The organism is Natronoarchaeum rubrum, from assembly GCF_024494695.1.
This window is the reverse complement of sequence record NZ_JANHDP010000004.1, coordinates 165,060-274,811: the sequence shown is the minus strand read 5'-3', so window position 1 is coordinate 274,811 and position 109,752 is coordinate 165,060. Positions and strand designations below refer to the sequence as shown.

Annotated in this window: 119 protein-coding genes (2 of these 119 running past the window's edge); 51 read left to right on the top strand and 68 right to left on the bottom strand. The window is 68.5% G+C overall.

All coding sequences use genetic code 11. The annotated features are described in order from the left end of the window. Positions 1–634: the 3' portion of an ABC transporter permease gene (locus NO931_RS12105; RefSeq protein WP_256392591.1), read on the top strand. It extends 155 nt beyond the left edge of the window; only the last 634 of its 789 coding nucleotides appear in the window; its start codon lies off the left edge, out of view; the stop codon is at positions 632–634. 33 nt (positions 635–667) lie between these two features. On the opposite strand, the gene NO931_RS12100 is transcribed toward NO931_RS12105, so the two are convergent. From NO931_RS12100 to purB, 3 genes are all read right to left on the bottom strand, one after another. Beyond that, the gene (locus tag NO931_RS12100; RefSeq protein ID WP_256392590.1) at positions 668–2,074 is read right to left on the bottom strand and encodes a DUF4397 domain-containing protein; all 1,407 of its coding nucleotides are present in this window, start codon (positions 2,072–2,074) and stop codon (positions 668–670) included. Between the two features lie 162 nt (positions 2,075–2,236). Then, positions 2,237–2,791 (bottom strand): maltose acetyltransferase domain-containing protein, encoded by a 555-nt coding sequence (locus NO931_RS12095; protein WP_256392589.1) that lies wholly within the window; start codon positions 2,789–2,791, stop codon positions 2,237–2,239. 74 nt (positions 2,792–2,865) lie between these two features. After that, the gene (gene purB, locus NO931_RS12090) at positions 2,866–4,248 is read right to left on the bottom strand and encodes an adenylosuccinate lyase (protein WP_256392588.1); all 1,383 of its coding nucleotides are present in this window, start codon (positions 4,246–4,248) and stop codon (positions 2,866–2,868) included. A gap of 169 nt (positions 4,249–4,417) precedes the next feature. Here purB and purH point away from each other — a divergent pair, with 169 nt between their 5' ends. After that, positions 4,418–6,034: a bifunctional phosphoribosylaminoimidazolecarboxamide formyltransferase/IMP cyclohydrolase gene (gene purH, locus NO931_RS12085; RefSeq protein ID WP_256392587.1), complete on the top strand. Its 1,617-nt coding sequence runs from the start codon at positions 4,418–4,420 to the stop codon at positions 6,032–6,034. Positions 6,035–6,198: 164 nt separating this feature from the next. Here the strand turns inward: purH and NO931_RS12080 are convergent, their stop codons facing one another. Continuing rightward, positions 6,199–6,633 (bottom strand): universal stress protein, encoded by a 435-nt coding sequence (locus NO931_RS12080; RefSeq protein WP_256392586.1) that lies wholly within the window; start codon positions 6,631–6,633, stop codon positions 6,199–6,201. Between the two features lie 104 nt (positions 6,634–6,737). On the opposite strand from NO931_RS12080, the gene NO931_RS12075 reads away from it, so the two are divergent. After that, positions 6,738–7,529, top strand: coding sequence for a hypothetical protein (locus NO931_RS12075; RefSeq protein ID WP_256392585.1), 792 nt, complete (start codon positions 6,738–6,740; stop codon positions 7,527–7,529). A gap of 61 nt (positions 7,530–7,590) precedes the next feature. Here the strand turns inward: NO931_RS12075 and NO931_RS12070 are convergent, their stop codons facing one another. The 6 genes from NO931_RS12070 to NO931_RS12045 all read right to left on the bottom strand — a co-directional run bounded on the left by NO931_RS12070 (position 7,591) and on the right by NO931_RS12045 (position 11,804). Continuing rightward, positions 7,591–8,175 carry an NUDIX hydrolase gene (locus tag NO931_RS12070; protein ID WP_375142052.1) on the bottom strand — a complete coding sequence of 195 codons (585 nt, stop codon included), beginning with the start codon at positions 8,173–8,175 and terminating at the stop codon, positions 7,591–7,593. Between the two features lie 89 nt (positions 8,176–8,264). After that, positions 8,265–8,738: a DUF7109 family protein gene (locus NO931_RS12065; protein ID WP_256392584.1), complete on the bottom strand. Its 474-nt coding sequence runs from the start codon at positions 8,736–8,738 to the stop codon at positions 8,265–8,267. A gap of 74 nt (positions 8,739–8,812) precedes the next feature. Then, on the bottom strand, positions 8,813–9,064 hold the full coding sequence (locus NO931_RS12060; protein WP_256392583.1) for a type II toxin-antitoxin system HicA family toxin: 252 nt from the start codon (positions 9,062–9,064) through the stop codon (positions 8,813–8,815). A 2-nt stretch (positions 9,065–9,066) separates the two neighbouring features. Continuing rightward, positions 9,067–9,336 (bottom strand): type II toxin-antitoxin system HicB family antitoxin, encoded by a 270-nt coding sequence (locus NO931_RS12055; protein WP_256392582.1) that lies wholly within the window; start codon positions 9,334–9,336, stop codon positions 9,067–9,069. Between the two features lie 75 nt (positions 9,337–9,411). After that, positions 9,412–10,536 carry a glycosyltransferase family protein gene (locus tag NO931_RS12050; RefSeq protein ID WP_256392581.1) on the bottom strand — a complete coding sequence of 375 codons (1,125 nt, stop codon included), beginning with the start codon at positions 10,534–10,536 and terminating at the stop codon, positions 9,412–9,414. 74 nt (positions 10,537–10,610) lie between these two features. After that, positions 10,611–11,804 (bottom strand): MFS transporter, encoded by a 1,194-nt coding sequence (locus NO931_RS12045; protein ID WP_256392580.1) that lies wholly within the window; start codon positions 11,802–11,804, stop codon positions 10,611–10,613. Between the two features lie 161 nt (positions 11,805–11,965). Between NO931_RS12045 and NO931_RS12040 the strand changes: the two genes are divergently transcribed. Next, a complete protein-coding gene (locus tag NO931_RS12040) occupies positions 11,966–12,136 on the top strand; it encodes an HVO_0758 family zinc finger protein (protein ID WP_256392579.1) in 171 nt (56 codons plus the stop codon). Positions 12,137–12,160: 24 nt separating this feature from the next. On the opposite strand, the gene NO931_RS12035 is transcribed toward NO931_RS12040, so the two are convergent. From NO931_RS12035 to NO931_RS11970, 14 genes are all read right to left on the bottom strand, one after another. Further along, complete coding sequence (locus tag NO931_RS12035; RefSeq protein ID WP_256392578.1) at positions 12,161–13,249, bottom strand: aldo/keto reductase; 1,089 nt, start codon at positions 13,247–13,249, stop codon at positions 12,161–12,163. 187 nt (positions 13,250–13,436) lie between these two features. Then, on the bottom strand, positions 13,437–14,606 hold the full coding sequence (locus tag NO931_RS12030; RefSeq protein WP_256392577.1) for an inorganic phosphate transporter: 1,170 nt from the start codon (positions 14,604–14,606) through the stop codon (positions 13,437–13,439). Positions 14,607–14,700: 94 nt separating this feature from the next. Beyond that, the gene (locus tag NO931_RS12025; protein WP_256392576.1) at positions 14,701–14,919 is read right to left on the bottom strand and encodes a DUF8015 family protein; all 219 of its coding nucleotides are present in this window, start codon (positions 14,917–14,919) and stop codon (positions 14,701–14,703) included. A 43-nt stretch (positions 14,920–14,962) separates the two neighbouring features. Then, the gene (locus NO931_RS12020; protein WP_256392575.1) at positions 14,963–16,129 is read right to left on the bottom strand and encodes a DHH family phosphoesterase; all 1,167 of its coding nucleotides are present in this window, start codon (positions 16,127–16,129) and stop codon (positions 14,963–14,965) included. A 156-nt stretch (positions 16,130–16,285) separates the two neighbouring features. Further along, the gene (locus NO931_RS12015) at positions 16,286–17,182 is read right to left on the bottom strand and encodes an SDR family oxidoreductase (protein ID WP_256392574.1); all 897 of its coding nucleotides are present in this window, start codon (positions 17,180–17,182) and stop codon (positions 16,286–16,288) included. 44 nt (positions 17,183–17,226) lie between these two features. Then, positions 17,227–17,655, bottom strand: coding sequence for a DUF5791 family protein (locus NO931_RS12010; RefSeq protein ID WP_256392573.1), 429 nt, complete (start codon positions 17,653–17,655; stop codon positions 17,227–17,229). Between the two features lie 35 nt (positions 17,656–17,690). Next, positions 17,691–20,813, bottom strand: a complete 3,123-nt coding sequence (locus tag NO931_RS12005) for a DUF7286 family protein (protein ID WP_256392572.1) — start codon at positions 20,811–20,813, stop codon at positions 17,691–17,693. Positions 20,814–20,815: 2 nt separating this feature from the next. After that, positions 20,816–21,700 carry a DUF7284 family protein gene (locus NO931_RS12000; RefSeq protein ID WP_256392571.1) on the bottom strand — a complete coding sequence of 295 codons (885 nt, stop codon included), beginning with the start codon at positions 21,698–21,700 and terminating at the stop codon, positions 20,816–20,818. Beyond that, complete coding sequence (locus NO931_RS11995) at positions 21,697–22,092, bottom strand: DUF7285 family protein (RefSeq protein WP_256392570.1); 396 nt, start codon at positions 22,090–22,092, stop codon at positions 21,697–21,699. The genes NO931_RS12000 and NO931_RS11995 overlap by 4 nt, the downstream gene beginning before the upstream one ends. Then, positions 22,093–22,563 carry a DUF7283 family protein gene (locus NO931_RS11990; RefSeq protein WP_256392569.1) on the bottom strand — a complete coding sequence of 157 codons (471 nt, stop codon included), beginning with the start codon at positions 22,561–22,563 and terminating at the stop codon, positions 22,093–22,095. Between the two features lie 70 nt (positions 22,564–22,633). After that, positions 22,634–24,463, bottom strand: a complete 1,830-nt coding sequence (locus tag NO931_RS11985) for a type II secretion system protein (protein ID WP_256392568.1) — start codon at positions 24,461–24,463, stop codon at positions 22,634–22,636. Further along, positions 24,463–26,442, bottom strand: a complete 1,980-nt coding sequence (locus NO931_RS11980; protein WP_256392567.1) for an ATPase, T2SS/T4P/T4SS family — start codon at positions 26,440–26,442, stop codon at positions 24,463–24,465. The genes NO931_RS11985 and NO931_RS11980 overlap by 1 nt, the downstream gene beginning before the upstream one ends. Before the next feature lie 47 nt (positions 26,443–26,489). Further along, entirely contained in the window at positions 26,490–26,963 is a 474-nt protein-coding gene (locus NO931_RS11975; protein ID WP_256392566.1) for a DUF7311 family protein, read from the bottom strand. Then, positions 26,960–27,742, bottom strand: a complete 783-nt coding sequence (locus NO931_RS11970; RefSeq protein ID WP_256392565.1) for a DUF7310 family coiled-coil domain-containing protein — start codon at positions 27,740–27,742, stop codon at positions 26,960–26,962. The genes NO931_RS11975 and NO931_RS11970 overlap by 4 nt, the downstream gene beginning before the upstream one ends. 108 nt (positions 27,743–27,850) lie before the next feature. Between NO931_RS11970 and NO931_RS11965 the strand changes: the two genes are divergently transcribed. Further along, entirely contained in the window at positions 27,851–28,930 is a 1,080-nt protein-coding gene (locus NO931_RS11965) for a tubulin/FtsZ family protein (RefSeq protein ID WP_256392564.1), read from the top strand. Positions 28,931–29,038: 108 nt separating this feature from the next. Beyond that, positions 29,039–29,464 (top strand): hypothetical protein, encoded by a 426-nt coding sequence (locus NO931_RS11960; RefSeq protein WP_256392563.1) that lies wholly within the window; start codon positions 29,039–29,041, stop codon positions 29,462–29,464. 202 nt (positions 29,465–29,666) lie between these two features. Here the strand turns inward: NO931_RS11960 and NO931_RS11955 are convergent, their stop codons facing one another. The 3 genes from NO931_RS11955 to NO931_RS11945 form a co-directional block, all read right to left on the bottom strand. Next, positions 29,667–31,007 (bottom strand): alkaline phosphatase family protein, encoded by a 1,341-nt coding sequence (locus NO931_RS11955; protein ID WP_256392562.1) that lies wholly within the window; start codon positions 31,005–31,007, stop codon positions 29,667–29,669. 223 nt (positions 31,008–31,230) lie between these two features. Beyond that, a complete protein-coding gene (locus NO931_RS11950; RefSeq protein WP_256392561.1) occupies positions 31,231–31,353 on the bottom strand; it encodes a hypothetical protein in 123 nt (40 codons plus the stop codon). A gap of 262 nt (positions 31,354–31,615) precedes the next feature. Next, positions 31,616–32,161: an inorganic diphosphatase gene (locus NO931_RS11945; RefSeq protein ID WP_256392560.1), complete on the bottom strand. Its 546-nt coding sequence runs from the start codon at positions 32,159–32,161 to the stop codon at positions 31,616–31,618. Positions 32,162–32,371: 210 nt separating this feature from the next. Here NO931_RS11945 and NO931_RS11940 point away from each other — a divergent pair, with 210 nt between their 5' ends. Further along, entirely contained in the window at positions 32,372–32,728 is a 357-nt protein-coding gene (locus NO931_RS11940; RefSeq protein ID WP_256392559.1) for a PadR family transcriptional regulator, read from the top strand. Here the strand turns inward: NO931_RS11940 and NO931_RS11935 are convergent. After that, positions 32,725–33,279, bottom strand: a complete 555-nt coding sequence (locus NO931_RS11935) for a DUF7108 family protein (protein ID WP_256392558.1) — start codon at positions 33,277–33,279, stop codon at positions 32,725–32,727. The genes NO931_RS11940 and NO931_RS11935 overlap by 4 nt on opposite strands. Positions 33,280–33,296: 17 nt before the next feature. Next, entirely contained in the window at positions 33,297–33,890 is a 594-nt protein-coding gene (gene rnhA, locus NO931_RS11930; RefSeq protein ID WP_256392557.1) for a ribonuclease HI, read from the bottom strand. Positions 33,891–34,065: 175 nt separating this feature from the next. Here rnhA and NO931_RS11925 point away from each other — a divergent pair, with 175 nt between their 5' ends. Next, positions 34,066–35,031 (top strand): transcription initiation factor IIB, encoded by a 966-nt coding sequence (locus tag NO931_RS11925; protein WP_256392556.1) that lies wholly within the window; start codon positions 34,066–34,068, stop codon positions 35,029–35,031. Between the two features lie 79 nt (positions 35,032–35,110). On the opposite strand, the gene NO931_RS11920 is transcribed toward NO931_RS11925, so the two are convergent. Continuing rightward, positions 35,111–35,647 carry a hypothetical protein gene (locus NO931_RS11920; RefSeq protein WP_256392555.1) on the bottom strand — a complete coding sequence of 179 codons (537 nt, stop codon included), beginning with the start codon at positions 35,645–35,647 and terminating at the stop codon, positions 35,111–35,113. A gap of 119 nt (positions 35,648–35,766) precedes the next feature. Between NO931_RS11920 and nreA the strand changes: the two genes are divergently transcribed. Then, on the top strand, positions 35,767–37,074 hold the full coding sequence (gene nreA, locus NO931_RS11915; RefSeq protein WP_256392554.1) for a DNA repair protein NreA: 1,308 nt from the start codon (positions 35,767–35,769) through the stop codon (positions 37,072–37,074). A 12-nt stretch (positions 37,075–37,086) separates the two neighbouring features. On the opposite strand, the gene NO931_RS11910 is transcribed toward nreA, so the two are convergent. The 3 genes from NO931_RS11910 to NO931_RS11900 all read right to left on the bottom strand — a co-directional run bounded on the left by NO931_RS11910 (position 37,087) and on the right by NO931_RS11900 (position 38,465). Next, positions 37,087–37,590 (bottom strand): PIN domain-containing protein, encoded by a 504-nt coding sequence (locus NO931_RS11910; RefSeq protein WP_256392553.1) that lies wholly within the window; start codon positions 37,588–37,590, stop codon positions 37,087–37,089. A gap of 9 nt (positions 37,591–37,599) precedes the next feature. Further along, positions 37,600–37,902 carry a ribbon-helix-helix protein, CopG family gene (locus tag NO931_RS11905; protein WP_256392552.1) on the bottom strand — a complete coding sequence of 101 codons (303 nt, stop codon included), beginning with the start codon at positions 37,900–37,902 and terminating at the stop codon, positions 37,600–37,602. 110 nt (positions 37,903–38,012) lie between these two features. Beyond that, positions 38,013–38,465, bottom strand: a complete 453-nt coding sequence (locus NO931_RS11900; RefSeq protein WP_256392551.1) for a DUF302 domain-containing protein — start codon at positions 38,463–38,465, stop codon at positions 38,013–38,015. A 156-nt stretch (positions 38,466–38,621) separates the two neighbouring features. Here NO931_RS11900 and NO931_RS11895 point away from each other — a divergent pair, with 156 nt between their 5' ends. Next, entirely contained in the window at positions 38,622–40,022 is a 1,401-nt protein-coding gene (locus NO931_RS11895) for a hypothetical protein (protein WP_256392885.1), read from the top strand. 31 nt (positions 40,023–40,053) lie between these two features. Next, entirely contained in the window at positions 40,054–40,365 is a 312-nt protein-coding gene (locus NO931_RS11890) for a hypothetical protein (protein WP_256392550.1), read from the top strand. Positions 40,366–40,406: 41 nt separating this feature from the next. On the opposite strand, the gene NO931_RS11885 is transcribed toward NO931_RS11890, so the two are convergent. Beyond that, the gene (locus NO931_RS11885) at positions 40,407–41,018 is read right to left on the bottom strand and encodes a DUF7998 family protein (RefSeq protein ID WP_256392549.1); all 612 of its coding nucleotides are present in this window, start codon (positions 41,016–41,018) and stop codon (positions 40,407–40,409) included. Positions 41,019–41,153: 135 nt separating this feature from the next. Between NO931_RS11885 and NO931_RS11880 the strand changes: the two genes are divergently transcribed. The 3 genes from NO931_RS11880 to NO931_RS11870 all read left to right on the top strand — a co-directional run bounded on the left by NO931_RS11880 (position 41,154) and on the right by NO931_RS11870 (position 42,611). Next, positions 41,154–41,357, top strand: a complete 204-nt coding sequence (locus tag NO931_RS11880) for a hypothetical protein (RefSeq protein WP_256392548.1) — start codon at positions 41,154–41,156, stop codon at positions 41,355–41,357. A 92-nt stretch (positions 41,358–41,449) separates the two neighbouring features. Next, positions 41,450–42,109 (top strand): helix-turn-helix domain-containing protein, encoded by a 660-nt coding sequence (locus tag NO931_RS11875; RefSeq protein WP_256392547.1) that lies wholly within the window; start codon positions 41,450–41,452, stop codon positions 42,107–42,109. A gap of 133 nt (positions 42,110–42,242) precedes the next feature. Next, a complete protein-coding gene (locus NO931_RS11870) occupies positions 42,243–42,611 on the top strand; it encodes a cupin domain-containing protein (protein WP_256392546.1) in 369 nt (122 codons plus the stop codon). Positions 42,612–42,635: 24 nt separating this feature from the next. On the opposite strand, the gene NO931_RS11865 is transcribed toward NO931_RS11870, so the two are convergent. Both NO931_RS11865 and NO931_RS11860 read right to left on the bottom strand, forming a co-directional pair. Next, positions 42,636–43,319 (bottom strand): CPBP family intramembrane glutamic endopeptidase, encoded by a 684-nt coding sequence (locus NO931_RS11865; RefSeq protein ID WP_256392545.1) that lies wholly within the window; start codon positions 43,317–43,319, stop codon positions 42,636–42,638. Positions 43,320–43,331: 12 nt separating this feature from the next. Continuing rightward, positions 43,332–43,619: a DUF5789 family protein gene (locus NO931_RS11860; protein WP_256392544.1), complete on the bottom strand. Its 288-nt coding sequence runs from the start codon at positions 43,617–43,619 to the stop codon at positions 43,332–43,334. A gap of 214 nt (positions 43,620–43,833) precedes the next feature. Between NO931_RS11860 and NO931_RS11855 the strand changes: the two genes are divergently transcribed. Beyond that, positions 43,834–44,850 (top strand): cell division protein CdpA domain-containing protein, encoded by a 1,017-nt coding sequence (locus NO931_RS11855; protein WP_256392543.1) that lies wholly within the window; start codon positions 43,834–43,836, stop codon positions 44,848–44,850. Between the two features lie 27 nt (positions 44,851–44,877). On the opposite strand, the gene NO931_RS11850 is transcribed toward NO931_RS11855, so the two are convergent. Genes NO931_RS11850 through NO931_RS11840 form a run of 3 tightly spaced genes read right to left on the bottom strand, consistent with a single transcriptional unit; the run spans position 44,878 to position 47,578 of the window. Beyond that, positions 44,878–45,354: a Mut7-C RNAse domain-containing protein gene (locus NO931_RS11850; protein WP_256392542.1), complete on the bottom strand. Its 477-nt coding sequence runs from the start codon at positions 45,352–45,354 to the stop codon at positions 44,878–44,880. 11 nt (positions 45,355–45,365) lie between these two features. Next, on the bottom strand, positions 45,366–47,117 hold the full coding sequence (gene polX / locus NO931_RS11845; protein WP_256392541.1) for a DNA polymerase/3'-5' exonuclease PolX: 1,752 nt from the start codon (positions 47,115–47,117) through the stop codon (positions 45,366–45,368). Then, positions 47,114–47,578, bottom strand: a complete 465-nt coding sequence (locus NO931_RS11840) for a DUF5788 family protein (RefSeq protein ID WP_256392540.1) — start codon at positions 47,576–47,578, stop codon at positions 47,114–47,116. Before NO931_RS11840 ends, polX begins: the two co-directional genes overlap by 4 nt. Positions 47,579–47,747: 169 nt before the next feature. Here NO931_RS11840 and NO931_RS11835 point away from each other — a divergent pair, with 169 nt between their 5' ends. The 3 genes from NO931_RS11835 (at position 47,748) to NO931_RS11825 (ending at position 50,517) form a co-directional block, all read left to right on the top strand. Next, the gene (locus NO931_RS11835) at positions 47,748–48,662 is read left to right on the top strand and encodes a rhomboid family intramembrane serine protease (RefSeq protein ID WP_256392539.1); all 915 of its coding nucleotides are present in this window, start codon (positions 47,748–47,750) and stop codon (positions 48,660–48,662) included. Positions 48,663–48,687: 25 nt separating this feature from the next. Then, positions 48,688–49,461: an endonuclease V gene (locus NO931_RS11830; RefSeq protein WP_256392538.1), complete on the top strand. Its 774-nt coding sequence runs from the start codon at positions 48,688–48,690 to the stop codon at positions 49,459–49,461. A gap of 177 nt (positions 49,462–49,638) precedes the next feature. Then, positions 49,639–50,517, top strand: coding sequence for an SDR family oxidoreductase (locus tag NO931_RS11825; protein ID WP_256392537.1), 879 nt, complete (start codon positions 49,639–49,641; stop codon positions 50,515–50,517). Positions 50,518–50,547: 30 nt separating this feature from the next. On the opposite strand, the gene NO931_RS11820 is transcribed toward NO931_RS11825, so the two are convergent. Next, positions 50,548–51,789: an ArsA family ATPase gene (locus NO931_RS11820; protein WP_256392536.1), complete on the bottom strand. Its 1,242-nt coding sequence runs from the start codon at positions 51,787–51,789 to the stop codon at positions 50,548–50,550. A gap of 132 nt (positions 51,790–51,921) precedes the next feature. Here NO931_RS11820 and NO931_RS11815 point away from each other — a divergent pair, with 132 nt between their 5' ends. After that, positions 51,922–52,578, top strand: coding sequence for a DUF47 domain-containing protein (locus tag NO931_RS11815; protein WP_256392535.1), 657 nt, complete (start codon positions 51,922–51,924; stop codon positions 52,576–52,578). Positions 52,579–52,617: 39 nt separating this feature from the next. On the opposite strand, the gene NO931_RS11810 is transcribed toward NO931_RS11815, so the two are convergent. Beyond that, entirely contained in the window at positions 52,618–53,598 is a 981-nt protein-coding gene (locus NO931_RS11810) for a sodium:calcium antiporter (RefSeq protein ID WP_256392534.1), read from the bottom strand. A gap of 203 nt (positions 53,599–53,801) precedes the next feature. Between NO931_RS11810 and NO931_RS11805 the strand changes: the two genes are divergently transcribed. Next, on the top strand, positions 53,802–54,359 hold the full coding sequence (locus tag NO931_RS11805; RefSeq protein WP_256392533.1) for a hypothetical protein: 558 nt from the start codon (positions 53,802–53,804) through the stop codon (positions 54,357–54,359). Beyond that, positions 54,356–54,946: a hypothetical protein gene (locus tag NO931_RS11800; RefSeq protein ID WP_256392532.1), complete on the top strand. Its 591-nt coding sequence runs from the start codon at positions 54,356–54,358 to the stop codon at positions 54,944–54,946. Before NO931_RS11805 ends, NO931_RS11800 begins: the two co-directional genes overlap by 4 nt. Positions 54,947–54,949: 3 nt before the next feature. Here the strand turns inward: NO931_RS11800 and NO931_RS11795 are convergent, their stop codons facing one another. Beyond that, entirely contained in the window at positions 54,950–56,050 is a 1,101-nt protein-coding gene (locus NO931_RS11795; RefSeq protein ID WP_256392531.1) for a pyridoxal phosphate-dependent aminotransferase, read from the bottom strand. 114 nt (positions 56,051–56,164) lie between these two features. On the opposite strand from NO931_RS11795, the gene NO931_RS11790 reads away from it, so the two are divergent. Then, positions 56,165–56,761 carry a CinA family protein gene (locus tag NO931_RS11790; RefSeq protein ID WP_256392530.1) on the top strand — a complete coding sequence of 199 codons (597 nt, stop codon included), beginning with the start codon at positions 56,165–56,167 and terminating at the stop codon, positions 56,759–56,761. 120 nt (positions 56,762–56,881) lie between these two features. After that, positions 56,882–57,367, top strand: coding sequence for a metal-dependent hydrolase (locus NO931_RS11785; RefSeq protein WP_256392529.1), 486 nt, complete (start codon positions 56,882–56,884; stop codon positions 57,365–57,367). A 26-nt stretch (positions 57,368–57,393) separates the two neighbouring features. Here the strand turns inward: NO931_RS11785 and NO931_RS11780 are convergent, their stop codons facing one another. Further along, positions 57,394–58,158, bottom strand: coding sequence for a PHP-associated domain-containing protein (locus NO931_RS11780; protein ID WP_375142051.1), 765 nt, complete (start codon positions 58,156–58,158; stop codon positions 57,394–57,396). Between the two features lie 134 nt (positions 58,159–58,292). On the opposite strand from NO931_RS11780, the gene NO931_RS11775 reads away from it, so the two are divergent. Then, complete coding sequence (locus NO931_RS11775; RefSeq protein ID WP_256392528.1) at positions 58,293–58,589, top strand: DUF7565 family protein; 297 nt, start codon at positions 58,293–58,295, stop codon at positions 58,587–58,589. Positions 58,590–58,779: 190 nt separating this feature from the next. Here NO931_RS11775 and NO931_RS11770 read toward each other — a convergent pair whose 3' ends face one another. The 7 genes from NO931_RS11770 to NO931_RS11740 all read right to left on the bottom strand — a co-directional run bounded on the left by NO931_RS11770 (position 58,780) and on the right by NO931_RS11740 (position 66,377). Continuing rightward, positions 58,780–59,217, bottom strand: a complete 438-nt coding sequence (locus tag NO931_RS11770; RefSeq protein ID WP_256392527.1) for a transcription elongation factor Spt5 — start codon at positions 59,215–59,217, stop codon at positions 58,780–58,782. 5 nt (positions 59,218–59,222) lie between these two features. After that, positions 59,223–59,438, bottom strand: a complete 216-nt coding sequence (locus tag NO931_RS11765) for a protein translocase SEC61 complex subunit gamma (RefSeq protein ID WP_256392526.1) — start codon at positions 59,436–59,438, stop codon at positions 59,223–59,225. Positions 59,439–59,535: 97 nt separating this feature from the next. Further along, positions 59,536–61,200 carry a hydantoinase B/oxoprolinase family protein gene (locus tag NO931_RS11760; RefSeq protein WP_256392525.1) on the bottom strand — a complete coding sequence of 555 codons (1,665 nt, stop codon included), beginning with the start codon at positions 61,198–61,200 and terminating at the stop codon, positions 59,536–59,538. Next, positions 61,190–63,358 carry a hydantoinase/oxoprolinase family protein gene (locus tag NO931_RS11755; RefSeq protein WP_256392524.1) on the bottom strand — a complete coding sequence of 723 codons (2,169 nt, stop codon included), beginning with the start codon at positions 63,356–63,358 and terminating at the stop codon, positions 61,190–61,192. The genes NO931_RS11760 and NO931_RS11755 overlap by 11 nt, the downstream gene beginning before the upstream one ends. A gap of 84 nt (positions 63,359–63,442) precedes the next feature. After that, a complete protein-coding gene (locus NO931_RS11750; RefSeq protein ID WP_256392523.1) occupies positions 63,443–64,000 on the bottom strand; it encodes an NAD(P)/FAD-dependent oxidoreductase in 558 nt (185 codons plus the stop codon). A gap of 99 nt (positions 64,001–64,099) precedes the next feature. Continuing rightward, complete coding sequence (gene ftsZ / locus NO931_RS11745; protein WP_256392522.1) at positions 64,100–65,245, bottom strand: cell division protein FtsZ; 1,146 nt, start codon at positions 65,243–65,245, stop codon at positions 64,100–64,102. A gap of 142 nt (positions 65,246–65,387) precedes the next feature. Then, positions 65,388–66,377 carry a hypothetical protein gene (locus NO931_RS11740; RefSeq protein ID WP_256392521.1) on the bottom strand — a complete coding sequence of 330 codons (990 nt, stop codon included), beginning with the start codon at positions 66,375–66,377 and terminating at the stop codon, positions 65,388–65,390. 325 nt (positions 66,378–66,702) lie between these two features. Here NO931_RS11740 and NO931_RS11735 point away from each other — a divergent pair, with 325 nt between their 5' ends. Together NO931_RS11735 and NO931_RS11730 are read left to right on the top strand one after the other, a co-directional pair. Then, on the top strand, positions 66,703–68,424 hold the full coding sequence (locus tag NO931_RS11735; RefSeq protein WP_256392520.1) for a radical SAM protein: 1,722 nt from the start codon (positions 66,703–66,705) through the stop codon (positions 68,422–68,424). A gap of 194 nt (positions 68,425–68,618) precedes the next feature. After that, the gene (locus NO931_RS11730; RefSeq protein ID WP_256392519.1) at positions 68,619–69,017 is read left to right on the top strand and encodes a TRAM domain-containing protein; all 399 of its coding nucleotides are present in this window, start codon (positions 68,619–68,621) and stop codon (positions 69,015–69,017) included. A gap of 58 nt (positions 69,018–69,075) precedes the next feature. Here NO931_RS11730 and NO931_RS11725 read toward each other — a convergent pair whose 3' ends face one another. The 3 genes from NO931_RS11725 to NO931_RS11715 all read right to left on the bottom strand — a co-directional run bounded on the left by NO931_RS11725 (position 69,076) and on the right by NO931_RS11715 (position 71,026). Next, positions 69,076–69,756 carry a YkgJ family cysteine cluster protein gene (locus NO931_RS11725; protein WP_256392518.1) on the bottom strand — a complete coding sequence of 227 codons (681 nt, stop codon included), beginning with the start codon at positions 69,754–69,756 and terminating at the stop codon, positions 69,076–69,078. A gap of 73 nt (positions 69,757–69,829) precedes the next feature. Continuing rightward, complete coding sequence (locus NO931_RS11720; protein ID WP_256392517.1) at positions 69,830–70,669, bottom strand: MBL fold metallo-hydrolase; 840 nt, start codon at positions 70,667–70,669, stop codon at positions 69,830–69,832. A gap of 75 nt (positions 70,670–70,744) precedes the next feature. Further along, positions 70,745–71,026, bottom strand: coding sequence for a winged helix-turn-helix domain-containing protein (locus NO931_RS11715; protein WP_256392516.1), 282 nt, complete (start codon positions 71,024–71,026; stop codon positions 70,745–70,747). 385 nt (positions 71,027–71,411) lie between these two features. On the opposite strand from NO931_RS11715, the gene NO931_RS11710 reads away from it, so the two are divergent. Beyond that, complete coding sequence (locus NO931_RS11710; protein ID WP_256392515.1) at positions 71,412–72,119, top strand: class I SAM-dependent methyltransferase; 708 nt, start codon at positions 71,412–71,414, stop codon at positions 72,117–72,119. 52 nt (positions 72,120–72,171) lie between these two features. After that, on the top strand, positions 72,172–73,077 hold the full coding sequence (locus tag NO931_RS11705) for a glycosyltransferase family 2 protein (RefSeq protein WP_256392514.1): 906 nt from the start codon (positions 72,172–72,174) through the stop codon (positions 73,075–73,077). A gap of 42 nt (positions 73,078–73,119) precedes the next feature. Here NO931_RS11705 and NO931_RS11700 read toward each other — a convergent pair whose 3' ends face one another. After that, entirely contained in the window at positions 73,120–73,938 is an 819-nt protein-coding gene (locus NO931_RS11700; RefSeq protein ID WP_256392513.1) for an amidohydrolase family protein, read from the bottom strand. 285 nt (positions 73,939–74,223) lie between these two features. Between NO931_RS11700 and thsA the strand changes: the two genes are divergently transcribed. Next, a complete protein-coding gene (gene thsA / locus NO931_RS11695; RefSeq protein ID WP_256392883.1) occupies positions 74,224–75,783 on the top strand; it encodes a thermosome subunit alpha in 1,560 nt (519 codons plus the stop codon). A gap of 138 nt (positions 75,784–75,921) precedes the next feature. Here thsA and NO931_RS11690 read toward each other — a convergent pair whose 3' ends face one another. Beyond that, entirely contained in the window at positions 75,922–76,413 is a 492-nt protein-coding gene (locus tag NO931_RS11690) for a cupin domain-containing protein (RefSeq protein ID WP_256392512.1), read from the bottom strand. A 117-nt stretch (positions 76,414–76,530) separates the two neighbouring features. Between NO931_RS11690 and tenA the strand changes: the two genes are divergently transcribed. Both tenA and NO931_RS11680 read left to right on the top strand, forming a co-directional pair. Beyond that, on the top strand, positions 76,531–77,193 hold the full coding sequence (gene tenA / locus NO931_RS11685; RefSeq protein ID WP_256392511.1) for a thiaminase II: 663 nt from the start codon (positions 76,531–76,533) through the stop codon (positions 77,191–77,193). Then, positions 77,193–78,758, top strand: coding sequence for a sodium:solute symporter family transporter (locus NO931_RS11680; protein WP_256392510.1), 1,566 nt, complete (start codon positions 77,193–77,195; stop codon positions 78,756–78,758). The genes tenA and NO931_RS11680 overlap by 1 nt, the downstream gene beginning before the upstream one ends. A gap of 136 nt (positions 78,759–78,894) precedes the next feature. On the opposite strand, the gene NO931_RS11675 is transcribed toward NO931_RS11680, so the two are convergent. Continuing rightward, a complete protein-coding gene (locus NO931_RS11675; RefSeq protein ID WP_256392509.1) occupies positions 78,895–79,695 on the bottom strand; it encodes an SAM hydrolase/SAM-dependent halogenase family protein in 801 nt (266 codons plus the stop codon). A 36-nt stretch (positions 79,696–79,731) separates the two neighbouring features. Beyond that, positions 79,732–80,256 (bottom strand): nicotinamide-nucleotide adenylyltransferase, encoded by a 525-nt coding sequence (locus NO931_RS11670; protein WP_256392508.1) that lies wholly within the window; start codon positions 80,254–80,256, stop codon positions 79,732–79,734. 296 nt (positions 80,257–80,552) lie between these two features. On the opposite strand from NO931_RS11670, the gene lonB reads away from it, so the two are divergent. The 3 genes from lonB (at position 80,553) to NO931_RS11655 (ending at position 84,549) form a co-directional block, all read left to right on the top strand. After that, complete coding sequence (lonB, locus tag NO931_RS11665; protein ID WP_256392507.1) at positions 80,553–82,757, top strand: ATP-dependent protease LonB; 2,205 nt, start codon at positions 80,553–80,555, stop codon at positions 82,755–82,757. Positions 82,758–82,802: 45 nt separating this feature from the next. Then, on the top strand, positions 82,803–83,732 hold the full coding sequence (locus NO931_RS20745) for a CPBP family intramembrane glutamic endopeptidase (RefSeq protein WP_256392506.1): 930 nt from the start codon (positions 82,803–82,805) through the stop codon (positions 83,730–83,732). 457 nt (positions 83,733–84,189) lie between these two features. Next, on the top strand, positions 84,190–84,549 hold the full coding sequence (locus NO931_RS11655) for a hypothetical protein (RefSeq protein ID WP_256392505.1): 360 nt from the start codon (positions 84,190–84,192) through the stop codon (positions 84,547–84,549). A gap of 6 nt (positions 84,550–84,555) precedes the next feature. Here the strand turns inward: NO931_RS11655 and NO931_RS11650 are convergent, their stop codons facing one another. Next, complete coding sequence (locus NO931_RS11650; protein WP_256392504.1) at positions 84,556–85,023, bottom strand: MGMT family protein; 468 nt, start codon at positions 85,021–85,023, stop codon at positions 84,556–84,558. A gap of 146 nt (positions 85,024–85,169) precedes the next feature. Between NO931_RS11650 and NO931_RS11645 the strand changes: the two genes are divergently transcribed. The 6 genes from NO931_RS11645 (at position 85,170) to NO931_RS11620 (ending at position 92,173) form a co-directional block, all read left to right on the top strand. Continuing rightward, the gene (locus NO931_RS11645; RefSeq protein ID WP_256392503.1) at positions 85,170–87,338 is read left to right on the top strand and encodes an alpha-amylase family glycosyl hydrolase; all 2,169 of its coding nucleotides are present in this window, start codon (positions 85,170–85,172) and stop codon (positions 87,336–87,338) included. A 159-nt stretch (positions 87,339–87,497) separates the two neighbouring features. After that, positions 87,498–88,355 (top strand): indole-3-glycerol phosphate synthase, encoded by an 858-nt coding sequence (gene trpC, locus NO931_RS11640; protein WP_256392502.1) that lies wholly within the window; start codon positions 87,498–87,500, stop codon positions 88,353–88,355. After that, complete coding sequence (gene trpB / locus NO931_RS11635) at positions 88,352–89,623, top strand: tryptophan synthase subunit beta (RefSeq protein ID WP_256392501.1); 1,272 nt, start codon at positions 88,352–88,354, stop codon at positions 89,621–89,623. The genes trpC and trpB overlap by 4 nt, the downstream gene beginning before the upstream one ends. Continuing rightward, positions 89,616–90,479: a tryptophan synthase subunit alpha gene (gene trpA / locus NO931_RS11630; RefSeq protein ID WP_256392500.1), complete on the top strand. Its 864-nt coding sequence runs from the start codon at positions 89,616–89,618 to the stop codon at positions 90,477–90,479. Before trpB ends, trpA begins: the two co-directional genes overlap by 8 nt. A 70-nt stretch (positions 90,480–90,549) precedes the next feature. Further along, on the top strand, positions 90,550–91,356 hold the full coding sequence (locus tag NO931_RS11625; RefSeq protein WP_256392499.1) for a 2-amino-3,7-dideoxy-D-threo-hept-6-ulosonate synthase: 807 nt from the start codon (positions 90,550–90,552) through the stop codon (positions 91,354–91,356). A 58-nt stretch (positions 91,357–91,414) separates the two neighbouring features. Further along, complete coding sequence (locus NO931_RS11620; protein WP_256392498.1) at positions 91,415–92,173, top strand: HFX_2341 family transcriptional regulator domain-containing protein; 759 nt, start codon at positions 91,415–91,417, stop codon at positions 92,171–92,173. 363 nt (positions 92,174–92,536) lie between these two features. Here the strand turns inward: NO931_RS11620 and NO931_RS11615 are convergent, their stop codons facing one another. Next, on the bottom strand, positions 92,537–93,172 hold the full coding sequence (locus NO931_RS11615) for a hypothetical protein (RefSeq protein WP_256392497.1): 636 nt from the start codon (positions 93,170–93,172) through the stop codon (positions 92,537–92,539). Between the two features lie 158 nt (positions 93,173–93,330). On the opposite strand from NO931_RS11615, the gene NO931_RS11610 reads away from it, so the two are divergent. Next, on the top strand, positions 93,331–94,509 hold the full coding sequence (locus tag NO931_RS11610) for a 3-dehydroquinate synthase II (protein ID WP_256392496.1): 1,179 nt from the start codon (positions 93,331–93,333) through the stop codon (positions 94,507–94,509). Between the two features lie 42 nt (positions 94,510–94,551). Here NO931_RS11610 and NO931_RS11605 read toward each other — a convergent pair whose 3' ends face one another. From NO931_RS11605 to NO931_RS11580, 6 genes are all read right to left on the bottom strand, one after another. Then, positions 94,552–94,953: a zinc ribbon domain-containing protein gene (locus NO931_RS11605; RefSeq protein ID WP_256392495.1), complete on the bottom strand. Its 402-nt coding sequence runs from the start codon at positions 94,951–94,953 to the stop codon at positions 94,552–94,554. Between the two features lie 136 nt (positions 94,954–95,089). Further along, positions 95,090–95,773, bottom strand: coding sequence for a type I 3-dehydroquinate dehydratase (locus tag NO931_RS11600; protein ID WP_375142063.1), 684 nt, complete (start codon positions 95,771–95,773; stop codon positions 95,090–95,092). A gap of 33 nt (positions 95,774–95,806) precedes the next feature. After that, complete coding sequence (locus tag NO931_RS11595; RefSeq protein WP_256392493.1) at positions 95,807–96,709, bottom strand: DUF5602 domain-containing protein; 903 nt, start codon at positions 96,707–96,709, stop codon at positions 95,807–95,809. A gap of 136 nt (positions 96,710–96,845) precedes the next feature. Then, complete coding sequence (locus NO931_RS11590) at positions 96,846–97,817, bottom strand: transcription initiation factor IIB (RefSeq protein ID WP_256392492.1); 972 nt, start codon at positions 97,815–97,817, stop codon at positions 96,846–96,848. Positions 97,818–97,990: 173 nt separating this feature from the next. After that, complete coding sequence (locus NO931_RS11585; protein WP_256392491.1) at positions 97,991–99,490, bottom strand: small ribosomal subunit Rsm22 family protein; 1,500 nt, start codon at positions 99,488–99,490, stop codon at positions 97,991–97,993. After that, positions 99,487–100,365 carry a prephenate dehydrogenase/arogenate dehydrogenase family protein gene (locus NO931_RS11580; protein WP_256392490.1) on the bottom strand — a complete coding sequence of 293 codons (879 nt, stop codon included), beginning with the start codon at positions 100,363–100,365 and terminating at the stop codon, positions 99,487–99,489. The genes NO931_RS11585 and NO931_RS11580 overlap by 4 nt, the downstream gene beginning before the upstream one ends. A gap of 101 nt (positions 100,366–100,466) precedes the next feature. Between NO931_RS11580 and NO931_RS11575 the strand changes: the two genes are divergently transcribed. The 6 genes from NO931_RS11575 to NO931_RS11550 all read left to right on the top strand — a co-directional run bounded on the left by NO931_RS11575 (position 100,467) and on the right by NO931_RS11550 (position 105,871). After that, a complete protein-coding gene (locus NO931_RS11575; protein WP_256392489.1) occupies positions 100,467–100,997 on the top strand; it encodes a transcription factor in 531 nt (176 codons plus the stop codon). After that, complete coding sequence (locus NO931_RS11570) at positions 100,997–101,671, top strand: DUF2110 family protein (protein ID WP_256392488.1); 675 nt, start codon at positions 100,997–100,999, stop codon at positions 101,669–101,671. Before NO931_RS11575 ends, NO931_RS11570 begins: the two co-directional genes overlap by 1 nt. After that, positions 101,668–102,438, top strand: a complete 771-nt coding sequence (locus NO931_RS11565; RefSeq protein WP_256392487.1) for a DUF5803 family protein — start codon at positions 101,668–101,670, stop codon at positions 102,436–102,438. Before NO931_RS11570 ends, NO931_RS11565 begins: the two co-directional genes overlap by 4 nt. Before the next feature lie 96 nt (positions 102,439–102,534). After that, the gene (locus NO931_RS11560; RefSeq protein ID WP_256392486.1) at positions 102,535–103,239 is read left to right on the top strand and encodes a competence/damage-inducible protein A; all 705 of its coding nucleotides are present in this window, start codon (positions 102,535–102,537) and stop codon (positions 103,237–103,239) included. 288 nt (positions 103,240–103,527) lie between these two features. Further along, the gene (locus NO931_RS11555) at positions 103,528–104,736 is read left to right on the top strand and encodes an ATP-NAD kinase family protein (protein ID WP_256392485.1); all 1,209 of its coding nucleotides are present in this window, start codon (positions 103,528–103,530) and stop codon (positions 104,734–104,736) included. 103 nt (positions 104,737–104,839) lie between these two features. Then, the gene (locus NO931_RS11550) at positions 104,840–105,871 is read left to right on the top strand and encodes a phosphate signaling complex PhoU family protein (RefSeq protein ID WP_256392484.1); all 1,032 of its coding nucleotides are present in this window, start codon (positions 104,840–104,842) and stop codon (positions 105,869–105,871) included. 41 nt (positions 105,872–105,912) lie between these two features. Here NO931_RS11550 and NO931_RS11545 read toward each other — a convergent pair whose 3' ends face one another. The 3 genes from NO931_RS11545 to NO931_RS11535 all read right to left on the bottom strand — a co-directional run bounded on the left by NO931_RS11545 (position 105,913) and on the right by NO931_RS11535 (position 108,575). Continuing rightward, positions 105,913–106,713 (bottom strand): hypothetical protein, encoded by an 801-nt coding sequence (locus NO931_RS11545; RefSeq protein ID WP_256392483.1) that lies wholly within the window; start codon positions 106,711–106,713, stop codon positions 105,913–105,915. Between the two features lie 279 nt (positions 106,714–106,992). Continuing rightward, complete coding sequence (locus NO931_RS11540; protein WP_375142062.1) at positions 106,993–107,385, bottom strand: DUF7528 family protein; 393 nt, start codon at positions 107,383–107,385, stop codon at positions 106,993–106,995. A 197-nt stretch (positions 107,386–107,582) separates the two neighbouring features. Beyond that, positions 107,583–108,575: an LEA/WHy family protein gene (locus NO931_RS11535; protein WP_256392481.1), complete on the bottom strand. Its 993-nt coding sequence runs from the start codon at positions 108,573–108,575 to the stop codon at positions 107,583–107,585. A gap of 88 nt (positions 108,576–108,663) precedes the next feature. Between NO931_RS11535 and NO931_RS11530 the strand changes: the two genes are divergently transcribed. The 4 genes from NO931_RS11530 to NO931_RS11515 all read left to right on the top strand — a co-directional run. Then, positions 108,664–108,852, top strand: coding sequence for a DUF7525 family protein (locus NO931_RS11530; protein WP_256392480.1), 189 nt, complete (start codon positions 108,664–108,666; stop codon positions 108,850–108,852). Between the two features lie 85 nt (positions 108,853–108,937). After that, the gene (locus NO931_RS11525) at positions 108,938–109,162 is read left to right on the top strand and encodes a DUF7123 family protein (RefSeq protein WP_256392479.1); all 225 of its coding nucleotides are present in this window, start codon (positions 108,938–108,940) and stop codon (positions 109,160–109,162) included. A gap of 51 nt (positions 109,163–109,213) precedes the next feature. Then, on the top strand, positions 109,214–109,648 hold the full coding sequence (locus NO931_RS11520; protein ID WP_256392478.1) for an SRPBCC family protein: 435 nt from the start codon (positions 109,214–109,216) through the stop codon (positions 109,646–109,648). Between the two features lie 10 nt (positions 109,649–109,658). After that, on the top strand, positions 109,659–109,752 hold the 5' end (the start) of the coding sequence (locus NO931_RS11515; RefSeq protein ID WP_375142061.1) for a carbon-nitrogen family hydrolase. It continues 722 nt past the right edge of the window; only the first 94 of its 816 coding nucleotides appear in the window; its start codon is at positions 109,659–109,661; its stop codon lies beyond the right edge, outside the window.

Below are 109,752 nucleotides of genomic sequence, written 5' to 3'. Positions count from 1 at the left end.
GTCGCTCGTCGAGGCCTTTGGCATCCGGACGCTCAACACGATCGAGGGCTTTCTCGCGACCGAGCTGTACGCGTTCGCGTGGGTGATCTTGCTGGGGCTGTACTTCGCGTACGCCGGCGCCGGACTGATCGCCGGCGACGTCGAGCGCGGCCGGATGGACGTGACGCTGTCCCTGCCGATCACCCGAAGCCGGTTGCTCCTCGAGAAGTTCGCGTCGCTCCTGGTCCCGCTCGTCGTCACGAACGCCGTGCTGCCCGTGGTCGTGTTCGTCGGCGTCCTCGCGATCGGCGAGGACGTCGATATGGCGCGCATCCTGATGGCGCACGCTCTCTCGATGCCGTACCTGCTGGCCTGCGGCGCGATCGGACTCGTCGCGTCGGTCGCGGTGGACCGGGCGTCGCTCGCCCAGCGAGCGGCGGCGGGCGCGGTCTTCGCGCTGTTCCTGTTCGAGTCCGTCGTCGCCGGAACCGCGGTCGAACCGCTCGGCGCGCTCTCGCCGACGCGGTACTACGCGCCGGCCGACATCCTCGTCGACGGAACGTACGACTTCGCGGGCGCGGCGATTCTGCTCGCCGGAACGGCTGCGCTGGTGCTGGCGAGTCGGGAGTGGTTCCGGCGAAAAGACGTGGAGTAAGGGTGGCGAACGCTCGGAGGGCCGATCGGGCGTTCAGTCGCCCCCGGCTTCGGCGTCGACCGCGATCTCCAGGTCGAACGGCTCGTCGGCCGGCGCGTCGCCGGGCATGAGGTAGCCCGTCGCGAACGCCGTGTAGACGCCGCCGCTCATCACCTCGACGTCGAACGTGGCGGCGACCTCGCCGTCGTTGTTCTCGGTCGCCGGGCGAACTTCGAGCGTGTAGCTGCCGGCGGGGACCTCGGCCGTCGCGGCCTCGCCGAACGCGACGTCCTCGAACAGCACGTCGCCGCTTCCGTGGAGCGTGACGTCGACCGCGGGCGCGTCCGGCGAGGTGTGGATCAGCCGAACACGGGCCATCTCGCCCGGATCGCTCAGGTCGTCCTCGTAGAGCTCGACGGCGAAGGGTTGGTTCTCCTCGGCGAGTTCCCCGAGCGCGACCGCGGAGTAGGCGCCGTCCGAGAGCTCGATCGTCTCGTCGAACACGACCGTGTCCTGATCGCCGGCGGCCGTGATCATCACGTCGTGGCTTCCCGTCGCGAGTTCGAGGTACTCGCTGACGGCGCGGTAGGGCACGTCTTCGAGCGCGGCGTCGCCGTCGACGTACACGTCGACGTTGGGCGCATCGGGCGACATGTGCGCGGCACGGAGCTGGGCCATCTCCGGCCCGGCGTCGACGACCACTTCGAGGTCGAACGGTTCGTCCGCGGGCGCGTCGCCCGGCGCGAGGTAGCCGACCGCGAACGCCGAGTAGACGGTGCCGGCCATCAGTTCGACGTCGAACGTGGCGGCGACCTCGCCGTCGTTGTTCTCGGTCGCCGGGCGAACTTCGAGCGTGTAGCTGCCGGCGGGCACCTCGGCCGCCGCGGCCTCGCCGAACGCGACGTCCTCGAACAGCGCGTCGCCGCTCTCGGCGACGGTGACGTCGACGGCGGGCGCGTCGGGCGAGGCGTGGACGAGCCTGACACGGGCCATCTCGCCCGGATCGCTCAGGTCGTCTTCGAGCACCACCGGCGCGAAGGGCTGGTTCTCCTCGGCGAGTTCGCCGAGCGCTGCGACGGTGAAATTGCCTTCGGGAACCTCCAGTTCGTCGTCGAACACGACCGTGTCCTGATCGCCGGCGGCCGTGATCATCACCTCGTACGTCCCCGGAGCGAGTTCGAGGTACTCGCTGACGGCGCGGTAGGGCACGTCTTCGAGCACCGGGTCGCCGCCGACGTACACGTCGACGTTGGGCGCGTCGGGCGAGAGGTGCGCGACCCGCAGGTTCGCCATCGCCTCCTCGTCCATCGAGTCGTCGGACTCGTTGCCGGTCGACTCGTTACCACTCGACTCGTTGTCGTCCCCCTCGTCGGGATCGCCCCCGGTACAGCCGGCCAGCGTCCCCAGAACCACCGCTCCCCCCGTCGTCTTCAGAATCGTTCGGCGCGTTTGCTGTTGCATAGCGACAGTTCGAAGGTCGAAATGGTAGGATAAAACGTAATGCCGGATTGACTTACCAAATCGACCGCATTCTTCCCCAATTTCGGGAGGGTATGTGAAACTATTCGGCAAGTAATCGTAAGTACGTGTCTCCTTTCGTGGGGGCCGTGCCGAGACGGGCCCTCACACCTCCCGAATGATCTCCGCGGGGTTCCCGCCGACCACGACGCCGTCGGGGACATCGTCGGTCACGACCGCGCCCGACGCGACGACGGCGTCGTCGCCGACCGAGACGCCGGGGTTGAGAACGGCCCGGCCGCCGATCCAGGCGCGATCGCCGACGGTGACGGGCTCGCCGTACTCCGTTCCGGAAGTGCGCTCGACCGGATCGATCGAGTGGGTCGCGGTGTAGACGTGGACGCCGGGGGCGAGCATGCACTCGTCGCCGAATTCGATCCGGCAGGCGTCGAGAAACACGCAGTCGTAGTTGGCGAAGAAGTCGTCGCCCACGTGGACGTTGTAGCCGTAGTCGCAGCGAAACGAGGGTTGGACGGTGACGTTCTCGCCGATCGAGCCGAACAGTTCGTCGAGTAGTTCGCGGCGCCGATCGGCGTCGTTCGGATCGGCATCGTTGATCTGACGAGTGAGATCTCGCGCCCGCTCGCGATCGTCGACGAGCATCGGATCGGTCGGATCGTACGGCTCGCCCGCCAGCATCTTTTCTTTCTCTGATGGCACGTTCGCCGGTGTTTCCGGCCGGGCGAGAAAAATCTGTGCGTCCGGCGGCGTCCGGCCGACGTCCGACAGCGGCGTTACTCCAGGTCGCCGACCAGTTCGTCCGCCAACCCGACGTAGGTCTCGGGCGTCAGCGCGCGCAGTTCGGCGCGGGTCTCGTCGTCGACGTCGAGCTCGTCGAACAGCCCGCGGAAGTCCTCGATCGTGACGCTCTCGCCGCGCGTGAGCTCCTTGACCTGCTCGTAGGCGTCCTCGTGACCCTCCCGGCGGAGGATCGTCTGGACGGCCTCGCCGATGACCTCGGGCGTTCCCTGGAGGTCGTCGCGCATCACCTGCTCGTTCGGGACGACCTTGTCGAGCCCGTTCTGCAGTTTGGTGTAGCCGATCAGGCAGTGGGCTAACGCGCCGCCGATGTTGCGCTTGACCGTCGAGTCCGAAAGGTCGCGCTGGAGCCGCGAGGTGGTGACGTAGTCCGCCAGAAAGTCGAGATCGGAGTTGGCCTTCGAGAGGTTGCCCTCGCTGTTCTCGAAGTCGATCGGGTTGACCTTGTGGGGCATCGTCGAGGAGCCCGTCTCGCCCTCGGCGGCCTCCTGCCCGAGGTAGCGCTGACTGACGTACAGCCAGACGTCGAGATCCAGGTCGAGCAGGACGGCGTTGATTCGGCCGAGCGCGTCGAACAGCGACGCCAGATCGTCACAGGGGTTGACCTGCGTCGTCAGCGGCGCGTACTCCAGGTCGAGGCGCTCGACGAACTCGCGGGAGAAGGAGCGCCACTCGACCTCGGGGTAGGCCGCGACGTGGGCCGCGAACGTCCCGCTGGCGCCGCCGAGCTTGCCGGCGAGGCCGTCTTTGGCCTGCTTGACCTCCCCGAGCGCGCGGCCGACGCGGGCGGCGTAGACGGCCATCTCCTTGCCGAACGTCGTCGGCGTCGCGGGCTGACCGTGGGTGCGAGCGAGCATCGGAACGTCCCGGTACTCGCGGGCGAGTTTCGTCAGCGCGCTCTGGACGCTCGTGAGTTCGGGGACGATGACCTCCTCCATGGCGTCGCGCACGAGCAGGCGGTGGGCGAGGTTGTTCACGTCCTCGCTCGTGAGCCCGAAGTGGATCCACGAGGAGACGTGCTCCATGTCGTCGGGGAGTCGGTGGCGGACGAAGTACTCCACCGCCTTCACGTCGTGGTTGGTCGCCGAGTAGCCCGCGTACCCCTCGGTCTCCAACTGTTTGACGACCTTGGCGTCCTCCTCGGTGAAGTTCTTGTACAGCGCCCGCAGCGTCGCCCGGTCCTGCGTGTCCAGCCCGAGTTCGGTCTCGTCCAGATCGGCGAGCGCGATCAGATACTCGACCTCGACGCGGATCCGAGCGCGCATCAGCCCGGCCTCGCTGGCGTACGGCGACAGCGGCGCGGTCCGACCGGCGTAGCGCCCGTCGAGCGGCGAGACGGCGTACAGCGATTCTGTCATAGGCTAGGCTGCCCCGCCGGCGACAAAAAGCGTGTCGGAACGCTGGAACCACAGACGTGGATACATCACCGCACCCTCCACCGGACGAGACGCGAATATAACCACGAACGTGCATATTTCGGTGTTCGGTATCGCAACTACTTTTGCCTCCGCGCGCGCCGCTTCGGGTATGACACGGATCGCTGGCCTGGCGAGCAATCGCGGACGAAACCTGATGCACGTCGCGGATCTCGCCCCCGGCGGGGCCGAGCTCGCGGTCGTGGTGACCAACGACGCCGACGCCCCCGTTCTCGAGAAAGCCGAGAAGCGCGGCATTCCCACCGAGGTCGTCGAACAGCCCGAGGGACTGGGACGCAAGGCCCACGAAGAGCGCGTCAACGATGCGCTCGACGGCTACGACTACGATCTCGTCTGCCTCGACGGCTACATGCGTATCCTCTCGGAGACGTTCCTCGACGCCCAGCCCCCGACGCTGAACGTCCATCCCTCGCTGTTGCCCGCGTTCCCCGGCATGGACGCCTGGGGCGACGCGCTCGACGCCGGCGTCGACGTCACGGGCTGTACCGTCCACGTCGTCACGGACGCCACCGACGACGACGGCGAGGTCGTCGAGTCCCGCGTCGACGCCGGGCCGATCGTCACCCAGGAGCCGATCCCGGTGTACGACGGCGACGACGAGGACGACCTCGCAGATCGCGTGCTCTACGAGGGCGAGTTCAAGGCCTACCCCCGCGCGGTGAAGTGGTTCGCCGAGGACCGCGTCGAAGTCGACTACGCGAACGAGGTCGTCCGCACGCCCGAGAACTCGGACGAGCAGCTTCCCGCCCGATTCCTCGCGTCCGGCGACCAGGTCGCCGACCTCCGGTACGGCGAGAACCCCCACCAGGACGCCGCGGCGTACGCCGACTACTCCTGCGAGGAGGCGTCGGTGCTTTCCGCCGACCAGCTCAACGAGGGCGCCAAGAGCCTCTCGTACAACAACTACAACGACGCCGACGCCGCGCTGAATCTCGTCAAGGAGTACGACGACCCCGCCGCCGCCGTCATCAAGCACACCAACCCCGCCGGCGCCGCGGTCGCGGATACCCTCGCCGACGCCTACCGCGACGCGCTCTCGACGGACGCCAAGAGCGCCTTCGGCGGCATCGTCGCGCTCAACCGCGAGTGCGACGCCGAGACCGCCGCCGAGATCACCGACTCGTTCAAGGAGGTCGTCGTCGCGCCGGGCTACACCGACGACGCCCTCGACGAGCTGTTCGAGAAGGACAACCTGCGCGTGCTGGACGTCGGCACGCTCGACACGCCGGTCGAGCACCACACCGAGAAGCGCCTCGCCGGCGGCCGCCTCGTGCAGGAGCGCGACCGCCAGTCGCTGACGGTCGACGATCTCGAAGTCGTCACCGAGCGCGAACCGACCGACGAGCAGCTCGAATCGCTGCTCTTTGCCTGGCAGACGATCAAGCACGTCAAGTCCAACGCGATCCTGTTCGCCGACGGCACCGAGACGGTCGGCGTCGGCGCCGGACAGGTCTCCCGCGTCGACGCGGTCGAGATCGCGAAGATGAAAGCCGACTCCGACGCCGAGGGCAAGGACGCCGACGGCGCCGTGATGGCCTCGGACGCGTTCTTCCCGTTCCCGGACGCGCTGGAGCTGGCTGCCGACGCCGGCATCGAGGCCGTGATCCAGCCCGGCGGGTCGGTCAACGACGAGGACGTCATCGAGGCCGCCGACGAGCGCGACGTGGCGATGGTCATGACCGGTCAGCGGTGCTTCCGTCACGATTAGTGACGGAAGCTCGCGGGGCGAGCGTAGCGAGTCCCGCGGTGCTTTCGGCACGACTGAGCGATAAGCGAAGGAGAGCCTCAAGCTCGAAAGACGAGCGTCAGCGAGTCTTTCGGCGTTTCCGACACGACTGACCGTAGGGAAAGAGTGACGGAAACTCGCTGGGCTCACTCCTCGTCGTGGACCACGACCACGGTCATCGGTGCGTTGCGAACGACCTTTTCGGCGACGCTCCCGAACAGCAGCCGGCTCGCTCGCTTGCGGCCGTGGCTTCCCATCACGATCTGGTCGACGTCGTTCTCGATGGCGTACTCGACGATTTCCTGTCCCGGATCGCCCGTTGCGACCGCCGTGTCGACGTTGCCACCGTGTTCTGCTGCCGTCTGTTCGGCCCGCTCCAGCAGTTCCCGCGCCAGACTGTGCGCGTTGTCGTACCCCGGGAGTCCCTGCTCGGAGTCCGAGAACGCCGACCAGTACCCCTCCGGCAGTCGGATCACGTGGAGCGCCGTGATCGACGCGTCGGGAAACTCGTCGAGCGCGTACTGCAGAGCGGCCTCGGATTGGGGCGACTCGTCGACCGGGACCAGAACGTCCTCGATCATGTGTCCCGATGACGACCAGCACGCACATATACGAAGTTGCGGGATGCCGCCGTCTGAGTGCGGTGGTCCGAGCATTTTTGTCGGTCGCCGTTCACCTCGCGGATATGCCAGACCTGTCTGCGTGTTACTTCTGTGGCGCCGCCGCGGACGCTCAGGTGCGCGAGTACGACGTGGTCCCCGACGACTCGCTCCGGTCGACCGCGACGCTGTGTCCCGGCTGTCGCGAGAAGCTCGAAACCGTGCTCTCGCCGGTCGTCCGCGGCGCGCAGCCGTCCGACGAACCCGTCGACGTGCGACTCGACGCGATCGAGGCGGGCGACGCGGACGCCGCGGCGTCGACGCTCGAAGTCGAGTCCGAGGACATCCTCGCGGCCGCCGACCGCAGCCGCGACGCGGCGGACGCCGCGCCGACATCGAGCGAGGGGAGTTCGGCGTCGAGCGAAGGCAACGCGCCGGCGGCATCGAGCGACGACGACGACGAAACGGCATCGACCGACGGGACGGACCCCGATCCGCTCGCCGGGTCAGCGGGCGATTCGGCGACCGACGGAATCGCGTTCGGCGACGAGTCGGACGCGTCGGCGTCCAGCGGTGCCGACGCCGACCCCGAGTCAGAGCCGACCGGAGCGGAATCGACCGCCAGCGGTTCGGACGCTGCGTCGGCGTCGGCGTCAACGGGCGGCGCCGGCAGCGACGTCGAGCGCCCGGACGCCGACACGTACAACCGGGTGGTGCGCCTGCTCCAGAACCGCGAGTTCCCGGTCAATCGCTCGGAGTTCTCGGACCTGGCGTCCTCGGCGTACGACGTTCCGGGCGACGAGTGTGCGCAGGTGATCGACTACGCGATCCAGCGCGGCGAGCTCGTCGAGGAGAGCGGGATGCTGAAAAAGCCCTGAGGGCGGGTAGCGGAAATTCTATAACCGATCAGTCCTGCAGGAACGGGTCGACGTCGCGTCGCTACGCCAGATCCCGGTCGATCCGCTCGGGCGCGCGCCAGTCGGTCGTGAGTTCCAGCAGGTCCACGACGATGCGGCCCGTGGCGCCCCAGACGGTGTAGCCGTCGACGCGGAAGTAGTGGATCACGACGTCGCCGTAGTGGGGGTGCTCCCGACGTTCGTACTCGTAGTTGTCCGGATCGAGGATGCCCGAGAGCGACAGGACGGCGATCTCGGCGACCTCGCGCTCGTCGGGAACGTAGCTGCGGTCGGGCACTCGCGCGACGAACGGCGTCACGGCGTACTCGGTGATCGTCCGGATGTCGTCGAGCTGGCCGATCACCTCCGCCTCGTCGGCTTCCAGCGCGATCTCCTCGTTGGCCTCCCGGAGCGCAGTCTCGCGGATCGACGCGTCTTCGGGCTCGCGCCCGCCGCCCGGGAAACTCATCTGGCCGGGGTGCTCGCCGAGATGGTCCGCGCGCTTGGTAAAGAGCAGGTAGTGCTCGCCGTCCCGTTCGATCACCGGGATGAGCACGGCCGCGTCGTAGGGCTCGTCGGGGATCTCGCGGGGGTCGTACTCGGCGGCCCGGTCCAGGTCCATGCGCATCGGCTCGCTGCCCGCTACGTGCTCCGCAGTGAAAGCGTTTCAGAATCAGGGCCGCCTCGCGCCGCGTTCGCGCGGCTGCGAAGCAGCGATCAGGCGTCCGCCAGTGCGGCGTCGAGCCGCGCCCGGACGTCGTCGAGTTCGACAGGCGCCCACGCCTCGACGTCGTAGGTCACGTCGATCAGCGCCTCGACGCGCTCGGCGTCGCCGTCCTCGATCGCCGCGTCGGCGTCCGCCGCGAGCCGCTCGGCGACCTGCTCGCCGAGCCGCTCCCGATCGAGCGACCTATCCGGTACGTCCATGATGTGGGGCAGGTCCTCGCCGTGCTCGGGGACCGACGGGAACGCCGCCGGTCCGGGGACCAGCAGGTCGTCGCCGTCCGCGCGCTCGTAGCGCGCCAGGAAGTACCGATCCACGGCCGTCTCGATCGACTCGGCGACGGCGTCCTCGTCGGGGTCGTCGCCGCGGCGGGCGCCGAGTTCGATCAGCGCCCGTGAGAGTTCCTCGCGGGTCAGTCCGTCGAAGAGGTCGACCACGCCGGCGAGTTCGTCCAGCGTCGCGCTCATGGCGGTGGCTCGTAGCGGAGGGTCAAAGCGTTTTCTCGTGATCGCTCGCGACTAGGGGGATATCGTCCGAACTGCTACGCGTTTCGGTCGATCCAGTCGCAAAACGCCTCGAAGTCTCGCGCTCCGGCTCGCTCGGCGATTTCCCGGAGCGTTCCCGTCCGAAGTTCGTCGTGAAGCGGCACCGTAACTTGCCGGCGGTCGTCCTCGTTGGTCGGGTGTTCGTAGTACAGTTGCGCGTGATCGCCGGTCGTTCGGCGCCACTCGAACCCGCCGGCGTTTACCAGCACTGTGACGACCACTTTCCCGGAAAACGTTCGCCGTCCCATCCCTACTCGAGCACGTCCGGCGGCTTATCGTCGCCAGTCGCGTTGTCCGACGGATCGATTCCGAGTTCCCGGAGTTCCTCGGCGGTCGGTTCGCGCCCGGTTTCGCCGTCGTGGAGCGCGACGGCCTCGTCGAGGTTATCCAGTGCGGCCTCGCGAGACGGCCCCTGCGTCGTGACGCCAGTCTCGACGTCCTTCGCGATCCACCCGTCGCCCTCGCGCCACAGACGGATCTCGTCAGTGTGTGGGTCGCCGTCTCGGGTCGAACTGGCCATTACGATCGTACTTGTGCCACGACCGGAATAAGCGTTCGGCTCACCGGAGCACAGAAAGTTCCGACTACTACCTCTTCAGTCGTCCAGCGCGACGCCATCCGAGGAATCGGGCGCCGATTCGAGCGCCCGTTCGGCGGCGTCGACCACCTCGTCGGGCGACAGCGGGGCGTCCCGCCAGGCCGGGAGTCGCTGATCGGGGCCGGGCGCCGAAATCGCCTCCGCGTAGGTGCGGACCTGCTCGCGCTCGGCGGTGCGGTCGAACGCGAGCTCGTTGAACGCGGCGTCGGCGGCGTACTGGTCGACCATCGCGGCGCCGACCTCGCGGTAGCGCTCGCGGACGGCGTCGTAGTCGACGGCGATACCCTGGTCCTCCAGCACCCGGAACAGCGCGGCGCCGACCTGCTCGGCCATCCCGGAGAGCCCGTCGGCGCCCGAGACCGCGCGGTGGTCGTGCTCGTGGACGCCGAGGTCGACCTGCGCGGAGCCCTCGAAGCCGACCCGGTCGAACGTCTCGCCGAGCGTGCCGATCTCCAATCCCCAGCTCGGCTGCGCGCGGACCGAGCGGGCCAGCCCGGCGGTCATCGCGAACTCGCCGGCCAGCGGGTAGCGGAACGCGTCGAGGTAGTCGAGGACGGGATCGTGATCGGCGTCGCCGAGCGCGCGGAGCAGCGGCGCGACGAACAGGCGGTAGAGCCGACCGTACAGCCGGCCGTTCTCGACGCGGGCGTAGTACCCCTTCGAGAACGAGTAGTCCGCGGCCAGCGGCGCGAGCAGGCGGGGGACGTGGGTCGGCGCGTAGCTCTTGGCGTCGGCGTCGTGGACGACGACGAACTCGCTGTCGGCGGCGGCAACGCCGAGCGCGAGCCAGACGTCACGGCCCTTCCCGTGGTCGCCCTCGAGGCCGCGATCGTCCAGCAACGACTCTACGGCGGGGCCGTTGCACCACAGCAGATCCGCGTCGAAGTCGAACCCGTCGAGCCACTCCCGGAACGGGCGGACGCGCTCGGGCGGCGCGCGCAGCGCCACGATCACGCGTGCCGGGTCGACGTCCGCGAGCGTCGAGAGCACCCGCTCGGCGGCGCGACCGGCGTACTCCCGATCGGTCATCGGGACGATCACGGCGCTGCGACCCGTCGGGGCGTCCGGCGCCGCCCCCGTCAGGTCGTGCAGCGTCGCGATCCGCTCCTGGACGTACTCCATCGTGGGTGGCTTGGTCCGGACGCTCAAAACGTCGGCGCTTCCGGTCGGTGCTGCGATACCTTCCCGGCGCCGCATCAGGCTTCCCGCGCGCCGTCCGGAAGCGCGTCGGCACGGTAGAGCACGAGCAGGCCGACGAGCACGACGCCGAGCCCCAGCGCGAGCGACCGAAAGAGCGCGTCGAAGCCGACGCCGGCGTCCCGGATCGTCCCGACGACGACGCTGCCGCTGGCCTGGACGAGCATCATGCTCGCGCTGTAGAAGGCGTAGGCGCTGGCCCGGTGGCGGTCGGGCAGCGACGCGAGCAGGTAGGTGTCGATCGTCGGGAACAGCCCGTGGATCACGTACCCCAGAACGACGCTGACTGCGATCACGAGCGCGGTCGAGTCGACGGCGGTCAGCGCGAGCAGGCTGGCGACGAACCCGCCAAGGATCGAGAGCAACAGCGGGACGTAGGCCACGCGGTCGGCGAGTCGACCGGTGAACCAGAACGCCGGGACGCCGGCGGCGAACACGACCGTCAGCATCCGGCGGGCCAGCGGCTCGCCGAACGCCTTCGTTTCGACGAGGTAGGTGACGTAGAAGTTGAAAAAGCCGTTCCAGACGAACCCGGTCGTGCCGACGATCGCGACCGCCGCGAGGACGATCCGCCACTGGCGTCGGATCGCTCCCAACAAGTCCCGGTCGGCCGTGCCGGCCGCGGGCAGCGTCGCCCGGCGCGCGATCAGGTAGAACGCGGCGGTCGCGACGGCACCGGCGACCGCGAGCGCGACGAACACGGCCCGCCAGGATCGAACGGCGATCAGCCCGCCGACCGCCAGCGGCGCGGCGGCGGCCGCGAGTTGGCTGGCGGTGCCGTGGACCCCCATCGCTCGACCGACGCTGGAGGGGAACAGCTCGCTGACCAGCGGGTTCGCGGCGACGAAGTAGGCGCCGCTGGCCAGACCGAGCAGGAGCGCCCCCGCCCCCAGCGCGACGACGGACTGGGCGGTCGCCGCGAACGCCGCTGCGCCCGTTAGGACGACGCCGGTCCCGAGCACGACGCGCTGGCGCGAGACGCGGGTCAGCAGGTAGCCGGTCGGCAGTCGGAGCAACGCGCTGCCGAGCCACGCCAGCGTGACGACCAGCCCGGCGACGCCGGCAGACAGTCCGAATGCGGCCCGGAGCGGTTCGACCAGCGGCGCGAACACCACCCGCGCGAAGTTGACGAGGAAGACGAGCGCGCACAGCGACCCGAACAGTCGGCCCCTGTGATCGCTCGATCGGTTCACGGTCGGCGTTTCGAGCCGCGGTGTTTCAACATCCCGGTTCGCGGCGCCATCGGGACGGCTTGTCGGCCGGGAACGCCAGCGAGGCGCTCGTTCCGGTGCTGTCCTCGCGACGGCGCCGCCGACCCGTGCCTTTTTGCCGGTTGGTTACATCCATAACTATCATGAAATCCGTCAGGAAGGCGCTGCGCGACGGCGACCTCTTCAAGGACACCTACGAGCGCGTCAACTGTGCGGACTGCGAGAAGACGCTCAAGACGAAAAACGACCCGGGCGAGATCGGCACCGTCAGGGCCTGCCCGGAGTGTGGCGGCGAGTGGAAGGAGCTCCGGTAGCCGCCCGAACGCGTCGTCCGGTCGCTACTCGAAGACGGCGTCGAACGCGTCGGCGCCCAGCGGGTCGAAGGTGCCCGCGGCGACGTTCTCCTCGACGTGGGCGACCGACTTCGCGCCGACGAGCGAACAGGTCACGCCGGGCGCGCTGCGGGCGAAATTGATCGCGCGCTGGGCGGTCGTGTCGCCCTGCAGGCGCGCCGCGACCTCCTCTGGCAGGTTCTCGGCGAGCTCGCCCTGCGCGATGCTCGCGCTCGTGAACACGTCGAGTTCGGCGTCGTTGGCGAACTGCAGGGCGCTCTTGTCGCCCTCGGGCGTCTCGTGGGCGTCGACGGTGAAGGCGTCGGCCATCACGACGTTGAACGGGAGCTGGATCGCCCGGAAGTGCGTCGCCGCGTTCCCCGCCGCGTCGGCGGCGTCGCGCGCCCGTGAGACGACCTCCGGCAGCGAGAGGTAGCTGTCGTCGCCCCGGGGCACCCGGAAGCAGTTCCACGTCGCGACGCCGTAGCGCTCGATGTCGCCCTCTGCGGCCCGCTTCTCCAGACGTTCGAACGCGGCTTCGAGCTGATCGTAGACGGCCTCGCGCGATCGCTCCGCGAGCTGGGCCTCCGGATTGTGGACGTAGTAGAGATCGATCGTATCGAGGCCGAGATTCTCCAGCGATCGGTCGAGCTGGTCGTCGAGGAAGTCGGGGTGGATGCAGTGGTTGCCCCGGACCAGCGCGTCGCGAGGGACGATGCCGGGCTCGACGAACTCCTCGCGGACGTACCGGCCGGGGTCCTCGGGGCGCTCGCCGTCGAAGGGAAGAAAGCCGCCTTTGGTCGCGACGACGACCTCCTCGCGCTCGGCGTCGGCGTCGTCGAGCGCGCGCCCGACGACGCGCTCGCTGCGCTGGCAGCGGTAGTTGATCGCGGTGTCGACCGCGTTGATGCCGTGTTCCAGTCCCGTCACGATCGCGTCGTGGTACTGCTCGTCGACGTCGTCGGTCGGGTCGCCGAGATACGTCCCGATGCCGATGCTCGACGCCAGCCCGTCGCCGAACCGTCGGAAGTAGGTGCGCCCGAACGACTCGTGGAATCGGTCGCGGTACGCCCACGTGCCCGCGTTCGTCGCCATGGACCGGAGTACGGGCCGGGCGTGGAAAAGTGCGGCTGGTTCGGGTCGCGGAGTCGGTGACCGCGCAGCGGCGGCGGAGGCGATGACAGCGCAGCGGCGTCGACACGCCGCTGCGACCATGGGAGTCGGCCCAGTGCCGAAACAGTGGGGCTCGGCGCCGCAACCGCGCGACTCGACGCCGCGGCGTTCAGACGCCGACGACTCGGAAGAACAGGTACGAAATCGTCGCCGCGGCCGACGGCGAGAAGATCCACAGCGAGATGACCCGCGCCGTCGCAGCGGCGTCGTACAGGTCGCCGACGCGCAGGTCGTCGGGCTCTTCCTCGCCGATGCGCTCGACGTCCTCTGGCGCCCGGCCCTCGTCGGCGGTCAGCGCGTGGACCGACACGTCGACTTCCTTCTTGCGCGTAATCGTGTCCGAGATGGTCGCGACGCGGGTCGCCCGGCCCCAGCCGAGCCCGACGATGCACATGATCGAACTCAGCGCGAGGCTGACCGGGATCCCCAGATACGAGAGGAACGTGGTGATCGTCGAGGAGACGACGGCGACGATCAGCGCGGCGAGGATCGGCAGGTCGGTGAGGTCGGTGCCGACGGTGTCCATCGTCCGCCGCGCGATCGTGAATCCGCCCAGGCCGATGGCGACGCCGCCCAGCAGGATCCCCGCGTTCATCTCGATGGCCTCGCTCCCGACCAGCGGGGCGACCGCGTTGGCGACGTTGCTCGCGCCGGCGCTAAAGGCCATGTAGCACGCAATCGCGACCACGAGCGCGCTGCCGACGACTTCACGGGGCGTCGTGTTCGGGCCCAGCGTCGGGCGCGGAACCGTCCCACTGCGATCCAGCGCGAACAGCGATCCCGGCGTCGTCTCGACGGCGAAGCGAGCTTCGAGGTGCGGGTAGAGGTAGCGTCCGATCACGCCGCCGATCCAGAACGCGAGCACCGGCGCGACGATCCACCACAGCACGATCCGGCCCATCTCCTCGAAGTTGAGATCGCCGACGGCCAGCCCCAGCCCGGCGATGGCGCCGACGGCGGTCATCGACGTCGAGACGGGGACGCCGTAGACGTTGGCGACGAGCATTCCCAGCCCGATGAACAGCAGGATGGCGACGCTCGCCGAGAGCGTGAAGTAGTCCGCCGGGACGATCTTCCCGCCCATCGTCTCGACGACGTTCCGGCCGACCGTCCACCCGCCGAGCAGCACGAACACGCTCATCAGCGCCCCGGCGGTGACTTTCCTGAGCAGGCCGGCGCCGACGGCCGGCCCGAACGCGACGCCCGTCGAGGAGCCGCCGATGTTGAACCCGACGAACCCCGCGACGATCAGCCCCGCGACCAGGAGCACCTCTACCACGTAACGAACACCTCTAACATGTATCAAAAAGTGCTGCCAGCGCCCTTATGACTGCCGGGATGGGGTCGGCAGCGTCGGCGTCCGACGAGCGTCGCTACTCGAACAGTTCGGCTTCCTGCGAGAGATCGTCGACGCCGTCGACCGGACCGTTGACGAACAGTCCGTGGTAGATTGCCGCCATCGCGAGCAGCCCGGACGCCGCCAGCGTCAGCGGCGTCGCGAGCTTCGTGGCGAGGCCGGCGGCGAGGCCGGTGAGGAGGCTCCCGGCGATCACTCCCAGAACGAGGTCGTAGTACTGCACCGTGTAGCCCATACGCGTCGTTCCCGCCCCAGGCACAAAACACCCCGCGATGCTGTCAGATGTCGCCCGAGAGCGCGCCGAACAGTCGCTCGGTGAACTCGTGTTCGGTGAGTCCCTCCGAGGGGCCGATCCCCTGCATGTGCGCGATCGAGATCTGCCCGCCGCCCATCCGGGCGTGGCCGCCGGCCGACGCCATCGGGATGTCGTCGACGACCGACGAGAGGATGTCGCCCATGTGGACCCGATCGTCCCGCGAGCGCCCCGAGAGGTGGAGGCTGTCGTCGTACTTCCCGTAGACGACGACCGCGGTGATCCCCTCCAGGTAGAGCAGTTCGTCGGCGGCCTGCGGGATGGCGTCGACGTTCGAGACGTCGCCGACCGCCGCCACCGCGAAGGAGCCGCGGATCTCGCGCTCGCGGATCGCGCGGGCCTTGATCTCCAGGGTTTCGGCGCTGACCTGCGGGTTCGCGATCCGGTCGAGCGCCCCCTCGTCGATGCCGGGGAACAGGTACGCCGCGGCGGAGAACTCGGCGCCGGTACAGCCCTTGGTCAGGTGGTTGGTGTCGGACTGGATGCCGTACAACAGCCCGGTCGCAACCTCCCAGGGAAGCGGTTGGGCGGCGTCGTCGGCGTCCTCGTCGTCGCCGATCGGCCGGACGCCGACCGCTTCGAGGTACTCCGCGAGAATGCTCGCGCAGGCGCCGTAGTTCGTCCGCACGTCGGTGAAACTGGTCCCCTCGCCGTCTCCGGGGTGGTGGTCGACGACCGCGATCGGGTCGACGCCCTCGGCGCCGGGGAACCCTCGCGCGGCGTTGTGGTCGACGAGGACGACTGGGTCGTCGTCCAGCTCGTCGGCGGTGTCGATCCGCTCGGCTTCCAGTTCCAGCACCGTCCGGAACGCCCGGTTCTCCTGGTGGCGGATCTGGCCGGGGTAGCACAGGCGCGTCTCGGTGTCGACCGTCTCGGCGATGGCGGCGACCGCCAGCGCACAGGACATCGCGTCCGGATCGGGGTTCGGATGCATCAACACGGCGACGCGATCGTGGTCGTCGAGCAGCCGCTGGAAGCGGACGCCCGGCGGTCGCCTGAGCCACTGGACGGCGAGCCACAGCACCGCCAGCAGCACGACTGCGGCGACGCCGGCGGCCAGCAGCGCGAGGTCGGGCCCGACCGCCCGAAGCGCGTCGTCGACGACGCCCCGCTGAGCGACTGGAGACCGCATATGCGTTGTGAGACACCCATCGGCTAAGAATGTTCGCCCGAGAGAGGGGTGGAAGTTAGGATTCCTCCGGCTGTGGCGGCCTTCCACCGAAAAATTGCCCGACAGAGCGGTTGATCGGACCGGTGCGGGAAGTCCACAGCCCGGAGTACAGCGGCGTCAGCCTGACGCTCCGAGATAGGCCTCGATCGCCGCCCGATACCCCTCGCGGTACGTCGGATAGGCCAGTTCGTAGCCAAGCTCCCGGAGCCGATCGTTCGAGCAGCGCTTGCTCGTCCGGATGCGGCGCCGCCCCGCCTCGGAGAGGTCGGGATCCTCCAACCGGTCCTCTTTGGTCCGCTTTGGCGGTGCAGGCTCGTCGCACTGCTCGGCCAGCCAGTCCGCAAACTCCCACTTCGGCGCCGGCTCGTCGTCGGTCACGAGCACGACCTCGTCGCGGGCCAGATCGTCTTCGAGCAGATATCGGACGGCGCCGGCGGCGTCCTCGCGGTGGACCATGTTCAGGTACCCCTCGGTCACCGGCCCCTCCAGATACCGCTCCAGCCGATACCGGTCCGGCCCGTACAGCCCCGAAAAGCGGGCGACGGTGCCGTCGATTCCGCGCTCGGCCGCTCGCTCGCGAGCCAATCGTTCGGCTTCGGCGAGCACCTCGGTCTTCTCTGTCGTCGGCTCGATCGGCGTCGATTCGTCGACGAACGCGCCGTCGTGATCGCCGTAGACGCCGGTGCTCGACGTGTAGACGAGCCGCTCCGGAGCGTCCTCGCGGGCGCCGAAGTGGTCGATCGCCGTCCGAAGCCCGTCGACGTACACCTCGCGGGCGGCCGTGGCGCCGCGCCCGCCCGAACTCGCCGCGAACACGACCGCGTCGGCGTCGGGAACGGCCGCCAGCGACTCGTCGTCGGTGACGTCGGCCTGCACCGCCTCGAACCCCGCCGCCTCGATCGTCTCGACGCCGTCGTCCGATCGCCTGACGCCGATCGCCTCGTGGCCGGCCGCCGTCAGCTGCCGCCCGAGTTCGACGCCGACGTAGCCACAGCCCAGGATTGCGACGCGCATGATACCGAGTCGCGTCTCGTGCTAACTGCCTCTTTCGGTCGGCGCTAGTACTGCCTGTCGACGATGGCGTGCTCGACCGCGACGAACTCGTCGAGCGTCGCCCCGGCGCGTCGCTCTAACTTCTGCTGGATCTCCTTGGCCGAGAGCTCGGTGTCGGCTTCGCTCGCTAGCGTCTCGACGTCCAGCACGGCCGAGGACATCCCCAGCAGCAGGTGCTCCCAGGCCATCTCGACGATCGTATCGGCGTCGGGTGCGTCGGCATCGAGCGCCTGGATCGCCGCGGCATCGGCCACCGAGAGCGTCGGCGACTCGCCGTCGGCCAGCGCGGCGACGATCTCGCGGTCGACCTTCGTCTCCTCGACGACGGCGTCGACGCCGCGGCCGTCGATCACCGATCGAAGGTCCGCGTCGTACTCCTCCCGCAACCCTGCCGGCGACAGCCCGTCGACGTCGGTCCGCTGCTCGTGGATCATGTCGTGTGAGAGTGCGCGCCGGCCAATATGGGTTGTCACTCGGCGCTCGCGGCGCCGGGCGATGGCCAGCCCGCCGACTGCTCGGTCCGCACGCCGTCGACGTCGCCGACGCCGTTCTTTCCGGCCGGAACGACGACCAGCACGGTCGTCTCGGCGCTGAACGAGACGCGCGTCGATCTGCCGAGTACCTCGGGGTCGCTGTCGCCGTTCAGGTCCAGCGAGACGTTGCCGCCGTCGCGGACGTAGGAGGTCGTTCCGTCGACGGCGCCCCGTCCCACGGGCGTGCCCTGCCGGGCGTCGATCCGGAAGCTCGCGTACTCGCCCGCGACCTCGACCTGCCAGACGTTCGCGGTGGCGAACCAGCGGCCGGGGATCGGCGTCACTTTGATCCCCGCCGGAATGTCCGAGGCGTTCACGGCGAGCCGCTCTCGCATCCGGCTCTGGACCCGTTCCTGTTCTCTGGCGAGTGCTGCCTCGGTCAGCCGCTTGGCCTCGCGCTGGGTTTCCTCGACCGCGGTTCCGACGACGCCGTTGGGTAGTCGAACCGACTCGCCCTCGGCTGCGTCGGAGAGTTCGACGAGCAGCCGCGACCGCAGCTGATCCCGAAACCTGACGGTGTCGGGTGTGTCCTCGCGCTCGGCCGCGACCCGTGCAATCTCCTCGGCCGCCGAGCCGTCGACCAGTGCGAGCGCCCGGTCGCCGGTGGTTCCCCAGCGACCGAGCGCCCGATCGACGACCGCGACGCGCTCTCTGGATGCCAGCGTCGTTGCCGTCCGAAGTTCGCCCAGTGCGGTCGTCCGCAGCAGGTCGTTCGAGTCGGCGACCTCCGCGCGCAGCTTCCGCCGACTCTCGCCGAGTTCGCCGCTCTCGACCGCCTCCGCGGCCATCCCGTCGACGTCGTCGGCCGCTGCGAGCGCTCGCGCACCCTGTCGCAGCCCGACCGTCCCCGTGTCGCCGAACACCCGATCGGTGACGCCGCCGGGCGTCGAGTTGACCGGGTTCGCGAACAAGTTCGTGTTCTCCGCGACGAGCGGGTGGTACGTCGTCCCCTCTGAGAGCTCTGACACCTGCGATCGGTCGACCGATGCCAGCGTCAGGTACGGCGGCGCGCCGTCGACGCTCAGATCCAGCGAGCCGGCCGGCGCCGCGGCGTCCGTCGAGCGGGGCTCGGCCGACTCGACCTCGTTCCGGAGGTCCACGAGCTCGCCCAGCTGGGCGGCCGTCGCGGCGCCCGCGTCGTCGACCCGCTGCTCGATGCCGTTGCGCGATTCCTCGCCGCGTGTCGCGGTCTCGTCGAGGTCGCCGGCGAGCCGTTCGAGGTAGGCGATTCGGGCGGCGACGCGGGCCTTGTCGGCGACGCTGTCGTAGCCGCGGCGCCGCGTCGCTTCGGCGTCGCTCCGCTCCCGGATCTTCGCTGCGAGCTTCGCAGCCGGGGTCGCGCCGGTCGCGAGCCGTCCCCGATCGACGGTCACCGTAACGTCGCGCGTCGCCTCGCGCAGGTCGACGAGATCGCGGTAGACCCACGACTCGACGCCGTCCGGCGGCGACCGCTCCACTGTGATCGACTCGTCGCCGAGTCCATCCTCGACGGCCGCTCTCGCGACGGCGTCCGGCCCGCCCGCCTCGGTCAGCAGTCGCCGGACCGCGTCCTCCGGAACGCCGGCGAGATTCGGCCCGTCGACTGGCCCGCCGGACTCGTAGAGGTGCTCGACGTGACCGTCCGGAGCGTACGCGCTGTCGGCCGGATCGCCGCCGACGGCGACGCCGACGCGGTGGCGCTCGGTCCAGTTCGCGGTCGTGGTCCGGAGCGTCCCGTTCCAGTGGAGCCACCGGGCGGTCCCGACAGTCGTCCGTTCGACCTCGCGCGTGTGGGCGGCGTACTCGTCCCAACCGCTGGGAAGGCCGGGCGCCGAGCCGGACGCCCGCGAGACGGTCGTCGACTCGTGTTCGACCGACCGGCCGATCATCGTCCAGCCCGGGCCCGGGTGCGGGAGCGCACGCGGTTCGCCGTCCGCGACGAGTTCCGTCTCGACGACCCGCTTCGCGTCGGTCTCGTACACGTCCTCGACGACATCGTCCAGCGACTCGCCGCCGCGGCCGGCCGTCAGCTCGTACAGCGCGGCGTCGGCCGATCGGTTGACCCCGACGCTCGTCTCCTCGCCGCGGTCGGCGGCCCGGCCCTCGGCGGCCGCCTCGGCGATCGGGCCGCCGCCGTCGACCGGTGCGGGATGCTCGCCGAGCAGGCCGTTCACCCAGCGTTCGCCGTCGTACCCCGCCCCGTCGAGCAGTTCTTTCGCGCCGAGCCGCGCCGTGGCTCGACCCATCGCTTCGCGACCGGCGGGGTCGCTGGTGCCGATCGTCGCGCGCTGGGTCTGAAGCAGCGCCGAATTGGCGCTCAGCTCGACGTACCGGTTCGCGACCACGTTCTCGATCGGCGCGCCGGCGTACTGGGCGTAGCCGCGGGCCCAGGCGACGGCGTACAGCCGCGTCGCGACGCGCCGGCCGAACCCGGGCCCCGCCAGCGCGCCGCGATCGAGCTGGTTCTGGAATCGCTCGGCTCGCTCGTGGAGCGACAGCGCCGGCGTCGCGACGGTGACGCTCACCGTCCGGTTCGACCGCTCGATCGAGCGCCCGTTCGCGCTCGCGGTCAGCGTGACGTTCTCGAACGTGACGCGGACGACGCCGTCGCCCGGCTCGCCGACACGCACCCGGTCGAGCGCGGCGCGCAGCGACGACGGATCCTCGATCGGCGGCAGTTCGGCTCCCACGCGCACGTCGCCCACCGACGCATCGACGCCACGGAGCGCGGTCGCGGCCTGTCGGTAGGTCCGCACTCGGAAAGCGTCCCGGTACGGCGTCTCGGCCGAAAGCCCCCGTCCAAACGCCGTGTCGGCCGGCTCGACGACCGGATCGCGAGCCGCGTTCGCGCCGGCTCGCGAGACCGCCTGCCGGAGTTCGGTGCGGACGACGCTCTCGCCGCGATCCAGTGCGGCCTCGGCGTTGGCGTCGACCTGCGGCGGCCCGCGCTGGGCCAGCGCGACGGTCCAGGTGACGCTGCCGACGAGCAGCAGGACGCCGAGCAGGGCGAACGGAACGCGACCGCGGTCGTCGTCGGCCAGCCGCATCGTCGGGCCGGCGTCGGTGTCTCGCAGCCGCATCGTCACCACGTCCGGACCGTGATCTCGACTCGATCGACCGAGCTCGCTTCGGCGGCGCGCTCGGGCCGGTCGTACCGTTCCCTCACCTCGGCGTTGAACCGATTCGACAGGCGATCGATCAGACGCTCGTTGGCCCGCTCGGCGTCGCCGGCAGCGGCCGCGCCGTCGAGATCGGCGTCGATCGCTGCGGCTGCCCGACGGTACCTGTGCTCGGCGATTGCGGGTAACGGCGGCCGTCCGGCCAGCGCGGCGTGCGTCTCTGCCGGCGGGAACCAGCTCTCGACGGTGCACTCCGCGAACACGCGCGTGAGGCCGCTGAACCCGTGCTGGTGGGCTCTGCTCACGAGGCGGTCCTCGGGGCACTGTTCGGCCATCGAGACCGAGGTCGTCGCTGCCTCGACGTCGGCGTCCGGCGGCGGACGGGGACCGACCGCGACGGTGCCGTTGATCGACGATCCGGGATACGGTGACCAGCGGGCGACGACGCGGATTCGGTCGTCGATCGCGGCCAACCGCTCGGCCGTCGCGCCAGCGACCCGCTCCTGGAACTCGACGTGCGGAACCACTCGCTGACCGTCGACGCGCGTATCTGCGACCGCGGCGGCGGCCAGCAGTTCGCCGAGCGTTCCGTGGGCGGACCGCCGGTAAGCGGCGTCCGAGGCGTCCGGGTACGTTGGCGCGTGCTCGCCCGTCGACTCGGGGCGCACCGAGTAGTCGACCCCGACAGTGCTGGTCGTCAGCACGTCCGCGACCGCGGCGGCCTCGTTCGTCTCGGTCGCGGCGTGCTGGCTCGACTGGCCCGCGACGTGGACGCCGACGGCCGCGGTCACGAGTAGCAGGCACGTCACCACGTCGAGCACCGTGCTGACGCCGCGGTCGGGACTCACGACCACAGGATCACCTCGAACTCGCCGGGCTGAAACTGCCCCTGACCGATCCGCACCGAGACGACGCGGGTCGCGGCGCGCGTGTCGGTGTCCGATACGCCACCCGGCGGTTCCGGCCCGGCGCTCCAGCGTTCGCCCTCGGCTCGCAGCGTGATGTTCGCCTCGTACCCCTCGGGAATCGCCGTGAGGGCGGCGGCGAGGCGCGGCGGCGCGACGACGCCCGCATCGCTGGCAGCTTCGAGCGCGTCGGCGGTCGCCGGGCGGAGCACGCTGCGATCGACGCCCGGATCGCGGTCGTGCAGCGTCGTGGCGTACAGCGAGAGCGCGAAGCAGACGACGGCGGCGGCGATGAGTGCGGGGATCGGCAGGACGGCGCCGCGCGAGTCCCGCATCTACGCCCCCACCAGCGTCGCCTCGGCGTCGTTCCAGCTCACCGTCCGGACGTCGAGCGCGTCGGGCGCGGACCGCCAGGTTCGCTCGCGTTCTCCGGCGCGCTCGATCGCCCGGGCGAACCCCTCGGGCGACTCGAACACGTGATCCGGGCGCGCGCCCTGAAGCACCTCCCAGAGCAGCGTCCCCTCCCTGACGGGCGTCACCGGGCCGTACGCGAGCGTCTCGAACGCAGCCTCGTCGTCGGTCCGGACGCCGATCCGGTGGGGTTCGATCCGGACGGCGTCGGCCGAGAGCGGGTAGGTGCCGGTGCCAGCGTGGCGGCCGCCGGCGACCGCGTCGATCGTATTCGCGGGGCCGGCGGCGTCCGGCGGCGGCGCGTCGGGGAGTTGCGTCACGATGCCCACGAGCGCCGCCCCGAGCAGGGACAGCCCGATCCAGACGTACCACGCGTCGGCCGGCGAGTCGAACATGGCCCGTCCTCGCCGCCCGTTCGGACATAAATGTCAGCCCACGCGGCGCGCTGCAGATCGTTCAGACGGCTCAGACCGCAAGGCCGGCGGCGACGAACGCGGCGAGGTAGATACACGTCGCCGAGAGCACGGCGCCGCCGACCCGGTAGCCGACCAGGGCGCGGTCGAGTCCCCGTTCCAGCCCGATCGCCAGCGCAGTCAGGATCACTGCCAGCGCGAGCACGTAGAAGCCGACTACGGGTCCGAGCACCGCGGTCGGCACGGCTTCGGCGCCGTCGCCGAGCGCCGCCATCCGATCCGACAGCGCGACCGTGACGCCGGCGACCAGCGGGCCGAAGATCGTCGCCGTGCTCCGGAGCGTGCCCGTGATCGTCGCCAACTCGCGGCGCGCGTCGGCTTCGACCGACTGGAGTTCGTCGAGGTGGCCCGCCATCGAGACGATCGCCGTGCCGGCGGGCTTGCCCTCGCGGGCTGCCAGCGCCAGCAGCGCCGCCGTGCTCCGGGCACGAGGACTGGGCACGTCCGCGAGCGCGCCCCGATCGCCGAGGAACGACACCCGGACGCCGATCCGAAGCTGGCGCTGGCGTCGCGCCGCGTCGGCCAGCACCGCGCCGGTCGCGCCGTCGAGGCGGGCGCCGGCCCGTTCGATCGCCGTCTCGACGGCGGCGCCGTTCCTGACTTCGCGGCCGACGAGGTAGAGCGCGTCCGGCAGCCCCTCTTCGACCGCCCGGGCGTGCTCCCGGACGGTCGTGATCGGCCGGTACCACCACGCCAGCCCGGCGCCGACGCCACAGCCCGCAGCCGCCAGCGCGGCGCCCCACGTCCCGACGCCCGGCGCGGCGCCGGCGAGAATCGCACCCGCGACGGCGGCGCCGACGCCGACGCCGATCGGCCGCCAGCGCCCGCCGGTCACGTCGGGATGCGAGCAGTCGACGGGCGGCGGCGGGAACGCGACCGGGCGCCGGAGCAGGAGCCAGCACGCGCCCGCCAGGACGACGCCCGGCAGCGCGACGCCGTACAGCGCGATCAGGACGCCGGGCGAGATCGGGACGCCGGCGAGCCGGGCAGCCGGCGCGACGGCGATCAGCGCCAGCGGAAGGAGAACGCCGAACGCGTACAGCGCGGTCGTCGGCTCCCGAATCGAGCCGGCGAACCCGGCCATCCGGTCGCGTGTCCCGTCAAGGACCGCTCCGAGCGACCGGTCGAGCGCGCGCGAGCGCTCGGCGGGCCGGGCCGTCGCGGCGGCGCCGAGCAGCGTCACCGCCCGGCCCAGCGCCGGGAACCACTCCTCCCACTCGGCCGCGAACCGATCGAGCCCCGATCCCGCGGTCCCCTCGGCTCGCCGGACGTGGGTCGCGAGGCTGTCTGCGAGGGGGCCGTCGCCCGTCTCCGCCGCGAACGCGGCGGCGGACTCGGCGGTCGGCGTGATGCGCATCCTGAGCACGGCCCGCCCCACGACACTCGGCGCCGCGCCCAGCGCCAGCGCGCGCCTGGCGGCCGCGAGCACGGCCGGAAGCCGATGAATCGCGTGCGTGACGCCGAGCGCGGCGACCAGCACGAACAGGACTGCGGCGGGTCGGAACGCCGGCGGCGCGAGCAGCACAGTTGGAACGAGGGCGACGCTAGTCACGACGGCGGCGCCGTAGCCCGCTTCGACGACGGTCGCGGCGTCGACCGGCAGATCGAGAAAGGCCAGCGACCGCCTGAGTTCGGCGCTGGCGTCGCCGTCGGCGGCCGTCGATCGGGTCGCAGGCGCGGCGTCGGCCGCATCGAGATCGATTCCGCCTGCGCCGGCTGTCGGACCGCCGCTGGCCGTCCCGTTCGGAGCGGCCGCCGGATCGCCGTCGCTCGCCGCTGTCGGCGACAGCCGGGCGAGCGCCCGGAGCGATCGGGCGAGCATCACTCGGCCGCCTCGCCGCGGGACTGCCGTCGATCGCTCCGATCGCCGCGCCGGTGGACGCCGTACTCCCTGGCGACCTCGGCCGGGCGCGTGCAGTCCTCTCGGGCGAGGTGGTCGAGTTCGGTTTCACGGGTCGACAGCAGCTCACGGACCGCAGCGTACGACTCGTCTGCGTTTCTGAGCCGGTCGAGCAGTCGACTCTCGCCGCGGTCGATCCGGCCGGTCGGCCGGAGGTCGCCGTCGACGAGTTCGTACAGCGGTGCGAACTCGACGCCGTCCTCGCGGTCGAGCACCTCCTCGATCTGCTCGACCCGGCGAGCGCGCCCGTCGGGCCCCTCGTAGACGCCGACCGTCACGACGAGATCCGTGACAGCAAAGGAGGACTCGGGCACGTCGAGGTCGGCGACGACGCGCTCGCGGACCGACGCCCCGCCGTCGCCGTGGATCGTCCCGAGAACCGCGCTGCCGCTGGCGCCGACGCGCATCGCCTCGTACAGCACCTGGGCCTCCTCGCCGCGCACCTCGCCGAGCACGAGCGCGCCCTCGCCCAGCCGGAGCGCCGTCCTGAGCGCCGCGGTCGGCGTGATGCCGGGCCCGTCGTCGGCGTCGACGGCAGTCGTCAGCTGCTGGACGTCCCGGCCGGTCGCGCGAAGGCTCTCGACGGGAAGTTCGGGCGTGTCCTCGATCGCGACGGTCCGGGTCGCCGGCGGGAACTCCCACAGCAGGGCGCCCAGCAGCGTCGTCTTGCCCGCGCCGCGCGTGCCGGCGATTAGCCCGGCGCAGGCGCGCTCGACGGCGACCGACAGTAGTGCAGCGGCGTCGGGTGTGAGCGTTCCGTTCGCGACGAGGGCGGGGAGCGTCAGCGGCTCGTCGGCCTGATCGCGAAAGACGAACGCGTCGCCGTCGCTGACCGGGTCGGTGACACCGGCGACGCGGACCGATCGGTCGCCGCCGGCGTCGGCCGTCGCGGCGAGCGTGGGGCTGGCTCGCGAGAACGCACGGCCGCTGGCACGGCGGAACCGCGACGCCAGCGCGGCGGCGCCGCGCTCGGTGAGCCGGACGTTCGTCGCCAGCCGATCGCCGTCGAACAGCACGCGAACCTGGGTGTCCTCGACGGGCGCGGTCGCGAACACGTCCGAGACGGCGGGATCGGACAGGAGGTCCGAAACCGCGCCGAACCCCCGCGTGTGCTTTTCGAGGATCGCCGTCAACTCGGTGACGGGGTCGTCCTCGCTCGCGACGCGCCGGACGGCTCGGCCGGGCGCGCGGTCCTCGCCGTCGACGCCACCGGTCGCGAGCAGCTGGTAGGCCGCCGCAAGCGTCGTCTGCGCGTCGGCGTCGAGCCGCCACGCCGCGGGCAGCAGGTGGTAGGTTCGCTCACCGTCAGGACGTTCGTAGACTCTGGCTTCGCTTTCGGCGTCGGAACCGCCGCCGCCAGAATCGCTCTCAGCAGCGATCGCTCTGGTCTCGACGAGTCGTCCCGCTGCCGGCGGTCGGGCCGCGACGCGGGCGCTCGCGACGGTCGGCCCGACGTAGGGCCGCAGTGCCGAGTCGTAGCCGTCGACCGCTGCGGCAACCGCGGCGAGCCCGGTTTCGGCGGCCACGTTCGAGACCGTCGACGTCCGGGCTTCGGCGTCGCGGCTGGCTCGCAACGGATCGCGTCGCGCGCGCTCGGCCAGCCGTTCGTCGCGGAACGCGATGCGCTCGGCGAACCGGCCCGCGGCGATCAGCAGGGCCGCCGCCCCGTCCTCGTAGGCCCGCTCCATCCCGCCGGCTCGCGTCACGACGCGCTCGGCGTCGCGCTCGGTCAGCGCGTCGACGACCGTCGCGCGACAGTGCTCGCTCTCGGCGAGTGCGCCGGCGCCCTCGCAGTCGTCGGCGTCGACCACGAGCGTCTCGTCGTCGAACGCCGGGCGACAGTCGCAGTAGCCCTCCGCCTCGGCGTCTTCGCCTCGAAGTCGGTCGAGTAGCTCCCGCATGGCCCGCTCTCGCCGCGACTTCCGGCATAAACCTGCGGCCGTCGGCCTCAGCGACTCCGCGCGTCCGAAACGCGCTCGACGACCATCCGGCGCCGTCGCTGATCGCCTCGCAACGAGAGCGCGAGTTCGTGTGGCCCGTCGCCGTCAAGTTCGATCGGCTCATCGTCGGCGGTCGTGACGGACTCCGGCGTCCGGATGGTCCGGCTGCGCCGGCCGCCACCGGCGATCCGGTAGCGCAGCGTCAGCGTGCGCTCGGCGGGGCTCGCGAGCGAGATGGCGTCGACCTCGGCTTCGTCCCACGCCGCGCCTGGCAGGCTGACCGAGACGGTGCGCCGGGCGCCCGGTCGGCCCGCCGGGACGGCTTCGTCGCCCGCCAGCGAGCGCGCGGCGGCCTCGATCGACGCGACGATCGCCTCGATCCGGCCGTTCGAGCGCCGGACGCGAGCGCGGTCGATCCCCGGCGCCGCGGCGGCGGCCAGCGCGGTCGACACCAGCGCGGCGAGCAGCGTTCGCCGGATCACAGCGCGTCCCTGAGCCGGGCGACGACACCCTGTTCGTCGACCTCGTCGACCGGGTCGCCGGCGTCGTTCGGCCGATTCTCGTCGGCGGCCGCGTTGTTCGGCTGCGGCGTCCGTCCGGGATCGCTGCCGTCAGCATCCGCCGCAGCCCCGCCACAGTACGGACAGCCGGCGTGGCGTCCGTGAGCGCCGCCCTCGGCTGGCGGGCGCGTTCGCGGTGGACGAGACTGCGGTGCGGCGGGACGCCGCCGCTCGGCTCGCGACTGCGATCGTCGGTTCCCAGTCGGTCCGCCGTCGTGACCGTGGTCCCGTTCCAACGGGCGTCGGCCGTCGCCACGTTGCGGTCGTTCCTCGTCGTGACGCCGCTGCCCGGTCGCCGCCGATCGATCCCCGCTCGACTGGCCGGTGCTATGCGTCGCTCGAGAGGGCGTCTGATCGTCGTCGGCAGCCTCGATCGCTCCCGTGCCGGTCACTTCGGCGTCCCCGCCGTCGAGCCGCCGCTCCAGCGCCGCGACCCGCTCCTCGACGTCGTCGACGGCCGCCGCGGCGGCGTCGGCCCGCTGCTCGATCTCGTCGTCGACCGACTTGACCTGTCCGACGTAGCCACGGACAGCCTGAAGGCCGGATTCGAGCTCGGTCGTCGTCGACTCCAACTCGTCGATCCGGGATGCGAGTTCGCCCGTCGGGTCGCCGAGTGGGGCGCCGTCGATATCGGTGTCGCCGTCGGCGACCGCCCGTTCGACCGCCCTGAGTCGCTCCTCGACCGCGTCGGTGTCTGTCATGCTGGCGGATCGCCGCCCGATCGGTCAAAAGTGTGTGGTCGCCCAGTGGTGGCGTCACACGGGGGTCGTAGCACAAGGTTGATGCCGGCCGGCGGAAATGCCAACGGTATGAAAGTCGCTCTCGTCGGCGTCGGGCAGGCCGGTGGCAAGGTGACCGAGGCCATCGCCGCGTTCGACGACCGCATGGAGTTCGGCGCGGTGCGCGGCGCCCTCGCGGTCAACAGCGCGGAGGCGGACCTCCAGTCGCTCTCGCTCGACACGGTGTTGATCGGTCAGGATCGGGTGAAAGGCCACGGCGTCGGCGGCGACAACGAGCTCGGCGCCGAAGTGATGCAGACGGACGCCGATCAGGTGATGGGATCGCTCGACGGCCGGATCACCGCCGAGGCCGAGGCAATCTTCGTCGTCGCCGGGCTGGGTGGCGGTACCGGCAGCGGCGGCGCGCCCGTGCTCGCACGGGAACTTTCCCGCGTGTACAGCGTCCCCGTCTACGCGCTGGGCATCCTGCCGGGTCGCGACGAAGGGTCGCTCTATCAGGCCAACGCCGGCCGCTCGCTGAAGACGCTGGCCCGGGAGGCCGACGCGACGCTGCTGATCGACAACGACGCCTGGCACGACTCGGGCGAGAGCGTCGAGGGCGCGTTCGACGCGATCAACCAGGAGATCGCTCGCCGCGTCGGCCTGCTACTGGCCTCGGGCGAAGCCGTCGAAGGCGTCGGCGAGAGCGTCGTCGACTCCAGCGAAGTGATCAACACCTTGCGCGAGGGCGGCGTCGCCGCGCTGGGCTACGCCAGCGCCGCCGCCAGCGACGACAGCGCCGACAACATCAACACCGTCACGAGCACGGCCCGGAAGGCGCTGTTCACCGGCACCAGCCTGCCCGACGCGACGACGGCCGACGCCGCCCTGCTGGTCGTCGCCGGCGATCCCGACGCCATCCCCCGCAAGGGCGTCGAGCGCGCCCGCCGGATGGTCGAGGACGAGACGGGCAGCCTGCAGGTCCGCGGCGGCGACTTCCCGCTGCAATCCGACCAGCTCGCCGCGCTCGTACTGCTCGGCGGCGTCGAGCGCTCCGAGCGGATCGACGAGTTCATGCAGCGGGCCAAGGAGGCCCGGAAGGCGGAAGACGAGCCGAATCGCGATCCCGCCGAGCAGTTCCAGAACGACGAACTCGACGGGCTGTTCTAGCGACGGGTCGTTGCCTCCCGACATCGAGTATCCCGATCGGGGCTACTTCTTCCACACATTTGTTAGGGTATAGAAATAAATAACCGAATGCTTCACGTATTTTGCGCCATGGCTAAATCATCTCGACGGCAATTGCTGATCGCATCTGCTGGTGCACTTACTGCATTTTCTGGTTGTTCAGTCGTGTCTGATAGAAATGACGATAGTCAGATAGATCTCATGGCAATAGGTGCGGATAACCAAACAGATAGGGATCTAACCATACACTCGCTCACAATTGACGAAGAAAGTGACGATGTGGTGTATTGGGATTCAAATGTAGTCGAAAGCGGGGCAAATTGGTGGCATGAATTCGATCAACGCTCCGGGGATGGGAAATACACAGTCCGTATGCGTGTGAACAACATCGCTGAGACAGCACGCCCGCACAAGTGGGAGTCAGAATGCACGTGGGCCCAGGCCCTACTCGAACAACCCGGAGAAGAGCTTCAACTATCAATTCCTGAAGCAAAGATCGATTGCGATGGGATCTGACTGCTCGCGCTCACTTCGGTCTGAGCGCAGACAGTGCTTCGATAGTTGAAGCACCGTTCTTTCCATAGTCGAAGCACGTCGGGCCGAACGTCGAAGCGTCGGCTACGGCGTCGAACGACGCCGCTGGTCGGGGTCGACGTAGCTGTCCGATCGTGACGCCGCTGATCGGTCGTTCGAGAACCGCAAGAACCGTGATCGCCGTCTACAGCAGCGTCGCGCCGTCGAAGTCGGCGCGGCCGTAGTCGATGTCCAGCAGGTCGAGCAGCGTCGGCGTGATGTCGAACAGGTCGGCCTCCTTGATCGTCGCCTCGGCGTCGTCGACGAACAGGCAGGCGTTGTCGAAGCTGTGCATCCCGTTGCGCGGGCCCTTGCCGAACACGTCGTCGTGGCCCTTGAACCCGGCCTTGAGATCGTAGCCGTGGTTCGGGATCACGACCAGGTCGGGCGCGATGTCGTCGTGGTCGCCGCGGAACGCGTCTTCCTTCTCGACGACGCGGTCGGCGACCGGCCCGTGGGGACCTTCGAGCGCTTCGAGCTCCTCTTTGAGCTCCTGGCGGACTTCTTCGTAGTCCTCCTCGGGGACGCTCCCGCGGGGCTCGCGGCCCTCCAGATTGATGTAGAAGCGTCCGGGAATCAGCGAGTAGGCCGTCGTGTCGTCGGAGATGTCGCCCAATTCCTCGTGATCGTCGTCTTCGAAGTCGAGCCAGCCGTTCTCTTCGAGCCAGGCGTTGCAGTGAACCTCGTTCTCCAGGGTCGTGAACCCGTGGTCGGAGGCGACGACCATCGTCGTGTCGTCGTCGAGCTGCTCGTGCAGCTGGCCGATGTAGTCGTCGAGCTTGCGGTAGAACTCGAGGAACTCCTCCTTGTACTCGCCGTCTTTCTCGTAGTGCTCGAACAGGAAGTGGTTGATCCGGTCGGTCGTCATGAAGACGCCGAAGAACAGATCCCAGTCGTCCTGCTCGATGTAGTTCGAGAACGCCTCGTAGCGCGCGTCGAGCGTCTCGTGGGCGTTCTCGATGAACTCGGACTTGTCCTCGGAGTGGCCGAGCTTGGCGTTGGCGTCGATCTTGTAGTCGATGCCCTCCAGATACTCCGCCAGATCGTCGGGATAGGCGGCCTTCTCGATGCCCGGCGAGAGGAAGCCCGAGACCATCCGCTGGACGTTACGCTGGGGCGGGAACGTGACGGGGACGTTCATCACCGTGGCGTCGCGACCCTCCTCGGTCGCGATGTCCCAGACCCGATCGGCCTGAACGTCGCGACCCATCGGGACGTACGTGTCGTAGGAGCCGACCTCGCGGTCCTGGAAGCCGTAGACGCCCGTCTCGCCGGGGTTCTTCCCGGTCGTCAGGCTCGGCCAACAGGCTGAGGATTCCGGCGGGACGATGCTGTCAATCGGCCCGGCGGCGCCCTCCTCGGCCAGCGCCGCGAAGTTCTCGAATTCGTCGAAGTGGTCCGCGAGCAAACTGTACGGCACGCCGTCGATGCCGAAAAAGGCGACGCGCGGGGCGTCGTCGCCGCGCAACCGATCGAAGAGACCCATGTTTCCCTCTTGAGCGACCGGATACAAGAACCTTCTTTTCGGCGGCCGGAACCGCCGATCGTCGCCGATTCCGGCACAATTTGCGGGGACTGCGCGGTGGCGTCGCGCCCGCTCGCTGCTGCGGAGCGGTCGGGGCGACGCGGTATCTTCGGTACGACGTCCTGCGGCACGGCGTCCTGCGCCACGGCGTCCTGCGCCACGGCGTCCAGACGCCGGCGCGGCGTCAGTCCTCGTCCGATCGCTCGTCGTCGGTCTCGAAGTTGACCGGAACGACGGTAGGGTGAGCCATCCCGACGCTGGGGCCGTCCTCGCGGCGATCGTCCGACGGAGGCGTTCTCGTTGCCATCTCGTCTCGAAGTAGGGGCGTGACGCCCAAAAGATTACCCATGCTCATAACACATGAGTCGAGCGGCCGAGTATTATCCTGGGGAATCGCGTCTTCGGCGTCGTCGCGACGAGGCTCGGTGATCGACGCTGCCGGTCGATGGCGATGCCGGAGCTGCCGCTGCGACGCCGAAGACGCCGCTGTGCGGCGCCAACTCGGACGAAGCCAGCGGCCAAAACCGCAAATCGAGAAGCGAGAACGAGAATCGAAAACGTGAGGCGGCTCAGTTACGGGGGCTGTCGAAGTTCTCGTCGTAGAGATCCATCGCGTGCTCGATGGCCTCCTTGGCCGACTCCTTGTCCTCCCAGCCCTGCGTCTCGACTTCCTTGCCAGCTTCGAGGTTCTTGTAGGTCTCGAAGAACTCCTCGATCTCGTCGAGCTGCTGGTCCGAGAGGTCCTCCAGGCCCTCGACGTGGTCGTAGCGCGGGTCCTCCGTGGGGACGGCGATGACCTTGTCGTCCTGCTCGCCGTCGTCGTCCATCTTCATCAGGGCGACGGGGCGGGCCTCGATCACGCAGCCGGGGAACGTCTGGTCCTCGACGAGCACGAGCACGTCGAAGGGATCCTCGTCGTCGTAGTACGACCGCGGGATGAACCCGTAGTCGGAGGGGTAGTGAACGTTCGAGTGCAGCACGCGATCGAGCACGACGCCCGGCACGTCCTTGTCGTACTCGTACTTGTTGCGCTCGCCCTTGAGACACTCCACGACGGCGTAGATCTCTTCCGGCGGGTTCGGTCCGGTTTCCAGATCTTCCCAGAGGTTCGTCATTGCAGGTACGGATCGACGAGGCGGCCAAAAAGCATTTTCGGCATTGTCCCGACTGTCGGGACGCGCTCGCCGCGGCGGCGACGAGCTGCGCGTTTGCCCGGTCGGTACGCGGATCGAGGGTTCGATAGCCGTTGCGCTGTATATTACGCAACAATATCGTAGGATAGTTAAGAAGCGTTAAATATCCTGGCTTCATTCACACAGCCAGCCATGTCAGAGGCACGGACAATGACCGAAGCGGAGGCTGCACGCGACCTGACCGCCTTCCAGCGAAATATTCTCATCATTCTCTCGAAAGAGCCGATGTACGGGCTCGCGATCAAGCGAGAGCTGGAAGAGTACTACGGCGGCGAAGTGAATCACGGGCGACTCTACCCGAACCTCGACGAGCTCGTCGAGCTGGGCTTCGTCGAGAAGAGCGAACTCGACAAGCGCACCAACCAGTACGAGCTCACCGACGAGGGCGAGGCTGCGGTGTTCGACCAGTTCGAGTGGGCGCTCTCGAAGGTCGTCACGGACGAGGATCGGGCCGAGGACGTTCGGACGCTCGTCGACGAACAGCTCTAGAACTCGGGGACGCGAGCGTCGGCGCTCTCGAACACTACTTCTATCGACCGGTCGAGGGCGGCGCGTTGTTCCTCGGACGGCCAAGCGTTTCGCGGGAAATACTCCGAGCGAAAGGTACGGATCTCCTCGGCGGTCGCCGATTCGACGGGCTTCGCGAGATGATTGTGCATGAACTCGGCGAAGGCGGCGGCGTTGTCGCCGTGGACGTCGCCGTGAGCCTCGCGGACCGTCTGGACGATCTCGTCGTTGTGCTCGCGGACCTCGTCCCACTCGTCGGGGTCGCCGGGTCCCTCCAGTCGGACCTCGACGGCTCGGTCGGTGTCCTCGATCCGGTCGGGATGGATCTTGTCGTCCGCGATCCACTCCGCCGGATGTAACACGAGCACGTCGCCGTCGTCGTCCTCGCGGACCCTGGCGGTGAATTCGTGCTCGTCGAGCCGGTCCGCCCGGCGGCGTCGGTACGCTGCCGCTTCGTCCTCGTCGACGGCCTCCCGCGCGAGCCTGGTCAGTCGCTCGGCGTCCTCGCTGACGTCGTCGGGTAGTTCTGACATCGTGGTTCCTGTGTCGGTTAGTTGCCGTCCAGCGCTTCGTTCGCCATCTCGTCGGCGCGTTCGTTTATCTCCCGCGGAACGTGTTCGAGCGACCAGGATTCGAACCGTTCGAGCAGTTCCCGCACGCGAACGCGCCGTTCCTGCATCCCCGGGTCGTTCGCCGACCACGCGCCGTTGACCTGCTTGACGATCAGCTCCGAGTCGCCCCTGACGTCGACCTCGTCGAAGCCGTAATCGCGGGCCATTTCGAGGGCGCGCGCGAGCGCCTCGTACTCCGCGCGGTTGTTAGTCGTCTCGCCGATACGTTCGCCGCCTTCGGCGACGATGCCGTCGCTGTTGACGATCGCCCAGCCGACGGCCGCGGGGCCGGGATTGCCCCGGCTCGCCCCGTCGAAGTAGACGTGGGCGCGCCCGCCCTCCTCGCGCAGGATCGCCTCCACGTCCTGCGGATTGGATCCCTGAATCACGACCTTCTCGTCGTAGGCGACCGCGGTGGCGTCGCCGCGCGACGCGCGCCAGCGCTCGTGGTCGGTGTTGCCCTCTTCGACCTCGACGCCGGCGTCGCGAAGCCGCTCGCGGGCCCGCTCCACGTCGCATTCGATCGTCGGCATTGACGGTAGGTCAAGCTATACGGAATATATGTGTTTCCGTTTCCGCACGGCAATTACCGCCGGCAACCCGACGCAGTCGCCGGATTACGGTTTCCGAGGCAGCCTCGGCGTCGGACCGTTCGAAGCGCCCCGGCCAAGGGTTTAAGTACGTCCGTGATACTACTATAAAAGTGCGATGACACGGTCCACCCGCCAGCGGGAGCGCGAACACGAGACGGAGCAAGGAGACGAGGAGGAAGAGGGGGTCCGGGAGTGTCCGGAGTGTGATTCCGACAACCTCGTCAAGAGCTCCGACAGGGGCGAACTCGTCTGTAACGACTGCGGCCTCGTGGTCGAGGAGGAGAAGATCGACCCGGGTCCGGAGTGGCGTGCATTCAACCATCAGGAGCGTCAGGAGAAGTCGCGCGTGGGCGCGCCGACCACGCAGACGATGCACGACAAGGGGCTGACGACCACGATCGACTGGAAGGACAAGGACGCCTACGGTCGCTCTATCTCCTCGAAGAAACGCAGCCAGATGCACCGCCTGCGCAAGTGGCAAGAGCGAATCAGGACCAAAGACGCCGGCGAGCGCAACCTGCAGTTCGCGCTCAGCGAGATCGACCGCATGGCCTCCGCGCTGGGGGTGCCCCGCTCGGTACGCGAGGTCGCGTCGGTCATCTATCGGCGCGCACTCAAGGAAGACCTGATCCGCGGGCGCTCGATCGAGGGCGTCGCCACCTCGGCGCTGTACGCCGCCTGTCGCAAGGAGGGCATCCCGCGCAGCCTCGAAGAAATCTCGGAAGTCTCCCGCGTCGAACGAAAGGAAATCGGCCGCACGTATCGATACATCTCACAGGAACTCGGTCTGGAGATGAAACCCGTCGACCCGAAGAAGTACGTCCCGCGGTTCTGTTCTGAACTCGAACTCTCCGAAGAAGTCCAGACGAAGGCCAACGAGATCATCGAGACCACGGCCGAGGAAGGGCTGCTCTCGGGGAAGTCTCCGACCGGCTACGCCGCCGCCGCCATCTACGCAGCTTCCCTGCTGTGCAACGAGAAGAAGACCCAGCGCGAAGTCGCCGACGTCGCTCAGGTGACGGAAGTCACGATCCGGAACCGCTATCAGGAGCAGATCGAGGCGATGGGCATCCACAGCTAAACGCTCCCGCTTTCCTACCGCTTTCCCGCGTCGTAGCGCCCGCTGGTCTCGGACCGGTTCGATTCAGCTTCGGCGCCGCTCACGTCCCTGCGTCGGACTCGTTCGTGTAGCGGGTCGTCGTCTCGGACATTAATCGGTGACAGCCGAGTTCCGGGCCGGACGTGCTCCCGCCGCAGCTTTTGATCCGACCGTCGACGCCGAGCGCGACCCGATGGCCGGTGGCGCCCGCGCCGGAGGGCGCGTCGTACTCGATTCGATACGCGATGCGGCCGGGACAGCTTTCGTTCGCGTCGGCGGGCTCGTGGGTTCGCAGATCGACGCGGTACGTGACGATCTCCGCGCTCTCGGGCGACGTGCGGCGAATCTCCGCCGACAGCTCCGTTTCGGGCGACGCCGTGTCGATCGTCCCGGCGTCGACGCCGTCGCCGTCGCCGGCGCTGTTCGAACTGGCGAAGTCGCGGACCTCGTCCTGACAGCCGCGGTCGGTGATCTCGAACGACTGGATCTCCGGCGGGCGATCCGGGTCGGGATCGTCCTGGAACGGTCCCGCACCGACCAGCGCCATGCCGCCAACTGCAGCCACGAGTACGACCGTGAGCAGGAGGGCTCGTCTCACGGGTCGACGTTTTTGTCCTATATTCAAAACGTTGCCGTCCATCGAGGCGGGGGACCAGTCAAGTTCGCCCCGACGCCGGAGACGAACATTCATAGTCGCGACGCCCCAACTACGGGCGAATGCGGCTCGACGAGTTCGTCGAGGGGTTAGAGCACGACGAGGACGCCGAGCGACGGCGCCTCGCCGAGGAGAAGTCCTACGAGATCACCGACTACATCGACCGCGTCGAAGATCGCTTCGACGACGTGGTGACGGGCGACTCGCTGGTCGGCTCGACATCGCCATCGATCTTCGTCGGGCGCACGGGCTATCCCGACGTCTCGACGGGCGTGCTCTCGCCGGTCGGCGACGAAGCGGACGCCGCGGACTACGTCACCGACGGGAACTGGTATCAGCAGGGCTACTCGATCGACGACGTGTTCCAGCGCCGGACCGGCCTGATGAACTCCCAGCGACGCTCGAAAGTCGACGTCGAGGACGTCTGGGACGGCTTTGTCGGCGCCCAGCGCGAGGTCGCCATCGCCGATCGGCCGGTCGACGTCGAGATCGGTCTGGACGGCCGCCCGGAACTGGACATGGACGTCGACGAGATCGCCGCGCCGACCGGCCCGAACGTCGACGCGAAGTCGGTCGACCTCACCGAGAATCCCTACGTTCCGAAACCGGTCAAAAAGACGCTCGAAGACGACGACTGGCAGGCCCAGGGCGCGATGACGTATCTCTACCGGCGCGGGTTCGACGTGTACGACATCAACAAGATCCTCTCGGCCGGCGCGCTTGGACAGGGGGAAAATCGCAAGCTCGTCCCGACGCGCTGGTCGATCACCGCGGTCGACGACACGATCGGCCAGTACCTGCGGGGGCAGATCCGGAACTCGCCGTCGATCGACGAGACGCAGGTCTGGTACAACGAATTCATGGGCAACCGCTTCTGGATCGTCCTCTCACCCGGGCAGTGGGAGTTCGAACTCGTCGAGATGAAGGCGCCGGGCAGCGTCTGGAACCCCAACACCGACACGGGCTACTGGATGTCAAGCGCCTCGGAAGGCTACGAGGGCCGGACCGGCTACGTCGACGAGACCGCCGGCGCGTACTACGCCTCGCGGCTCGGCGTCCTCGAACACCTCGTCGACGAGGACCGGCAGGCGAAATGCATCGTACTTCGGGAGGTCACCGACGACTACTGGGCGCCCGTCGGCGTCTGGCAGATCCGCGAGAGCGTCCGGAACGCGTTCGATCCCGACGCCGGCCGCGAGTCGCCCGCCGGCCCGGAGACGCCGCCGGAGCTCGCGGGGGAGTACGCGACGGCGGAGAGCTTCCACGACGCGATCAAAGGATTGGGCCCGCGACTCCCCGTTTCGGTCGCCGACCTCCGCCGGAAGTCCGACATGGTGGCGGGGCTGCAGGCGCAACTGACCGACTTCTGACTGCGCCGGCGTCTACTCGTCAACCAAGTCCTGGAACAGCATCTCGGCCCGCCGGAAGATCGGCGCGCCGAGCCAGTCGCGACGTTCCGCGATCGTCTCTAACCGGTCCCTGGCGTCGTCGCCGTCGAGGACGCCGCGCTCGACGAGCGCCCGGAGGACGATCGGCGAGATGGCGACCTGCGCATCCACGAGCACCTGCAGTCCTGGGAGCGCGCGCAGGTCGTCCGTTACTAAGAAGGCGGCGTCGAGGTCGTCAGTCAAGTCGGCACAGCTTCCCTCTCCGGCATCGATTCGGCTGGACCGATTTATCCGGATATTGGTGTCGTGTACGTCAAGACGGTCTCGGCAGTTCAGAACGGACGCGGCCGCCCTCGCGTGGACGTCCTCGTACTCCGCTGTCTCTCGGAGTTCGTCGACGACAGCGTCGGTGGTGTGGACGTCGAACTCGTCGAGAACGATATCGAGAACGTCGCCCGCTGCCAGCGAAAGCAGCGCGCTGGTGTCCGCTACGATCATCGCAGCAGGCTAAAGATCCGCCATGTCTTCGGCGATATCTTCGCCCTGATCGAGGAGCGACTTCGACGCGCGAACCGCTTCAGCGTCCCGTCGGCCGACGAACTCTTTGAGGGTCGAAAACTCGATCTCCCCGTCGAGGTATAGTTCGACGACGGCCTCGCGGAACGCCTCGTCGTCTTCGACATCGTCCAGATACTCGCGAAGCGCCTCCGTGACTATCTCGGTTCGGTCCTTGTGTGTGACCTCTGCGGCGACGTCTGCCTTCTCCAGTAACTCGTCGGGCAGTCGAAAATTGACGTGTCTGGTTCCCACTGTCGTAGCCTCCGTTGTAATCACATTGTACCCACAAATCCCTAAGTGTTGCTGTGCGAAGAGCTATCGATTTCCTGCCTCTGTCACGCCATCCGCCTGTGGGAACGAGTCTACGCTTCGGCTTCGATTCGCTCGAACAGCTCGTCGGCCAGTTCGCCGGTGTCCTCCAGGATCGCGTCCCACTCCTCGCTCTCCTCGGGCGCCAGCCCGGTCAGGCGGGCGATCCGCATGATCGAGACGTGGTAGACGACCTGTTTTCCGGGTTCCTCCTCCCAGACGATCACGTTACACGGAAAGAGGCCGCCGATCGACTTGGTGACGTCCAGCGCTCGGTCCGCGACCGCCGGGTTGCACGCGCCGAGCACGTAGTAGGGGTCACGATCGGCGTCGACTTTTTCGTTGAGCAACTCGGAGGGCGAGAACTCCACGGGGACGCCGAAGCCGACGTCCTCGCAGGTCTCGCGGACGAACTCGACCGCTTCCTCGTGGTCCATCGCAAGGGTCGCGCGCTTCTCGCCGACGTCCTCCTCGGTCAGCTTCTCGGGGTCGATGGGCAGGTTCATGGCGATCGAATGTTGGACCGCGCTCGTCAAAAGAGTGCGCAGTGACGCCGATGCGAGGACCGCAGTCGACGCCGCGTCGGCGTCGCGACGCTCAGGCGATCGGCGCCGAATATGTTCGGGGGCATCCGGACGGAAATCCGGGCGCTAGAGGCGAGCATGAGCGCCGTCCCCGGGAACGTCGACACCGACCGGCAGCCGCCGATGACCGTGCCGCTGCGTCACTTCGTCGTCGCGCTGGCCTTTCTGCTGGCGGGGACGGCGCTGGGCGTCGGCGCCGCGCGCGGGACCGTCCCCGGAATGGCGTCGCTCGCCCACGTCCACCTGCTGCTTGCGGGCTGGGTCTGCGTGACGATCATGGGCGCGATGACGCAGTTCGTCCCGGTCTGGTCCGGCGTCGAGCTGCACTCCCGGCGCCTCGCGGTCGCCCAGCTCTGGCTGGTCGTCGTGGGTCTCGTCGGGTTCGTCGTCGGCCTCCTGCAGTGGCGTCCCGCCCTGTTGCCCTGGTTCGGCGGGCTGATGCTGGCCGGCTTCTGGACGTTCGCGTACAACGTCGGCCGGACGCTCGCCGCGGTCGAGGACTACGACGTCACCGAGCGCCATTTCGCGGCGGCGCTCGGATTTTTCGTCCTGCTCACGCTGCTGGGCTTCGTCCTCGCACTGGATTTCGCGAACCCCTTCCTGTTCGAGCGCGGGATCGACCGGGGCGGCGTCGTCGGGGCCCACGCCACGCTGGCGGTGTTCGGCGCCGTTCTGACGACCGTGATCGGCGCGCTCTACCAGCTCGCGACGATGTTTACCCAGACCGAGCTCCACGGCGTCGACGTCCGGATCCGGAAGTTCGAGGAGGTCGCCTACCCCTTCGGCGTCCTGACGCTCGCAGCCGGCCGGCTGCTCGCGTCGGCGCCGCTGGCTCGCCTGGGCGGTACGCTGGTCGCGCTGAGCCTGCTGGGCGTCGCCGGCATCCTCGCGCGGCGGCTCTACGAGACGCGCGTCGAGTGGACGCCGATGCTCTCGCGGTACGCCGTCGCCGCGCCGGCGCTGGCGCTGTGGGCGCTGGCGACGCTGCCGGCGTGGCTCCGGGCGCCGCTCGATCCCGCGGTGCGCTTCGGCGCGCCCGGCGCCGCGCACCTGCTGGCCTTCGGCGTCGTCGGCTTCGTCGTGCTCGGGACGGTGTACCACGTCGTCCCCTTCATCGTCTGGGTCCACCGGTACAGCGACCTGCTCGGGTTCGAGGACGTGCCGATGATCGACGACCTGTACGACGATCGGCTCGCGGCGACCGACTTCGCGCTGCTGTTTGCCGGCTTCGTCGCGATCACGGTATCGGACTGGCTCGCGCGCGACGCCCTCGGCGCCGCGGCGTTGGCGGCGCCCGAGTGGCTGGTACCGGTCGGCGGCGTCCTCGCGACGCTGGGCGCCGCCGTCTTCGTCGCGAACGTCGCGCTGGTGCTGTACGAGCACGGCCCGCACACGTTCCGCGGACTGCTGCTCGGCGTCGGAGCCGATGGCAGCGAGGCAGATGCCGACGCTGCCGCGGCGTCCGAGCGCAACCGATAAGAGATTCGTTCCTGAACTGTCAGGAAGCACGATGGATTGGATCGGCGGGGAAGCGACTCTCGCGAATCTCGCAGTACCGGCACTCGGCATCGTCTCACTGCTGGTCATCAGGACGTACTACAACCCGCATCGGAGCTGGTACTATTTTCTTTCAGCCTTCCTCTGCTGGTTCGCATCGCACCTGACCATTGGACTGTACGCCGGATCGCTCGTTCCGATGCCCCGTCTCGTCGGACTCACGATCGCGGTTCTGCTGCTGGGCGGATTTATGACGTTTTTTGGGTTGGCGCTCCTGTCGGTGTGGCGTGATCGGCGGAACGGCGTTTCAGGCAGAATCAACTGACTATCGAGGAGACGCGAAGTGCAACCGATAAGAGGCGCCGTTCAGAACGGCGCGCTCGGCCCCGGAACGGCGTCGTCGTCGATCGAATCGTCCGCGGGCATCGAGCCGAGACCCTCGGTCCCGTCGCCCTCCGGCACCTCGCCGGTCTCGATGAACTCCGCTTCGAGGTTCTCCAGTTGTTCGTTGATCGCCACGCTCTGGTGGTGCATCGGCGCGGCGCGCACTCGCACCAGATCGTAGTCGTGGTGCTCGGCGAGGCCGTTCCAGGCCCGGAACGAGCCGATCGTTAGCGTGTGGGTCTGCGGACAAAACGGCGTCGTCGGCGTGAACTCGGCGCGGAGCACCGACCGGTCTCCCGCATCGGGCGCGTCGGCGGCGTCGGCCTCTTCGGCGTACCGGTAGCCCGCCGTGGTGTGGCGAGTGTCGAGGTTCAGCCGGGCGAGGTTGTAGTTGAACGTCATGTCGTACACCGTGCGCTCCTCGAACAACTCTCGGGTGATCTCGTGGAACGCGAGGTGGTCCTCGCCGGTCAGGAGCTCCTGTTCTTCGAGGAACGGGCCCGGATCAGGGACGTTGCCCGGGACGAACTCGTCGTACCCGTCGAACAGCGCGTCGTCGTCGCCGCCGCCGAACGGCGATGGGAAGCCCGCCATACACCACAGTCGGGCCGCTCGCCGGGTAGCGCTGTCCCCCAACATGTTCGTGCGCACCCCGCTCGCGGGGATCGGCGCCACCGCCCGGACATATTCGGGACCAGAGTGACGCGGAATCGGCGCGGACGGTCGGGCGTGAGATTTCGCTGCACGCGCTGCGGGTACGAGCGCGACTCGGTGTCTGCGGTCGCCGACCACCTGCGGGACGATCACGACTGCGAGGACTTCGGGTGGTCACTCGAACGCATCCCCGAAGCGCCCCACGAGCGCGTCGCGACGGCGCTATCGAACCTGCCGCTGCGGCTCCGGAATCTGGGACGACGAGCCCGGGGCGGCTGACCCGGTTCCGCTGAGCGACGCCAATCCCCGCATCCCGACCGAACACGTTCGGCCGAGGCTACGCATTGTGTCGCCGACTAGTTGCGATACCGATGGCGACAGCGGCTTTCACGATCACGCTGCCCGAGGGGGTCTGGATCGGCGATCTCTCGCGGACCCATCCCGAGGCGGAGATCCGCGTACTGGCGGCGCTGCCCGACGACGACGTCGGCGTCGGCCACGTCGAGATCCTGCATCCGGACGCCGAGTCGATCGTCGAGTCGATGCGGGACGAGGCGTCGGTCACCGCCGTCGAGGTGTTCGAGGTCCACGACGGGCGCGCGCTGGTGCAGTTCCGCACCACCGAGCCGCTGTTGCTCGTGCCGATCCAGCGCACCGGGATACCGATCCAGCTGCCATTTACGATCGCCGGCGGCGAACTCGACTGGGAGATCACGGCGCCCCACGAGCGGCTCTCGGAGCTCGCGACGCTGTTCGAGGAGCTGGGCATCCCCTTCGAGGTCCACCACGTCCAGCAGAACGTCGACCTGCGCCAGCTGCTGACCGGCACTCAGTCGGAGCTGGTCGACGAGGCGATCGATCGAGGGTACTACGACACGCCCCGCGAGTGTACGCTGACCGAGCTGGCCGAGCAACTGGACATGGCGCCCTCGACGATCAGCGAGACGCTCCACCGCGCCGAAGAGAAGATCGTCAAGGAGTTCGCGGACGCCGGCGAGGTGGCGCCGGCACCGATGCGCCAGCGGCGCTGAGAGCGGCGTCCGGCAGTGCTGCCATCACAACGGCGTCGGGACGCCGCTGCGCGGACGGCAACGCTTTGCCAACCCGGTCCCGGCCGAACATCTTCCCCCGAACCTCTACCGACCGCCCGGTCCGAGTGTCGGTATGGTCGCGACCGACTTCGACGCCGAGCGCGAGTTCGAGGAGGGATTCTCCGCACAGCAGATCCACGCGAGCGATCGCGCGAAGGTCGTCCTCGGCTTCTTCCGGCCCGAGCAGTTCATCCCGGTCCACGCGCCCAGCAGCGACCTCGTCGTCACGGTCGTCGAGGGGACGGGCGTCGTCCGCGACGGCGACGAGGACCGCGCGGTCGAACCGGGCGACGTGGTCGTCGTGCCGGCCGACGAGGATCGGGGAATCAAAGCCGGCGAGACGGGGCTGGAGGCGACGCTGGTGACGGCGCCGCCGCCGACCGACGCCGAGCACGAGCCGGTGGGGCGCGGGCTAAAACAGGGGCAGTTCGAGCCGGAGTAGAGGGTCCGACGGCGGCGCGATCGCCTACAGCGGTAGCGGCACCCACCGCAGCCAGCGCAGCACGGCCTCCGGCGGGAACACGGGCGGGCGAAGCACGAGGTAGTCGAGCAGCACCAGCCCGCAGCCGTGGGCGACGACCGAGGGCAGGATCGAGTCGCTGGCGTAGTCGACGGCGCCGAAGAGCACGTCGGTCGGTCCCGACAGCGCCAGCTCGATCGGCGGCTTCCCCGAGTGCATGAGCGCGTAGACGACGGGGCTGACGAACACCGCCTTCGGACCGAGGTCGCGGACGCCGACACAGAGCAGCCCCCGGAAGTAGGTCTCGGTCGCCAGCGCGAGCAAGAACAGCTTGATCGCGTGAGGGAAGAAGTCGCCCGGCGCCAGCGTCGTCTCCCAGAGCGGATAGAACGTCCGGATCGAGGGCAGCGACGACCCGACGACGTAGAACGGGAGCACGAACAGCCCCAGCAGGACGGTGTTGCGCACCGCTTTTCGATTGACCGTCCAGCCGATGCGGCGCCCGTGGGTCAGTCCCAGCGCGAGCGGGCCGGCGACGTACAGGAGGAGGTCGCGAACGATCCGCTCGTCGAGCGTGGCGGGATCCCACTGGAAGTACGCGAACAGAAGCAGCGCCGCGCCGAGGAACGCCCGCTGGACCCAGGTGAGCGATTCGACGCGGTTGCGAGCGGTCCGGGTGAAGCTCGTCACGAGATGGATGTCTCAGCTCGTCTGGACGGGGCCGGTGCCGACGACGTCCTCGACGTCGTCGACGAACTCCTGTCGCCGCGAGAAGTACGTGGTCTCGACCTCGTCGAGCACGCCGCCAAGCTCCTGGGGACCGTCGGGGGTCCGGATCGTGACGTCGCCCTCCTTGCGGACGACCTCGCTCTTCTGGATGGGCCACTCGAGTCGAGAGGCGATCCGCGCGAGCGGCGCGCCCTCGACCGGCGTGCGCTCGCCGAGTTCGACGGCTGGGGCGTCCTCCTCTTCGTCGGCGTCGTCTGACATGTGCTCGGCTTCGGCGGGGCGGCGATTATGCTTTTCGTTTCTCCACCTCGTCGAGGGGGTTGGTTCGGGGTCGATATCCGGCCGTACTGCGGCGTCCGGACGCCGCTGTGTGATTTTGTTTCGTACAGCCGACGCGCGCCGAATACGCGACGGCGTCGCGGACGCGTGAGCGTCTGACGTAGTGTTATGTATCCGGAGCAACAAGGTGGCAAGCATGACCAGCCTCGCTGACGTTTACGAGGGCCACGTCGGGGAGGTCCGGAACGTCCGACGGCTGTACCTCGGCACCGGCCTGTTCCTCGCGGGCGCGGTGGTGACGGTTCTGGGCATACTCGTCGCGACGACCGGGCTCGCCTCGTTCGTGGGCATCGACGGCCAGTTCGCGCCGTACCGCTACGCCGGGCTGCTGGCGGGTCTGGGCGTTCCCGCCATCTTCGTCGGCGTCTCGACCGTCCTGCCGGCCAGCGCGCGACTCCGCGCGGCCGCCGTCATCGGGTCGAGCGTCACAGTACTGGGCGTCGCGCTGTTCTGGTACGCCTATCCGGTCCACTGGGCCGGCTACGGCCAGAACCTGACGCTCGCCGTGATCGGCGTCTACTTCCTGGGCGTGATCACGACGCTTGGCTGCCTGTTCGTCGGCATCGCCAACTTCAAGGAGCGAAACGCGCCCGGCGGGACGGTTTCGGTGCAGTACACGACCGAGGAGGGCGAGACCAAGGTCGTCGAGGTCGAGCGCTCTGAGGTTCAGGACGAGGGCCTCGGCGGCGTCGGCATGCTCGGCGGGACGCCGGACGGCAACGTCGAAACCCAGACGAACCGTCACGGGAGCGCCCGTTCGAAAAGCGGAGGTCGCGGGCGGTCGACCGGCCAGTCGGGACGTTCGAGCGCGGGCCGATCGGCGTCGGGCGGCGCGTCGACCCGGTCCGGGTCGAGCGCCACGAACGGGACCGGATCGAACGGCCGCCGTGACGGCAGGGGCGCCTACGGCGCGACCCGCGGCGGGACGGCCAGCGACGGCGGCGCGACGAGCGCGGACGTTTCGTTCCCGCTCGACGAGCAGTCAGACGCCGACGGTGCGTCGCCGAACCGCGACCTGGCGGATCGGTACTGCGGCAACTGCGAGCACTTCCGGTACGAGCGATCGAGCGAGGGGATGCAGCCCTATTGCGGCTACCACGACACCGTCATGGACGACATGGACGCCTGCGAGGAGTGGCAGCCCAACAGCTGAGCTCGTCGGCGACGGAGTGTCGGAGAATCACTCGTTTTCCGCGCGGGCGCGAACTTCCACGAGCGTCCGCTCGACGCGCTCCCAGTGGCTTCCTTTCCAGAAGAACTGTCCGCAGTCGCGACAGCGCCACGGATCGTCGACATCGTCGGGGACGTACTCGGGACGATTCTCACCTGCGCTCGCACTGCGACCCACCCGCTCCAGCACTCCGTTACACCGCCCGCAACGCGACGGCTCGGCGTCGAGCGTCAGGTCGATTCCCGCCGCGGCGAGCTCGACGAGTTGGTCGATTGGCTCGTGTTCGGTCAGCAACACGGCGTCGTCGGCGCGGGCGGCCAGCCTCTCGTCGCGCGTGACGACGGTCCGATCTTCGGCGTCGGCGAGCGCGAGGGCGGCCTCGTCGGCCTCCGCGTCGCGGTCGAGCGCGTACGCGGCGTCGTGCCCGCACATCCGGAGGAACCCGCGCAGGCCGCCGCACATCGCGTCCAGAAGGATCCGTGTCATCGAGCGTGCGCTCAGTGGAGGAATTCGCGCAGCTTCTCGACCGACCAGGCGTTGAGCACGTCGTCGGCCTCGGCCCAGCCGCGCCGGGCAGTGTGGACGCCGTAGCGGACGTGCTCGAACTCGCCGGGGCTGTGAGCGTCGGTGTTGACGGCGATCGCGGCGCCCTCGTCGATCGCGGCTTTGACCGTTCGTCCCCAGAGGTCGAGCCGGGCCGGGTTGCTGTTGATTTCCAGGGCGGTTCCGGCGTCGGCCGCGGCGGCCGCCAGCTCCGGAACGTCCAGATCAAGCCCCGAGCGCTGGTTGAGCAGGCGCCCGTGGGGATGGCCCAACACGTCGACAGCGGGGTGCTCGACTGCCCTGACGAGGCGGTCGGTCGCCTCGTCGATGTCGGCGTCGAGCGCGCTGTGGGGCGAGGCGACGACGAGGTCGAGTTCGTCGAGCACGTCGTCGTCCGTCGAGAGGTTCCCGTCGGCATCGATGTTCGCTTCGACGCCGGTCAGCACGTCGATCTCGGCGTCGGCGGCAACCTCGCGAACGGCGTCGATCTGCTCCAGCAGCTCGTCGTCGTCGAGCCCGGTGTCGCCGAAGATTCCGGGGCCGCTGGCGTGGTCGGTCACCGCGAGGTAGTCGTGTCCGAACTCGGCGGCCGCGGCGACCATCTCCGTGATGGCGTAGCCGCCGTCCGACCAGTCGGAGTGGGTGTGCAGGTCGCTCCTGATCTCGGCCTGCGTCACGAGATCTGGCAGTTCGCCCTCGGCAGCGGCTTCGATCTCACCGAGATCCTCCCGGATCTCTGGCGGCATCGTCGGGAGCCCCAGCGCGTCGTACATGCTCTCCTCGGTTTCGCCGGCGATGCGCTCGCCGACACGCTGGCCGGCGTCCGGATCGTCGATCTCGGAGATGTCGAACGCGCCGTACTCGTTGAGCTTCACGTCCCGGTCGAGCGCGTAGTTCCGGAGCGTGACGTTGTGGTCCTTGCTGCCCGTGAAGTACTGGAGCGCGCTGCCGAACTCCTCGGAGACGACGACGCGCAGGTCGACGCGGACGCCGCCGCCCGCCCGGACGCTGGCCTTGTGTTCGCCGGCCTCGATCACGTCTTCGACGCGCTCCCAGTCGGTAAAGGCCTCGACGACGGCCTCGCCGTCCTCGCTGGCGGCGAGCACGTCGACGTCGCCGACGGTGGCCCTCCAGCGACGGATCGAACCGGCGACCTCACAGCGATCGACATCGTCGCGCGCTCGGAGGTGTTCGAGGAGGGCGTCGGCGAGCGGGCGGCCGTCGCCCAGCAGTTCGCGCTCGCGGGCGGATTTCGCGAACTCGATGTTCCCCAAGATGTTCTGTTCGGTCTTGGCGCCGAAGCCCGACACCTCCTGTATCTCTTCCTCGCGGGCCGCGCGATCGAGATCCGCGAGCGTTCGGACGCCGAGTTCGCGGTACAGCGTTCCCACGGTCTTGGGGCCGACGCCTTCGACGCGGGTGAGTGCACCCATCTCGACGGGGAGCTCGTCTCGGAGTTCTTCCAGCTCGCCGATCGTACCCGTCTCGACGTACTCGACGATCTTTTCGGCGATGGCGTCGCCGACGCCGTCGATGTCCTCGAGTTCGGCGGGATCGTCAGCGGCGAGATCGGCGACCGAGGCGGGATGATCCCGGATATTCTCGGCGGCCTTGCGGTACGCTCTGGGTTTGTAGGCGATGTCCTTGGCCTCCAGCAGGTCGGCCATCTCCTCCAGCGCGCCGGCGACGGCGTCGTCGGTCGTCATCCGCCGCGCCCCCGTCCGGCGCCGCCGCCGAGGCGTCCGGAGCCGCTGTCTTTCTGGCCCAGCGCCTGCTTGAGGAACGACATCCAGCGCTTCCGGTCGGCGGCCTCCTGCGCCTGCTGTTCCCGTTCGAGGTCGGTCGGACCGAGGTTCTCCAATCCGTTGAGCGCCCGGTCGATGCCGACGATCGATCGCACGACGCGCTCGCCCTCCTCGAAGGAGATGTCGTCCTCCTCGATCCGCTGGCGGCGCTCCAGCCGTTCCCGGCGGAGGTTCTTCTTCGCCTGGTCGACGCGCTCGCGCTCGCCGGCCGGGATCGTGTCCCGGCGCTTGATCTCGAAGACGAACTCCCGCAGGTCGACCTGCTCGCCCTGAACCGTGATCCGCTCGGGGATCTCCGCGCCCACGGTGGCGCTCTCCCGGTCGATCCGCTCCAGGAGCTGCTTGCGCTCGTACTCTTTCACGGCCGTAGGTGGGGGCTGCACGGTGAAAAAACCAACTAGCGGTGTGACCGCGGCGTCGCCGCCAGCGCGAGATCGGACTTCCGAAGTCGATCGTTCCCGTCCGCTACATGCCGGAAAATACCACAGCGGACCACAAGCCCCTTTGGACCTCCCCCCGAAGCCCCGGTAAATGGCGACGTGTGACCAGTGTGGGCGCGAAGAGAACATGCCGTACAACTGCAACCAGTGTGGCGGCACGTTCTGCTCGCAACACCGCCTGCCGGAGAACCACGACTGTCCGGGCCTGAACCAGTGGAACGACCCGGACGGCGTGTTCGACAGCGGGTTCGACGACAGCGTCCAGAACCAGAGCGGGGGCTCGAAGGGCCTGCTCGAACGGCTCGGCATCGACACCGGACCGGGCGGCCCGCTGGGCTACTTCCGAGGGAACATGACGTACGTGTTCCTCGTGTTGATGTGGCTGACGTTCCTGGCGCAGCTAATCGCCGAAGCGACGTTGAACGTCAGCAGGTACTGGCCGGCGGTGTTCTCGGTGAACACGATCCACATCGAGTACGTCTGGACGTGGGTGATCTCCGTGTTCGCGCACGGCGGTTTCGGCCACATCGCGATCAACAGCATCATCATCTACTTCTTCGGCCGACTGGTCGAGGACTACATCGGCTCCCGAGACTTCGCGATTCTGTTCATCGTCAGCGGCGTCCTCGCCGGGCTCGGACAGACCCTGATCGCGCTCGCCCTGGGAGAACTCTCGCTCGGCCTCGGGGCCAGCGGCGCCGCACTGGCCCTGATGGGCGTCCTGACGGTGCTGAATCCCGACCTAAAGGTGTACATCTGGATGATCCTCCCGGTCCCGATCTGGGTGCTTACGGTGTTCTACGCCGGCTACTCGGTGCTGGGGATCGGCGCCGGGATCGCTCCCGGGGTCGGTCACCTCGCGCACCTGATCGGCCTCGCGATCGGTCTGCTGTACGGTAACCACGTCAAGAACGAGATCCGGACGCCGAACCAGGTCCGGATGGGCGGCGGTCGCGGGCCCGGCGGTCCGGGCGGCCCCGGCGGCCCCGGTCGTGGCCGGTTCTGACTACGACTGCCGATTTTCCTCATCCATGGTCTCAGTCGAACGTCCCGACTTGCTCCCCGATCCGGCGCTCTCCCGCGAGGCGATGGAGTCGCTCCAGCACGACATCGCCGCCGAAGCCGTGTTCGAGAACGACCTGTCGTTCGACCTCGCCACCGTCACCCAGGGGCCGCTCTCGACGCCCGGCGAGGAACCGCCGCTGGTCGCCGGCGTCGACCAGTCGTTCCTCGACGACCGGGCGATCAGCGCCGTCGTCGTCTCGCGGGGCGGCGAGGTCGTCGAACGGGTCTACGCGGTCACCGACCTCTCGATCCCCTACATCCCCGGCCTGCTGTCGTTCCGCGAGGGCGGGCCGATCGTCGACGCCTTCGAGGAACTGACCGTCGAGCCGGACCTCGTCCTGTTCGACGGGAGCGGCCGCATCCACTTTCGCGAGGCCGGCATCGCGACCCACATGGGCGTCGTCTTCGACGTGCCGAGCGTCGGCGTCGCCAAGAGCCTGCTCTGTGGCACGCCAGTCGACGCCACTGACGACCTGCCCGAGGGCGCCCGCGTCCCGATCGAGGCCGACGCCGACGTGACCGCTGCGGAGGGGACCGTGATCGGCCACGCCGTCCAGACGCGCCAGTACGAGTCGAGCAGCCAGTCGATCAACCCGCTGATCGTCAGCCCCGGCCACCGCGTCGACGCCGACACCGCCGCCGATCTCGTCGCGGCGCTGACGGACGGGTACAAGCTTCCCGAGCCGACGCGTCGCGCCGACGCCTACGCCGAGGAGGCCAAGTCGCTGTTGGACGGCTGACCGGGGCCACTACTGGATGCCTGAGCGCCGGCTACCCCCGGCACCGTCGCCTGCATCGCACCACGTCGTCGCGCCGGGATCGCACCACGTCGTCGCGCCGGGATCGCATCACGCCGTCGCGTCGCTCTCCGTGCCGTTTCGCACACGCTTTTTTGCCCGGCCCCTGAACGTTTCAGCATGGCCGACACGGAATCCGACGAGTCGACCGGCGACGGCCGGTCAGGGGAGAGCGTCCGCAAGACCGTCCTGATCACCGGCTGCTCCTCCGGGATCGGGCGCGAAAGCGCGCTGGCGTTCCTCGACGACGGGTGGACGGTGTACGCCACCGCCCGGAACGTCGAGGACATCGCCGCGCTCGGCGAGGCGGGCTGCGAGACCGCCGAACTGGACGTGACCGACGAGAACCAGTGTCGTTCGGTCGTCGAGCGAGCGATCTCGGAGACCGGTCGCATCGACTGCCTCGTGAACAACGCCGGCTACGCCCAGTTCGGCCCGATCGAGGAGCTGCCGACCGACGCGGTCCACGAGCAGTTCGACGTGAACGTCTACGGCCCCCACCGACTGATCCGGGCCGTCGCGCCACACATGCGCGAGCGCCGGACCGGGACGATAATCAACGTCTCCAGCGTCGCCGGCCGCCTCTCGTATCCCGGCAGCGGCGCCTACAGCGGCTCGAAGTTCGCCCTGGAGGCGATCAGCGACGCCTTGCGCCCCGAACTCGACCCGTTCGATATCGACGTGGTGCTGATCGAGCCCGGGCCGGTCGACACGCAGTTCGAGGATCGGGCGGTCGACGCCGCGGACTCGAACACCGAGCGGTCGGGCGCCTACGAGTGGTTCTACGGCGTGATGGAAGATACCCAGATCCTCGGCGGGGGCGGCGTCGGCGCCGTGACGGCCGAGACGGTCGCGGAGGCGATCCTCGACTCGGCGACCCGGACCGCCCCGCCCGCGCGGTACCCGGTCGGTCCCGTCGCGAAGTACGGCGACTACGCTCGTTTCCTTCCGGACTCGGTGCGCGATCGCCTCTACGGCGTCGTGCGGCGGCTGGCGTAGGCCGGCGGCGCGAGCGGTCCGCTAGAACGCTCAGTCCAGACAGCGAGCGACGATCCGCAGCATGCGCTCGCCGCGAACCTCGTCGGCGAACAGCGGGACGCGCTTGATGTCGTGCCCCCGGAACAGGTTCTGGGCCGATCCGAGCGCGTCCTGCTGGACGTCCCAGCGGCGCTGGCAGAACTCGCAGGTTTCGAGATTCGGCGAGACGAACTGCGAGGCGTCGACCTCGTCGGTCACGTCAGCGAGGTTCTCCATCACCTTGTTGACGACGACCGTACCGACGGGAATCTCGAACTCGTCGAGCTGACCCACGAGTCGCTGCGTCTCGACGACGCTCATCTCCTCGGGCACCATCACGACGCGGAAGTCGGTCTTGGCGGGGTCCCGGAGCGTCCCGCGGAGCTTCTCGATGCGATCCTGCAGCTCGCGGAGATCGTCGATCCCCTCCTCGTCGGTCGGATCCTGCCCGCCGAACATCCCCTTGATGCCGTCGACCATCCCGCCGATGCGCTCGCGGAAGGCGACCATCCGGCCGACCATCGTGTCCATGATCTCGGGCAGTTCCAGCAGGCGCAAGGTGTGGCCGGTCGGCGCCGTGTCGACGACGACGCGATCGAACCGCGGGTCGTCCATGTACTCGACGAGCAGCTGCATCGCCGCGGCCTCGTCGGCGCCCGGCATCGCGCCGCCCATCAGCGCGTCCATCGGGCCGTCGCCGCCGAGCATCTCACCCAGGCCGCCGAGCGGACCGCCGCCTGCGCCGCCCATTGGGCCACCAGCTTGATCGTCGGCGCCGAATGGACCGTCCGCGCCGGAGCCACCGCCTGCTCCCGGCTGGCCGCCGGCTCCGGGCTGGCCGCTCTCGCCCGACTGCCCGCCCATCCCGAACGCCGATGCGGTCTGTTCCATGGCGTCGTCCGGGTCGATCTCGGCGGCCCACAGCGGCACGTCCTCGCGGATGCGCTCGGGCCGGGGCGAAATGTCGGTCTCGAACGTGTCCGACAGCGAGTGCGCGGGGTCGGTCGAGACGACCAGCGTCGACGTACCCGACTCGGCGCTGGTCAGCGCGGTCGCCGCCGCCATCGTCGTCTTGCCGACGCCGCCCTTCCCGCCGTAGAGGACGTAGTCGGGCGCGTCCGGCGACAGGTCGTCGACCGCTCCGACGTCGATGCGCGAGTCGTCGTCCTGCTCCGGCCGCTCCGGTTCATCCTCCGGCGAGCGCTCGTCGCCGTCGTCCACGTCGTCGACGGGCTCGACGTCCAGCGAGTTCATGCCCGAGGGTATCGGCCAGGGACTTGTGTACTCGTCGGTCCGACGGTCGTTCGGCGGACGACTACGTACGGCTCCCGAACGGCACGCACCGCTCATAGCAACGGTTTACGATCCCGGGATCAGTCCGATCGTATGGTATCGCACGGCGGGACGGCGATGGACGATCCGGATCGGATGCGAACGTTCTTCGAGTCGGTGCGGGAGTGCGTCGATTTGCTGCCGACGCTACTGACCCAGTACCGTCGGGACGCCGACGCGTTCGCCGAGACCGTCGACCGGATCGACGCCATCGAATCGCGGTGCGACTCGCTGGTACGCGGACTCCGACACGAACTGGTCACCGGCGAGGCCCCGGATCCGTCCGCGGGCGGCACGCTCCAGTTGCTCGACGACGCCGATCGGATCGTCTCCCGCGCGGAGCGCTTCGCCAAGGAACTGGCAGCGATCCGCCCGGAACTGCCCGTTCCCGTCGACGGCACGCTGCAGGACCTGGCCCGCACGGCCAGTGAGGCTACTGCGCTGTTCGTCGGCGCCGTCGACGAGGAACTACTCGGTCGCTCCGGGGAGCAACTCAGCGGACGGTGTCAGCGCGTCCGAACGCTCGAACGCGAGTGCGACGAGCGCAAGTACGAACTGCTCGACAGGCTGTTTCACGATCCGCGGGTCGACGATCCGCTGCTGCTCAAGGACCTCGTCACGACGTTCGACGAGATCCCCAACGCCGTCGAGGACGCCGCCGACCGGCTGCTGTACGTCCGGCGCCGGACCCCGCCGATCGACGTCGAGTAGCCCTGACTGCGGCCACTCGCCGACCGGCGCAAGACCACCTCACAGCAGGTCGTTAATCCACCTGAAAAGCTCCGATAGCGCGAGCAGGCCGCCCTCGGACCGCGAGAGCCGTCGGCCCGTCCACAGCGCCGCGACGGCCGCGGTCGTGATCGCCGCGAGCCACGCGACGCCGCTCAGCACCGCGGGGCTCGCGGTCAGGGGACGGACGACGGCCGCGACCCCGAGGACCCCGAGCAAGTTGAACACGTTCGAGCCGATCACGTTGCCGACGGAGACGCCGACGCGACCGCGGCGCACCGCGACGAGCGAGACGGCGAGTTCCGGCGTCGAGGTGCCCGCGGCGACGATCGTCTCGCCGACGACGAGCTCGGAGATGCCGGCCGCGAGCGCCAGCGCGGACGCCGACTCGACCAGGAAGTGCCCGCTCGCGAGCACCAGCGCCAGACCGGCGACCAGCTCCGCGGCGGTCCGAATCCGGGACGTCGGTCCGTGATCGAGAGCGCCCGGCGGCGCCGCGGCCGCGTCGGCGTCCGACGGCGTCCCACCGCCCGAGTCGGACGCCACCTCGTCGCCGGTGCTCAGCAGGTACGCGGTGTAGGCGACGAGACAGGCGACCATCGCGGCACCTTCGGTGCGCGTGACGGTCGCGTCCAGCAGGACGCCGGCGACGATCGCCGTCGAGAGCACGAGTGCGGCGCCGTCGCGGCCCGCAGTCGTTCGGTCCACCGGAACCGGGGCGAACAGCGCGAGGACGCCGAGGATCAACGCGAGGTTGAACACGCTCGACCCGACCACGTTGCCGACCGCGAGGTCGCCCAGCCCGACCAGCGCGGCGTCGGTCGAGACGACGAGCTCCGGCGACGAGGTCCCGACCCCGACGACGGTCAGCCCGATGACGAACTCCGAGAGACCGAAGCGACGAGCGAACCGGACCGCGGCGTCGACGAACAGCCGGGCGCCGACGGCCAGCCCGACGACGGTGACGGCGATGACGACGACCGACGCGATCGGATCCGGCATTCGACGGCGCGTACGGTTCCGATCCCTAAATTGTCACCGGGATCGAACGTCTTCGCGGGCTGGACCATCACAAGAACCAAGTGTCGATCGTGTTATCTGGATTAGGTAATGATGCCGTCGACCACGGTCGGACGCCATCGAGACGCGTGTGAGTCGGCAGTTCGCCCACACGATCACCCGAATCGCTCCGTCGAGGTGGTGCGATGACGTTCTTCCGAAGCGTCGGACGGCTCGTCGAGGACAACTACGAACTGCTCGTCGACGAGGTCGACCGAGACGGCCGGGCGTCTCGTGCGCTCGTTTTGTTCGTGTTCGTCGGCTGTCCGGTGTTCGCCGGCATCCTCCACTGGGTGCTGGACCGGAGCCCGGGAAGGTTCACCCACGAGTTCGTTCTGGCAGTCGCGGTGCTCACCGGATTTGCCCTCCTCTCGGCCGTGGTTCTTTACGGTCTCCCCGTCAGTCGGACGACCCGACTCGACGAGGACGAGTCGATTCGACTCCGCGCCGGGCTCACCTATCTGGTTCTCGCCGGGGTCGGCTACCTCGCCGTGTCGTTCTTCAACTTCACGTTCATGAACAGTAATTCTCTGTATCGCTCGGTCGCGCCCTTTCGAGCGACCGTCGATCTGGGGCTCGTGGCGCTCGTCTCGTACGTGATGCTCGTTCACTACCTCCTGTTCGCGCTGGTCGTCGTGGGGCGCCTGTATCGGGCGACTGTCGACGATGCCAGGCGATCGACGACGAGCGAGGTGGACCGATGAGCGCCTTCCGAACCGTCGGGCGGCTCGTGGAGCACAACTACGAGCTGCTCGTCGACGAGGCTCGCGGCGACGGCGCCGTGGCCCGAGCTCGCGTCTTTCTCGTATTCATCGCACTCCCGGTGTTCGCAGGCGTTTTCTACGGGTTGCTCGCTCCGAATTGGATCTACTTCGCGAAGGACTTCCTGCTGGTCGTCGCGGTGGGAACCGGATTCGCCGTCCTGTCGCTCGTCGCCCTATCCGGTCTCCCGACGGCGGCATCGGAGCGGTCGGACGTCGACGACGTCACCCGACTGCGGGCAGTGCTCGGGTACGTGATCCTCGTCGGGATCTCCTACGTTGCCGTCGGGCTTCTGGACCTCTCGCTTCGGACTACCGTCGGCGGCTCGATACGCTACGTCGGCGATCTGTACTATTCGAGCGCTCTGTACCGGGCGTTCGTCGGGATGGATGTGTTCGCGATCCTCTCGTACGTCGTTCTCGTCCACTATCTGCTGTTCGTGCTGGTTCTCGTCGGCCGGCTGTACGAGCTGAACGTCGGAGACGGTATCGGCGATGGCACGCCCAACGCCAGCGAGAGTTCCGACTGATCGCTACCCGAAGTACTCGGCCAGCCGATCGGCGGCTTCCTCGACGCGCGGCGTCACCAGCGCGAACCGGAGCCACTCGTCGCGCGCCGAGCCGAAGGCGTCGCCCGGCATCCCCGCGACGCCGGCTTCGTCGATCAGCCGCTCGACGTTCTCCAGCGTGCCCGGGAAGTCCTCGAAGCGTGCGAGCACGTAGAAGCCGCCGGCCGGCGTCGTGTACTCCGCGCCGGCGTCGTCGAGCGCGGCGGTGAACGTCTCGACGCGCTCGGCCATCAGCTCGCGATTTGCCTCGTAGTAGGCGGGATCGGTCTCCTGCAGGGCGTGCAGGACGGCCCGCTGTGCTGGTCGGCTTCCGGCGACGTTGACCAGCATGTGGCGGGTCTTGGCGGCGTCGACCAGTTCATCGGGAAAGACGGCGTAGCCCACGCGGAAGCCCGTGATCGCCATCGACTTCGAGAACGCGTTCGTGACGACGCGGTGGTCGGAGTCGACGCCGAGCGCGCTCGCAAAGCGGCCGGAGTAGTCGAAGTGGTCGTACACCTCGTCGCTGAGCAGGAGCGCGTCGTTGGCCTCGGCGATCGCGACGAGTTCGCGCATCGTCGCCTCGTCGTACACCGCGCCGGTGGGGTTGTTCGGCGTGTTCACGAGGATCGCCGCGGTGTCCTCGCTCGCACGCTCGCGGACCGCCGCCGGATCGAGCTGGCCGTCCTCGGCGACCGGGACGTACCGCGCGGTGCCCTCGAGCAGTTCGGTCTTGCCGGGGTAGTACGGATAGACCGGGTCGGTGAGCAGTATCTCGTCGCCGGCGTCTCGGTCCAGCGCCGACGCCATCGCGAGGTAGTTCGCCTCGCCGGTGCCGTTCGTGACGATCACCTGCTCGATGTCGACTCCGCGGCGCTCGGCGATTTCGGCGCGAAGCTTCCTCAGCCCCTCGCTGGGCGGGTACTGGAACGCCTCGGGGTCGGCGTCGGCGTACGTTCGGAGGCCCTCTCGAAGCGCGGCCGGCGGCTCCCAGTCGGGGTTGCCGCTGACCATGCCGACGACGTCTCGATCGGCCCGGGCCGCGTACTGCATGACGCGGAAGAACAGCGGGCGCTCGTAGTCCATACCGGGCAGGTGCGCGGCGGGCACAGTGATTCTTTCGGGACCCGACGGCGCGCCGGCCGGCCACTGCGAGCCGGTCGCCCGGACATTCAAGCGCCCGCGGCGACACCACTCGGTATGGCCTCGAACCAGGACGGAGCGGCGGAAAGCGGCGACGACGCCGCCGACGAATCGGCCGCGCACGCGGATCGACCGGGCGAGGCGGCGACGATCGTCCAGCGGCTCGGCGCGGCGCTGCGGGACGCCGATGCGACCGTGGCGGTCGCCGAGTCCTGCACGGGCGGGCTGATCGGTGCCGAGCTGACCTCGGTGCCGGGCTCCAGCGACTACTTCGACCGCTCGCTGGTCACCTACGCGTACGACGCCAAGCGACAGCTGCTCGGCGTCACCCGCGAGGCGCTCGACGAGCGCGGCGCCGTCAGCGAGCCGGTCGCCCGCCAGATGGCCCGCGGCGTCCGCGACACGGCCGATACGACCTGGGGCGTCGGCGTCACCGGCGTCGCCGGCCCGGGAGGGGGCACCGAGGAGACGCCGGTCGGCACGGTGTACGTCGGCGTCGCGTACGCCGGGCCGTGGGGGTCCGAGTCGTCGTACGCGACCGTCGAGCGCTACGAGTTCGACGGCAACCGCGCCGAGGTCCGGGACGCCGCGGCCCGGCGAGCGCTCGCGGACCTGCTCGGGGAGATCGAGACGGTCGCGGATCGATCGGGGTAGCTCGCGCTCGCAGCACCCGTCCGCAGTATCGAATCCGAATGTATCGCCGGCGTTCAATTCTCATCGAAGGGAAAGTACCATTTACCGCGAGTGCTCATGAGGGGATACTTACCGCTCCTCATGAACAAAGAAGGCCACGTTCTGAACGCCGTGCTGTTGAGCATCGGTCTCGGCTACATCCTCGAACCGGCGGGCGACGAGACGACGTTCCTGAAGATTCTCGAAGTGGGCGCCCCCGTCGTACTCGGCGCGCTGTTTCCGGACGTCGACACCGCCTTCGGCAAGCACCGGAAGACGCTTCACAACCTCCCCGTGCTCGTCGGTTTTATCGCTTTCTGGCTCCACTTCGAAAATCTCGCGTGGGTCTGGCTCGGGATCCTGACTCACTACGTCCTCGACGTGGCGGGAAGCAAGCGCGGCATCGCGCTGTTCTACCCCGTCTGGAAGAAAGAGTTCGGCCTCCCCATCGGCGTCACGGTCAGCAGCGAACGGGCGACGATGGCCACCGCGCTCGTTACCGTCGCCGAACTCGCGCTGATCGCGCTGCTCGTTTATCGAGTGCCGCTGAGCGCGGTCGACGTGGCGCACCAGTCGTTGGGGCTCTGAAACCGCGTTCTCGGCCCAGAGCGCGCTCAGTACACTGCAACGTCGTCGAACCGGCCGTCGTACGCGTCGTTTCTCGGATGCGTCGCCTCCTGTCCGGGCAGTAGGATGCGATCGATCTTCTTCCACGAGTTCTCCCAGCCCAGATGTGCGAACTCGGCGACCGACGCCAGTCCGTACTCGACGCCGCTCCGACAGTGGACCTCCCGGGGCGCGTCCTCGCGGAGCGCGTCGACGAGCGCCTGCTCGTCGTCGATCGATCGATCGAACTCGGTCCAGGCCTCGCCGACTGTCCGGCGAATATGTGCGTAGGAGGACGCGAACGTCGGCTTCTCGACCGATTCGGCGATCCGCTTGGCCCGGCGCGTGTGGTGGGGCCAGTGCTTGAGGTTGTACGCTTCGACGGCGTCGACCGCGTCGACGTGTCGCGCGATGTCGTGTCGAGACATACCGACGGACAGGAACTCCGGATGTGGCACCGCGACCGCGGCGTCCTGCCGCCGGAACTCGTCCATCGCGCCGTCGAGCGTCACGAAGTCGGGGACGGGGTCGTCGAGCCCGATTGCCAGAACGTGCTTGCGCTCGCGCCAGGCTTCGGCGAACACCTCTCTGGCGGGGACGACCAGCAGCTCGTCGTCGCTGTAGCGCTCGGCGCGACGCCGAATCGTCGGCAGTCGCTCGAAGTGGGGCGCGTACACCAGCACGTCGATCCCCCGGGCCTTCGCCCGCTCGACGACGCCGTCGTCGAGCACCTTGACGTGCATGTCGACCCGGGTACCCTCCCTCTCACTCACGCGCTCGGATTCTCGACAGGTCACATTATGGGTTCTGATTCGCGACCGGTCGGCCCGCGGACAGTTGCTCGGTTCGATCGACGCCGGACCGCGGCGGAACAGTTTTACAATCTCCGGCGAAAGCATCGGCAACGATGACCTGGGCCTGCGGTATCGACGACTGTGGGGAGACCTTCGACGCGGTCGAGGACGCGGTCGTCCACCAGACGAACGAGCACACGCGCCGCGAGTGTGCGGTCTGTGGCGTCGTCGTCCCCGACGGCTATCTGGCGATCCGCCACGCGTTCAACGAGCACACCCGCGCCGAGTACGTCCGCGCCTACGGCGCCGACTCCGAGGAGGTCCGCCAGCGCGAGGAGATCAAAGACGAGATCGAAGCCGAAGCCGACCTGCAGGAGGTCGTGGATCGGCTGAACGAAGCCGAACTCTAGGCGACCACCTTTTTCCCGCTCGGGTGGCCTCGCGCAGCGAGGCCACCGCTCGCGGCAAAAACGTGGGCGAAAAACTCTGCTCGCTCACTCCGTTCGCTCGCAGCGAACCGGCGGCTTCGCCGCCGGACGTTTTCGTTACCGCTCCTCGAAAAACGTGGGCGAAAAATCCGCTCGCTTCGCTCGCGGCGCGTTATCGCTCTTCCGAGTCCAGCACGCGGATCTGGTCGCCTCGAACCGTGACCGGAATCGGGACGGTCGCCTCGTAGAGCTCCACCGTGACCTGGTCCTTGCCCTCGTCGATGCGCTGGACCTGGGCCTTCTCGCCCTTGAACGGGCCGGCGATGAGCTCGACGATGTCGCCCTCCGCGATGCCCTCGACGTCCGGCGTCGGCGAGAGGAAGTGCTCGACCTCCGAGATCGAGCTCTCGCCGGGGACGATGTCGCGGGCGTGGGGAATCTCTTCGAGAGTGCGCGAGAGGACGGCGTCGTCCTCGGCCTCGACCATCACGTAGCTGGTCAGCGAGTCCGGCGCCAGGGCGGCGTGGATGTCGTCGGCTTCGCGGTTCATGATCATGTCCGCGACCGTTCGCTCCTGGCTCGCGGTCGTCTTGACGGCGTATATCGGCACGGCTGTTAGACCCCCAGCGGAGCGGCCAGTCCGATGATCGATCCAGCCTCGTAGGGCGGCACGAGGTGGAACATGAAGGTGGCGATCAGGAAGCCGAGCACGCCGATCAGCAGGATGCCGGCGCCGGCGATCTTGGCGACCTGCGAGAACTCGTCCCACGCCGGCGTGCTCGCCATCTTGAGCACCCGCACGTACGACGTGAGGTCAAGTGGAACGTCCATAGTTTCTGTCCGATCCTTACAGATGGGGCTTTTTCTATCTTTCTACAAGCAGCCCGAGCGGTTCGGGCGCTCTGCGGTTCGATCGTGCGATCGAGACTCACTCGCTCTCGTCGGCGGACTCCGACGGGCCGTCGCGCTCGTCGACCAGCCCGTCGTCGGCGTCGCGCTCGATCGCTTCCGACGCTCGTTCGTCGGGATCGCCGTACCCGCCGCCGCCCGGCGTCTCGACCGCGACGGTCGTCCCCGCCGAGACGTCCCGGGTCACCTTCGCCGGCACCGGCTCGCCGTCGATCAGATTTCGCCCGGGGACGCCGTCCTCGCCGCCGGCGACGCCCTTCGGCGCCGTCCGACGCCGTTCGGTCAGCAGCGAGACGGTGGCGTCGTCCAGCACCCGCACCGACCGCACGAGGCCGAGGCCGCCGCGGTGCTCGCCGGCGCCGCCGCTGTCCGAGCGAAGCGCGTAGCGCTCGACGCGCAGCGGGTACTCGGTCTCCAGCGCCTCGATCGGCGTGTTCAGCGTGTTCGTCATGCCGACCTGGACGCCGTCGAGCCCGTCCGAGGCGGACCGGCCGCCCGCGCCGCCGCCGATCGTCTCGTAGTAGGTGAAACCCTCCCGACCGCCCGCGCCGATCGTGAGATTGTTCATCGTCCCCTGACCGCCCGCCGGGACGCGGTCGGGCGCGGCGTCGGACAGCGCGGCGAACACGACGTCGACGACGCGCTGGCTCGTCTCGACGTTGCCCCCGACCACCGCCGCGGGCGGGTCGGGGTTCAGCACCGACCCCTCGGGCGCCGAGATCGAGACCGGCTCGTAGCACCCCTCGTTCGGCGGCACGTCCGGGTCGGTCGCGCAGCGCACCGCGAAGTAGACGGCGCTCCGGGCGACCGCGAGCGGCGCGTTGACGTTGCCCGCGACCTGCTCGTCGGTGCCCGCGAAGTCGACAGTCAGGGCGTCTCCGTCGACGGTGACCGTCACGGCGATCTCGACGGGATCTTCGGTGACGCCGTCGCCCTCCAGCGCGTCGCTCGCGCGGTACTCGCCGTCCGGCAGCGCCGCGATTTCGGCGGCGGTCCGCTCGCGCGAGTAGTCGATCACCGCGTCGAACGCCGCCCGAAGCCGCCGGATGCCGTGTTCGGCCGCGAGTGCTTCGAGTCGCTCGGCGCCCCGCTCGTTCGCCGCTCGTTGGGCCCGCAGGTCCGCCCGGCGCTGCTCGGGGTGCCGGACGTTCGCGAGAAACAGTTCCAGCACGTCGTCGACGGGATCGCCGGCGTCGACCAGCCGCACGGGAGGAATCCGGACACCTTCTTGCGTGATCTCTGTCGCGCCCGCGGGCATGCTCCCCGGCGCCGTCCCGCCAACGTCGGCGTGATGGGCCCGCGAGGCCGCGTAGCCCAGGATTTCGCCGTCCCGATCGATCGCCGAGACCATCGTCACGTCCGGCAGGTGCGTCCCGCCGGCGTAGGGGTCGTTCAGCACGAACGCGTCGCCCGGCGCCGGATCGAGATCGAGTACGGCATCGACCGCTGCGGGCATCGCCCCGAGGTGGACCGGGATGTGCTCGGCCTGGGCGACCAGCCGACCGTCGGCGTCGAACAGCGCCGTCGAGCAGTCCCGGCGTTCCTTGATATTGGGAGAGTACGCGCCCCGCACCAGCACTTCGCCCATCTCGTCGGCGACGCCCTCCAGCTGGTTGCGCAGCACCTCCAGCGCGACCGGGTCGAGGTCGATCCCGTCGCTCGGTTCGTCGGCGTTATCGGGCACGGCTCTCACCTCGGGTGAGCAGCAGCGTTCCGTCCGGCCGGACTCTCGCGTCCCAGTCCGGGGGAACGACGGTCGTGCTCTCGGCCTGCTCGACGATCGCGGGGCCGGCGAACTCGCTCCCGGGGTCGAGCCCCGTCCGATCGTAGATCGGCGTCGAGACGCGGTCGCCCTCCTCGCCGAACGCGACCTCGCGCTCGCCCAGAACGGGATCGCCACCCGACTCGGAGCCGATCGGAAGGTCGGGCCCCGAGACGACGGCCTGTGATCGCAGCGTGACGAGTTCGACTGCCTCGTCCATCCGGTACCCCCGGGTGCGCTCGTGGGCCGCGTGGAACCGCTCGGCGAGTGCGGCGAGGTCGACCGGCGCACCAGCGTCGACTTCCAGCTCGAAGCTCTGGCCGGCGTACCGGAGATCGGCGGAGCGCTCGACGCGAGCGGCGTCGGGATCGCTCGTCGACGCCAGGACGTCCTCGCGGAGCTCCGCGTAGATCGCCTCGATCGCAGCGGGGTCGGCGGCTTCGTCTCCACCCTGCTGTGATAGCGTCGCGCGGTGCGTCCGTGCGGCGTCGTGGACCTCGTCGGCGGCGAGCAGGCCGTACGCCGAGAGGACGCCGCAGGCCCGCGGGACCAGCACGGCGTCGATTCCCAGCCGCTCGGCCAGCGCGGCGGCGTGCATCGGCCCGGCGCCGCCGAAGGCCGTCAGCGCGAACTCCCGGGGGTCGAGGCCGCGCTCGACGGTCGCCGACCGGATCGCCCGGGTCGTCGCGGCGACCGCAACTTCGTGGACGCCTCGCGCTGCGGCGAGCGCGTCCTCCAGGCCCGCTTCGTCGGCGAGATCTGCAAGGACGGCGCGCGCTGCGTCGGCGTCGATCGAGAGCTCGCCGCCCAGGTCGGCGTCGGCGCCGACGTAGCCCAGCACGACCGCGGCGTCGGTGACCGTCGGTTCGGTCCCGCCGCGGCCGTAGCACGCCGGGCCGGGGTCGGCGCCTGAGGACTCGGGACCGACCCGGAGCGCGCCGCCGGCGTCGACCCGCGCGAGGCTGCCGCCGCCCGCGCCGACGGTCGTGACGTCGACCACGGGCAGTCCGATCGGGCGCCCGCCGATTTCGGCGTCGGTCGTTCGCTCGGCGCTCCCGTCGCGAACGAGGCTCACGTCCGTCGAAGTGCCACCCATGTCGAACGTGACGACGCCGTCGCAGTCGGCCATCGGACCGCTTCCGTTCTCCTCATCGACTACACGCCGTGCGATCTCGCCGGCGCCGACGACGCCCGCCGCCGGGCCCGACAGCGCGGTCGTGATCGCCCGTTCGCGCACGAGTTCGGCGTCGGCGATGCCGCCGTTGGACTGCATCACTCTGGGCGCCGGCACGCCCGCGGCGTCGGCGCGCTCGACGAGCCGTGCGAGGTACTCGTCGACGACCGGCCGGACGTAGGCGTCGAGCGCGGTCGTGGCGGTGCGCTCGTACTCCCGGAACTCCGCGAGCACCTCGTGGCTCGCCGAGACGGGTGCGTCGAGTTCCTCGCGGAGAATCTTGGCCGCGCGGCGCTCGTTCTCGGGGTGGGCGTAGGCGTGCAGGAAGGCGACGGCGACGCTCTCGACCTCGCGCTCGCGGAGGGTTGCCGCCAGTTTGCGCACGTCGTCCTCGTCGACCGGCCGCTCTATTCCCTCGGGCGTCGCTCGCTCGTCGATTTCGAAGCGTCGACGCCGCGGCACGACCGGCTCGGGCGGCGCGGCGTCGAGATCGTACAGCGCGGGCCGGTCCTGGCGGCGGATCGCCAGCACGTCGCGGAACCCCTCGGTCGTCACCAGCGCCGTCTCGGCGCCGGTTTCCTCAAGCAGCGCGTTGACCGTCACCGTCGTCGCGTGGCGGAACCGGTCGATTTCGGCTGGCTCGACGCCCGCCGTCCGGCAAGCCTTTCGGATCCCCTCGATAACGCCCTCGCTCTGGTCGTCCGTCGTCGGCACCTTCGCGGTGACGAGCCGACCCTTCTTCCGGGCCGCTTCGGCGTCGCCGTCGGCCGCCGCTCCGGCGCCGCTCTCGGACGCCGCTCCGGCCGCGGCGTCGACCAGCACTACGTCGGTGAACGTCCCGCCGACGTCGACGCCGACCCGCAACGCGCGGTCGTCGTCGGGAGGTCCACCAGCGTTCTCGCTCATGCGTTCCGGGACGGACCGGGGGCTCCTGAAACTGGCGTTGCTCGAAAAATCGCGGCGTCGATCACAGTGGAGCTCCGATCGGCGTCAGGGCGCGTCGTCCGGCACGTCGAAGTCGTGGTAGTGTTCTCCCTTCTCGTCGCTGAGGATCGACAGCGCGGCGGCGCCGCCGTCGCCCGCCGCGATGACGGCCTGCCACTCCTCGGCCCGGACCATCGCGCCGGTCGCGTAGAGGTCGTCGACGCTGGTCTCCATCGAGAGGTTCACGTCGACGGTGTCGTCGTCGCTGAACTCGCAGCCGATCTCCTCGGCCAGCGACCGGTCGGCGCCGGTCGCCAGCACGACGTAATCGGCGTCGTACTCGCCGTCCGCCGTCTCGACGGTGAAGCCGTCGTCGGTCTGCTCGACCGCGGTCGCTTCCTCGTCGGTGCGCACGTCGGCGCCGTGATCCTCCACCTGATCGCGCGTGACCGTCATGAACTCCGACCCGTCGATGCTCTCGATTCCGGGGTAGTTGAACAGGTGTGCCTTGTGCATCCACGTCTCGTCGCCGTCGAAGACGACGGTGTCGAGGCCGTTCTTCGCCGTGAACAGTGCCGCGCTGAGGCCGGCGGGACCGCCGCCGACGACTGCTACGTCTACCATGGATAACGGTTCGTCGACGAGACGGTTAAAAACTGGACTCGCGGCCATCGAATCGGGGTTCCGGTGGCCAAGAGAGGGCGGTCCGCGCGCTCCCCCCGATCAGTCGACGTAGTCGATGTCCTCGACCTGTTCGGCGGCTTCCTGGTCCTGCTGGGTCTCGGTGTTGCTGCCGTAGATCTGGGGCGATTCGACGCCGGTGACGACGATCATCGTTCGCATGGAGCCTTCGAGTTGCTCGTCGATCGAGGTCCCCCAGATGATCCGCGCGTCGGGGTCGATCCGGTCGTAGATCTCCTCGACGACACCTTCGGCTTCCTCGATGGACATGTCCGAACCCCCCGTCACGTTGACGAGTGCGCTGTTGGCGCCCGAGATGTCGACGTCGAGTAGCGGCGAGCGCAGCGCGGTCTTGACCGAGTCCTGAGCCTTGGCGTCCGAGTCGGACTCGCCGAGGCCGATCATCGCGACGCCGCCCCGCTCCATCACGGTGCGGACGTCGGCGAAGTCCAGGTTGACGAGGCCGGGCTTGGTGATCAGCTCGGTGATGCCCTTGACCGAGCGCATCAGCACCTCGTCCGAGACCTTGAACGCCTGACGGACGGGGAGCTTGCCCACCGAGTCCAGCAGGCGGTCGTTCGGGACGACGATGACGGTGTCGGCGACGTCCCGCAGCCGTTCGAGACCCGCTTCGGCGTTGGTGCGCCGGACCTCGCCCTCCGCCGTGAACGGCGTCGTGACGATCGCGATCGTCAGGGCGCCGCTCTCGCGGGCGGCCTTGGCGACGACGGGGGCCGATCCGGTGCCGGTGCCGCCGCCGAGACCGGCGGTGACAAACACCATGTCGGAGCCGTCGACCGAGTCGTAGATCTCCTCCTGGCTCTCGATCGCCGCTTCCTCGCCGACCTGCGGGAGCGACCCGGCGCCCCGGCCGCGGGTCTTCTCCTCGCCCATGAGGATCTTGGTGTCGGCTTCGACGTCGACGAGGTGCTGGACGTCGGTGTTGGCGGCCACGAGCTTGGCGCCGTGGATCCCCTCCTCGGCCATCCGGTTGACGGTGTTCCCGCCGGCCCCGCCACAGCCCACCACCGTGATGTTCGTCTGGAGGTCTTCGAGAACGTCTTTCAGTTCGTCGTCGGTCATCTTGCCGGTGGCGTTGGTGTCGCCCGACCCGCTGGCGTCCTGGACCGGGGTCTCGTCGGCCCCGCCCTCGGCCTCGTCGATGGCGTCGTCTACGATCGAGTCCATTCTTGCCCCACTGTTACAGGATGGAGGTTAATTACCTTTCCCCTCAAGTGTCAGATAGTGGGGAGAGATCCGCCGCGCGGCGTCTCCACTCCGCCGTACCGGTTCCGCGAGCGAACGCGTCCGCAGCCGTCTCGACCCGCTTTCAATCGAACAGTTCGACGAAGGGGTCGGCGGTCTCGCGGGTGCCCGACACCAGCACGGAGCGGCCGTCCCGTTCCGTCGAGACGGAGTCGTGAGGTGCGAACCGGCCGTCGCCGCTCTCGTTCTCCGCGACCCACTCCTCGACGCTGTCGACGTCGGCCGTCTCCTCGTCGGCGAACACGATCGCGTAGGTGTCCTCGATCGGGTCGCCGTCGAGGTTCAGCGCGTAGCCGTAGCCGACCTGTCCCTCGAAGACCGGCGTTGCGAGGTCGGTCTCGCCGATCGGACTGGACGTCTCGGCGAGCACGCGGTCGCCGTCTCCGAGGCGATCCAGCAGCGTCGCGAGATCGTCGTTCGTTTCGGTGTAGCGCGACGTTTCACCGATCCGCGTGTCCGCGAGCGTCCGGAGCCCCTCGACGGGCGATTCGATCTCGACCCAGAGCAACACGAACTCGCTGACGCCGATCGCGACGTTCGAGGACTGGTTCGGGAGCTCGTTGAGATAGATGTCGAACTCGCGGTGTTCGCCCGCGGTCTCGAACCCGAGATTGTCGACGAGCCCCTCGCCGATCGCGTCGGCGGGGTGGTCGCCGTACAGGATCTGTTGGCTGTTGTTGTCGACCGTGACGTATTCCCCGAACGTGTCGATCGGGCTGCCGGCCGCGGAAGGAAGCGGGAACGGGGCGGCGCCCTTTCCGTTGGTCCTGTCGACCAGCCCGGAGTACGCGCCGTCGACGAGCGAGTTTTCGGCCGCCAGCAGCGCCTCGAACGAAAAGTACTCGACCGAGTGATGCTCGCCGCCGGACACCTCGCCCGGCGCGGCGAGCCACGACTCGAGCGAGAACGACGGCGGGTCCGACTGCTCGTCGTCGCCGTCGTCGTCGCTCGCGTCGTCACCGCCCAGACATCCCGAAAGTCCCGCCACGGCACCGGTCGCAGCGAGGGCGCCGACGGCGCCGAGCAGCTCCCGCCGCGGTGTCTCCTCTGACATTCTGATATGCGGATCCAACCGGCAACGTATATAGCTGTTGGCAACAGTCGGTGACGGCGGCGCGATGGCGGCGCCCCCGAAGCGGCGTCTCGACGCCGCGGCGTCCTGCTGAGGCGAAGCCGAGGCAGGGCTGGATGAGCTTTTCTCATCGGCGTCCTCGCGAGACGAAGTCGAGCGAGGGCTCGCGGAGGTGTGCTCCGCGGCGTCCTGCTGAGGCGAAACCGAAGCAGTGCTCGGAGGACGCACCGTGTCCTCCGGCGTCCACGCCGACCGCAGAGCCCGCCGATCCGCATCAGTTTTCCCCGTCGAGCGGCTACGAGCCCCCATGACCGACCCCGCGACTCTCGACGTGACGCTCGTCGACGGCTACGTCGACGAGCCGGCCCACTTCGGGGTCCCGCCGTACATCTCGACGTATCCGCGCTTCACCGCCGGCGCGCTCGTCGACGCCGGGGTCCCGAAAGAGAAGATTACGTACCACACGATCGACGAACTCAGGGACGACCGCTCGAAGTGGCGCGACGTCGCCGAGGCCGACCTGACGTGCTACCTCGGCGGGATGACCGTCCCCGGCAAGTACGTCGGCGGCACGCCCGCCGAGCCCGACGAGGTCCGCGAAATCGCCTGGACGGCCAAGGGGACCTGCCTGATGGGCGGGCCCGTCAAGTTCGGCGTCGGCGACCAGAACGAGGGCGCCACGGAGACCGAGCGCGACGATCTGGACTACGACTTCGTCGCGAAGGGCGATGTCGAGGCCGCCGCCTACGACCTCGTCGAGAGCGGGCTGGAGGGCTTTGGCGACCGGATGCGCGACGTCGAGGAGGTCGACCGCTGGGCCGCGAAGGGCGCGTTCGTCGTCGAGCAACACCCGAACCACCCCGAGTACCTGATCGCCGAGATGGAGACCTCGCGGGGCTGTCCGTACCGCTGCTCGTTCTGTACCGAGCCGCTGTACGGGAATCCCTCGTTCCGCCCGCCAGAGTCCGTCGTCGACGAAGTCGATCGGCTCTCTGACCACGGCGTCAAGCACTACCGACTGGGGCGCCAGGCCGACATCCTCGCGTACGGCGGCGACGGCGAGGCGCCGAATCCAGACGCGCTCCGGACGCTGTACGGCGGCATCCGCGAGGTGGCGCCCGATCTGGAGACGCTCCACCTCGACAACATGAACCCGATCACGATCGTCGAGTGGCCCGAGAAGGCGCGCGAGGGGATTCGGATCATCGCCGAGCACAACACGCCCGGCGACACCGCCGCGTTCGGCCTCGAATCCGCCGATCCCGAGGTGATGAGCGACAACAACCTCAACGTCACCGCCGACGAGTGCCTCGAAGCGGTACGCGTCGTCAACGAAGAAGGTGGGTGGCGCCCCGGCGAGGAGCCCGGAACGGGGCCCTCGTGGGGCGACGACGCCGCGAATCGGCTGCCGAAACTGCTGCCCGGCATCAACCTCGTCCACGGGCTCAAGGGCGAGACGGCCGAGACGTTCGAGCACAACAAGGAGTTCCTCCAGCGCGTGTACGACGAGGGGCTGATGCTCCGCCGCGTGAACATCCGGCAGGTGATGGCGTTCGCCGGCACCGACATGTCCGAGACCGGCGCCGAGATCGCGAAGGACCACAAGAAGCTGTTCAAGCAGTACAAGCGCGAGGTCCGCGAGGAGATCGACAACCCGATGCTCCAGCGCCTCGCGCCGCCCGGCACGCGCCTGCCGGACGTTCACCTGGAGTACCACCAGGACGGCAAGACGTTCGGCCGACAACTGGGCACCTACCCGCTGCTCGTCGGCATCCCGGGCGAACTCGAACTCGGCCAAACCATCGACGTCGCGGTCGTCGACCACGGATTCCGTTCGGTCACGGGCGTTCCCCACCCGCTGGATCTCAACGACGCCTCGATGGACGAGCTCACCGCGATTCCCGGTATCGGCAAACAGCGCGCCGGGGACATCGTAGTGAATCGGCCGTACGAGTCGCCCGAAGAGATCGACGCCGACGTTGATCTGACTGCGTTCGCCAGAGCGAGCCGGCCGGGCGGCGCGGACTGATCGCAACTGCGATCGGTTTCGTTCCGGTCGACCGAGTCGCCGTCCCGGTTCCTCTCTCCACTGAATGTTTGAAGAAATCTAACAACTTAGCGCCGATGTGGGCCGCTTTCGCGTCACGGATCGACCGCATGCGTGCGAACTGTCGACAGTTCTATTACGCGTGACTACAACGGGGCGAATGGAGGTATCTGACCTTGGAGATATCTGATAAACTGCTGTGTCTGTTCAGCGCCGAGGTATCAGTCGACGACGACAACTACGTCGTCGAGATCCCACGTCGCGAGGTCGAGACGGGCGACATCGACCCGGGCGACACCTACCGCGTCGCGCTCATCTCGCGGGACGTCGAGGAGGACTCCGACGACGGGGAAAGCACCGGCGCGCCACCGGAGCCACAGCCACCGGTGGAGATCGGCGAGACGCGCTACGTCGAGATCGAGGACATCGGCAAGCAGGGCGACGGCATCGCCCGCGTGGAGCGGGGCTACGTGATCATCGTTCCCGGCGCCGAGGTGGGCGAGCGCGTCAAGGTCGAGGTCACGGAAGTCAAGTCGAACTTCGCGGTCGGCGAAGTCATCGAGGAATCCTTCTGAGTCGCCGCGTCGGCCGCCCGCCGTCGCCGCGATCGGAACGTCGTCCGCGACGCTCGAATCACTTCTCGATCGGGGCTCCGTCTATCGATTTTGCGCCCTCCGAATCGTGAACGACGACGCGATCCTCGGCGTCGACCGGCGCGTACTCGTCGCGCACGTCGATCGCTTCCTCTAGCTCTCTGATCGCCCGCTCTTTGAGCGTCGCCGCCAGCTCCTCGGCGTCCGCACGCGAGATGTCACGACCCAGCCCCTCGCACTCGTGGGCCCGGACCATCCCCGCCTCGTCGACGGCCTCGCCCATCGGCTGGCTCGTTCCCGCCAGTGCGACGCTGAAGGGGTAGGTCGCGCAGATCAGCGGGCGGTCCTCGTGGACCGAGCAGGCGCCGGTGCCGTCCTCGGACTCCTCGTAAAACGTGCAGTCGCCACACTCGGTCGTCTGGAGCGCCCACTCGAACGTCTCGCCGGTGAGGTGGCCAGCGTCGTCCCTGCTGTCCGCGTCGTCGTCCAGCCCGTACGGCATCGGGCGCGCGACGTCGCGCCAGTCGTACTCGCCGTCGCTCGCCGCCTGTACCTCCCGAACCTCGTCGGGGAACACGGTCGCCGTGTGGGGGTCATCGTCCTCGGCCTTGCAGCAGGCGCCACAGCGCGTGCACTCGAAGCCGATCGACTCGATGGCGTCGGCCAGATCGGCGACGTCGAGGTCGCGAGCGCGGTCGAGTTCGGCGTCGAGCGATTCCATAGCGGGACGAAGCGCCGGCGGGGCAAAAGCGTCGCGCTGGCGATCGCGACCGGCGGTCCGGTCCGATCGGGACCTACGCGTCGCTCGGCCGGGCGCGCTCGCCGTCCCACTCGACCGCGCCCTCGACGGCGAGCTTTTCGAGATGCGCGATCACGGCCCGCCGGGCGAGGTCGCGAACGCCCGAGAGATCCTTGTCGTAGGCCGCTTCGACGACGGCGTCGGGCGTCGCCGCACCGTTCCGGACGGCCGCCAGCACCGTTCGCTCGCGATCGAGGCGATGGGCCAGCAGCCGCGCCAGAACCTCGCGCGGGCGAGCGATCGCCGGGCCGTGACCCGGTAACAGTTCGTCGGGCGCACGGGCGTGAAGACGCCGGAGCGCGGTGAGATAGCCGCGCATGTCGCCGTCCGGCGGGCCGACGAATACGCTCCCCTCGGCGACGGCGAGATCGCCCACCAGCACGGCCCCATCGTGGTCGTCGAGATCACCCGAGTTCCGGCCCTCCGGCGCGGCGTCGGCACCGCTGACAGTCAGCGCGACGTGGTCGGGCGCGTGTCCCGGCGTCGCCGTCACCTCGACGCTGCACGCGCCAGCCGAGAGTACGTCGCCGTCGCGCAGGGTCGCGTCGGGAGAGACGCCGGTCGCGCGTTCGAAGCGCTCCTCGTAGCCCGAGCGAGCGTACACGTCCAGATCGTACTCGCGGGCGTAGCGGGCCAGCGCGCCGACGTGGTCCGGGTGGGCGTGAGTGGTCAGAACGGCGTCGGGAGCCCGTCGGTCGAGTTGCCGTTCGAGTTCCGCCGATTCTCCGGCCGGGTCGACGAGCAGGGCGTCGGACCGGCCGAGCACGTACGCGTTGGTCCTGCCGGTCGGCGCCGGTCCCGACACCGAAATCGGGACGCGGACGATCGGATCCATCGGACGAGGGTACCGCGCGGTCGGTAAAAAAGGTCGGCCGGGGAGCGAATCGAGAGCGGACGGCGGCCCGTCGGCTCAGTTGTGCAGGAAGTAGACCTGCTTCCGGGCGTCGCGGAAGCTGTACCGGGAGCCGACGATGTCGACCTCCTCGAGGCGGTTGAGCGCGTATCGGACCGTGCGGTCGGGGAGCAGCGACTCCTCGGCGAGCTGGCCCTGCGAGAGCGGCGCGTCGGTCTCGAGAACTTTGGCGATCAGCTTGGCGCTGGGCGGCAGTTCCCGCAGGCGCTCGCGGTACTCGCTGTCGGAGAGCGGCTCCTCGACTCGGTCGGTTCGTTCCTCGCCCGTGGTGGTGCTCATACAGAGCGGTGGTCCGTCACCGCTGGTAAAACTTGGCTATATGGGGATCATATGAATTGAGAGAATATATAGTGTATATATACCATACCTATTTTGTGATTCTGTGTACTCGCGAGTCTCTACGACGGATGTCGTGAACCGCAGTCGAGAGACGGCGAACTGCTCGTCACCCGGTCGTTCTCGTCCAATTGGACGGATAACAAATTTTGCCGCCGGAGCCCCGCCGAGTCCTCGGGGACCTGTCAGGCGCCGCAGCGGGTGTGAACTAGCGGGGTCGACGGACTCACTCGGTCCAGCGGCCCCGTCGCCGTCGCCGTACCGGTCCGCGGGGTGACGAGTCGTTTCCAGTATCGTTTTATCCCCGGGGCAGGTAGCAAATCGCAGCGTGAAAGGGCAGGAGTGGTATCAGGCGACCGACGTCGCCCAAGAGTACGACGACAAGCGATTCTCCCGGGGCGGTCGACTCATCGACCGGCGGGAGAAGGAGGCCGTGCTGGACGCGATTGGTCCCGTCGACGGCAAGAACGTCCTCGAGATCGCCTGCGGTACCGGCCGGTTCACCGTGATGCTCGCCGAGCGCGGCGCAAACGTCGTCGGGCTGGACATCTCTGCTGAGATGCTTTCGGAAGCCAGAGCGAAAGCCCGAGCCCGCGGCGTCGGCGACGCAGTCGAGTTCCTGCGCGGCGACGCCGGGCGGCTCCCCTTCGAGGACGACGAGTTCGACGCCGTCGTCGCGATGCGGTTTTTCCACCTCGCGGACACGCCGGCGGCGTATCTCGACGAGATCCGCCGCGTCTCCGGCGACCAGGTGATGTTCGACACGTTCAAGCGCTACAGCGCGCGGAGCGTGTACAACTGGGCGCTCCCGATGGGGTCGCGACTCTACTCCCGATCGGAGGTCGACTCCCTGATCGAGGGCGCCGGACTCGAACTCGTCGAGGACTCTCACGACTTCCTCCTGCCCTACGGCTTCTACCGAAAGATACCCAACGGCGTCGCCAGCGGGCTCCGATCGCTCGACACGATGCTCGGCGGCGGACCGGGCGGCGACGCTCTGGCGTCGGTGTCGTACTGGCACGCCAGCGTCGAGTGACCGACGCGGGCGGTCGGGACGCTTTTATAGTTTGCACCGAATATCGGGGAGTATGGACCTCTCGGTAGTGGTCCCGACGTTGAACGCCCGGGAGCAGCTCTCCGGGTGTCTCGACGCCCTGTCGGAGTACGCCCCCGACGTCGAGGTGATCGTCGTCAACGGGCCCTCCTCGGACGGGACCACCGGGATGGTTCGCGAGCGCGACGACGTCGACGTGCTCGTGGAACTGTCCGACCGGAACGTCAACGTCTCCCGCAACGCCGGGATCGAGGTCGCCGCCGGCGACGCCGTCGCCTTCGTCCACGACGAGCTCGCGATCGAGCCGTCGTGGCGCGACGCCGTCGCGGCGTCGCTCGACGCCGGCGCCGACGTCGTCACGGGGCCAACCCACCGGACCTTGCGCGCGGGCGTGACCACCGAGAGCGAGTCGTCCGACACCGTCGCCGGTCGGGACGTCGCGTTTTTCAGCGGCGACAACGTCGCGTTCAATCGCGCCGCGATCGACGCCTTAGACGGGTTCGACGAGTATCTGGAGACCGACGGCGCTCGCGACGCCTCGCACCGGCTCGCCGCCATGGAGTACGACGTGGTCTGGAACGGCGAGATGAGCGTCCGCGGCGAGTACGGTACCGACGGCGGGCGCCCCGACCGGGATCTCGGCGCACGATACCGGTCGCTTTCCTACCAGCTCGTGAAGAACTACGGGCTGCGACCCGCCGTCGCACGGTCGACGATCGCCGCCGCGGGTCGCGACGCGCTGTCGGCGGCGCGCGAGGTTACCCGCGGGGACGTCACCCCGACGACCTGGCTCGGGACCGGCCGACGGGTGGTGTCGGGCATCTCCGGCGGCGTCAAGGCGGGGCTCCGAGCGCGCAGAGACGACGAGACGCCCCGGCGCAATCCCAACGGCGTCTCGACGCGTCACGACCGGGCCGTCCGGCGGTATGACTGGCGGTGAGCGCCGGAGACGCCGCCGCACGGCGTCCGGCCGTGTCGCTGTCTAGCCGCCGTCGGGCGAGAGCGCGTCGACGACGCGCTCGGCGTTGCCGCTGAACACTCTGCGAAGCTTGTCCTCCGAGACGTCTAGCGTCAGCATCTCCATGACGGCGACGTTCGGGTGGGTCTCGGGGGCGCCGCTGCCAAAGAGCACGCGATCGGGATGTTCCAGCAGCGCCCGTTCGAGGTAGTCGCGGAACCGGACGTAGCTCGTATCGAGATAGCAGTCGTCGTGTTCGTCGAGCATGTCGATGGCGTCGCCCATCAGCTCGCGGTTCAGCGGGTGGCCGCCGAAGTGCGCGACGATCACCGGGAACGAGTAGGAAAGCAGCGAGTCCGCGACCGCCTCGGGCGGGAACCCCTCGCCGCCGTGGACCAGTACCGGCAGCCCGACGGCTTCGAGCTCCGCGAGGACGTCGTCGTCGGGCAGCCCGTCGCGGGCGGGATCGAGCTTGAACCCGTGGAACCGGTCGTCGTAGGCGTACTTCTCGATGTCCTCTGGCGCCGTGTGGTGATCCTTCCGCGAGGCCGCGAGGTTCCGGAGCTGCGAGGTCGCGCTCTCGCCGGGATCGCGGGGGCCGTTGATCCGCGCGAACGCGATAAAGGGCCGCTCGACGCTCATCCGGGCGACGGCGTTGTTCGCCCGCAAGTAGTCGGTCCCGGCCTGGTGACCGGGGAACACGACCGACCGGACCACTCCGGCCTGGTGCATCTCCCGTTCGAGCGTGTCGGGCGTGATCGACCGACCGGTCGTCGCTCCCTCCTCGGCGTCCAGCCGGGCGTGTACGTCGACCACCCGGAACCGGTGCTCCAGTTCCAGCATCGCCGTACCCTTTCGGATCGGGGTATTTTGAGCTACCGGTTCGTACGGTCGCGACGGTGACGCCGTGGCGTCACGACGCCGGGGCGAAAGCGGCGTCACCACGCTGTAGGAAGCAGCATGCGAGTCGCGACAGGCGGTCGCGGCGTCACGCCCGACTCGGCGCCGTGGGTGGGTCGAGAGTCCACGACGGCGCGGGGGTTTGGTACTCTTTCACCAGCAAAGTTTATATCGAACCGCTAAGTATACATTACCGAACACATGGCAGACAACGCTTCTCAGCGGCGCATGGGTGGACAGCCGCTCTTCATCCTGAGCGAGGACAGTCAGCGAACGTCGGGCAAAGACGCCCAGCAGTCGAACATCTCCGCCGGGAAGGCCGTCAGCGAGGCCGTACGCACGACACTCGGGCCCCGCGGGATGGACAAGATGCTCGTCTCCGACTCCGGCGACGTCGTGATCACCAACGACGGCGCGACGATCCTCCAGGAGATGGACATCGAGCACCCCGCCGCGGACATGATCGTCGAGGTCGCCGAGACTCAGGAGAACGAGGTCGGCGACGGCACGACGACCGCGGCGATCCTCGCGGGCCAGCTGCTCGCCCAGGCCGAGGACCTGTTCGACGACGACGTCCACGCGACGACGATCGTCGAGGGGTACCACGAAGCCGCCGAGATCGCCCACGAGGCCGTCGACGAGCTCTCGCTCGACGGCGACGTCGACGAGGAACTGCTGCTCGCGGTCGCCGAGTCCAGCATGACCGGCAAGGGAACCGGCGGCGTCACCGCCGAGTCGCTCGCCCGGACGGTCGTCGACGCCGTCGAGCAGGTGCGCGGCGACGCGGGCGTGAACCGCGACAACATCTCGATCCAGACGCAGGTCGGCGCCAGCTCCGGCGCGACCGAACTCGTCGAGGGAATCCTCGTCGACGAGGAACCCGTCACCGAGCAGATGCCCGGCGACGTCGAAGACGCCTCGATCGCCCTGCTCGACGTCGAGCTGGGCGTCCGCACCGGCGACGTCGACGCCGAGTACAGCGTCGACAGCGTCGACCAGCTCACCGCCGCGATGGACGCCGAAGAGGAGGAAGTGAAGGGGGTCGCTCAGACCGTCGCCGACTCGGGCGCCGAGGTCGTGTTCGCCACAGAGGACGTCGACGATCGCGTCGCCTCGTTCCTCGCCGACGAGGGCGTGCTCGTCTTCGAGAGCCTCTCCGACAGCGACGTCCGCGGCATCGCCAGCGCCACGGGCGCCCGCCGCGTCGGCGCGCTCGACGACCTCGAAGAGGAAGACTTCGGCAGCGCCGAGCGCGTCCGCACCGAGACGTACGGCGACGACGAGCTCGTGTTCGTCGAGGGCGGCGCCGTCGCCGAGTCGGTCACCCTCTTTGTCCGCGGCGGCACCGAACACGTCGTCGACGAGCTCGAACGCGCCGTCCGCGACGCGCTCGACGTCGTCACCGCGGCGCTCGATTCCGGCGGCGTGGTCCCCGGCGCCGGCGCCGCGGAGATCGCGATCGCCGACCGCGTCCGCGCCGAGTCCGCGGGCGTCTCCGGCCGCAAGCAGCTCGCCGTCGAGGCGTTCGCCGACGCGCTCGACGCCGTCCCGCGCACGCTCGCCGCGAACGCCGGGCTCGACCCCATCGACGCGCTGGTCGACCTGCGCTCCGAGCACGAAGCAGAGGGCCGCGCCGGCCTGATCGTCGACGGCCAGACCCGCGAGGTCGGCGACCCCGTCGAGTACGGCACGGTCGACCCCGCCGCCGTCAAGCACGAGGCTGTCGAGTCGGCCACCGAGGCCGCGACGCTGATCGCCCGGATCGACGACGTGATCGCGGCAGAATAGCCCGTCGAGCAGGCGGTAGTCTCGTATTTTTCACCGAGTATTTGCAGAACAAATATCGGCATCGCGGGAGTGGCGAACTCGCCCCACGTTCCCAGTCATAGCTCAGCAATTGGGACCGCTGGCAAACGGTCGTACCGCTTACTCCAGCGCCGACTCGGCACCGCAGTCCGGACAGGCGAAATCGGCGTCGGCGTCTGGCGGGGACGCTCGCAAGCTGTCGCGCCCGCACTCTGGACACGCCACGTTCTCGTCGAGGTCCGGGATTCGATCGAACAGCACGTCCCCGCCGTCCGGGGGAGCGCCCAGTGCGAACGCCACCACGGTCTCCGTGCCGTCGTTCTTGCCAGACTGGAACTCTCCGGGCCCGAACCGGATCGCCTCGTTCTCGCCGACGGAGATCTCCCCCTCTCGAGTCTCGAACGTCGCCGTTCCTTCGACGACGAGAAAGATTTCCTCCTGGTTGGCGTGGGCGTGGACCGATCCGCTGAACCGTTCCCCCGGTTCGAGGACGTAATGGTTGATCGCGACGTTCGAGGCGCTCAGCGGATCGGTCAGCCGCCGCAGCTCGTGGGTCCGGTTTGCCGGATCGTACGTCTCGGACTCCACGTCCTCGATCGAAACCTTCTGCATGGACGCGAGTTCTCGCGTATCCGTCAAAAAGGCCAGCACGATCGGACACTGGCGAATCTCTAACAACCAGCTAATATTAGCAAGTTATATCACTGCGGGATCGCGTTTCGTCGAGTGATGAGCTTCAGCGACGAACTGCTCGACGAGGGCGAACAGATCTGGCAAGCGCAGTACGAGCATCCCTTCGTGCGGGAACTCGCCCAGGGAACGCTCGACCCGGCGGCGTTCGAGACCTGGGTCCGGCAGGACTACCGCTACCTGCTCGACTACGCGCGAACGTACGCCATCGCCGGAACGAAGGCCCGCGACGAGGCGACGATGGCGTACCTGCTCGGCGTCGCGGATCGGATTCTGAACGACGAGATGGACCTGCACCGCGAGTTCGCGGCGGAGTACGGCCTGACGCCAGCGGATCTCGAAGCGACGGCGAAAGCCCCCACGTGCGTCGCCTACACGAACTTCCTCGTGCGGACCGCCCACGAAGGATCGCTCGCGGAGATCGCCGCCGCGATCTACCCCTGCGCGCAGGGCTACCTCGATGTCGCCGAGCGGATGGCCGAGATTCAGGGCGACGCCGAGCATCGGTACGCGCCCTTCGTCGAGAAGTACACGAGCGACGAGTTCCGCGCGGCCGTCGACCGCGCTCGGGAGTTCGTCGATCGCTGCGGCGAGGAGTCCCCCGGCGAGCGCGACGCCATGCGGGAGGCGTTTCTGACGAGCGCTCGCCTGGAGCACGACTTCTGGGAGATGGCCTACACCTGCGAAGGGTGGGAGATCTGATGGTAACGAGTACGCTCGCGCTCGGCGCCACCGTCGTCACGCTCGCCGCGGTGACGGCGCTGGGACTGCTGTACTCGTGCGGTCGGGTCGACACCGTCGAAGACTACGTCTCGGCGCGCAACTCGATCGGCACCGGCGCGACGACGGCGACGCTCGTCGCGTCGTCGATGGGTGCGTGGATCCTGCTGAGTCCCGCCGAAGCGGGCGCCGCCTTCGGGGGACTCCCCGCGGTGCTGGGGTACACGATCGGGAGCGCGATCCCGCTGCTCCTGCTCGTGCCGGTCGGCGTCCGCATCCGCCGGCTGATGCCAGAGGGCCACTCGCTGACCGAGTACACCCTCGTGCGGTTCGGCCCGCGGATGTACGCGTACGTGCTGGTCGTCTCGATGCTCTACATGTTCGTGTTCCTCGCCGCGGAGATGACCGGCATCGCGGGCGCGCTGGCGATGCTCGCGGGGGTGCCGCTCTGGCAGACCGCCGCGCTGATCGGCGGGTTCGTCCTCGTGTACACCGCCTACGGCGGCCTCGTGGCGACGATCGTCACCGACGCGGTCCAGACGCTCGTGATCCTGCCGCTGCTCGCGGTCGGATTCGCCGGCGCGCTGTTCGCGCTCGGCGGTACCGGCGAGGTCCACGCCGAGATCGCGAGCGCGAACGCCTACCTGCTCGATCCGGGCTACGCGGCCGGCGTCGAGTTCGGGATCTACGTCGTGTTCGCGGTGCTCGGCGCCGGGATGCTCAACCAGGGCCGGTGGCAGCGCGTCTACGCCGCGAAGGACGACGCGACGCTCCGGCGTTCGCTGATCGCCGCCGCGGCGATGAGCGTCCCGCTGATCCTGCTGTCGGGACTATTCGGCGTCGCCGCGTCCGGGCTCGGCCTGATCGGCGGCGGTAACGCCAGCGTCGCCTTCTTCGTGCTGGTCGCCGAGTCGTTCCCCGAGTGGGTCGCGCTGGCGGTCGTGGTGCTCGCAGTGTTGCTCGTCGCCAGTTCCGCGGATACGATGTTCAACGGCGTTGCGAGCCTCGTCACGACCGATCTCGCACGGCTCACCGACGCCGATGCCGCCACGCTCTCTCGGACCGGGCGGGCGTTGACCGTCGTCGTCGCCGCGGGTGCGATCGCGATCGGCTCGCAGGGATACAGCGTGCTCTCGCTGTTTCTGACCGCCGACCTGCTCGCCGCTGCGACGTTCATCCCGTTCGTCGCGGGGCTGTACTCGACGCGACTGACCGAAACCGGCGCGCTCGCCAGTTCGCTCGCGAGCCTCGCCGTCGGCGTCGCGTTCTTCCCGACGCTGCGCGGACCGCTCGCGACCGTCCTCGGCCTCGACGCGGCGCTTCCGGCGCCTTCTTTCGCGTACGCGTTCGTCGGGGCGACCGCCGTCTCCGCGGTGCTGACGCTCGTCGCAGCGCGCGTCGCAGACGCCGATTTCGATCACGGCGGACTGGCGAGCGAGATCCGCGAAATCGAGCAGCCGATGACCGACGGCGGGCGGGACGCGGACGATGATGTCTCGGCTGGTGTGGACGCAGCGGACGCCGCGGCTTCGGAGGTGAACCGATGACGCCGCTCGGACCAACCGCGTTCGGCTTGCTCGTCTGGGGATCGATCGCGCTGGTGCTGGTCAGCTTCGCGTACCTCGCCTATCAGCTCGTGGTCGACGCGCAAAACGGCGCCTGATCGGCCCGACTCCGAGAACCCTACAGCTCGATCCGCACCGAATCGCCCGCCTCGACGCCGAACGCTTCGTCGCCTCGCCCCCGATTGACGTCGAGTTCGACGTTGCCGTGGCTGCCGACGGTGGCGAGCCACTGGCCCTCCGGGACCTCCGCGAACGTCTCGACGGCGGGCACAGCCCGGCCGTCGACGTGCACCTCGTCGAGGCCCTCCAGCACGTAGCCCGGGACGTTCGTGATCGCGTTGCCGAAGTCGTCGACGACCAGCACCTCGCCCCGGACGGCGTCGCCCTCGATCGCCGGTTCGGGGAGGTCGAGATCGACGAACTCGTCGGTCGGCGTCACGTCGCCTACCCCGTCGACGGCGTCGGGCACGGTGCCGTCAGCAGCCCACGACTCGTGAATCTCGGCGGCTGTGGGCGCGAACACGTCCCGACCGTGGAAGGTGCTCGATGCGGCATTCTCGTAGCTGATTTCGTGGACACGGATCGCGTCGTCGGCATCGCTGGTCGCCGCTTCGGCGTCGCCCGCGAGTACTCTCGCGGCCGGCAGCAGGACGCCGTTGTCGGGACCGACGAGGACGTGCTCGCCGGCTTCGATCGCGACCGCGGCCCGGTCGGTGCCGACGCCGGGGTCGACGACGACCAAATGCGTCGCGGGCGGGAAGTAGGGGAGGATCTCGCGGAGCCAGAACGCGGCGGCGCGGACGTCCTGCCGGGGGAACGCGTGGCTCACGTCGACGAGGCGGGCGTCGGTTCGCTGCAGGACGACGCCTTTCATCGCGGCGGGGTACGGCGAGCCGAAATCGGAAGAAAGCGTGATCATGGGTGCTGTGTGGTCGTGGATGTGAGGACGGCCGGGTCAGACGCCGTTGCTGTCGGTCTCGCTGACGCGCTGGATGCGCTCGATGCCGTCGATCTCCTCGACGACTTCGGCGACGGCGTCGGGCACCAGCGACTCCCAGTTGCCGTCTTTGATCATGCGCTCGCGGACCTCCGAGCCCTCCAGCACCTCGCGGTTGAACATCGGCGACTGGCGCACCTCGACGCCGGCTTCCTCGAACAGCTGGATGACGAGGGGGTTGTTCGAGTACGCGACGTCGAAGTCGGGGCTCATGCTCTGGACGTGGCTCACCCAGACGGAGTTGCGATCGAGGTCCTCGATCGGCACCGCGTAGGTCACGAGGTCGACGTCGACGAGCGACTTCGTGAGCATCATGATGCGCTCGCCGGCGGTAAAGGGGTCGTGTCTGGTGTGGGAGGCGTCGGCGCTCCCGATGCCCAGCACGAGCTCGTCGACGTGGTCGTCCTCGACGATGGCCTCGACCATGCTGCGGTGGCCGTTGTGAAACGGCTGGAATCGGCCGATGTAGCACCCGCGGGTCATGCTCGACGGTTCGTCGCTCGGGGCATAAGGGTGGCGAGACGCCGCGGCAGGTGGATCGACGCCGGGCCACGTTGCGACGCCGCGGCTGCTCGGCTATCGTGACGGCCGGCGCCGCGACTGGTCGTGTCTCGGCCGCCGCAGCGTCCGGTTGGCGTCGCGACAGGACCGGCGGTCGGTGCTGCGGGCCGAACTGTCTGTCAAACCGCCGTATGGCGGTCCTCGCGTGCGCCCACGACGCACCGAGGGAGAAAGTATATCAGTAGCGCAGCCTTCGAATTAGGTAGCAGAACGATTCTATGAGTAACGACACGGATACCGACGACGACCCCCGCAGGGACGGGGGAAGCGAACCGCCCGCCGAGGTCCCGGCGTCCCCGGAGGAGGACGCCACGGAGCGATCGGGCGAGTCCGAGGAGCCGACGGACGACGCGTCGGACGGCGCGCCGTCGGGGAATGAACAGCAAACGGGGGAGGGAACAGAGGACGGCGGGCACGCCGAGGACGCGAGTGAAGACACGTCGTCCCAGTCCGCCGACGACCTCGACGACGAATACGGCCTCGAAGACGACCTCGGGAGCGAGGTCGAGGCCGACATTCGCGACGAGTTCGACGAGGACGACCTGCTCGGGGGGCTCGACATCGACTCGACCGACGAGATCGCGATCCCCGACGAGCTGGTCGACCACGTGATCGGCCAGGACGAGGCTCGCGACATCGTCAAAAAGGCGGCCAAGCAGCGCCGCCACGTGATGATGATCGGGTCGCCGGGGACCGGCAAGTCGATGCTGGCCAAGGCGATGAGCCACCTCCTGCCCAAGGAGGATCTTCAGGACGTTCTCGTCTACCACAACCCGGACGACGGCAACGAGCCGAAGGTCCGGACGGTTCCGGCCGGTAAGGGCGACCAGATCATCGACGCTCACAAGGAGGAGGCGCGCAAGCGCAACCAGCTGCGCACCTTCCTGATGCTGATCATCGTCGCGATCATCCTCGGGTACACCCTCATCACGGGAGCGTCGCTCCTGCTGGGTATCATCGCCGCCGTGGCGGTCTACATCCTGTTCCGCTACACGCAGCGGGGCAGCGACGCGATGATCCCCAACATGATCGTCAACGCCGCCGAGCAGACCCAGGCGCCCTTCGAGGACGCCACCGGCGCCCACGCCGGCGCGCTGCTGGGCGACGTCCGCCACGACCCGTTCCAGTCCGGCGGGATGGAGACCCCCAGCCACGACCGCGTCGAGCCGGGGGCGATCCACAAGGCCAACAAGGGCGTGCTGTTCGTCGACGAGATCAACACGCTCGACATCCGCAGCCAGCAGAAGCTGATGACGGCCATCCAGGAGGGCGAGTTCTCGATCACGGGCCAGTCCGAGCGCTCCTCGGGCGCGATGGTCCAGACCGAGCCCGTCCCCTGTGACTTCATCATGATCGCCGCGGGGAACCGCGACGCGCTGGAGAACATGCACCCCGCGCTGCGCTCCCGCATCAAGGGGTACGGGTACGAGGTGTTCATGGACGACACCATCGAGGACACCCCCGAGATGCGCCGGAAGTACATCCGGTTCATCGCACAGGAGGTCGAGAAGGACGGCCGCCTGCCCCACTTCACGCCCGAAGCGGCGAAGGAAGTGGTGCTCGAAGCCAAGCGCCGCTCGGGCCGGAAGGGCCACCTGACGCTGCTGTTCCGGAACCTCGGCGGTCTGGTCCGCGTCGCGGGCGACATCGCCCGCGCCGAGGACAAGGAGTTCACCGAGCGCGAGGACGTGCTGCAGGCCAAGAAGCGCTCGCGCTCGATCGAGCAGCAGCTCGCCGACACCTACATCGAGCGCCGCAAGGACTACGAGCTCACGGTCGCCGACGGCGACGTCGTCGGCCGCGTGAACGGCCTCGCCGTGATGGGCGAGGACTCGGGCATCATGCTTCCCGTCATGGCGGAGGTCGCGCCCGCGCAGGGCGGCGGCCAGGTGATCGCCACCGGGAAGCTCCAAGAGATGGCCGAGGAGTCGGTCCAGAACGTCTCCGCGATCATCAAGAAGTTCTCGGACGTCGACCTCTCCGAGAAGGACGTTCACATCCAGTTCGTTCAGGCGGGCCAGCAGGGCGTCGACGGCGACTCGGCGTCGATCACGGTCGCTACCGCCGTCATTTCGGCGCTGGAGGATATTCCGGTCCGTCAGGATCTGGCGATGACCGGCTCGCTGTCGGTGCGGGGCGACGTGCTGCCCGTCGGCGGCGTCACCCACAAGATCGAGGCCGCCGCCAAGTCCGGCATCGAGACGATCATCATCCCGAAGGCCAACGAGCAGGACGTGATGATCGAGGACGAGTACGAGGAGATGGTCGAGATCGTCCCGGTCAGCAACATCAGCGAGGTGCTCGACGTCGCGCTGGCGGGCGAGACCGAGAAGGACAGCCTCGTCGACCGCCTCAAGAGCATCACCGGGAACGCACTCGATCCGCAGGTCGGTCCCGGCGGATCGAACCCGAGCCCGCAGTAGGCTCTAAAGGGGCATCTTTTCTATCGCCGGTTCGTACGGTGCAACGTGACTCAGTGGGCCGCCTTCGCGCTCGTCGTGTTCGCCGTCCTCGCGGTGGTGCTCGTGCTCGCCCGCGCCACGCAAACGGCATCGAGCGGCGGATCGGAGAACCGCCAGAGGCGGCGTTCCGCCGCCCAACTGCGCGAGGATGCCGAGGCACAACTGCGCGACGCCGCTGCGGCTCAGCCGCACGAGGGCGGCGACCCGCAGAACCCGGACGCCGCCGAGATCGATGGCGAGCGGGACGCGGCTTCCGCCGATGGATCGGCGATAGACCGCGCGGACCGGCGACCGGAGCGCTCCGGCCGCGGGGCTCGACGCAACGACGCCGACCTCCAATCGCTCTCGACGGGCGCCCTGCTGGCGAACGTCGCAGTGACCCACGGCGCGCTCGGCGCGATCCTGCTCGTCGCGGCGTGGGCCGCCGACGTCCCCGCGACCTCGCTCGGGATCGACGCCGCCGCGAACGTCGGCTGGCCGGCGCTCGGCGTCGGCCTCGGGCTCGGCGTCGCGCTGTACGCCGGCAACGAACTGCTCGCGGCCAACCTCGACCGGGTCGGTATCGAGTACAGCGAGGAGCTCCGGGGCGCGCTCGGGCCGGACACACTCGTGGGCTGGATCGTACTGTTGGCGGTCGTGCTGCCGATCATCGCCGTCTTCGAGGAGTTGCTCTTTCGCGCCGCGCTGATCGGCGCGCTGTCGGCGGGCTTCGGCGTCTCGCCCTGGGTGCTCGCGGCCGCTTCCTCGCTGGCCTTTGGCTTCGGCCACGGCATCCAGGGCCCCAGCGGCATGATCGTCACCGGGCTGCTCGGAGGCGTCCTCGCGGCAGCGTTCGTGCTGACGGGGAGCTTGCTGACGGTGATCGTGGCCCACTACCTGATCAACGCCCTGGAGTTCGTCGTTCACGAGGGCCTCGGGATCGAGTGGGCCGGCTAGCAGTTAGTCCTGTACGTGATCGGCTCGGCGGAGTGGCTTCGAACACTACCGCCTCGAAAGCCCCCGGTCGATCGGCCGTCCGGGGCTCGCTGCGCGCTTCGCTCCCTCCGGTCGCTCCAGTGCTTGCGTCGCCCGGGAAGGGCCGATCGACCGGCCCCTTTCAGTCCCACCCGCGCCAGTTGATCGACCGGCATCGGGTGGGACTGAAAGGGGCTGCCGGCTCCGGGAAGACGGACGAAGCAAGCACCGCAGCCACCGAAGGCGGCGAGGAGCACAGCGAGTCCATCGACCGGAGCCGCCGGGAAACGTCGTTTCCCGAGCCCGCGGCGCGTAGCGCCGCGAACGGCAGGGGCTTTCGAGGCGGTAGTGACCGTTCGCGACGCAGGTGCTGAACCGTCGAGCGAAACGTGTCCTAGTCGGCAATCCTCAAGGACGAGCGCGTCCAACAACCGCACAGATGCCCGAGACGCTGGAGCTTCCGGACGGCGAGGTCGTCACGCCCGACGACGTGTTTCTCTACGAGGAGTACCCCTACCGATTCCGGCCGCTCGACCACGAGGAGTACGAATTCAAGCTCGTCCCGCTGTACTGGGGCGGGGGCGACATGGACGTCCCGTTTCCCGATCGCGAGGCGCTCGTCGGCCAGTGGGGACCCGACTCGCGAGGCGTTCTCACCGAGGACGAGTGGGAGGTGTGGCTGCGCTCGGCTCGGGACGACGAGCGCTTCGGCGACGAGGAACTCGACGCGGTGGCCCGGGAGCTCCCCACCGACGATCCGGGCGTGCTGGCGTCGCTCAAGCGGGCGCTGGGGTTCTGAGGGGCTTCAGAGCCCCTCGATCGAACGGAGGCGCTGCTCGACGGCCGGCGGCGCCGCGCTCGGTCCGTCGCTGACGCGGTGGTCCGGGATCACGAGCGGCGCCGGATTCTCCGCCAGCGCGGTACGTACGAGCGTCAGGTCCTCCTCGTCGTCGTCGTTCAGGGAAGGCGTCATGCGGGCGATCGCCGCCACGGTCACCGACTCGCCGTAGGGGACGTCTCTGACCGACTCAAGCACTTTGCGCTGGTCGGTCGGCATCGTCAGCGCGACCTGTACGTCCGCGAAGTTCTCCTCCTCGACGCCCGTGAGGTAGTCGTCGATCCGGTCGAGCAGGGGATGGTCGGTCGCCGCGTCGGCGTCGGCCGACTCGGGGAACGTCACCCGCAGCACCTTGCTGCTGGCGACGCCGAGCTGGACCGATCTATCGAGATACTCCGAGTCGCGCGCGTAGATGCCGGCGTCGTCTGCGTCCATGCTCCTGCTCCGTGAGTCACGAACTTCAAGATGGCGCCGCGTCCTCGGCGGGCGGACGACGGTAGGATCCTTAATTATTAATTAGTATAATTGTTAAATATATTTAAGATAAAACCCAAGTAGTAATCGGCTAATAAAACTGCTGCATGGATTTCAAACGTCGACAGGTGCTGAAGGCGATGGGCGTTGGATCGTTCGGCCTGGCAAGCGGTATCGGCGGCGCCAGCGCCGAAACGGCGGACCTATCGTCGGTCTCGACGACCGACGTCGGTTCGCGGGTTAACTACACCGAGGACGTCATCTATCAGGTCCTGACCGACCGTCTGCGGGACGGCGACACGTCGAACAATCCCGACGGGGAACTGTACGACGAGGACTGCAGCGAGCTGACGAAGTACTGCGGCGGCGACTGGCAGGGGATCATCGACAAGATCGAGGACGGCTACCTCACCGACATGGGCGTGACGGCGCTGTGGATCTCCCCGCCGTTCGAGAACGTCTACGAGATCCACCCCGATTACGACTCGGCGGCGTACCACGGCTACTGGGTGCGCGACCTCAAATCGCCCAACCCGATCTTCGGGGACATGAGCGACTTCCAGCAGCTGGTCGACGTCGCCCATCAGAACGACATCAAGGTCGTCATCGACTTCATCCCGAACCATACGAACCCGGCCAGGGAGGACGACCCGTCGTTCATGGAGGACGGGGCGCTGTACGACGACGGGGAGTACGTCGCGTCGTACGGCGACGATCCGGGCTACTTCCGGCACAACGGCGGCATCGACTTCAGCTCCGGTCCCTCCTACGAGGAGACGCTGTACAAGAATCTGTACGATCTGCCCGACTACGCGCTCCAGTCGTCGTTCATCGACACGTACCTCAAGGAGGCGGTCGAGATGTGGCTGGATACGGGCATCGACGGGATCCGGGTTGACGCCGTCGCTCACATGTCCCCCGAGTGGCAGAAGACGCTGATGGACACGATCTACGAGCACCGCCCGGTGTTCACGTTCGGCGAGTGGTTCATCGGCGCCGACGAGAGCAACTCCCGGTACTACGAGTTCTCCAACGACAGCGGGATGAGCCTGCTCGACTTCCGGTTCGGGCAGGATCTCCAGCAGGTGCTCAAGGAGTTCAGCGACGACGGGTGGAACGGGTTCGTCGACATGCTCGCGGAGACCGAGGCCGAGCACGATCAGATCCTCGATCAGGTCACGTTCATCGACAACCACGACATGGACCGGTTCACGCCCGAGGGCGGGGACACGACGAACACCGACATGGCGCTGGCCGTGCTGTTGACCTCGCGGGGCGTGCCGAACATCTACTACGGCACCGAGCAGTACATGACCGGCGCGAACGAGCCCGGCAACCCCGCGAACCGCGCCAAGATGGCGTCGTTCGACAAGACGACGACCGCCTACCAGGTGATCCAGAAGCTCGCGCCGCTGCGCAAGGAGAACCCCGCGCTGGCGTACGGCGACACCCAGGAGCGGTGGGTCAACAGCGACGTGCTGTTCTACGAGCGCGAGTTCGGCGACAACGTCGTCCTGGTCGGGATCAACCGCAGCAGCACCGCCTGGTACGACATTTCCGGGCTGTTCACGGCGCTGCCCGAGGGAACGTACTCGGACGAGCTCGACGGCCTGATCGACGGGCACCAGCTCACGGTCAACGCCGACGGCTCGGTCGACACCTACTCGCTGGGGCCACAGACCGTCTCGGTCTGGACCTACAACGGCTCGACGACGAGCCCGACGCTCGGCCACGTCGGCCCGACGATGGGGACGCCCGGAAACAGCGTCGTGGTCAGCGGGGAAGGGTTCGGCGACGCGACCGGCTCGGTCCAGTTCGGCGGCACCGACGCGAACGTCGTCTCCTGGTCGGACACGGAGATCGAGGTCACCGTCCCGAACGTCGGCGGCGGCGAGTACGCGGTCTCGGTGACCGACGCGAACGGCAACCAGAGCGGCTCGTTCGACCACTTCGAGGTGTTGACGGCCAGTCAGGAGTCGGTCCGGTTCGTCGTCAGAGACGCCACCACCGACCCCGGTGAGAGCGTCTACCTCGTCGGCAACGTCCCCGAACTGGGGAACTGGGACACGGCCCAGGCCGTCGGGCCGTTCTTCAACCAGGTCGAACACGAGTACCCCGACTGGTACCACGACGTGAGCGTCCCCGCCGGGACCGATCTGGAGTTCAAGTTCATCAAGAAAGACGACAGCGGGAGCGTCACCTGGGAGTCCGGCTCGAATCGGACGTACACGACGCCCGCGGACTCGACGGGCGAGTACGACGACGCCTGGAAGTAGGTCGGACGCCGACGTTCGGCGACGTTCCGGCATCCGGCATCGTCCCCCGTCTGTAGATAGTCCCGATCGCACTTTTTGTCGAATTAGCACCGCTTTGGAGTAGACGCGTCGCGCGGGTGCGCAAGTCTTATGTGCATTTCCGTCCGTTAATGTACGATAATGGACGCTGATGAAGACGTAGCGCCGGCGGTCCGATCGATCCTCGACGCCGCCGAACGGCGCGACTCGCCCGACGGAGAGCGCGTGTCGGTCGACCCCCGGTCGCTCGACGACGCCGTCGCGGCGACGGAGGCGGACGGCCGGACGCCGGTGATCGCCGAGGTCAAGCCCACCAGCCCGACGACGGAGGGTACCCGAACCGACGATCCCGTCGAGCTCGCCCGCGCGATGGTCGACGGCGGTGCGGCCGCCCTCTCGGTGCTCACCGAACCGGAGCACTTCGGCGGCAGCCCGGAGTACCTCGAACGAGTGCGCGAGGCCGTCGACGTACCGGTGTTGCGCAAGGATTTCCTGCTGCGCGAGGCCCAGCTCGACGCCGTCGAGGCCGACGTCGTCCTGCTGATCGCGCGGTTCGTCGGCGACGATCTGGCCGACCTGCTCGCGGCGGCCCGCGATCGAGGGTTTCAGGTGCTCGTCGAAGTTCACACGCGCGAGGAACTGGAACGAGCGATCGACGCCGGTGCCGAATTCGTCGGGGTGAACAACCGCGACCTCGCGAAGCTGGAGGTCGACCTCGCGACGTTCGAGGACGTCGCCGCGCACGCACCCGACGACGTGACGCTGATCGCCGAAAGCGGCGTCTCGACGCCGGCAGACGTCCGACGGATGCGGGAGGCGGGCGCCGACGCCCTGCTGATCGGCAGCGCGATCATGGACTACGACACCGATGAGCGAAGCTCATCGAGCCCTCGCTCGGCTTCGCCTCGCGAGGACGACGACGCGGATCCGGCCGCAACCGTTCGAGAGAACACCGAACGACTGACCATGGCGGAGTCCCAGAGAGGAGACAACGAATGAGCACGACGAAGTTCGGAGAGTACGGCGGACAGTACGTGCCGGAAGTGTTGATGCCGGCGATCGAGGAGCTCACCGACGCCTACGAGCGCTACGTCCTCGAGAACGAGGACGGGTTCATGGACGAGTTCCGGGAGCGCCTGGCCGACTTCGGCGGCCGACCCACGCCCTTGCAGCGCGCCGATCAGCTATCCGAGCGCTACGACGCCGACGTCTATCTCAAACGCGAAGATCTGCTCCACGGCGGCGCCCACAAGCTCAACAACGCGCTCGGCCAGGTGCTGCTGGCGAAGTACATGGGCAAGGAGCGCATCGTCGCCGAGACCGGCGCCGGCCAGCACGGCACCGCGACGGCGATGGCCGCGGCACACCTCGATATGCCCTGCGAGATCTACATGGGTCGCCGCGACATCAACCGCCAGCGCCCCAACGTGTTCCGGATGCGTCTCAACGGCGCCGAGGTGATCCCGGTGACCGTCGGCCGGGGCACGCTCAAGGAGGCGATCAACGAGACGATGCGCGAGTGGGCGACCAGCGTCGAGGACACCCACTACGTGATCGGCTCGATCGTCGGTCCCCATCCCTTCCCGCGGATGGTGCGGGACTTCCAGTCGGTGATCGGCGAGGAGGCCCGCGAGCAGGTTCGGGACAAAGCCGGGCGCCTGCCCGACAGCGTCGTCGCCTGTGCGGGCGGCGGCTCGAACACGATGGGCGCGTTCCACGAGTTCGTTCCGGACGCCGAAGACGGTGACACGACGCTGTTCGCCGTCGAAGCGGGCGGCGAGGGCCTGTTCGTCGACGAGGACGAGGGCGTCGCCCCGCACTCGGCGTCGCTCTCTTCGGGCGACGAAGGCGTCCTCCACGGCGCCCGAACCAAGCTGCTGCAGGACGCCGACGGCCAGATCGTCGAGTCCCACAGCGTCTCCTCGGGGCTGGACTACGCCGGCGTCGGGCCGGAACTGTCGTACCTCGTCGACGAGGATCTGGTTACGCCGGTCAGCGTCGACGACGACGCCGCGCTCGAAGGGTTCCACCGGCTCTCGCAGGTCGAGGGGATCATCCCCGCGCTGGAGTCTGCCCACGCCGTCGCCTTCCTCGAACAGCAACTCGGCCCCGACGGCGTCCCCGCCGAGACGGCGGAGCAGGATCTGGGCGACGTGATCGTGCTCAACCTGTCGGGCCGGGGCGACAAGGACCTCGAATCCGCCATCGAGGAGACCGAGAAGCGCGACATCGACGCCGCGCCCGACATGGGGGTCTTCCATGAGTGACGTAGAGCAGGCGATCGCCGGCGACGAGCCGTCGCTCGTTCCGTACGTCACGGCGGGCGACCCCGAGCCCGAGGCCACCGCCGAGTACGTCGAGGCGCTGGCGGCGGGCGGCGCCGACGTGATCGAGCTCGGGATGCCCTTTTCGGAGCCGATCGCAGACGGCCCGACGATCCAGAACGCGATCCAGCGCGCGCTCGCGGCGGGCACGACGCCCGAGCGATTCTTCGAGATCGTCGAAGGCCTGGACGTCGACGTGCCGCTGGTCTGCATGACCTACTACAACCTGCTGTACCAGTACGGCGAGGAGAAGGAGGGCAACGACTACGAGCGCCTCCGTCCATTCGTCCGACGTGCGTCCGAGGCCGGCATCTCCGGGCTGATCATTCCGGACCTGCCGGTCGACGAATCGGACCCGCTTCGGGAGGCCTGCGACGAGTTCGGCGTCGACCTGATCTTCGTCGTCGCGCCGACGACCACCGACGAGCGCTTAGAGGCGATGCGCGAGCGCGTCTCCGGATTCGTCTACGTCCAGGCCCGCCTCGGAACGACGGGCGCGCAGGCCGACGTCAGCGATGCGACCCACGAGAGCCTCGCGCGGCTCGCCGAGTGGTCGGTCCCCAAGGCGGTGGGCTTCGGCGTCAGCGAGCGCGAGCACGCCGAGGAGATCGTCGCGGCGGGCGCCGACGGCGTCGTCGCGGGCAGCGTGTTCGTCGACATCGTCGCGGAGGGCGAGACGGACGGCGGCACCGTCGCCGAGCGGCTCGAAGCCAAGGCCGCGGAGCTGAAAGCCGGCGCGATCGACGGCTCCGACGCCCGGCCGGACGAGGCCGGCGATCCCGTCGACCGCACGACCTGAGCGCTGGCCGGCGGCGCCACCTCGCGAATCGGAAAACACATAACTGCAGATTGCCAGAGACTCACATACCATGACTATCGGAACGGACGCGCGACTCGAGCGCATCGGGACAGACGGGAAATACATGATCGTCCCGATGGACCACGGGATCACGCTCGGAGCGGTACAGGGACTGAAAGACATCGAATCGACGATCGACGCGATCACGCGCGGCGGCGCCGACGCCGTCCTCACCCAGAAGGGGATCGCCCCGCGGGTCCACGGCAACAAGAACGGCAGCGGGTTCATCGTACACCTCAACGCCTCGACGGTGATCGGGCCGGACTCGAACGACAAGCGCCGAACCGGTACCGTCGAGGAAGCGGTCCGCGCCGGCGCCGACGCCGTCTCCTACCACATCAACGTCGGCAGCAAGCACGAGCCCGACCAGATCGAGGATCTCTCGAAGATGACCGCCGAGGCCGACCGGCTGGGCATCCCGGTGCTGGCGATGTCCTACGCTCGCGGCGAGAATCTGGACGGCGAGGATCCCGAACACGACGCCGAGTATCTCGGCCACGCGGTGCGCCTCGCGGAGGAGGTCGGCGCCGACGTGGTCAAGACGGCGTACAGCGGCGACGCCGAGAGCTTCCAGCACGTCACCGAGTCGACGCGCCTGCCGGTCGTCATCGCGGGCGGAAGCCCCGGCACCGACCGGGACACCGTCGAGAACGTCCGCGGCGCGATGGACGCCGGCGCCGACGGCATCTCGATGGGCCGGTCGATCTTCCAGCACGAGGATCCCGAGGCCATCTCGCGGGCCGTCTCCGCCGTCATCCACGACGACGCGGGCGTCGACGAGGCGCTCGACCGGGCCGGGATAACCGTCGAAGCGTAAGGGGCGGGAATCGTAAGCGAGCGTAACTGTTTTGCGGCGAGGGCGCACGCTCACGTTCATGGACGCCGTCGACCGGGTACACGTCGTTCCCTTCGGTAGCGAACTCGACCGGATCGTCGAACCGGTCGTGCGCTACCGCGCCGACGTGGTGTACCTGCTCGAACACGACGATCCCCACGGGACGACACAGGAGTACCACGACGACGTCGTCGCCGCGCTCGACGCGAAGGGTATCGAGGTGCGACGCCGCGCCTGCGATCTGCGGGACGTGTACGACGTGCTCGGCGTCGTCACGACCGTCGCCGCCGAACACCGCGGCGACTCCGTCCGCGTCAACGTCTCGGGCGCCGGAACGCTCGCGGCCATCGGCGCGACGATCGCCTGCATGGACGTCTCGACCGACGCCACCGCCTACTACGTCGAACCCGAGGAGTACGCTCACGACGCCGAAGCGGAGCCGATCAGCGAGGGGTTTTCGGACCTGGCGACGCTGCCGACCTACCCCGTCGACTCGCCCTCGCGCGACCAGGTCGCGATCATGGCGTACCTCGCCGAGCGCGAGGGGGGCACGGCCAGACCCAAAAAGCGCGACCTGATCGATCACGCCGAGGAGGAGGAGCTGTCATTTATCGCCGACCGGGATCCGGCCAACGACAAAGCGAAGTTCCGGCTGCTCGACACGCACGTCGTCTCGCCGCTGGTCGAGGACGGCTACGTCGAGATCCGGACGGTCGGCCGCCGCCACCTCGTCGAGTTGACCGAGCGGGGACACAACGCGCTCCGGGCGTTCCGCCACAAGCTGGAGCATCCCGAGTAGCCGCCGTCGCCCGACTTCGGCGTCGACTGGCGTCCGTCTCCATCGAACGACGCCGCAGCGGCATCGCCGAGTCGGTGGGTGAGAGACATCGAAAGTGGAGGGTTGGCGTCAGCGAGATGGAGGACCGCTGAAAGTTGAGAACCGTCGTCAGCGGGGGAGGGCTGGCGTCAGCGGGGGAGGGCTGGCGTCAGCGGGGGGTCGCGTCGGCGAGAGGGATGACCGGCGTCAGCGGGGGAGGGTCGGCGTCAGCGGGGGGTCGCGTCGGCGAGAGGGATGACCGGCGTCAGCGGGGGAGGGTCGGCGTCAGCGGAGTGGAGGACCGGCGTCAGCGGGGAACGGACGTCGACGGCCGGAGGCCGCCGTTCAGTCGCGACTACGCTGCGGTCCGCTACCGAGTTCGGCCTCGACCACCGCCTCGTACAGCCGGAACCCGAGCCGCGCGCAGCGCAGGTCCGACCGGAGCCGGTGGTAGTACGCCTTCAGCTCCTCGGCGCTCTCGGCCGGCGGCAACGGGTCGACGTCGTCGGGGACCTCGACGTCCTCCGGATCGGGGGCATCGGGCGAATCGCCGCACAGTACCGTCGTGAGCCGCGGGGCCCCGGCGCGGTCGCGGGCGGTCGCGACCAGCACCTGTCGGCACCGCTCGACGCGGTCGGTCAGGCGCCGAACCTCGGCGGGTTCTCCGGGCGCGCCGATCGCGTCGAGCAGCGCGTTCTCGGCGCGAGCGACCGTCGGGACCGACAGGTCGGCCGCCGCCGCGGCGTCCTCCAGCGGCGTCGCGTCGCGACCGGTCCGGCTCTGCGCGATCCGTCGGGCGGCGACGACGGTCGGAGCGCGGCCGAACTCGCAGAGCGCGGGCCCGCCGAACTGCTCTACGATCACCCGCGCGACGAACTCGGCGCTGTCGTCGCTGTCCCGGGACGGCGTCGTGGCGACGGCGTCGCTGCGGTCGGTGTCCGGACTGCTCGCGTCGGCGTCGTCGTCGAGGTTCGGCGCCATATCAGAACGAGGACGCCGTCTGGTCTTATCGTCTATGTCGATAGTATCAGTACTATCGTTACTATCAATACGATCGTCACTGTCGCGAGTCGCTCCCGCACGGCGCAAGCTTCCGACGTTCCGCCACGTTCAAGCCCGCCGCCTGCGAGCGTTCGAGCATGACACGCGCAGTCTGGCTGAAGGCCGACGACGCCGTCGGTGACTGGGACGAGCGGCGCAAGCGAATTACCGCCGGGCTGGAAGCCGGCGTCGACTGGGTGCTCGTCGACGAGCACGACGTGGCCCGAGTACGAGAACTGGGCGACGTGAACGTCGCCGCGTTCCGGACCGGCGGCGACGTCGACGTGATCGACGACGCCGAGGCCGACGACGCCGAGGACGCCGAGCCGGACGCCTACGTAGTGGGTAAAAACGGCGAGGGCGACGGGACGGTCGATCTACCCGGTGACCTCTCGGGGTCGGCGGATCTCTCCACGCTCCGCCGCGACGACGACCGAGCGCAGGGCTCCTACGTCCGCATTTTCGACGAGGACTACGAGGCGTTCGCCGAGACCGCCGCTGAGACGGCCGAGTACACGATCGTCGTCGGCGAGGACTGGACGATCATCCCGCTGGAGAACCTGATCGCGCGCATCGGCGAGGAGACGACGCTGATCGCCGGCGTCACCACCGCCGAGGAAGCCCAGACGGCCTACGAGACGCTCGAACTCGGCGCCGACGCCGTGCTGCTGGACAGCTCGGACCCCGACGAGATCCGGGAGACCGTCGGAGTGCGCGACGAGGCCGAGCGCGAGACGCTCGACCTGCAGTCGGGCGAGGTGCTGACCGTCGAACGCGCCGGCAGCGCCGACCGGGTCTGCGTCGATACGGGGAGCCTGATGGACCACGACGAGGGGATGCTGATCGGCTCGATGTCCCGCGGGCTCGTGTTCGTCCACGCCGAGACCGCCGAGTCGCCGTACGTCGCCTCCCGACCGTTCCGAGTCAACGCCGGCGCGGTCCACGCGTACATCCGGACGCCCGACGGCGGCACGAAGTACCTCTCGGAGCTCAAGAGCGGCGACGAGGTCCAGATCGTCGACCTCGACGGCAACACCCGCGAGGCGGTCGTCGGCCGCGTCAAGATCGAGAAGCGCCCGATGTTCCGGGTCGAGCTCGACGTCGACGGCGACCGCGTCGAGACGCTGATCCAGAACGCCGAGACGGTGAAAGTGGCGACGACCGACGGTCGAAAAGCGGTGACCGATCTCGAAGCTGGCGACGAGATCAAGCTGTACTACGGCGCCGAGGCGCGCCACTTCGGCGAGGCCGTCGAGGAGAGCATCATCGAGAAGTAACGAGTCGATCGACGTCGCACCGATTCGTGCGAACGGACGGCGTCAGACCGTCTCTTCGTCGACCGGTTCGTCCAGCCGACTCGTACACCAGTGACAGAAGTCCAGATCCTCGTCGAGTTCCTGCCCGCAGTGGGGGCACGTGGGGGCACCCTCGTCGCTCTGGCGGTCGGTGTGTTCGGCCAGCACGTACGCATCGAGCATGCTGAACCCGAAGATCGAAACGAGCGCGAACTGCTCGGCGGCGGTGAGCTCCTCGAAGATCAGCAGGACGCCGTCGAGCACGCCCATCGACCCGTCGAGAGCCGCTTCGGGCGCGACGAACGCCAACGCGGACAAGACCAGCCCGAACCACAGCAGCGCGCGCAGCCACCGCCGCAGGTACGCGTGCCCCAGCCCGGGGTACAGCGACAGCGCGACCGCGATCAGGGGACGTTTCCGTACCATTACCTTTCGTCGGCGTTGTGACGCCGCGTGCATTACGCTTCGGATTTCGGCTAGCAGTCTCGTGCGACTCTTGTTGCGGGGCGCACAGCCGACGAGACCGCCTCGAAAGCCCCCGCGGCTCGCTGCGGTCCTCGCCTCAATCGTGCGATCTCAGCCGATCCACCAGCTCCCGGAGCGTCGCGAGGTCGTACTGCCCGGGTGCGGTCGCGTCGTCGGGATCGACGGGCGCGTAGCCGATTCGAGCGCCGTACAGCGGCGCGACGGCGCGGGAGTGGCGTCCGGCCTCGCCCATTGCCATCGTGGCGACACACTCTCCCTTGGCGTCGAACTCTTGGGTGGCTGCGAGCAACACGAGCACGTCCTCGCGGGAGTGGGCGGTGACCGCCAGCTTCCCGACGTCGCCGAACGAGGTCGCCTCGTCGAGCACCTTCCGCAGATCCGCGGGCGAGGGCGTGCGCTCGAAGTTGTGCGCCGAGACGACGATCGAGACGTCGTGTTCGCGGGCTTCGGCGGCGACCCGCTGGCCCCGTTCGGTGCGGATGCTGTCGAGTTCGAGGTCGATCGCCTCCACGGCGTCGAACGTGGCGGCCTCGCCGAGCGCGTCCAGCCGACCGCGGTCAGCGGCTTCGCCGCCCTCCCACTCGGCGCGGTTAGTCGCGAGAATCGGGAGTTCGCCGTCGTACGCGTCGAGTGCGTCCAGCGGATCGTCGGTCAGGTCCATCCGGAACTCGACGGCGTCGGCGTCCTCTCGGGCGTCCGGTTCGTCGTCGAGGTCCGCCGTGGCCGCACAGAGGACGAACGAGTCGAAGTTCATATTGATGGAGGCGTTGGCTGCCCTCAAAAAGCCTAGTTATCACCCGCTCGATGCTGAGAATCGCTCGAACGACTCCAGCGTGACGGCGTACCCGCTCCGGGAATCGAGACGGCGGATCGCGTACTCGGTCGGGTACCAGCCGGCGTCGGGGAGCGCCGCCGGCATCGCGACGGGGGCGCTGGCCGTCCCAGCGTGCGACAGGAGGAACTCGCGAGTGATCATCGGCTCGAAGAACGTGAGTTCGCCGTCGAACGCGCCCCAGATCCAGGTGTGATCGAACTCGCCGCCCGTAAACTCGGGTGCGTCGAGGTCGAGCAGGTGGTTGCCCATCCCCGGCTCGACGGCGTCGACGAGCGAGTACCCCGGCGGGTGCTGATCGTCCGGCAGCGGTTCGAGTCCGCGACGGAGCGTCTCGCAGGTCACCGGCCCGCGGGCCCGCTCGCACGTGCCGGACTCGATTTCGAAGCGCTTCTCGCGGGCCATCGTGTAGAAGTGGAAATCGAAGTGCGGGGCGCCGTAGGCGTCGAACGGAGGGTGCCCCTGCGGGTTCCAGTTGACCATCGCCCACTCGAACGCCGCCGGAGCGTCGTCCGGCAGCGCCAGCGTTCGCTCGTGGCCGCAACACGGCGTCCCGCCGGCGTCCCACTCGCCGTCGCTCGGCGCCGACGGCAGCCCGTCGAGCGCGCCCTCGGTGAGGTAGACGCCGAGAAACAGCGGGACGCCGCTGGGCGCTTCCGTCGCGAACGTCCGGAGTTCGCCCTCGCCTAACGACGCGGCCTCGCCCCAGCTGGTGTGCTTTTCGGGCGGGAAGCCGCCGGGATCGTCGCCGGAGTGCGTCGCGTCCTCGCTTCTGTCGTCGTCCGCGACGGTCGCGGCGCAGCCGACGCCGGCGCCGCCGATACTTCCGAGCACGTCTCGACGCCTGACCGTGTAGTCGCCCATGGCGAGCCAGAGTGTCCACGTACCGACTGGTAAATGTTCAGGGGGAGCCGTCCAACGATCGAAACTGGCGTGAAACCGACAGACCCGCGGGTGACGGGACGATAAAAAAACGGCGGCGGAGAGAAACGTGTGCCGATCAGGCCAGACCGAGGCTCTCCTCGGCTTCGAGCAGCTCGTGGTAGCGGTTGCGGATGGTGACCTCGGAGATGTCGGCGACGTCGCTGACGGCGGCCTGCGTGGTCTTCTCGTTGGTCAGGAGCGCGGCGGCGTACACCGCGGCGGCGGCGAGGCCGACCGGGCTCTTGCCGGAGTGGACGCCTTTCTCCTTGGCGTTCTGGAGGAGCTTGCGGGCGCGGTGCTCGGCCTCGTCGGAGAGTTCGAGGCCCGACGCGAAGCGGGGCACGTAGCTCTCGGGGTCGGCAGGCTGGACCTCCAGGCCGAGTTCGCGGACCACGTAGCGGTAGGTGCGAGCGACCTCGTTTTTCTCGACGCGGGAGACTTCCGCGATCTCGTCGAGGCTGCGCGGCACGCCGGCCTGACGCGCGGCGGCGTAGACGCAGGCCGTCGAGACGCCCTCGATCGAGCGGCCAGGGAGGAGGTCCTCGTTGAGCGCGCGGCGGTAGATCACGCTGGCGGTCTCGCGGACGTTGCTCGGCAGGCCGAGCGCGGACGCCATGCGGTCGATCTCGCCGAGGGCCTGCTTGAGGTTGCGCTCCTTGCTGTCGCGGGTGCGGAAGCGCTCGTTCCACTTGCGGAGGCGCTGCATCTTCTCGCGCTGGCGCGAGCCCAGCGAGTTGCCGTAGGCGTCCTTGTCGCGCCAGTCGATGTTCGTCGAGAGGCCCTTGTCGTGCATCGTGTTCGTCGTCGGGGCGCCGACGCGGGACTTCTCGTTCTTTTCGGCGGCGTCGAACGCGCGCCACTCCGGCCCGCGGTCGACGGAGTCCTCCTCGACGACGAGGCCGCAGTCCGCACACACCGTCTCGCCGTGTTCCTCGTCGTTGATGAGCTGGCCGCTGCACTCGGGGCAGGAGACGCTCTCGTCGGCCGACTCGGTTTCTTCTTGCTGTTCGTCCGTTCGGGTTCTCGTCCGTGCGTTTGACTCTGTCATTGTGCGAAGGCGGGGGCTGACCGGGCAGGAGAATCCTGGAAAAACCCCGGGTGAAACCTTTCGTAGAAATTGCTACTCGGTGTATTTAGATCATTCGGTATCGTCAGGCCTCATTCCCCAACGAGCGTTCGAGCCGCCGAAATCTATACAAGAAACAAAACATTCATTACAGATCAGGCGACGAGGCGATCGACGACGGTCTCGTCGTCGACGACGAGGTTGTACGCGCCCTCGTCGTCGTTCCACAGCGCCAGCGCCGACTCGATCGAAAGCAGGTCGCCGTAGTCGGCCGCCGCCAGCTCGCGGTTCAGCGACGTCTCGCGGGTCAGCACGGCGTAGTGCTCGGTGTCCTCGCTGCCGTCGCTGATCTTGTACAGCGGGTTCGCGTCGTCCTCCGAGAGCGACCGACTCAGCTTCAGCGCCAGCAGATCGATCCGCTCGGAGACGTGTCGTTCCATCTCGGCCATCTTCGCGTAGCGGTCAGGCTCGGGATCGAGCGCGTACTTTCGCAGGCCGTCGGTGCGCAGGATCGAGTGGGAGAACTGCACGTCGACGTTGACGAACTCGCCGTGCTCGTGGTCCGGATCGCCGGCGCCCGCGTCGTCGAGACGCCGCTGGAACTCGGGTACTGCAAGGTCGGGCCGGACGTCGAACGACCAGCCCCGGTCAGTCGGCGCCTCGTCGGGCCACAGGCGTACCGTTGGCGAGAAGACCGTCGCGGGCGCGGGGCTTCCGGAGGACGCATCGGCCACTGCACGCTCGATCTCGCGGAGGCCGGTGCTCGTATTCTGATCGGCGGGCGCCAGCGCGGCCATCGACCCCTCGGGCGCCAGCGCGTCGAGGTACCGCCGTGCGACGGCGACGGGATCGTCGAGTTCGCTCAGCACGTTGCCAAAGAGGATCAGATCGAAGCCGGGTTCGTCCGCGTCGGTGGCGTCACCCGCGCCGTCGTCGCCGCTCGCGAACTGCGCGTCGAGGACGCTCTCGGGGTCGAACGCCTCGGCGCGCTCGCGGTGGATCGTCGAGTGGAAGTTCAGGGACGTCTCGTCCAGCACGGCGTCCAGCACGTCCGCGGCCGCGCTCGGCTCGACGGCGTGGTACTCGATCAGCGCGTCGTCGGCCAGCAGGTCGTGGAGCCCGAGCGCCGGCCCGCCGACGCCGGCGCCGACGTCGAGCACGCGCAGCCGACGATCGACCAGCCCGCGTTCGGTCAGATCCGAGAGGGCGTACTGGACGACGGCGTAGTAGTCGGGCAGGTGGTAGAGCGCGTAGCCCAGCGCCGCCTCGCGGTCGTACTCGACGGGATGCTGGCGGTAGTAGGCGTCCTTGAGCCGGCGGATCGCCTCGCGGAGCCGGTCGCCGGACTCGCCCTCGGGCCAGTCCGGGCCGTACTCCTCGACGAGCAGGTCCTCGACGCGCTCGGCGTAGGTCTCGGGGAACGACTCGACGGTGCCGGGCGTCGCCGTCACCGGCTCGTCTTCGATCGGAACGAACGTGCCGTCCTCACGTTCGCGCAGCCCCAGCGCGACGGCCTCCTCGCGGAGCACCTGCCGGACAACCGCGGGATGGGGCTGGCTCGCGACGTACTCGTAGATCTCGTCGGGATCGATCGGGCGCACGCTGCGCAGGTACTTCGCGTTCTCGACGATCGCGCGGCGCTCGTCGTCGGTCATCGGTCCTCCTCCGCTTCGGACGCCGACGCGTCGGCGACGACGCCGCCGGCCTCGCGGTACAGTTCGTCGAACGCCTCATTGGCGGCGTCCTGCTGAGCTTGCGAAGCAGGGCTCGCGGAGCTCTGCTCCGCGGCGTCGGCGATCCGCCGGGCCGCCGCGGCGACCGCGTCGGCGCCGTCGAACGTCGACTGGATCTCGCCGTAGACTTGCGGGCTGTTGCCCGTTACCTGCTCGACGAGGTCGCCGAGCCCCTCGGAGACGGGCGTCTGGAACCGCTCCGGGACATCCTCGGCGGCGAGCGCGTAGGCCAGTACCGCGGTGTGGGCGCCGGCCTGGACGGTCGCCATCGCCTCGTCGTGCTCCTCGGGCGTGGTCTCGAACACCTCGTTGCCCGCCGCGGCGATCGCGTCGAGCACGGCGTCGGTCGTCGGGCCCCTCTCGTCCCGAACGACGGCGACGTTGCCCGGCGCGTTCTCCGGCGCGAACAGCGGGTGTAAGCTGGCGCGCTCCAGGTCGGGTGCGTGCTCGGCCATCGCCGCGACGGGGCCGGCCATCTCGCCGGTCACGTCGACGATCGCCTCGGTGGCCTGGTCGGCGTGCTCGGCGATCGCCTCGGCCGCGACCGACATCGGCACCGCGATACAGACGACGTCGAAGTGCTCGTCGGTCTCCGGCGAGACGGCGCGCCCGCCAGCGGCCTCGGCCGCGGCCGCCGCGGCGTCGGCGTCGAGATCGGCGAAGGCGACGTCGGCGTCGAACTTCGCAGCGGCGCCGGTACCACCGTCCGCCGATCCGGACGCCGCGCTGCGCTCGCCGGACAGCGTCGCGCCGAACCAGCGCCCCATCTCCCCCGCTCCGACGACCAGTACGTCCATTGGAGCGAGGTAGCCGGGGACGGTCAAAAAAGGCTACGAGTCCGCCCGTCACCGGTTCGCGAACGGTACTTTTAAACTCGCGGACGCCCGCCACTAGAATAATGGCTTTTGAGGATCTCCTCGAGGACCCCGTCATCCAGAAGTACTTGCACGAGCTCGTCGGTCCGAAGGGCATGCCGGTCGCGGCCGCCCCGCCGGACGGCGAGGTCACCGACGAGGAGCTCGCCGAGGAGCTCGACATGGAGCTCAACGACGTCCGCCGGGCGCTGTTTATTCTCTACGAGAACGACCTGGCGACGTACCGCCGGCTCCGCGACGAGGACTCGGGCTGGCTGACCTACCTCTGGACGTTCGAGTACGACAAGATCCCGGAGAATCTCGAAGAGGAGATGCACCGCCTCTACGAGGCTCTAGAGGAGCGCCGCGAGTACGAGCGTACCCACGAGTTCTACCTCTGTGAGGTCTGTTCGATCCGCTTCGAGTTCGGCGAGGCGATGGACTTCGGCTTCGAGTGCCCCGAGTGTGGCTCGCCGCTGGAGTCGATGGAGAACACCCACCTCGTCGACGCGATGGACGAACGCATCGAGGACCTCCGGGACGAGCTGAACGTCGATCTCGAGGCCGAGGCATAATGGTCGTCCTGGCCACGAAGCTGTACGTCTCGGGCGACGCCGAGGACCGCGCGCTGGACTCGCTGCGCTCGCTGATCGACAACGCCGTGGGCGATCTCGACGTGACGTTCGAGCTGGGCGTCCGCCACGACGACTTCCCCTCGGTCACGATCGAGGGCGAGGACGCCGTCGCAGCCCGGAACGTGCTCTCCGAGGAGTGGGGAGCGATCACCGACCGCTTCGAGGACGGCGAGACGTACGTCGGCACGCTCGAATCCTGGGACGACGACGGGTTCGTGCTCGATTCCGGCGGCGCCGTTCGCATCTCGGCGGCCGACCTCGGACTCGGGCAGGGGAGTCCCGAGCAGATCCGCCAGCGCTTCGGCATCGTCCAGCACACGCCCCTCGAGTTCGTCTACGGCGACGCCGAGGAAGACGCTCGACTCTCCGAAGCCCAGCAAGACCAGCTCTACGAGTGGACCCGCGGAACGGGTCGCGTCAACGTCAACAGCGCCACCCGCGCGGAGGTCCGCGCCACGGTCAACCGGGCCGGCCACGCGCAGGACATTGTCACCGTCGAGCGGCTCGGACTGTTAGAGCAAAGCGTCGTCTGCGGCGAAGGAACCGATCCGCCGGGACTGGTCGCGAGCATCGGCCAGTACCTGCCCGCCGAGCTGCGCGCAGTCGTTCCATGAATCGGCGGCTGCTCCTCGCCACGGTCGCGGTCGCACTCCTCGCGCTCACGGCGGGCTGTGTCGGCGGCGGCGGCCCCGACGAGGAGCGGCTGAACGAGGACGCGACGTACAACTGGAGCGCCCAGCAGGACGTGTCCATCGACATCGCGAACGCCGGATCGCTCACCAGCGACGCCGAGTTCAAGGCGGTGTACGACGTCTCCGGGCGAGAGGAGCTCGAACTCTACCGGAGCGGGATCACCAGCGACCGACCGCTACGGATCAGCGCGATCAAGTTCCGGGGCGAGAACGGCACGTTCGTCAACGGCACCGACCTCGACATCGAGCGTACCGACGAACGGCTCGTCGTCAGCCTACCGAGCGAGGACGGGAAGCTCGCCTTCACCTCCGAAACCGACCCCAAGGAGCTCCGCCTGCCGGCGTACATCGAGGGGTCATACCGCGTCGCCCTCCCGCCCGATCACAGCACCGAGGACTTCCTGCTCGGGCACGTCAGTCCGCGCAGCGGCCACCGGACCGAGACGGTCGACGGCCGCGTCAATATCGTGTGGAGCGACGTGTCGAGCCCGGTATTCCTCAAGTACTACGTCGACCGCGACCGGTACTTCTTCTACGGGTTGGTCGTCAGCCTCGGGCTGGTCGCGCTCGGCGGCTACTTCCACTTCAACCGACAGATTCGGAAGTTAAAGGAGATGCGCAAGGAACACGGCCTCGAACTCGATCCCGAGGACGACGACGGCAAGCAGCCGCCGCCGGGGATGGGCTGATCCGGCTGTTACTGAAACCGACCGTCCCGCGGCGTCGAACCGGCCGTCCCCGCCCCGTCCCGCGAACTTTTGTCCCGGGCCCCGCAACGGTTCGGTATGCACGTCGCGGTCATCAACGTCGGCGACGAGATTCTCGCCGGCGACACGACCAACACCAACGCGACCTGGCTCTGCGATCGGCTCGACGAGCGCGGCGTCGACGTCGAGCGGATCACGGTCGTCCCCGACCGGGTCGGCGACATCGCCCGGGTCGTCAACGAGTACCGCGCCGAGTACGACGCGGTGGTCGTCACCGGCGGACTGGGACCGACCCACGACGACGTGACGATGGACGGCGTCGCCGCGGCGTTCGGCCGCGACGTCGAACGCAACGACGAGGCGGTCGCGTGGCTCGTCGAACACGGCGGCTACGAGCGCGACGACCTGGTCGAGGGGACGAGCCACCTGCCAGCCGGCGCTCGCGTGCTTCACAACGACGTCGGCGTCGCGCCGGGCTGTGTCGTCGACGACGAGGTGTACGTCCTGCCGGGCGTCCCCCAGGAGATGGAAGGGATGTTCGAGCGGGTGGCCGGCGAGTTCGCCGGCGAGCGGACCCACGCCGTCGTCGTGACGGTCGACGAACCCGAGAGCGCGCTGCTGGACAGGATCGAGGAGCTGCGGGAGCGCTTCGACGTGACGGTCGGCAGCTACCCCGGCGAGTACGTCCGCGTGAAGATCAAGGACGTCAACGCCGACGCGGTCGAGGCGGCGGCCGGGTGGCTCCGCGAGCGGGTCGACGTGGTGGAGACCGAAGAGCGATAAGCGCTTCCGGGCGAGAAACGCCGCCGAGACGGCGCTATCGGTACAGGTAGAACAGCCAGGCGGCGGTGATCAGCAGGCTCGATCCCAGCACGGCGAGGCTCGTCGGCCACATCGGCAGGTCGGCGGCGAGGGGTGCGATAGTCATGGTCGCGTGTTTTTGCGGCGTTCTCTTAAACCTTGAGAAGCGCTCCCGCCGAACACGCCGCGCTGACGGCGTCGGTACGCGACGCCGGACGCACCTCGCCGCCGAGCGGCGGTCTTTTCCCCCCGCTCGCCCAACGTCTCCGCATGCGTCGGATCGGCGTCGTCGTGAACCCCGTCGCCGGGATGGGCGGTCGCGTCGGCCTCAAGGGAACGGACGGGAAAGTCGCGGAAGCCGTCGAGCGCGGGGCGACGCCGCGGGCGCCCGAGCGCGCGACCGAGGCGCTGGAGTCGCTGGTACGCCACGCCGAGGGCGAGATCGACCTGCTGGCCGCCGGCGGGCGGATGGGCGCCGACGAGGCGCGGGACGCCGGCCTAGAGCCGAGGGTTGTCTACGAACCACCGAGCGGCGCGTCCGAAGCCGAAGCGCCGTCCGAAACGACGGCCGAGGACACGCGGGCGGCCGTCGAGGCGTTCGTCGACCGGGGCGTCGACCTCGTGCTGTTCGTCGGCGGCGACGGCACCGCCGTCGACGTCGCCGCGGCGCTGGACGACGTCGAGGCGGGCGCGGACAGCACCGACCAGGAGGGCGGCGCCGACGACCGGCCGGCCGACGGCTCCGCGGACGAGACGCCGATGCTCGGCGTCCCCGCGGGCGTGAAAGTCTACTCGTCGGTGTTCGGCGTCACGCCGCGGGACGCCGGGCGGATCGCGGCGACGTTCGAGCGCGTCGCGGACCGAGAAATAAACGACATCGACGAGGACGCGTACCGCGGCGGCGCCGTCGAGACCGAGCTTCGGGGCGTCCGGCCCGTCCCGGTCTCCGAGGAGCTGCAGTCGAGCAAGCAACTGGGTGGCGGCAGCGTCGAGACGCTCGCGGAGGGATTCGTCCGCGACCTCGACCCGGGGACGACCTACGTGCTCGGGCCGGGCAGCACCGTCGGCGCGATCAAAGAGCGGCTCGGGTTCGAGGGCTCGCCGCTCGGCGTCGACGTCTGGCGCTCCGCACCGGAGGGCGTCGAAGCCGACAGCTACCACGAGCCGGCGACGCCGGCCGGCGAGTTGCTCGCCCGGGACGCCACCGAAGCCGAGATTCTCGACGCGCTGGAAGGGCCGGCCGTCGTCGTCGTCTCGCCGATCGGCGGCCAGGGGTTCGTGTTCGGTCGCGGCAACGACCAGATCTCGCCGGCCGTGATCGAGCGCTGCGACCTGGAAGTGGTCGCCTCGCGGCGGAAGCTCGACGAACTGAACGTCTTGCGGGTCGACACTGACGACGCCGACCTCGACGAGTCGCTCCGCGGCTGGCTGAAGGCCCGCGTCGGGCGCTTCGAGCGGCGGATGATGAAGGTCGTCTAAGACCTTATATATTGGACGGGCGTTCGCAGCAGTGTATTATTACTCCCGAGAAGATAATGCAGATATAGACAAGATTAAGGTCGGCTCCGCCGTACCCCCTTCCATGGAAACGCGCAAGGTCCAGCGGCTGGGGCCCTCCACGCTCGCGATGACGCTCCCGGCGGAGTGGGCGAGCGAACAGAACGTCGAGAAAGGCGACGAGGTGTCGCTGCGGATGGGCGGAAAGGGAACGCTGACGGTGATGCCCGAATCCGCGAGCACCGAGGAGTCCGAGGCGATCATCCACGCGGACGACCTCGACGCGAACGCCGTCGAGCGGGCGATCGTCGCCCAGTACGTGCTCGGTCGCCGCGTCATCCGGATCGACCAGTCAGAGGGAGCGCTGTCGTCGGACCACATCAACGCCGTCTACGAGGCCGAGACGCAGCTGATGGGCCTGGGCGTCATCGAGGAGACGCCGGAAAGCATCGCGATCCGGTGTTCGGTCGACCCCGAGGACTTCACGCTCGACAACCTGATCGAGCGGCTCGAATCGACCGGCTCGACGATGCGCGGCGAGGGGATCAAGGCGCTGGCCCACGGCAACCCCGATCTGGCCCAGCGCGCGCTCAACCGCGAGCGTCAGGCGAACAAGATCTTCGTCCTGATGCTGCGCCTGATCTTCACCGCCTACCAGAACCCCAACCTCGCCCGCGCGGTGGGACTCGAATCGGGCTTCCCGCTGATCGGCTACCGCTCGATCGCGAAGAATCTCGAACTCACCGCCGACAACGCCGAGGACATCGCCGAGATCGTCCTCGACACCGAGGAGCACTCGCTGAGCGTCGACCAGCAGACGATGCGGCGCATCCGCGAGTTCACAGACGACGTCGACGAACTGACGAAGCTCGCGGTGGAGTCGGCTGTCGAGCGGGACTACGACAAGACGATCGAGGCCCGCCAGCGGTTCCACGAGGTCGGCGACCGCGAACAGGAGATCCTTGACGACCTCCCCGAGATGGACAACGAGGACCTGCTGCAGGTCCGGGAAGTGCTCGTCAGCCTCCAGCAGACCGCCGAGTACGCCATGCGGAACGCCGAGATCGCGGCGAACCTCGCGCTCAACGAGGAGTCCGAGCACACCACCATTAATTAGCGAGCTTTGAAATGGCGACCAGGAGATCTTGACATTTCTAACTAAACTTCTATATCGTCAAGCATAATGGCTGAATAAACCTCATCTTCTTTGATGGGCTCGCCAATAGGCGCTCCTACTTGAGGATCGTCTAGAGCTTGATCAAGGGTCAGGGAGCTTTCTACCGGGATATCTCCACAGGCCCCAATTGGGACACCATACCATTCCCCAGATATGTCTGTAAATCCTATGTGGAAATCGATGGCAATGTGATCGCAATCCCATTCTTTGCTTATTCTATCCATTGCCTCAGTGAAGGTGACATCATATTGGCCAGATCCCGGAGACATGTAGGTGAATTTCAATTCAGATTCGAAGGACACGGATTTCTCGCCTTCTCGAATCGCAGTTGCAAGAACTTCTTCTTCTTCACCAACATCTTCTTCGGAGGCAGATTCGCGAAAAAGTGGAGTCCACTCTGGTCCAATTACAGAACCACTTCCATTATACCCTGGAATGACTTCACCAGGATCTCCATCCATCATTTCTTCCTGCTTATATAGAACAGCTTGAAGCAAAAGTCCATGCGCAGGGCCATTCCCGTCATTATGGAGCGATAGATTGACTTTCTGTCCCTCCCCGGTCACATCATCCGAATGTAATACTGGTTGATGATTTGCCTGCGTGAAGTCTGCTTGTCTTTCCATTAATTCGGCCTGCTTTTGTTGTATAGATACCACAGTCTCCTGAAATTTTTGCATCCTCCAATATAAAATGACTAAAGCTAAGGATAATAAGGCAGAGATCACGTCAGAAATGTCTACCGACCAAAAACCCTCAGGAAAACTCTGTAATGCCATCATATGATAATAACTGTATCCTGGATCATAAAAAAGACTAGTGAGGAAACTGCCCAATAGAAGATATTTCACCTTCTTCAGAATTATTTACAGACCCTTGCCAGAAGTCAGATCACCAATCGGTCTAATCTTGATGGGGAATGCGGTCAAGATTCCGTATAGACTCATACTTCCTGTCTGCAACAGAACATAGGTTCACCTCCATATCGCTCATCACGATGTGAATCAAATAGGCGAACCTGGAGAAGTGAATCCTCTGGGTGCTACCAGATCTTAACGCGGTCAATCAGCTGGTAGCTCAGTTGTCACATCGTCGGCGTCGTTCGCAGTCCCAGTGTCATTCTTGACCGCCCGCAGCGGCTTCCGCGAGGCGATCTCGCAGTCGAACGCCGGATGCTCGGCGACGTGCCGGACGATCATGTGGCGACGCGAGCCGGTGATGCCCGTGCGGCCCACGTCCTCGGCGTCGAACGCGTCGGGCAGGCGTTCGTACAGCCGGCGCAGTTCCTCGAAGTCGCGGAACACCTTGGCGTTGCCCGCGGAGTCGGCGCCGCGGCGGCTGACCTCGTAGGTTCCGTCCTCGCGGTACTCGCCGGCGGTCCGGAAGAACTCGGTGCGCTCGGTCAGCGCGTCGCCGACGGCGTCCTGCAGGTCGGCGGCGTCGCTGCGGGACAGTCGGAACTGGGTGCCGTCGATCACTACGTCGATGCCGTCGTCGCCGCTCGTCGCCGTTACCGTGGTCTCATCGCCCGAGAAGAACGCGATCAGGAGCCGAATCACTCCGTGTCATGCGTGTGCTGATTCAGGTCGAGGCCACAAAACCTTACCGGCGGTGCGGGGTCGCCGTCACCGCGGCGTCGAGACGCCGCGTCTCAGTTCCCCTCGCCCTCGAAGATGTTCGTCTCGATCGTCTCCTCGTGGTCGAGCGCGCGCACCGGGACGCGGAACTCCTGGCCTTCGATCTCGACCGTAGCGTAGAAGCGGATCTCCAGTTGCGTCGTCTGGTCGTTGTTCAGGTGGCTCACCCACCACTCGTCGAGGTTGTCGTTGGTGATCGCGGTCGTGGTTTCGATCCGCTCGGTCCGTTCGGGGAGGATCGCGGCGTTCGTCTCGGAGGTCCCCTCGCCGACCAGCACGTCGTTCATCGTGATCTCGTAGTCGATCTCGGAGACGGTGAGCGGGAACGCCTGCGGGTTGTACGCGACGAACTCGACGTCGATCGGCGTCCGCTCGCGCGAGACGGTGCCCCAGTCGGCGCTGGTCTCGTTGACGTACAACACCGGGTTCTCGACGAGCGGCGTCGCCGTGATCGCCGAGTCCTCCACCGCGACCGGGCGCGTCTCGTTGGAGTCGAACTGGCCGATCAGGTCCGTCTCGATCGATCGCTCGACCGTGAACTGCTTGCTGCGGCCGAGCCGCTCGGACCGCACGTCGGCGTCAACGACGAGTCGGCTCCGCTCGCCGTTCCGAACGTGACTCGCGAACCACGGCGGGATCTGCTGGTTGTCCATCCGGGTCGTGAGCTCGGTCGTGCTGTTGCCCGGCTGCAGCGAGACGCCCTCGCGCGAGCCGTTCGCGACGCGAACGTCGTTCATCGAGACGCCGTAGTCGATCCGCACGTCGCCGAGCGTGACGCCGACGGGGTTGGGGTTCGAGATCACCAGATCGGTCTCGATCGTCGTCGTCGATTCGTCGACGGCGCCGAACTCGTTGTCGACCGCGGCGACGCCGGGGACGCCCAGCACGCCGAGTCCGACGGCGGCGCCGAACACCACCGACAGCGCCAGGACGACGCTCCCCGCGACGCGCAGCTTGCTCCCCAGCAGCACCGCCCTGACGGCGCCGAGGTCGTCCGGTAAGTCCATCTTACCCGGTGATCGACACCGACGTTGTAAAAGTCTCTCGTCAGTCGCTCTGACAAGAGCTAAGTTGCTGCCCTCGCAAGCCGCGTCCATGACAGCGTCCGCGTCGCAGTCGACCGACAAGGGAATCGGGATCGCCGTACTGTGTGCCGTCGTCGCCGGGCTGGGCGCACTCGTGATGTTCGGCGGCGCGCCGGACGTCACCGCGGCGTGGGGCTTCGCCGCGGCGATGCTGTTCGGCGCGCTGTCGGTCGTCGCGATCCACGTCTACGAGGACTGAGCACGGGTCGTTCCGGCGTCCCGTGCCCGTGGTACCGTTGCACGATCGAAAACCGTTAAGCGCGTCGAGCGCCTAGCGCGCCCCAATGTCCGACTACAGCGACGAGGACCGGCGCATCGTCTCGTACCTCCGCGAGAGCGCCGCCCGCGGGGAGCGGTACTTCCGGGCGAAAAACGTCGCCGAGGCGATCGGGCTCTCTGCCAAGCAGGTCGGCTCGCGGCTCCCACGCCTCGCGGAGGAGTCCGACGAGGTCGACATCGAGAAGTGGGGCCGCTCCCGGTCGACGACCTGGAAGGTAACGGTCAGCTAAAGCGTCGCCGGAACGGGCGGCTTTTTACTCCGGAGCGCCAGTGAGAGAGCAATGACAGTCCGGGTCGAGCGGACGTTCGAGTTGCCCGTCGAGCCCGAGCGTGTCTGGGAGTTCATCTCGGATCCGGAGCAGCGCGCCCGAGCGATCAGCGTCGTCTCGGAGTTCGAGTTGGACGACGAGGACGGTCGCCGGGCGACCTGGCACGTCGAGTTGCCGATCCCGCTTTTGAATCGAACGGCCGCAGTCCGCACCGAGGACGTCGAGCGCAGGCCGCCGGAGTACGTCAAATTCGTCGGCCGATCGAAGGTGATGCGCGTGACCGGCGAACACGACATCGAACCGACCGACGGCGGCTCGCGGGTCGTCAACCGATTCGTCGTCGACGGCCGACTCCCCGGCGTCGAGGGGTACTTCGAGCGCAACCTCGATGGGGAGCTCCAGAACCTGGAGACGACCCTCCGCGAGGATCTGGGGGTCGAGCAGTGATCGGGGGGATCTGCCCGTGAGCGCCACGATCGCGCTCGCCCAGATCGACGTCGAAGCCGGGGCCGTCGAAGCCAACCGCCGGCGAGCGACCGATGCGATCGCCC

Coding starts and splice junctions, on each gene's coding strand:
- NO931_RS11550 (WP_256392484.1), top strand. CDS start 104,840: ATGGAAACGCGCAAGGTCCAGCGGCTGGGGCCCTCCACGCTCGCGATG.
- NO931_RS11935 (WP_256392558.1), bottom strand. CDS start 33,279: ATGTCAGAACTACCCGACGACGTCAGCGAGGACGCCGAGCGACTGACC.
- NO931_RS12020 (WP_256392575.1), bottom strand. CDS start 16,129: ATGCGGTCTCCAGTCGCTCAGCGGGGCGTCGTCGACGACGCGCTTCGG.
- NO931_RS12070 (WP_375142052.1), bottom strand. CDS start 8,175: ATGCGCATGGACCTGGACCGGGCCGCCGAGTACGACCCCCGCGAGATC.
- NO931_RS11990 (WP_256392569.1), bottom strand. CDS start 22,563: ATGTTCGACTCGCCGGCCGACGCGTGGTACGTCTGGATCGGGCTGTCC.
- NO931_RS11995 (WP_256392570.1), bottom strand. CDS start 22,092: ATGCGGGACTCGCGCGGCGCCGTCCTGCCGATCCCCGCACTCATCGCC.
- NO931_RS11560 (WP_256392486.1), top strand. CDS start 102,535: ATGCACGTCGCGGTCATCAACGTCGGCGACGAGATTCTCGCCGGCGAC.
- NO931_RS11520 (WP_256392478.1), top strand. CDS start 109,214: ATGACAGTCCGGGTCGAGCGGACGTTCGAGTTGCCCGTCGAGCCCGAG.
- NO931_RS11720 (WP_256392517.1), bottom strand. CDS start 70,669: ATGGATCCGATCGTCCGCGTCCCGATTTCGGTGTCGGGACCGGCGCCG.
- NO931_RS11750 (WP_256392523.1), bottom strand. CDS start 64,000: ATGGTAGACGTAGCAGTCGTCGGCGGCGGTCCCGCCGGCCTCAGCGCG.
- NO931_RS11625 (WP_256392499.1), top strand. CDS start 90,550: ATGACTATCGGAACGGACGCGCGACTCGAGCGCATCGGGACAGACGGG.
- NO931_RS11555 (WP_256392485.1), top strand. CDS start 103,528: ATGCGTCGGATCGGCGTCGTCGTGAACCCCGTCGCCGGGATGGGCGGT.
- NO931_RS11735 (WP_256392520.1), top strand. CDS start 66,703: ATGACCGACCCCGCGACTCTCGACGTGACGCTCGTCGACGGCTACGTC.
- NO931_RS11585 (WP_256392491.1), bottom strand. CDS start 99,490: ATGACCGACGACGAGCGCCGCGCGATCGTCGAGAACGCGAAGTACCTG.
- nreA (WP_256392554.1), top strand. CDS start 35,767: ATGCGGCTCGACGAGTTCGTCGAGGGGTTAGAGCACGACGAGGACGCC.
- NO931_RS11925 (WP_256392556.1), top strand. CDS start 34,066: ATGACACGGTCCACCCGCCAGCGGGAGCGCGAACACGAGACGGAGCAA.
- NO931_RS11565 (WP_256392487.1), top strand. CDS start 101,668: ATGAATCGGCGGCTGCTCCTCGCCACGGTCGCGGTCGCACTCCTCGCG.
- NO931_RS12065 (WP_256392584.1), bottom strand. CDS start 8,738: ATGAGCGCGACGCTGGACGAACTCGCCGGCGTGGTCGACCTCTTCGAC.
- NO931_RS11790 (WP_256392530.1), top strand. CDS start 56,165: ATGGCCTCGAACCAGGACGGAGCGGCGGAAAGCGGCGACGACGCCGCC.
- NO931_RS11670 (WP_256392508.1), bottom strand. CDS start 80,256: ATGACCCGCGGGTGCTACATCGGCCGATTCCAGCCGTTTCACAACGGC.
- NO931_RS11705 (WP_256392514.1), top strand. CDS start 72,172: ATGGACCTCTCGGTAGTGGTCCCGACGTTGAACGCCCGGGAGCAGCTC.
- NO931_RS12075 (WP_256392585.1), top strand. CDS start 6,738: ATGCCAGACCTGTCTGCGTGTTACTTCTGTGGCGCCGCCGCGGACGCT.
- NO931_RS11900 (WP_256392551.1), bottom strand. CDS start 38,465: ATGAACCTGCCCATCGACCCCGAGAAGCTGACCGAGGAGGACGTCGGC.
- NO931_RS11620 (WP_256392498.1), top strand. CDS start 91,415: ATGGACGCCGTCGACCGGGTACACGTCGTTCCCTTCGGTAGCGAACTC.
- NO931_RS11700 (WP_256392513.1), bottom strand. CDS start 73,938: ATGCTGGAACTGGAGCACCGGTTCCGGGTGGTCGACGTACACGCCCGG.
- NO931_RS11830 (WP_256392538.1), top strand. CDS start 48,688: ATGGTCTCAGTCGAACGTCCCGACTTGCTCCCCGATCCGGCGCTCTCC.
- NO931_RS12080 (WP_256392586.1), bottom strand. CDS start 6,633: ATGATCGAGGACGTTCTGGTCCCGGTCGACGAGTCGCCCCAATCCGAG.
- NO931_RS11765 (WP_256392526.1), bottom strand. CDS start 59,438: ATGGACGTTCCACTTGACCTCACGTCGTACGTGCGGGTGCTCAAGATG.
- polX (WP_256392541.1), bottom strand. CDS start 47,117: ATGACGACCGACGACGCCGTCGCCGGCGCGCTGGAGGAGATGGCCGAC.
- NO931_RS11955 (WP_256392562.1), bottom strand. CDS start 31,007: ATGGGTCTCTTCGATCGGTTGCGCGGCGACGACGCCCCGCGCGTCGCC.
- NO931_RS11945 (WP_256392560.1), bottom strand. CDS start 32,161: ATGACGAACCTCTGGGAAGATCTGGAAACCGGACCGAACCCGCCGGAA.
- NO931_RS11805 (WP_256392533.1), top strand. CDS start 53,802: ATGACGTTCTTCCGAAGCGTCGGACGGCTCGTCGAGGACAACTACGAA.
- NO931_RS11965 (WP_256392564.1), top strand. CDS start 27,851: ATGAAAGTCGCTCTCGTCGGCGTCGGGCAGGCCGGTGGCAAGGTGACC.
- NO931_RS11595 (WP_256392493.1), bottom strand. CDS start 96,709: ATGGGCGACTACACGGTCAGGCGTCGAGACGTGCTCGGAAGTATCGGC.
- trpB (WP_256392501.1), top strand. CDS start 88,352: ATGAGCACGACGAAGTTCGGAGAGTACGGCGGACAGTACGTGCCGGAA.
- NO931_RS11785 (WP_256392529.1), top strand. CDS start 56,882: ATGAACAAAGAAGGCCACGTTCTGAACGCCGTGCTGTTGAGCATCGGT.
- NO931_RS11980 (WP_256392567.1), bottom strand. CDS start 26,442: ATGCGGGAGCTACTCGACCGACTTCGAGGCGAAGACGCCGAGGCGGAG.
- NO931_RS11605 (WP_256392495.1), bottom strand. CDS start 94,953: ATGGTACGGAAACGTCCCCTGATCGCGGTCGCGCTGTCGCTGTACCCC.
- NO931_RS11870 (WP_256392546.1), top strand. CDS start 42,243: ATGGTCGCGACCGACTTCGACGCCGAGCGCGAGTTCGAGGAGGGATTC.
- NO931_RS11890 (WP_256392550.1), top strand. CDS start 40,054: ATGGATTGGATCGGCGGGGAAGCGACTCTCGCGAATCTCGCAGTACCG.
- tenA (WP_256392511.1), top strand. CDS start 76,531: ATGAGCTTCAGCGACGAACTGCTCGACGAGGGCGAACAGATCTGGCAA.
- NO931_RS12035 (WP_256392578.1), bottom strand. CDS start 13,249: ATGGCGACGAACGCGGGCACGTGGGCGTACCGCGACCGATTCCACGAG.
- NO931_RS11950 (WP_256392561.1), bottom strand. CDS start 31,353: ATGGCAACGAGAACGCCTCCGTCGGACGATCGCCGCGAGGACGGCCCC.
- NO931_RS11825 (WP_256392537.1), top strand. CDS start 49,639: ATGGCCGACACGGAATCCGACGAGTCGACCGGCGACGGCCGGTCAGGG.
- NO931_RS11675 (WP_256392509.1), bottom strand. CDS start 79,695: ATGATCACGCTTTCTTCCGATTTCGGCTCGCCGTACCCCGCCGCGATG.
- NO931_RS11755 (WP_256392524.1), bottom strand. CDS start 63,358: ATGAGCGAGAACGCTGGTGGACCTCCCGACGACGACCGCGCGTTGCGG.
- NO931_RS12005 (WP_256392572.1), bottom strand. CDS start 20,813: ATGCGGCTGCGAGACACCGACGCCGGCCCGACGATGCGGCTGGCCGAC.
- NO931_RS11575 (WP_256392489.1), top strand. CDS start 100,467: ATGGCTTTTGAGGATCTCCTCGAGGACCCCGTCATCCAGAAGTACTTG.
- NO931_RS11800 (WP_256392532.1), top strand. CDS start 54,356: ATGAGCGCCTTCCGAACCGTCGGGCGGCTCGTGGAGCACAACTACGAG.
- NO931_RS11715 (WP_256392516.1), bottom strand. CDS start 71,026: ATGAGCACCACCACGGGCGAGGAACGAACCGACCGAGTCGAGGAGCCG.
- NO931_RS11815 (WP_256392535.1), top strand. CDS start 51,922: ATGGTATCGCACGGCGGGACGGCGATGGACGATCCGGATCGGATGCGA.
- NO931_RS12060 (WP_256392583.1), bottom strand. CDS start 9,064: ATGGGACGGCGAACGTTTTCCGGGAAAGTGGTCGTCACAGTGCTGGTA.
- NO931_RS11535 (WP_256392481.1), bottom strand. CDS start 108,575: ATGGACTTACCGGACGACCTCGGCGCCGTCAGGGCGGTGCTGCTGGGG.
- NO931_RS11960 (WP_256392563.1), top strand. CDS start 29,039: ATGGCTAAATCATCTCGACGGCAATTGCTGATCGCATCTGCTGGTGCA.
- NO931_RS11810 (WP_256392534.1), bottom strand. CDS start 53,598: ATGCCGGATCCGATCGCGTCGGTCGTCGTCATCGCCGTCACCGTCGTC.
- NO931_RS11530 (WP_256392480.1), top strand. CDS start 108,664: ATGACAGCGTCCGCGTCGCAGTCGACCGACAAGGGAATCGGGATCGCC.
- NO931_RS11525 (WP_256392479.1), top strand. CDS start 108,938: ATGTCCGACTACAGCGACGAGGACCGGCGCATCGTCTCGTACCTCCGC.
- NO931_RS11570 (WP_256392488.1), top strand. CDS start 100,997: ATGGTCGTCCTGGCCACGAAGCTGTACGTCTCGGGCGACGCCGAGGAC.
- NO931_RS12040 (WP_256392579.1), top strand. CDS start 11,966: ATGAAATCCGTCAGGAAGGCGCTGCGCGACGGCGACCTCTTCAAGGAC.
- NO931_RS11645 (WP_256392503.1), top strand. CDS start 85,170: ATGGATTTCAAACGTCGACAGGTGCTGAAGGCGATGGGCGTTGGATCG.
- NO931_RS11885 (WP_256392549.1), bottom strand. CDS start 41,018: ATGGCGGGCTTCCCATCGCCGTTCGGCGGCGGCGACGACGACGCGCTG.
- NO931_RS11650 (WP_256392504.1), bottom strand. CDS start 85,023: ATGGACGCAGACGACGCCGGCATCTACGCGCGCGACTCGGAGTATCTC.
- NO931_RS11985 (WP_256392568.1), bottom strand. CDS start 24,463: ATGCTCGCCCGATCGCTCCGGGCGCTCGCCCGGCTGTCGCCGACAGCG.
- NO931_RS11655 (WP_256392505.1), top strand. CDS start 84,190: ATGCCCGAGACGCTGGAGCTTCCGGACGGCGAGGTCGTCACGCCCGAC.
- NO931_RS11895 (WP_256392885.1), top strand. CDS start 38,622: ATGAGCGCCGTCCCCGGGAACGTCGACACCGACCGGCAGCCGCCGATG.
- NO931_RS11580 (WP_256392490.1), bottom strand. CDS start 100,365: ATGGACGTACTGGTCGTCGGAGCGGGGGAGATGGGGCGCTGGTTCGGC.
- NO931_RS11690 (WP_256392512.1), bottom strand. CDS start 76,413: ATGCAGAAGGTTTCGATCGAGGACGTGGAGTCCGAGACGTACGATCCG.
- NO931_RS11875 (WP_256392547.1), top strand. CDS start 41,450: ATGGCGACAGCGGCTTTCACGATCACGCTGCCCGAGGGGGTCTGGATC.
- NO931_RS11850 (WP_256392542.1), bottom strand. CDS start 45,354: ATGACACGGATCCTTCTGGACGCGATGTGCGGCGGCCTGCGCGGGTTC.
- NO931_RS11740 (WP_256392521.1), bottom strand. CDS start 66,377: ATGTCAGAGGAGACACCGCGGCGGGAGCTGCTCGGCGCCGTCGGCGCC.
- NO931_RS11615 (WP_256392497.1), bottom strand. CDS start 93,172: ATGGCGCCGAACCTCGACGACGACGCCGACGCGAGCAGTCCGGACACC.
- trpA (WP_256392500.1), top strand. CDS start 89,616: ATGAGTGACGTAGAGCAGGCGATCGCCGGCGACGAGCCGTCGCTCGTT.
- ftsZ (WP_256392522.1), bottom strand. CDS start 65,245: ATGGACTCGATCGTAGACGACGCCATCGACGAGGCCGAGGGCGGGGCC.
- NO931_RS12015 (WP_256392574.1), bottom strand. CDS start 17,182: ATGCGCGTCGCAATCCTGGGCTGTGGCTACGTCGGCGTCGAACTCGGG.
- NO931_RS12025 (WP_256392576.1), bottom strand. CDS start 14,919: ATGGGCTACACGGTGCAGTACTACGACCTCGTTCTGGGAGTGATCGCC.
- thsA (WP_256392883.1), top strand. CDS start 74,224: ATGGGTGGACAGCCGCTCTTCATCCTGAGCGAGGACAGTCAGCGAACG.
- NO931_RS11835 (WP_256392539.1), top strand. CDS start 47,748: ATGGCGACGTGTGACCAGTGTGGGCGCGAAGAGAACATGCCGTACAAC.
- trpC (WP_256392502.1), top strand. CDS start 87,498: ATGGACGCTGATGAAGACGTAGCGCCGGCGGTCCGATCGATCCTCGAC.
- NO931_RS11610 (WP_256392496.1), top strand. CDS start 93,331: ATGACACGCGCAGTCTGGCTGAAGGCCGACGACGCCGTCGGTGACTGG.
- NO931_RS11910 (WP_256392553.1), bottom strand. CDS start 37,590: ATGATCGTAGCGGACACCAGCGCGCTGCTTTCGCTGGCAGCGGGCGAC.
- NO931_RS11970 (WP_256392565.1), bottom strand. CDS start 27,742: ATGACAGACACCGACGCGGTCGAGGAGCGACTCAGGGCGGTCGAACGG.
- NO931_RS11940 (WP_256392559.1), top strand. CDS start 32,372: ATGTCAGAGGCACGGACAATGACCGAAGCGGAGGCTGCACGCGACCTG.
- NO931_RS11860 (WP_256392544.1), bottom strand. CDS start 43,619: ATGTCAGACGACGCCGACGAAGAGGAGGACGCCCCAGCCGTCGAACTC.
- NO931_RS12050 (WP_256392581.1), bottom strand. CDS start 10,536: ATGGAGTACGTCCAGGAGCGGATCGCGACGCTGCACGACCTGACGGGG.
- NO931_RS11855 (WP_256392543.1), top strand. CDS start 43,834: ATGACCAGCCTCGCTGACGTTTACGAGGGCCACGTCGGGGAGGTCCGG.
- rnhA (WP_256392557.1), bottom strand. CDS start 33,890: ATGCCGACGATCGAATGCGACGTGGAGCGGGCCCGCGAGCGGCTTCGC.
- NO931_RS11795 (WP_256392531.1), bottom strand. CDS start 56,050: ATGGACTACGAGCGCCCGCTGTTCTTCCGCGTCATGCAGTACGCGGCC.
- NO931_RS12100 (WP_256392590.1), bottom strand. CDS start 2,074: ATGCAACAGCAAACGCGCCGAACGATTCTGAAGACGACGGGGGGAGCG.
- purH (WP_256392587.1), top strand. CDS start 4,418: ATGACACGGATCGCTGGCCTGGCGAGCAATCGCGGACGAAACCTGATG.
- NO931_RS11820 (WP_256392536.1), bottom strand. CDS start 51,789: ATGAACTCGCTGGACGTCGAGCCCGTCGACGACGTGGACGACGGCGAC.
- NO931_RS12010 (WP_256392573.1), bottom strand. CDS start 17,655: ATGATCCACGAGCAGCGGACCGACGTCGACGGGCTGTCGCCGGCAGGG.
- NO931_RS11775 (WP_256392528.1), top strand. CDS start 58,293: ATGACCTGGGCCTGCGGTATCGACGACTGTGGGGAGACCTTCGACGCG.
- NO931_RS11545 (WP_256392483.1), bottom strand. CDS start 106,713: ATGATGGCATTACAGAGTTTTCCTGAGGGTTTTTGGTCGGTAGACATT.
- NO931_RS11725 (WP_256392518.1), bottom strand. CDS start 69,756: ATGGAATCGCTCGACGCCGAACTCGACCGCGCTCGCGACCTCGACGTC.
- lonB (WP_256392507.1), top strand. CDS start 80,553: ATGAGTAACGACACGGATACCGACGACGACCCCCGCAGGGACGGGGGA.
- purB (WP_256392588.1), bottom strand. CDS start 4,248: ATGACAGAATCGCTGTACGCCGTCTCGCCGCTCGACGGGCGCTACGCC.
- NO931_RS11590 (WP_256392492.1), bottom strand. CDS start 97,817: ATGACAGAGTCAAACGCACGGACGAGAACCCGAACGGACGAACAGCAA.
- NO931_RS11680 (WP_256392510.1), top strand. CDS start 77,193: ATGGTAACGAGTACGCTCGCGCTCGGCGCCACCGTCGTCACGCTCGCC.
- NO931_RS12055 (WP_256392582.1), bottom strand. CDS start 9,336: ATGGCCAGTTCGACCCGAGACGGCGACCCACACACTGACGAGATCCGT.